The organism is Planococcus salinus, from assembly GCF_003719725.1.
GTDB lineage: Bacteria > Bacillota > Bacilli > Bacillales_A > Planococcaceae > Planococcus > Planococcus salinus.
Map to the genome: position 1 here is coordinate 1 of NZ_RIAX01000001.1, position 115,343 is coordinate 115,343.

Sequence of the window (115,343 nt, forward strand, 5' to 3'; positions counted from 1 at the left end):
GTTCGGGCTTACTGTATTGATGCGGACACCGTTTTGCAATTCGATGGCTGCCGATTGGGTAAAGGCTGCGATCCCTCCATTAGCCATGGCCGATGATGTGCCTTTTGCGATTGGATCATCCAACATGACTCCGGCAGTTAATGTAAAGCTGCCACCCGCGTTTATGTAATGTTGGCCGATCAGCACCAGGTTGATCTGGCCTTTCAGTTTGCTTTCGATTGCTTTTTCATTCAGCTCTGGAGTAAGCTCGCTCAACTTGCCGAAATGGGCAGCTCCTGTTGTGCTGATCACTGCATCAATATCAGGAACTTCTTTATACATCTGTTCGATGCTGTCCACCGAAGTGATGTCTACTCTGATATCTCCGCTTGATGGACTGGCTGTAATCACTTCGTGTTCCTCGCTTAATAGATCAACCACCGCTTTACCTACAGTTCCCGTTCCGCCAACTACGACAATCTTCATCACTATCACTGCTCCTTTGAAATAATTTTCATTCTCTATATACTACTGGTTTTCATTTCCTGAAGAAAGTATTCTGAATCGTCTGTCCAATTATTTATCTTGAAAGTGCTCTGTCATTTTCTAATGAGAAGATAGATGGCACTTATTTGATTCACATCAAGGCATCTCCGTCCGGTAACATATATGCTGAAGATGGAGGTGGTTTCATGAAACGATTACTGATCTTATTATTTACATTGCTTCTTGTGGCATGCAGTGCTGAAGCGGAAGTCCCCGTTTTGCCGGATCCTTCCCCTGATCAGAATATGCAGGCTTCGAGCGCCGGCTTGTCAATTGAACTGCTGGAAAGCACATTCGATGGGCCGCCTTCGGTCATTGAAACGGTCCTCCATAATGACAGCGGAAAAGATTACGGGCTGGGCGATTATTATCATATTGAAATCAATAAAGAAGGAAAATGGTACATGATCATCCATTCCGATGCCGTCTTTCTGAACAATCCCAACTTGAAAGACTATGGGGCTGTATTAGCGAATGGACATGAAATCAGGCAGGTGTTTTCAATCGACGACGTGGGCATCACTTTGGTGCCGGGCGACTATCGTTTGGTGAAAACGTTTATGTCGGACAGTTCACCATTCCACGAAATATCCGTGGCAGCGCCCCTTACAGTGGAATGAACAACTACCTGCATTGGAGGTGAGTTGAAAGAGCGACTGGCCAGGCAGCCCATCGTTCTTTTTCATTTTAAGCAGGTTTAAAGAAAGGAGTTTAGAGGTATGTTGAGGGGATGAAGGTGTAGAACAGAAAAAAGAAATTCTTAGCAATCCACTACCGAAAAAGCGAGGGATGCATATGTTTGAAAGTACAGGCGGCCGTTACGTCATCGATTTATTGAAAGAATGGAAAGTGCAGCATATTTATGGAATGCCCGGTGACTCCATTAACGAATTGATGGAAGAGCTGCGAACAGAAGACGACATTCGGTTTATCCAAATCCGTCATGAAGAAACCGGGGCGCTGGCAGCTTCTGCCTATTCGAAGCTGACCGGCCATATCGGTGTCTGTTTGTCGATTGCCGGACCGGGTGCTGTTCATCTGCAGAACGGATTATACGATGCCATGAAAGACAAGACGCCCGTGCTGGCGCTTGTCGGTCAAGTCACCACCTCATCTGTAGGGACTGATGACTTTCAAGAGTTGAAGCTGGAATCGATGTTCGAAGATGTATCGGTCTTTAACCGGCGCGTCCAAACAGCCGAGCAGCTGCCCGATATGCTGAATCAGGCGATTCGGGCAGCGTACGCAGAGAAAGGCCCTGCAGTGCTTGTGGTTTCCGATGATTTGTTCAGCACCAAGATCAAACGGGAAAAAGCGCTGACGTCTTCGGAATATTCCAAGCCGAACATCAGAGCGGCGGAAGAAGATTTAAGAGATGCCGCAAAACTGCTGCAGGCGGCAAAAAAGCCCGTCATCCTGGCAGGTAAAGGAGCAGACGGGGCGGTCCCTGAAGTGCTCAAATTTGCTGAAAAGCTAAAGGCGCCACTCATCGCATCACTGCCATCCAAAGGAATGATTCCGGATGACCATCCGCACAATCTTGGGCAGCTGGGTCAATTGGGTACAAAACCCGCTTCAGAAGCAATGAAAGAAGCCGATCTCATTGTCCTTGCGGGCACATCGTACCCTTATCGTGAGTATCTTCCAGACGATGCACCAGCTGTTCAGATTGACATCGATCCCCGCGTGATTGGGAAATATTATCCTTCGACGGTAGGGATTGTTGGAGAACTGGGTCCCGCGCTTACTTGGCTGACGCAGAACCTGGATGAAAAAGATGAAGGGTTTTTACACACATACATCGAAAAGAGGAAAGAGTGGCATCTGCAATTACAGGCTGATATTGACAAAGAAACAGCCATGCTCCAACCACAGCAGGTATTGGGAGAAATCCAGCACATCATGGAAAAAGACGCGGTGGTGTCTTTGGATGTCGGCAGCATCACAATTTGGACTGCCCGCTATTTAAAATTATCCAAGCAAAAAATGGTGATTTCAGCATGGCTGGGCACGATGGGATGCGCGCTGCCCGGTGCCATTGCCGCGAAGCTGGCTTACCCTGACAAACAAGTGATTGCCATTGTCGGGGATGGCGGGTTTTCCATGGGCATGCAGGATTTTGTTACAGCCGTCAAGTACGATTTGCCGATGATTGTCGTGGTCTTCAATAACCAGAAACTTCAATTGATTGAAGACGAGCAAAAGCAGGCTGGCAATAAACCGACGAATGTCGACCTCGCCAATATCGATTTTGCTTCTTTTGCCGATGCCTGTGGAGGACAAGGTTTTACGGCCAAGACGCGTGCGGAACTGAAAGAAGCGTTGGCGAAAGCGAAAGACAGCCGGAAGCCGGTTGTCATCGATGCCTATGTGGAGGATATCTCTTCTATATAAGTTGAACAAAAGAATAATTCTTTATCTAACGCTTCGGCGCTTTGGACATAAACCGGTGCTCCTGTCTCTGCATCGCTGCGCTAGCTTCGAGACATGAAAAGGCGTTGCATCGCTTCGCTGCTTCGTCGCAAAGGCATCGGCCAAACTACCTTTGGCCAATACCTTTCCCGCCATAAGCCGAGAAGACCACTCGTCTTATTGCTCCGTCCAGTCCGGAGTCGCGCCGGCGCTGAGAGAAGTCGCTAAAGATATGGAGCAAAACAGCGAAGACGCCCAGGGGACCAAGCGAAGTGGTGAGATCCACTCGGGCGTTAAGCCCGAGTTAGCTCAGCGCGAGCCCCCAGGCAAGCGAAGCTGTTTTGCGGAATATCGATTACTAAAGAGTATTAGTTCAACTTATATATAGTCTCCGTATAATTGTTCTGAGGCTGGAGATACGATAAAACAGGAAGTGTACTTTATCAATAGTTTCAGAAAAAGAAAGGAAGGCGAAGCCAGTTGACTACGAAAATGACAGCACTTGGATTTTATAAACCGGGACCTCAATCAGAACCGCCTGCATTCGAGGCGGTTGAAATGGAAAGACCTGCAGCAACAGGAAAGGATCTACTTGTCGAAGTCCGCGCAGTATCAGTGAATCCGACTGATTACAAGACGCGCGATACGAAAGATCCGGACGACGATTCTCTGACAATTGTCGGGCGTGACGTTGCCGGCGTCGTCGTGGAAACCGGAGAAGACTGTTCCCTGTTTCAAGTGGGAGACGAAGTATTCTATGCCGGCACCAACGTTAGAGCGGGTGGCCATAGTGAATTCCATCTCGTTGATGAACGGATTGTCGGCAAAAAACCGAAAAGCCTTGATTTCGCCCACGCGGCCGCCTTGCCATTGACGAGTCTTACTGCGATGGAAGCCCTTTTTGTGCGCCTCGGGATTTCCAGAAGCCCGGAAGACAATGCAGGGAAGAATATTTTGATCATCGGAGCTGCCGGCGGGGTAGGTTCCGTAGCGACACAGCTCGCCAAATTGATCGGATTGACAGTTATCGGTACCGCATCCCGTTCCGAAACGATCGAGTGGGCGAAAGACCATGGGGCCGACTACACGATTAATCACCATGAGCCATTGAAACCACAATTAGAGGAACTCGGCATCGAAGGCGCACACTACATCTTCTGCCTGACAAACGTCGATGACCATATGAAAGGCATGGCTGATGTCATTTTGCCGCAAGGAAAGATCTGTTCGATTTTGCCGACTTTCCAGCCACTGGCCCCTGCCTTGTTCGGTAAAAGTGTTACATTCGTTTATGAGCTGATGTATACACGTTCGATGTTCCAGACTGAAGACATGATTGACCAGCATCATTTGCTGAATGAACTGGCCGACTGGGTGGACACCGGAAAAATCCGTTCCACGATGAATGAACAACTGGCTCCCATCAATCCGACAACGCTGAAAGAAGCATACGAAAAATTAATGACAGGCCGGACCATTGGGAAGATAGTATTGGAAGGTCCTGTGGAAAAATAATAGGGGAGCAGGAGGGAAAGCCCTTCTGCTCTTTTTACAGCGAATAAGTACTGAAAAGGAGGCAAAGCGGCACAATGATTGAGCTGAGAAAATTTGAGCGTCAGGACTTTTCGCAATTGATCGATTGGATTACCAGTCCTGAATTTTTACTGCAATGGGGAGGAGCAAACTTTGATTTCCCGTTAACTGAAGAGCAGCTGGAGAAGTACCTGTCAGAAACAACGGGAGAAGAGCCGGCGATTCTGGCATTTACAGTTGTGCATCAGAAAACCGGCAACGCAATCGGACATATTTCCCTGGCGAAAATCGACAGAAAAAATAAGTCTGCACGTGTCGGGAGAGTGCTGGTGGGAGACGAATCCGTCAGAGGACAAGGGATCGGCCAACAAATGATGAACAAGATCGTCCAAATCGGATTTGATGGCCTCCAGCTCCACCGCGTAACGCTCGGTGTCTACGACTTCAACAAACCGGCCATTGCCTGTTATGAAAAAGTGGGCTTCAAAAAAGAAGGACTGCTGAGAGACGTCAGCAGAATCAACGGCGGCTATTGGAGCTTATGGGAAATGAGCATGCTGGAAGACGAATGGGCCAAGAAAAAGGAAGAAAACAAAAAACAAGACAATGGATAGTCAAAATCCATTGTCTTGTTCTATATAAAGGATTAAGAGTTTCCAGGCTGCCGCTTTTTCTCAATTGCCACCAGAAACGGCGGCGAATGTTTTTGGTTGATGAATCCGTATTGCATCACATCATAAGCAACTTGCGGGAGCTCCTGTACATACTTCATGACAGCGTCGCGTTCTTCGCTGCCGCCTTCATGTCCCGAGTAAATGACCACCAGCACAAGTCCGTTTTCCTGTAACAGCTCCAGGCATTGCCCTATGGCGCTCACCGTACTTTTCGCTTTTGTAATGATCCGGTGGTCGCCTTTTGGCAAATAGCCCAGATTGAAGACCGCTGCCGATATTGGTTCTTTCACATACCGGCTGATTTCCGCATGGCTGTCGTGGATTAATTTGACATGCTCGAATGCTTCCACGCGTTTCTGGGTCGCTTCAATGGCTTCCTTCTGAATATCAAAGGCGTAAACTTTGCCCGATTCGCCGGTCAGCCCCGCCAGAAAGTGGGTATCGTGGCCATTGCCGGCAGTGGCATCAATAACGGTGCCCCCGGGAGTCACTGCTTGTTCGAGCAAAGATTTGGTGAACGGCAATACACGCTGCAATGTCATGCTTTCACGCTCCCAAAAAACTGCTTGCCCTGCCAGCTGTTTCTTCGTTCCAGTTCCGCATCGATGCCGTTCAAAACGTCCCATTTGTTGACGCTCCACATTGGCCCGATCATTAAATCGATCGGACCGTCTCCTGTAATCCGCTGGACGACCATCTCCGGTGGCAGCACTTCAAGTTGATCCGCGACCAGGTGAATGTATTCCTGTTTCTCCAGAAATTCGACCATGCCTTTTTCGTATTGCTTGACCATCGGAGTTCCTTTCAGCAGATGCAGCAAATGGATCTTGATGCCCTGTACATCCAGTTTAGCCACTTCGCGCGCCGTCTCCATCATCATGTCTTTGTCTTCCATCGGCAACCCGTTGATGATATGTGTGCAGACGCGGATGCCGCGGTCACGGAGTTTGGCCACTCCCTCCACGTAGGATTCGAAATCGTGGGCACGGTTGACAAGCAGCGCCGTTTTCTCATGGACGGTCTGCAGTCCGAGTTCGACCCATAAATATGTACGCTCGTTCAAGTCCGCCAAATAATCGACAACATCTTTCGGCAGGCAATCGGGGCGGGTCGCAATGCTCAAGCCGACAACGTTTTCCTGTTCCAGTGCTGCTTCAAATTTTTCTTTGATGACCGGAAGAGGGGCGTGCGTATTGGTATAGGCCTGAAAATAAGCCATGTATTTGCCGTCTTTCCATTTGCGGTGCATATTCGATTTGATTTTTTCAAATTGAACGGGGATCGGATCGACGCGGTCGCCGGCAAAATCGCCTGACCCTGCCACGGAACAGAATGTGCAGCCGCCATGTGCCACTGTACCATCCCGGTTTGGGCAGTCAAAGCCGGCGTCCAAGGCGATTTTCATCACTTTACATCCGAAATGGTCACGCAAATGGCGGTTCCATGTATAATATCGTTTGCCGTCAGAAGAAAAAGGCAAAGTGGTTTTCATTGTCAACAACTCCTCTTACAGACATTGTAGCACGTCGAAAAATCAGGCTACAACGGCTGAAAAATCTGACTTTCCGGCAGTCGAAATAAATTTCTTGTAGAGGCTGTGAAAAAGGAATACAATGTCTCTTGGAATTGATAACGAAGGAGAGACGAAGATGCCAAAAAGCGTTTGGCTGTTAATCATTGGAATGTTTGTAAATGTTACAGGGCATTCGTTTTTGTGGCCGCTGACTACGATATATATGCATGATCATTTAGGGAAATCTTTGACACTTGCGGGATTCGTACTGATGGCCAACGCAGGAGCCGCCGTCATCGGGAATTTGACGGGCGGATTGATGTTTGACCGTATAGGGGGATACAAATCCATCATGTTTGGAGTCGTCGTGACTTTGATTGCGCTGAGCGGACTCACCGTCTGGCATGAGTTTTTGCCGTTTGTCGTTTTTTACACCATCATCGGCTTTAGCGGAGGTGTGGTTTTTCCGAGCATATATGCCATGGTCGGAACCGCCTGGCCGGAAGGCGGAAGAAAAGCGTTTAATGCCATTTATTTGGCCCAAAACGTCGGTGTAGCGGCAGGACCGGCGATGGCTGGGATTTTGGCAACTTACAGTTTTAATTATATATTCATGGCGAATCTGGGGATGTACATTTTGTTCTTTTTCATTGCGTTGGTCAGTTATCGGAACATGGCCATCTCGACAATTTCACATACCAGTGTTTTCAATGAAGGAAAAAAGATCAAAAACCGTGCTCCGTTCTTCGCGCTGCTTATTGTCCTGGTCGGCTATTTGCTGTGCTGGATCGGTTATGTGCAGTGGCAGTCGACGATTTCCGCATATACACAGGAGATCGGCATTTCGCTGACACAATACAGTTATTTATGGACGCTGAACGGCTTGCTTATCGTCTTGGGACAGCCAGTGATCCGACCGGTGATCAAGCGGATTGAACACAACATCAAGAGCCAATTGGTCATCGGTATTTTCATCATGATGGCTTCGTACGTGGTGGTCGCTTTTGCGCAGGACTTCAGTATGTTTGTCGCTGCCATGGCCATTCTGACTCTCGGAGAAATGTTCGTCTGGCCGGCGGTTCCGGCACTGGCCAATCATTTGGCGCCGAAAGGCCGGGAAGGTTTTTATCAGGGAATTGTCAACAGCGTGGCGACGGGTGGACGGATGATCGGTCCTTTGCTTGGCGGAATCATGGTCGACTTCTACGGTATGCCGGCTTTGTTCATTTTGATTTCGTTCTTGTTGATCCTCGCAGTGGCCGCTTCTTTGCTGTATGACGTGCCATTGAAACAAACTAAAAAAGAGCAGCTGGACGAAAGTTATGTCCAGTAACAGGAAGCCGGCGGCAAAGAAACTTTGTTGCCGGCTTTTTCGTCATTTGCTCCGCTGGCCAGCCCACAGCACTTTTCCCGTGTTGCCTTTTAAATGATTGTTTGTTTAAATGAAAGAAGAAAGCGCTTTACATACCAGGTTTTATTTTACACAAACATAAAGGAGGGACTGCGGGTGAAACCGATTTACGGTTCTGCAAAAGAAGCAGTTGAACAAATACAGGACGGTGCGACCATCATGGTTGGCGGATTCGGTTTGGTTGGAATTCCGGAACAATTGATATTGGCGCTGGTGGACAAAGGAGTTACGGATTTGACGATCATTTCCAATAACTGCGGCGTTGACGAATGGGGGCTGGGATTGCTGCTGAAAAACAAGCAGATTAAAAAAATGATCGGCTCCTATGTCGGCGAAAACAAAGAGTTTGAAAGACAGGTACTGTCCGGAGAAATCGAAGTGGAACTGACGCCGCAAGGAACGCTGGCGGAAAAAATGCGTGCAGGGGGAGCAGGAATTCCTGCATTTTTTACACCGGCAGGAGTCGGTACACTGATAGCGGAAGGAAAAGAGATCCGTGAGTTCGACGGTAAGGAGTATGTGCTGGAACATGCATTGAAAGCGGATTTTGCATTGGTTCGTGCCGCTAAAGCCGATAAAATGGGCAACCTGGTTTATAACAAGACAGCTCAGAACTTTAATCCACTGGCTGCCGCAGCCGGACAAGTGACGATTGCCGAAGTGGAAGAAATTGTGGAGACTGGCGATATCGATCCAAACCAGGTGCAGACACCGAGCATTTATGTGCAGGGATTGATCCAGGCAAAACAGGAAAAACGAATTGAGCGGTTGACGACTCGCACTGTATAAGAAAGGAAGTGGAGATCTGTGGATAAAAAATCAGTAAGAGAACGCATTGCAAAACGTGCGGAAAAAGAAATCAAAGACGGCGACTATGTCAACCTGGGCATCGGCATGCCGACACTCGTGGCGAATTTTATTTCCGATAATAAGCAAGTTGTACTGCAGTCGGAAAATGGATTGCTGGGCATCGGGCCTTATCCGACTGAAGACGAAGTCGATCCGGATCTGATCAATGCCGGAAAAGAAACTGTTACGACAATTCCCGGTTCTGCTTTCTTTACCAGTGCCGAATCGTTTGCGATGATCCGCGGCGGCCATATCGACGTCGCTATTCTGGGCGGCATGGAAGTGGCCGAAAACGGCGATTTGGCAAACTGGATGATTCCAGGAAAAATGATAAAAGGTATGGGCGGGGCGATGGATCTGGTGCACGGAGCCAAAAAAGTCATTGTCATCATGGATCATGTATCCAAAGATGGTTCCCCGAAAATAAAAAAACAATGCGAGTTGCCGTTGACCGGTAAAGGAGTCGTCGATAAAATCATTACAGAGCGTGCAGTGATTGAAGTGACAGACACAGGGCTCGTCTTGTCAGAAGTGTTTGAAGGGTTCACGGTGCAGGATATCATCGATTCAACGGATGCTCCGTTGAATACGGACAACGTCAAAGTTTGATAACTATTGCCAAAAATCCGGGACTCGTCTAAAATGAATATCAATAGCAAATGACAGTGAAGAGGATCAGTAAATTGTTTTTGTTCCACAGAGAGCCGGCGGATGGTGCGAGCCGGTGAACAAGGCAATTGAAACTCGCCTTGGAGTCAGTGTATGTGAAATTGAGTAAGATGCATCGTTTCCCCGCGTTATGGGTACAAGTTGAGCGAGCGTTCGCTAATTTGGGTGGTACCGCGGGAAACTCCCGTCCCTTATTCACAAGGGACGGGAGTTTTTATATTTGAGGAGGATACGAAGATGACTTTCAGACATAAAGAAGTAGAGAAGAAATGGCAGAAATACTGGCAGGAAAATAACACATTCAAGATGGAAACCGATACATCCAAACCGAAGTTCTATGCATTGGATATGTTCCCGTATCCGTCGGGTGCCGGTCTTCACGTCGGCCATCCGGAAGGCTATACGGCGACGGATATTTTGAGCCGTGTCAAACGTATGCAGGGATACAATGTGCTTCATCCGATGGGCTGGGACGCTTTTGGCCTGCCGGCAGAACAATACGCGCTCGACACCGGGAATGACCCGGCTGAATTCACTGCAAAAAATATTGCCACGTTCAAGCGCCAAATCCAGGAACTTGGCTTTTCCTATGATTGGGACCGCGAAATCAACACAACGGATCCAGGCTATTACAAATGGACACAATGGATTTTTATTCAGCTGTACAAAAAAGGTCTGGCCTATGTTGATGAAGTGGCGGTCAATTGGTGTCCGGCACTGGGAACTGTGCTTGCCAACGAAGAAGTGGTCGACGGTGTATCCGAACGCGGCGGCCATCCCGTGGAACGCAAACCGATGCGCCAATGGGTGCTGCGCATAACGGAATATGCAGACCGCCTGCTGGAAGATCTGGACGAGCTGGACTGGCCGGAAAGCTTGAAAGATATGCAGCGCAACTGGATCGGCCGTTCGGAAGGGGCGGAACTGGAGTTCAAAATTGATGAAACAGATCATTCCTTCCGGGCATTCACTACCCGTCCGGATACGATTTTCGGCGCGACATATGCGGTATTGGCGCCGGAACACGAACTGGTTTCTGACATCACGACGGCTGAACAGAAACAGGCCGTTGAAAGCTATATTGACGAAGTGAAAACGAAAAGCGACTTGGAGCGCACCGATCTGGCCAAAACGAAATCGGGTGTCTTCACAGGCGCTTATGCCATCAATCCGGTGAGCGGTGAAAAAATGCCGATCTGGATTGCCGATTATGTGCTGGCTACATACGGTACTGGGGCCATCATGGCAGTTCCGGCTCATGACGAGCGTGACTATGAATTCGCCAAGCAATTCGATTTGCCGATCGTCGAAGTTGTGTCAGGCGGAGATATTGAAAACGAAGCCTATGCAGGAGACGGGAAGTTGATCAACTCTGATTTCCTGAATGGTTTGAATAAAACCGAAGCCATTGAAAAAGCCATCGAATGGGCAGTGGAACACGGTGTCGGTGAAAAGAAAATCACTTACCGTCTGCGCGACTGGCTGTTCAGCCGCCAGCGCTATTGGGGTGAGCCGATTCCAATCATCCACTGGGAAGACGGCACAATGACGCCGGTCGAGGAAAAAGATCTGCCGTTGACGCTTCCGGTTACATCTGACATCAAACCGAGTGGCACAGGCGAATCACCGCTTGCCAATATTGAAGAGTGGGTCAATGTTGTTGATCCCGAAACCGGCATGAAAGGCCGCCGTGAAACAAATACGATGCCGCAATGGGCGGGAAGCTGCTGGTATTACCTGCGCTTTATCGATCCGAATAACGACGACATGCTGGCGGACCCGGAACTGCTGAAACACTGGCTGCCGGTCGATGTTTATATTGGAGGCGCCGAACACGCCGTTCTTCATTTGCTGTATGCACGTTTCTGGCATAAAGTGCTGTATGATATCGGTGTTGTTTCGACAAAAGAACCATTCCAGAAGCTGTTCAACCAAGGCATGATTCTGGGTGAAGGCAACGAGAAAATGTCCAAATCCAAAGGTAATGTCGTCAATCCGGATCACATCATCGAAAGCCACGGGGCAGATACGCTTCGCCTCTATGAAATGTTCATGGGACCGCTGGATGCATCCATCGCCTGGTCGACAAACGGGTTGGAAGGGGCGCGCCGCTTCCTTGACCGCGTCTGGCGTTTATTCGTAGAGGAAGACCAATTAAGCAGCAAGATTGTTGAAGCGAACGACGGCAAATTGGAAAAAGTCTATCACCAGACGGTCAAAAAAGTGACGGACGATTTTGAAGGGCTTCGCTTCAATACGGCCATTTCACAAATGATGGTCTTTATCAATGAAGGCTATAAAGCCGATGCGATTCCGAAAGAATACGTGGAAGGCTTTGTGAAACTGTTGTCGCCGATCGCTCCTCATGTTGCAGAAGAACTGTGGGAGAAATTGGGTCATAGCGGAACCGTCACATATGAAGAATGGCCTCAGTATGACGAAGCCAAATTGATCGACGACGAAATCGAAGTCGTTGTTCAAGTGAACGGCAAAGTGAGAACCAAATTGGTCATCGCCAAAGACAGCACGAAAGAACAGCTGGAGGCAGCCGCACTTGCCGATGAGCAAATTCAAAAAGCAGCGGAAGGCAAACAAGTCCGCAAAGTCATCGCCATTCCAGGGAAACTGGTCAATGTGGTAATTGGATAACAGAACGTTTGGCTCAAAAGTCGTTGAAAAACGCTTTTGAGCCATCTTTTTTTCCAGTTTTTTCATTTACCTTCCTTTGGGGGCGAAATACTGTCTCTTAGCCGAAAAATACGTTCCAAACTGGCAGAAATACTTTCCCTTAGAATGAAAATACTTTCCGCGCCGAATAAAAGCAAAAAAAGAAGCCAGTTGCGACAATGCAACTGGCTTCTTTCAATATTTAATCCACCATTTTCGCAAATGCTGCAGCGCTTCTTCCGGCGACATTGCCGGTCACTAAAGCGGATGTGATATTGTACCCGCCGGTGTAGCCGTGGATATCCAAAATCTCGCCGCAGAAATAGAGGCCGGGCTTTTTCCTGGAAGCCATTGTCTTCGGCTCAATTTCCTTGATGGAAACGCCTCCGCCTGTGACAAACGCTTTTTCGATGGATTGCGTGCCATTGACAGTCATCGTAAACGACGTCAATTGTGTGGCCAGCGCACGAACTTTATCGCTCGCAAGTTCCGCTCCGGTAATGGAGGGGTCGATTCCGGCGCGCTCCATCAGAAACAGAAGCCAGCGTTCCTGCGCCAAACTTTTCCAGACATTTTTAACGGACTTCTTTGGTTCATCTTTCATCATTTTGAAAAGCAGTTGAAAAGCCGATTCCACGTTCTCATCCGGCAGTGAATTGATGCGCATATCAACAGGTGCACCGCCGTTTTTCTTCATTTCCTTGACGACGAATTGGCTGCAGCGCAGAATGGCGGGGCCGCTCAAACCGAAGTGGGTGAACAGCATGTCCATCTGGTGGGTGACGAGTGCCTTGCCTTTTTTATTCAACACGGAGACGGCGGCGTCACGAAGTGCCAGACCCTGCAGTTCACGGCTGACAATGAACGGCTCTTTTGACAATAGCGGAACTTCGGTCGGATACAGATCCGTCACCGTATGTCCGGCTTTTTCCGCCCATGGATAGCCGTCTCCTGTGGAACCGGTTTGCGGAACCGCTTTTCCGCCGACCGCTACGACAATCGCTTTGGCGGTGTATTCTTCGCCCGAATGCAGGCGCACGCCGGCGACTTTGTCATCGGTCATCAATAATTTCTTGACCGGAGAATCCAGCAGCACGGTCACATCCAGACGGTCCATTTCACGGAACATGGCATCGGCCACATCCTGAGCGCGGTTGGAGACAGGGAACATGCGGCCGTGGTCTTCTTCTTTCAAGGCCACGCCGAGCCCTTCGAAAAATGCAATGATGTCTTCGTTATTGAACACCGAAAACGGGCTGTGCAAAAACCGTCCGTTGCCGGGAATATTTTTGACGATTTCTTCAAGTGGCAGACGGTTGGTGACGTTGCAGCGCCCTCCGCCGGAGATGACCAGTTTCTTTCCAAGTTTCTTTCCCTTTTCGATCAATAAAACCTTTTGCTTATTGGAGGCCGCAGCAATGGAGGCCATCAAACCCGACGGTCCGCCGCCGATAACAATTACATCATACATAAGTTAAAACTCGCTTTCTTTTGATGTTCAGCATTCTCGCGTACACTGAAACTGATTGAGTAATTTCTGCGATAGGTGTAAACTATCGTGTAGATTGATTTTACAACGAACTAGTCAGGAAGTGCAAAATGTCAACACTTATTAAAGGAACCGCTATTTTAACACTTGGTTTATTTTTATCGAAAATCCTTGGTGTGGTTTACATCATTCCATTTTACAGCATGGTTGGGGAAGAAAACATTGGCCTGTACCAATATGCATACATACCATACAATCTGATGCTGTCGCTGGCAATTTCAGGAGCGCCGATCGCATTTTCGAAATTTGTCGCGAAGTATAATTCGCTTGGCGATTATGAAACCGGCAGAAGGTTGTTGCGCTCGGGGCTTTTGACCATGATGCTGACCGGCTTTATCTCTTTTCTGATAATGTATCTGTTTGCGGGGCCACTCGCACAGCTTACTATTTCCGAAGATGAAAAAATCTATTCTGTCGAAGACGTGACATCAGCGATTCAGTGGGTCAGTTTTGCATTGATCGTCGTACCGTTCATGAGCCTGTGGCGCGGGTTTTTCCAGGGTTATAATTTTATGCTGCCGACAGCGGTATCGCAGCTGATTGAACAAATCGTCCGCATTTTGTTTTTGCTTGGCGGATCATATGCTGTTCTTTACATTTTTGGAGGCACACCGAAAACTGCCATCCAGTTTGCGGTATTGTCAGCGGCAATCGGTGCACTTGGCGGTGTAGCGGTGCTGTTTTATTTTTGGAAAAAGAAAAAGCCGGAGTACAATGAGCTGCGTGCCAATTCCGTCGAATCCTATGACGTGGGACTGCGTGACATGTACAAAGAAATTATCGTCTACGCTGTTCCGGTTGTGTTCCTTGGCATCGCCAATCCGCTGTTTCAATTCGTCGATTTGCTGACATTCAACCGGGCGATGAATGCGGCTGGCAACCTTTCAGAAGTCGACCTGCTGGGCATTTTGAATCTGACCGCCCACAAACTGGTGATGATTCCGGTTATGCTGGCCACCGGATTTTCGATGGCGCTGATTCCGTTGATCACCAAGTATTTTACGAAAAACGAACATCATTTGGTGACACGGACACTCGACCAAGCGTTCCAAATCCTGTTGTTCCTGACTGTACCGGCGGTCATCGGCATGACGATGCTGTCCGATGAGCTGTATCATGTGTTCTATGAAGTGAGTGATATCGGCTCTGAAATCCTTGCCCATTATTTGCCGGTGGCGATTTTGTTTGCCATGTTCCCGGTGACCGCGTCGATTCTTCAGGGCATCAATCAGCAGAAATGGATCATCCTGAATTTATTGACCGGATTGTGGCTGAAACTGCTGCTGAATATCCCGTTGATCGAGCGTTTTGAAACGGATGGAGCCATTGCAGCGACAATCATCGGCTATGTCGTGGCCATCGGTATGAATATTGCTGTTATTTCCGTAACATTGAATTATAAATCCGCATTGGTCATCCGGAGAACAGGTTTGATCATCGGATTAAACCTTGCCATGGCCGCCGCAGTTTTCGCTGCAATGCTCGGACTGGATCAATTTATCGGTCTTGAATCAAAAATGCATTCAATTGTCCGTATCGTTATAATCGGAGGAGTGGGTGCCGCAGTTTATGGGTTCCTGAGTTTGAAAACAGGCATTGCCCAAAAACTGTTCGGTGAACGCTTAACGAAGTATACACGGAAATTCGGCATGTAATAGGAGGGTATTATGCGCATTGACAAATTCCTGTCGAATATGGGGTTCGGTTCTAGAAAAGAAGTAAAGGTTTTGCTGAAGTCAAAAGCTGTGGAAGTGAACGGGACGATGGTCAAAGACCCAAAAATTCACGTCAACGAAACTGCAGATACGGTTTCTGTGGACGGAGAGCCTGTGCAGTACAAAAAGCACATTTACTTAATGATGAACAAGCCGCAGGGAGTCGTATCGGCTACAGAAGACAACTACGATCAGACGGTGGTCGATTTGCTTGGAGAGCAGGAACGGCATTTTGGGCCGTTTCCGGTGGGACGTCTCGACAAAGATACTGAAGGGCTTCTGCTGCTGACCAATGACGGACAGCTGGCCCATGAATTGCTGTCACCCAAAAAGCATGTGGACAAAACTTATTTTGCTAAAATAAATGGCATAGTAACTGATGAAGATGGCGAATCTTTCCGAAGTGGGGTCATGTTGGATGATGGTTATGTCACCAAACCGGCTCAGCTGAAAATTCTTGTGAGTGGCCCGATGTCGGAAATCGAATTGACGATTACAGAAGGGAAATTTCACCAAGTCAAGCGGATGTTTCAGAGTGTAGGAAAAGAAGTGGTGTATTTGAAGAGGTTGTCAATGGGGCCGTTGCAGCTTGATCAGAAGCTGGGGTTGGGACAGTACCGGCCTTTGACTGAACAGGAGCTTGAGCTGTTGACACGAAAAAAGTGACCGCGACGTGCGGTCACTTTTTTCGTTTAAGGAAATTCTCAGGGTGTCTTGGTTTTTCTCAGGAAGTCATTTTCACTTTCTTTTGCGTCGTTGTCCATTTGCCGCGAGTTGGACTCGTCACCAAATCGTTAAAGGCTAACACATTCAAATCTCTTTGAATGGTGCGAGGAGTGATGCCGAATTCATCGACTAAATCTTGCGTAGTTACAGTTCCGTTGGTACGGATGTACTTATACATATCTTTAATTCGATTGAGCATGCGATCAGTTGTAGGTTTCACTTAGAGAACCACTCCTTCATCTTTTTTCCCATAGGCAAAGACTAGCGGACGAAGTGCCGAGGTCTACTCAGCTGATTGAAATAAATGCCAAAGACAGCCCCTTTTCTTAAAAATTCTGTCAAGTCTGTTTATTTGACAATTTGATTATATCGAAAAAACAATGGTAAATCCACTTTTTCTTCCGAATTCACATAAACTTAACATAAAAGAGACAGAATTTTTGTCCAAATCTGATGAAGGTTCTTTAATTTATATTAAAAAAGTGTACAATGGTTTTAACGAAAAAAGGTATGATTGATATGCCGCAGGACTTTTCAATGTTTTGTTTCATGTCCGAAAATTAATAATGAACCGAGTAAATACATATTCTTACTAGGCGATAAAAGGAGTGTGGAACATGGATTGGCAATTGGAAGCAGAAAAAAGGCAGGGCGATATGCTGCGTGAATTGCAGGAACTGATTGCGATTCCAAGTGTGTTAAGTGAAGAAGCGGCACCGGATGCTCCTTTTGGAAAAGACGTGAAACGGGCGTTGGAGTGGTTTTTAAAAAAAGGAGAAGAAAACGGTTTTCAGGTGAAAAACGTGGATCATGTCGCAGGCCACCTGGAAATCGGTGAAGGTGAAGAACTGCTCGGAATTCTGGGGCATATTGATGTGGTTCCTCCAGGCGGCGGCTGGACAAAAGATCCTTTCGGCGGAACCATCGAAAACGGCAAATTGTTCGGACGGGGGGCAATTGACGACAAAGGGCCGACCATTGCAGCCTGGACAGCTTTGAATATTGTCAAAGACGCCGGAGTTGAGTTTGACAAGCGTGTGCGCCTTATCATCGGGACGGACGAAGAAAGCGGCTTTCGCTGTGTAAAGCAGTATTTCCAAAAAGAAGAAATGCCGACGATCGGTTTTGCGCCGGATGCCGATTTCCCCATTATCAATGCGGAAAAAGGCATTGCAGGACTGGTGTTTTCAAAATCTTCGTTTTCCCAGGAAGATGTACTCGCCACATTCCATTCGGGAAACCGTACGAATATGGTGCCTGATTTGGCGGAAGCTACAGTCAACGGAGAGCTTTCCGAATGGCAGAGCGTTTTTGATCAATTCTGCCAACAACATAATGTAACGGGAGCGGCTGAACAGCAGGAAGAATTCGTGCGGCTGACAGTACACGGCAAAGCGGCTCATGCGATGGAACCGGATCATGGCATTAATGCCGGAGTATTGCTGGCGCTTTTTCTAAAGGACCGGTTGACAGGAGACGGCAAAGAGTTCGCCGATTTTCTCACGGAAAATTTCCACGATGACACCAGAGGGCAAAACCTGGGATTGGCCTATTCGGATGAAACTTCCGGCGATACGACGTTCAATGCCGGCATCATCCGTTTTGACTGCGAAAAAGGGGCTACAATCGAAGTGAGCATGCGCTATTCTGTGAGCTTTCCGTTTGAGGAAAAGATGGAAACTTTCCAGACAGAAGGGTTTTCCTGGAATGTCCATTCCAACTCACCGCCTCATCATGTAGACGCTGATGATCCGTTTATCAGAACTTTGCAGAATGCCTATGAACGCCAGACGGGAAGTCCGGCCGAACTGCTGACAATCGGCGGCGGTACTTATGCGCGGGTGCTCGACAAAGGTGTTGCGTTCGGCATGCTGTTTCCTGGCGAGCCGGATGTGGCGCATCAGGCCGATGAATTTGTGGACATTGCCAATTTGACGAAAGCTACAGCCATTTACGCGGAAGCGATTTTTCAACTGGCTTGCAGGAAAAAAGAAGAAACATAAGAAATATCAAAAACAAGGAAAGAGGGATTGACGATGGAATGGATATTGCATAACGATCAATTTATTCAGGAAGAAGATTTAAAAATTTCGATGGAAGACAGAGGCTATCAATTCGGTGATGGGATTTACGAAGTGATCCGTGTCTACGAAGGGAATCTGTTTACAGCAGAAGAACATATCGACCGCTTTTACGAAAGTGCAGAGAAAATCAAAATCGTCATTCCTTATACAAAAGATGTGTTTCACAAATTGATGTATGATCTGGTGGAAAAAAACGAAATAGATAACGGCATAGTATATGTTCAAATGACAAGAGGCTGTGCACCGCGTGTGCATCAATTTCCGGCGGATTGTCCTCCGGTGATTGTCGCCAATACAAAATCGATGGAACGGCCTGTTGAAGCAATGCGCTCAGGTGTGCAGACGAAATTCGTGGAAGATGTCCGCTGGCTGCGCTGCGACATCAAGAGCCTGAATTTGCTGGGCAATGTTCTGGCTAAACAGGAAGCGTATGAAGAAGGATTATTTGAAGCGATTCTTCACCGCGGAGAAACGGTGACAGAAGGCTCGTCTTCGAATATGTACGGCATCAAAAATGGCGTACTCTACACCCATCCTGCCACAAATCTCATTTTGAACGGCATTACACGCCGGGTGATACTGGAACTTTGCAAAGAGCAGGGGATTGAAGTGCAGGAAACAGCGTTTACTAAATCTGAAGCGCTGGAAATGGATGAGTTCTTCATGTCTTCAACAACATCGGAAGTAATGCCGATCATTGCTATTGACGGTCACAAAATTGGCTCAGGGGTTCCTGGGGAATTAACGAAAAAACTTCAAAAAGCCTTTGAGGAAAAATTAAAGTTAACAGGCAATGTGAATGTCTGACAAGCAATAGAAAAGTGACTGGCTGAAGCCGGTCACTATTTTTTTGTGCCTGCTCAAATGATAAACTGATGAGAGGTGATTATTTTGTCAAAGCATTATTTTATCGGCATCAGTATCCCGTTGCCAGTCGCGAAGAAATTGGATGACAAAAGAAAAGAATGGAACTTGAAGAGCCATAAGCGCTACACACCGTTTGTGGATATGCACATCACGCTGCTGTTTATCGGAAATGATCCGAACGGAGAAATTGAGGCAGTGGCAAAAGCATTGGAAACGGTCAAGCAAGCACCTTTTGAACTGGTGATCAACGGTGTGGAAACGTTCGGCAATCCAAAGACTCCGCGGATCATCTATGCTTCTCTGCAGGAAAGCGAGGAGCTTAATCGGTTGCATGAGCAAATCCAGCAAACGGTTCTGCCGTATCACTTAAGCCCGGACACCAAAAGGTTTGTGCCACATATTACACTCGCCGGGAAATGGGCGGGAGGGCCACCCATCAGCGGAGAACTTGAAATTGAGCCTTTGTCTTTCAGCGTGAACGAATTTTCCTTGTTTGAAATCCATCCCCGGGAAGTGCCACGATACATCCCGATAGCTACGTATCCATTAACAGAAGGCGTGTAAAGCTTGTTTCTGCTACGGTGAGAAGCAGCCCAAAGCCTCAAAAGGTGAGGTCAAATGAAGATAGCATTCATCATTAATCCGGAAGCCGGAAATGGGAAATCAGTAAAGAAATGGCGGGCTTTTGAAAAGACTATTCATTTTCCATATGAAAAAACTGTGACACGCTATCCAGGCCATGCCATCGAGATTGCAGAATCATACCGCCGACGAAAAGAAGAGTGGTTGCTGATCGGCTTTGGCGGCGATGGCACATTACGGGAAATTATTGCGGGAGCAGCAGGAAGCGGGCAGTTGATCATTGGTTTTATCGCGGCAGGGTCCGGAAACGATTTCGCCAGAGGATTCCAGGTATTTCGCAATGCGGATGAAATCGTCGGATTCCTGAATGACCCAAAATTCCGGAAAGAAGATTTAGGCGAGTTTTCGAATGGCCAGTCGTTTCGTTTTGTCAGCAGTTCCGGCATCGGGTTTGATGCGGAGATTTCTGTCCTCGTCAATCGCTCTCCGATGAAGAAATGGCTGAATACGATTCGTTTGGGCAAACTGGTATATTTAATATACGTCATCAAAACGCTGATCCGATTCGATAAATTTCGACTGATTGTAGAAGAAAGCGGGACAACTTCCTGTTATAATGATGTGTGGTTTGCGACTGTCAACAATCAGCCGTATTTTGGCGGCGGCATGAAAATTTCGCCTCAGTCCAAAACGAACGACGGTTTATTGGAGCTGACAGTTGTCCATCAGATTTCCAGATTGAAACTTTTGTTTGTTTTCGGTACTGTATTTACAGGAAAACACACCCGGTTTAAAGAAGTCATTCAATTCAGCGGAAACGCCTTTCGTCTGAATACAGAGAAGGAAGTTTTTCGGCATGTCGATGGCGACTTCGCCGGAAAGACACCGAAAGATAATTTCGTCACTTATTCCATAAGCAGGCAACATTGGAATTCAGCAAATACAGAATAGAAAGAGGATGCAAAATGAGAGCACGTTATAAACCATGGGCTGCGGATTTGATCGAGTCCCATCCGGAAATCATTATTCCCGATCCGGAAAACTTCAGAGGCCGCTGGCATGAAGTATTTGGCAATGACCACCCGCTTCACATAGAAGCTGGCACTGGAAAAGGCCGTTTTATAATTGGCATGGCCAAAGCGAATCCGGAGGTCAATTACATTGGCATCGAATTGTTCGACAGTGTAATTGTCACTGCACTTGAAAGGGTGTTGGAAGAACCGGCAGGAGTTCCGAATTTGCGTTTGCTGCGTGTAAACGCAAAAGACTTGGGAGAATACTTTCAGCAGGGGGAAGTGGACCGGCTGTATTTGAATTTTTCAGATCCTTGGCCAAAGACCCGTCATGCCAAACGGCGTTTGACACATGAAAGTTTTTTGAAATTATACGAAACCGTTCTGCCAAGTGAGGGAGAAATTCATTTCAAGACCGATAACCGCGGACTTTTCGAATATTCACTCACGAGCATTTCTGAATATGGTATGTTATTAAAAGATGTATCGCTTGATTTGCATGCCAATGAGCCGGAATGGAACATCATGACCGAATACGAAGAGAAGTTTTTGAAAAAAGGCCAGCCGATTTACCGGCTCGAGGCGCAATTTCAAAGCAACTAATTCTGTAGGGGGAGTTAAGGGATGGAGAAATTTCAATTTCACGATATGACGTTGACATGGCTTGACGGAGGAACGACTTATCTGGACGGCGGCGCGATGTTTGGGGTAGTGCCAAAAGTGGTCTGGTCAAAGAAGTACCCGGCAAATGAACAAAATCAGATTGAATTGACAACGCATCCGGTTTTGGTGCAGTACGAGGGTCACAATATCCTGATCGACAGCGGATTGGGTGACGGCAAGCTGACCGAACGGCAGATGCGCAACCTGGGGGTGTCGGACCAGTCGCGTCTGGATGAAGAACTGGCTGAGCTCGGTTTGACTGTAGAGGATATCGACACAGTGTTAATGACGCATCTGCACGGGGATCACGCAGCGGGATTGACGAAATGGCAAGGCGACCAATTGATTCCCGCTTTTCCAAATGCGACAATCCACGTTTCGGCTGTCGAATGGAATGAAATGCAAAATCCGAACATCCGTTCAAAAAACACCTACTGGAAAGAGAACTGGGAACCGATTGTTGATCAGGTGGAAACATTTGAAGGGGAAAGATCATTGTTTGGCACGATTACAATGATACATACCGGCGGTCATTCCGACGGCCACAGTGTGATCAAAATGACAAGCGGGGGTGAAACAATCCTGCATATGGCCGACATCATGCCAACTCACGCCCACAAAAACCCACTGTGGGTGCTGGCTTATGACGATTATCCGATGACTTCCATTTTTGCAAAAGAAAAGCTGATGAAAGAAGCGTTGGAAAATGGCTATTACTTCAGCTTTTACCACGATGCATTCTACCGGATCGTAAAGTGGAGTGCTGATGGCAAGGAAATAGTCGAATCCGTGAAGCGGAAAGACATGTAAAAAGGGGCTGTTTCATAAGCCTCAAAACTTAAAAACACGACGGAAAATGAATGATTTTCCGTCGTGTTTTTCTATGGGATTATATTGCTGTAGTATCTTTATTTCTTTATTGGCGGATGGGAATGGAAGCGGCGACGCCTGCGGGATAGCTCGGCGCAAGCCCTGGCAGTTGGCAGCGCGACGTCCTGTCGCGCCAACTGCATGACCCACATCCTGTGGGCCCGCAAGCGTCCGCTGAAATGGACAGGAGCCTTCACTTTTGAGACAGCCTCTTTTTATGATTTCGTTACTTCAAGGATAGCTCCTGTATAAGCATCCGCGACAAACTCGAATTGCTCCAATTCATCTTGGCGGTGGCGTGTGATGCCGCCTTTGTAAACTTCAGTTGTAACCGCATGCTGTTTGTACGGTTCGGTTTTCATGTAAATCCAGGACCCGTCGATTGGCCCTTCTTCTTTAAAAGAAGATTTGACGTGTTTCAGCACGTCATCTGCTGAATGATACGTTTGTCTGCGGTCATAGACCTCTTTGATTAAATATGTAGCAGCTACTCCTGTGATGAACCCAATCAATAAATCACGATTTTTCACAATTATCCCTCCTATACTTACTGAATAAATTGTAACATAAATCCATATCCATCACGTCGTGAAAACGCCAAAGAAAGCAAATCTTTCGTCAAACGAAATAGAAAGGTGGAAATGATTTGCTAAAAGCTCTAAACTGTTAACATGAACGCTTTTAGGAGGAATCAGCAGATGAATAACGAGACGTTGGATCTATTCAAGACTTTAACGGAACTGCCAGGTGCGCCCGGCAATGAACACGCAGTCAGAAAGTTTATGAGACAGGAACTCGAAAAATACTCTGATGAAGTTATTCAAGACAACCTCGGCAGTATTTTCGGCGTCAAGCAGGGTCCGGACAACAGTCCGCGTGTCATGGTGGCAGGCCATATGGACGAAGTCGGGTTCATGGTTACACAAATCACCGATAATGGCATGATCCGTTTCCAGCCCCTGGGTGGTTGGTGGAATCAGGTGATGCTGGCGACGCGTGTGGAGATTATCGCAGGAGAACGCACAATACCGGGCGTGATCGGCTCAATTCCGCCACATCTATTAAACGAGGAAACGCGGAAAAAGCCGATGGAGATAAAAAATATGCTCATCGATATCGGAGCGGATGACCGTGAAGATGCTTTGTCTTTCGGTGTAAAGCCCGGTCAGCAAATCGTACCGTTCAGCCCGTTCACGCCTATGGCAAACGATAAAAAAATCATGGCAAAAGCATGGGATAACCGATATGGCTGCGGTTTGGCAGTCGAGTTATTAAAAGAACTGAAAGGTGAGAAATTGCCGAATCAGCTGTTTTCGGGAGCTACGGTCATGGAGGAAGTCGGTCTTCGAGGTGCTCAAACAGCTGCGAACATGATCGATCCGGACATTTTCTTCGCACTCGATGCCAGCCCGGCAAATGATGCCAATGGTGACAAGAACGAATTCGGTCAACTGGGGAAAGGGACGTTGCTGCGCATTCTGGATAAAAGCATGGTGACACATCGCGGCATGCGCGAATTTGTCTTGGATACGGCTGAGACACACAACATCCCGTATCAGTATTTTGTCTCTCAGGGCGGGACGGATGCAGGCCGGGTCCATACGTCGAACCAAGGCGTTCCAAGTTCAGTCATCGGCATCTGTTCGCGTTATATCCATACGTCCTCATCGGTTATTCATACGGATGATTATGCGGCGGCAAAAGAATTGCTGACGAAATTGGTCAAAGCTGCCGATCAGACGACCATTGACACTATAAAGCAAAATAGTTAAAAAAAGTGCCTGCGGGCTCTTTTTTTTTGAAAGGAATGGAAAGAATGAACAGGTTACAAGTTGCGGTGGCTTCAAAAAATGCGGCGAAAATCAAAGCTGTGGAAGCTGTGCTGGAAGAGCTGGAGTTCGATTTTGCATTAGCCTCTGTTGAGACGGATTCAGGAGTTGCTGCTCAGCCGCTGTCCCAAATAGAAACACGCCGGGGAGCAATCAACCGGGCGCAACAGGCACTAGGCGAAGGAATGGATTTCGCCATTGGACTCGAAGGCGGCGTCTACGAACTGGAAGAGACGATGTATTTGTGCAATTGGGGCGCATTGGCAGCTGCAAACGGTCAACTGTTAACAGCTGGAGGCGCTCAAATCAGATTGCCTGAGGAAATTGGGCGTCAATTGAAAAACGGTATGGAACTGGGACCTGTGATGGACCGTTATGCAAATGAGACTGGAATCCGCCACCATAAAGGAGCCGTCGGTATATTGACGGCTGGTTTGGTTAACCGGAACGAAATGTTCGAACATGTAGTGAAGCTTTTGATGGGCCAGTACTTAAGGCACAGCGATTAAGTTGCATGTGGAAAGAAACATCTTTAAAATAAGGACTAGTAGAGATAGGGAGGAATGAGCGTGCCTCGAAAAGGATTGATTATTTCTTTGTTTTCACTGATTGCCTTACTGGCTGGGTGTGGACAAACGCAGGAAGAGCGAGTAGAAGAAGGGCTGGCGGATGCGCGTGCTGCTTTTGAGCAGGAGCCGGTTGATACAAACGAGACGGTGAACGGAACGGATTTATATCTTCCAGGAGCCTATACCATAGAAGAGCCGTCGGATGCCAATAATATTGTCATTACCAGAGGCAGTGATTCCTATGTATTATTTTTAAATCCAAATGAATCAAATGACAGCACATTTTTCTATGAACTCCAGAAAGCCAACGATGACCAGGAATGGGTGGCAGATGAGACGTTTGAGCAAAACGGTCGTTTTGGATTCGCCACTGTCAGAGAAATAGCGGAAGACCGCTATGAAATCGTCGCCAGTGAAGGCGGAGCGAAAATGACAACAATATCCGAAGAAAGCGGCATTGCCGATAACATGGATTGGATGATGACGACAGTCCGTTCAATAGATTCGGAAGAATAGGTGATCAGCATGAGGAAATTACAATCTACAGAAGAATTTAAGCAATTGGCTGCCGACGAAGCGGCTGTATTTATGTTTACCGCAGGATGGTGTCCGGATTGCCGGGTCATTGATCCGATTATGCCGGAAATCGAGGAGAAATTCGGTGACTTGGTGTTTGTCTCAGTTGACCGTGATGAATTCATCGATTTATGCGGAGAACTGGGCATTTTTGGCATTCCAAGTTTTCTTGCCTTTAAAAATAGCGAAGAAGTGGGCCGTTTTGTCAGCAAGGACCGGAAAACCCAAGAAGAAATTGAAGCTTTTTTAACCAAACTGCCGCAATAACAATACAACGGTTCGCCTTTTACAGGTTGAACCGTTTGTTTTATGAGAAAGGATGGAAACACATGAGTAAAATGAAATCGACCGAATTGATATCTATATTAAAAGAAAAGATGCCCCATAACCATTGGGATTGGAGACATGACCGGGAAAAAGATACGTTGCGGATCCAGAATGAAGCATTGAACAACGGAATGACCATTTCCTTGCCGCAAGTGATCAATCGCTATGAGTCGAAAGGGGACGCAGCCATCGATGAAATTGTCTACACCATCACAGAAACATTCACAGCAATGGAAAAAGAGGCGCAAGGCCAGTTGAAGTCCAGTGAGCATATTTATCCAGTGATCCGTTCTACTTCTTTCCCGACTGAATCGAAAGAAGGGCACCAGTTCATCACGATGGAGCACACGGCTGAAACACGGGTGTTTTTTGCTCTGGATGCCGGTACTACCTATCGCTTAATTGATGAAAATGTGTTAAATTCATTAAGTCTCACAGAAGAGCAATTGAAAGAAATTGCGAAATTCCAAGTGAGAAAATTGAAAACAGCGGTCAAACAAGACCAGGTGGCTGGCAATGTGTTTTATTTCTTAAATGAAAACGACGGCTATGATGCTTCCCGAATTCTGAATGAATCGTTCCTGAAAGATATGAAGAAAAGAGTGGAAGGGGACATGACTGTTTCGGTTCCGCACCAGGATGTGCTGATCATCGGAGACATCCGCAATGAGACCGGTTATGATGTACTGGCTCAAATGGCGATGAGTTTCTTCACCAACGGAAAGGTCCCGATCACTTCATTGTCTTTTATCTATGAAAATGACCAATTAGAGCCGATTTTCATCATGGCGAAAAATAAACCGAACAAGGAGAACGATAAAAAATGAATGCTTTCTATAACAAACAAGGCATAGGTGATGTGCTGTTGGTCCAACTGCAACCGGAAAATCCAAATAAAACCAAGGTCGATCTGCACGGCGATGTTGCATTGTTGAAAGACGAGGCCGACACGTTAGTGGGATTCAACCTTTTCAATGCTTCCGGCTATATCGATTTGCAGGATGAGACAGTCCAAGTAACGGAAGACATGGTGACAGCAATGCAAAACGCATTGGAGAAAAACGGAGTCGACTACACATTGGAAGTTGACCTGTCTCCTAAATTCGTTGTCGGATACGTGGAATCAAAAGAAAAGCACCCAAATGCCGATAAATTGAATATCTGTCACGTCACAGTTGGCACGGAACAATTGCAGATCGTTTGCGGTGCGCCGAATGTGGATCAGGGACAAAAAGTGGTGGTTGCCAAAGTGGGTGCCGTCATGCCATCCGGAATGGTCATCAAAGACGCCGAATTGCGCGGAGTTCCATCCAGCGGAATGATCTGTTCCGCCAAAGAACTGGCATTGCCGGATGCTCCTCAGGAAAAAGGGATTCTTGTACTTCCTGAAGATGCTGAAGTAGGTTCATCATTCGAAGTAAAGGCGTGACGCGGTATGAGCTGGGTTAAAAATATATGGACACGCATATTTCCTGATGATACAGAAGAGGATGAATACAAGGCAGAGGAATGGACAGAGGAACCGGAAGAAAGCCGTGAAAAGGCTCCTTTCCGCTTTCCTTTGATTTCGGACGAAGAAAAAGAAGAATTCATCCATCATACAACTTCCAGAAAGCCGATCGATTATCCGATCAAAAAGGAACCGGAACGAGCGGAGCGTCCAAAGCGGATGGTGCCTTCGCAAAAACCGCGGGAGAGCATGCCTGCAGCAGAGCCGATTAAAAGACGGTTCACGCCTTCGCAGGTTCCTTCACCGGTTCATGGCTTTGGAAAACGGAAAACGGAGCCCAAACCGATCGAAGAGCTGTTGGCAAAAAAAGACCGCAGGACAGAACAGCCAACCGGTCCATTGACTGACAGGAAACAACCGGTTGTTGACAAGACAGTGCGGACCTCCGCTTCAAGCAGTACGGGCTCCATGCCTTCGGCTGAAACCAAAAGGCCGTCTGAGCAAAGGCCTTTGAAGCAAGCGGAACAGCAGGAAGAGAAACAACCGGAACAACCGCAAGCGGAACAAGTGGTGGCTGCCGAAAGAAAGCAGGCGGTTGAAAAGCCGGAACAGGTACATAAACCGGTCCAGGAAAATCCCAAGCCAGCAGTGCCTAAAAAAGGGCAGAAAAGGGAGAAAACGGTTCCGTTCAATGTGCTCATGCTGAAATCGGACAAAGAACGGTTAAAGAAACCGATTGCGCCAAAACAGCCAAAAACGAAACCGGCACAACCGACGGAACAACCAGAAACGGCAGCAGAACCGGAACCCCGGCCGCCTGAGGCGACAGTCGATCATATCTCAGAGAACTCTGCGCCGTATGTCTTGCCGGGAGAGAGTTATTTGTTGCCTCCTGAAAACGATCGCAAAGACGAAGAATGGATGGAAACGCAGGGAGAACGGCTGGTTGAAGCATTGTCTCATTTCCAGGTCAATGCCACTGTTTTAAGCATTGTTCAAGGGCCCGCAGTGACTCAGTTTGAACTGACAGTCGCGCAAGGCGTTAAAGTAAGCAAAATCCGCAATCTGGCGGATGATTTAAAGCTGGCCCTGGCAGCCAGGGACATTCGGATCCAAGCACCGATCCCTGGAAAAAGTTCAATCGGAATTGAAATTCCGAACAGGACCTCACGCCCTGTAAGAATATCTGAAATTATACACAGTCCGGCGTTCAATGACTCCGAGTCTCCGCTTGAAGCTGCACTGGGCCTTGATTTGACAGGGAAACCTGTAACGCTGGATTTACGGAAAATGCCGCATGGCTTGATTGCGGGAGCCACGGGATCCGGGAAAAGTGTGTGCATTAACTCGCTGTTGGTCAGTCTGTTGTACAAATCTTCCCCGCAGGATCTGAAATTATTGCTGATTGATCCAAAAATGGTGGAATTGGCTCCATATAATCACATCCCTCATTTGGTCAGCCCTGTTATTACGGACGTCAAAGCAGCTACGGCTTCTTTGAAGTGGGCGGTCGAGGAAATGGAGCGCCGATATCAGTTGTTTGCTCACACAGGTGTTCGCGATATCAGCCGATACAATAAGCTGGTGAAGGAAAAAGGCGATCATGCACAGCATTTGCCGTATATTCTTATTGTCATTGATGAGCTGGCTGATTTGATGATGATGTCTCCTTCAGATGTCGAAGATGCCATTTGTCGTATTGCTCAGAAAGCCCGTGCATGCGGCATTCATTTGGTTATCGCTACGCAACGGCCTTCTGTAGATGTCATCACCGGCCTGATTAAATCGAACATCCCGACACGCATCGCATTTTCGGTGTCTTCTCAAGTGGACAGCCGGACCATTCTGGATTCCCAGGGAGCGGAACGGCTTCTTGGAAGAGGCGATATGCTGTATTTAGGAAATGGCATGTCGGCTCCGACCCGTCTGCAGGGAACTTTTGTCACGGATGAAGAAATAGAAGAAGTGATCAACCATGTACGCAGCCAGGGAGAACCGGAATACTTCTTCAAAGAGGAAGAATTGATGAAACGAAATGATTCGGCAGCTGTCCAAGACGACTTGTTTGAAGAAGCGTGCCGTTTTCTTATCTCTCAGGGCAGTGCATCCACTTCGTTGTTGCAGCGGCATTTCCATATTGGTTACAACCGCGCGGCGAGGCTGATGGATTTGATCGAACAGCACGGTTTCATTTCTGAACAGAATGGCAGCAAAGCACGGACTGTGTTGATTACGGAAGACGATATGCAGGAAGTTTTCCAATGATGAAACCTCTTATTGCTTTAATTTGTTGAAATATCGGTTATTTCAGGACTGGATAATAGTATGGTATAATCAACTGATTATGTTCGCCAAAACAGGCTGCAGCATTCGCACAATCCTTTGTGTAGACTAATTCTCAACTTCCATGGGAGGTTTCATTTTATGAAAGTTATGCACTTTACCGGCATTAAAGGATCCGGTATGAGTCCGCTTGCGCAAATTATGCATGATATGGGGGAACAGGTTCAAGGTTCCGATATAGAACAGCATTTTTTCACAGAAGACCGCTTGCGGGAACGGGGCATCAAGATTTTGCCTTTTGATAAAGACAATATTGAAGAAAATATGACAATTATAGCAGGAAACGCATTCAACGATGATCATCCGGAGCTTGTCAAAGCAAAAGAACTCGGTGCCACAGTCATCCGGTATCACACTTTTCTCGGGGACTTGATGAAACAGTATGTTTCTGTTGCTGTTACAGGCGCACACGGGAAAACGTCGACTACGGGGCTGATGGCGCATGTGCTGGACGGCTATAAGCCTGTTTCTTATTTGATCGGCGACGGTACGGGCTACGGAAAAGAAGGATCTCATTTTTTCGTATTGGAAGCATGTGAATACCGCCGCCATTTTCTGGCCTATCATCCTGATTATGCCATCATGACCAATATCGATTTTGATCATCCGGATTATTTTTCTGATATTGATGATGTGTTTAATGCATTCGAAGAAATGGCCAAGCAAGTGAAGAAATGCATCATTGCCTGCGGTGATGATGATTATTTGCAAAAAATACAGGCGCCGGTACCGGTCATTTATTATGGTTTTGGGGAAGAGAATGATTTTCAGGCCCGCAATATTGTCAAGACGAGTTCCGGCACGACATTCGATGTGGTGATCCGCAACGAGTTTTTCCATACGTTCACCATTCCGATGTTCGGCGACCATGCAGTGTTGAATGCGCTTGCTGTTATTTCTTTATGCCAGTATGAAAATATACCGGCTGCCATCATCCAGCAGCAATTCCTGGATTTCGAAGGGGTAAAACGGCGCTTCACGCAAACCGATATAGGCGACCGGATTCTAATCGATGATTATGCACACCATCCGACAGAAATCAAGGCCACTCTGCAATCGGCGAGACAGAAGTTTCCGGAACGTGAGCTGATCGCCATTTTCCAGCCGCATACGTTTACGCGGACACAGACTTTTCTGCAACAGTTCGCGGACAGTTTAGACGAAGCTGACCGTGTCTATTTATGCGACATTTTCGGATCGGCACGGGAAAATGCCGGTACATTGACGATTCAGAACCTGCAGGAAAAAGTAGAGGGCAGCACTATTCTTTCCGAAGAAGATGTAAGTGCCCTGCTGAAACATGACAATGCAGTTTTTCTTTTCATGGGAGCAGGAGATGTGACGAAATTCCAGGCAGCTTTTGAAACCCTGATTAAATCCGACGAAACAGAGAAAACAGTTTGAAATCAAACTGTTTTCTCTGTTTTTTTATTGTCACTGAAGCGAACGGAGAAAAGGAACTCCTTTTATCCTGCTGCTCAAATCTGTCTCCTGAACTTTAAACAGCCGGACAATTTGTTTATGAAAAACTGTTTTTTCATTTGCAGGACATTTGAGACTTTTGTTGAATTAAAGTTAAAGACCCTGTGTTTAATAGGACAAAGCTAGGGGTACAACAAAGGTATATCAAATCGTTACAAAGGAGGAAGATTTATGGATTGGTCAATATTGCTCTACATTGCTGCCATTGTGGCCGCAGTCGGATTTTTAATCTTATGTATAGCATTAGCGATGACATTGAACTCGCTGAAAAACACCCTGAAAGAAGTTACAGGCATTGTATCGGGTTTAGAAAACCAACTGCAGGGCGTTACGTTGGAGACAACGAATTTGCTTCATAAGACAAATGAGCTGACAGAGGATATTCAAAGCAAATCTGAAAAACTGAATACAATGGTGGATGCAGTGAGAGGTGTCGGCAACTCGGTGAATGATCTGAATTCCTCAGTGCGCCGCATCACGACAACCGTGTCATCACAAGTTGAACAAAACGAAGATAAAATTGCCCAAGTTGTCCAATGGAGCAATGTCCTGATGGGAGTCCGTGACAAGTGGAAAGAGCGTAAAATTTACGAATCGAGAGCCGCTGCTTCCTATGAACCGGTCCCTGGACAAAAACGTTTGCCACAATCAAGCCAAAACCAATAAAAAACAAATCAGGAGGCTTTTACTATGACCAACAACAATCAATCTAATAACAGAAGTGATTTTAACCAGTCCAGTCAGTATGGACAGCAAATACCGAATTACAATGAACCACGGTACAACCGTGACTATTATTCCGGAGATGCCGGCGGGTACCAGCAGAACCAGTACAATCCGTCATCATATGGCATGTCGAACCGATACGATGATCTGTATGACTACGAAGAAGAGTCAAGTTCAAAAGACTTCATCATCGGGGCGTTGGTGGGAGGAATTATTGGAGCTGCAACCGCTTTGATGCTGGCTCCAAAATCCGGCAAAGAGTTAATGGCTGACTTGAACACACAAGCAAGTAACCTGAAAGAAAAAACCTCGAGCAGTTCAGATTCCAATGAGGAAAAATCCAGCGGAGGTTTGACACAGCAGGTGAAAGAACAGTCCAACAAAGTGATGGACAAAGTCAAGAATATGAAGGGCGGCAAGTCGCCGATGGATGATGGCACGGCCTCTTCCGAAGGCGAAGAACAAATTGAGCTTCACGCCACTGTCCAAAACACTACTGAGAATCATGACAAAAATGGCAAGGAAGCTTTCACTTCCACAGCCAATGCGTTAAAAGAAGCAGTGGAAGAAGTGAAGGACGGTAAATCTGGTTCCAACAGCAATGTGGATGCCAAAACTACATCCAACAATAAAAATTCCCAGAACAACAGCAACAAAGGGAATAAGAAATAAACTGGGAGCGGTTTAAATGGAAAACCTTAAACGTGTACAGGATTTAGACAGTTTGAAACAGGAAGTTTCAGGAACGCAGCATTATTGGTTGTTTAAGCACAGCAGTACATGCCCTGTCTCTGCAGCGGCATGGAACGAATACAACGAATATGCTTCCTTGCATCCGAACCAGCTGTTTCTGTTCCTGGTAGTCCAAGAAGACAGGGAATTGTCGAATGAGATTGCCAAAATTACAGACATTAAGCACGAATCTCCGCAGCTTTTCCATTTTTCAAACGAAAAAGTGGATTGGCAAGCTTCACATGGCGACATCACCAGCAAAGCCATGCAGGAATTTTTAGCTTAAAAAAACCCCGGAACCTTTTAGTTCCGGGGTTTTATCATGGTAAAACACTTTCGCGCGTTGAAGCGCTAAAATAAATTACGTGACTTTACCGAATAGTTTGCTTATAATGGTCGTATCATGTTAATATGAGTCATCTACAAAAGGTGATTTGCGAAAGGGGAAGTAAGAATGAGCAATTTAGATCTAGAACAGCTAAGAGAAAAAGTCGACGCAGTAAACCTCCAAATTCTATCTCTTATCAACGAGAGGGCTTCCGTTATTCAAGACATCGGAAAACTGAAGGAAAAGCAAGGGGTAGACCGCTACGATCCATTACGCGAACGCCACATGCTGAATTTGTTGAGAGAAAACAATATTGGACCGTTGGAACAAAAAACGGTTGACCATATATTCAAAGAAATCTTTAAGTCTGCCTTGGATATGCAGGAAGAAGACCACCGCAAAGCTTTGCTGGTATCCCGTAAGAAAAAAGCCGAAGACACTGTCATCAACATCAATGGGGAAACAGTGGGAGCCGGTAATCCTTCCTTCATTTTCGGACCTTGTGCTGTAGAATCTCAGGACCAGGTGTCCAAAGTTGCTGAAGCGATCAGCGGCAAAGGATTAAGAATGATCCGTGGCGGCGCTTATAAGCCGCGTACTTCTCCTTACGATTTCCAAGGCCTTGGACTTGAAGGGCTGAAGATGCTGAAAAAAGCAGCTGACCAGTACAATTTGGCTGTTGTTTCAGAAATTGTCACGCCGTCCCATTTAGAAGAAGCACTGGATTACGTGGATGTTGTCCAAGTCGGAGCACGCAATATGCAAAACTTCGAATTGCTGAAAGCAGTTGGTCAAATCGACAAACCGGTTCTTTTAAAACGGGGGATGTCTGCTACAGTCGATGAATTCATCAATGCTGCAGAATACATCATTGCTTCCGGAAATGATCAAATCATTCTATGTGAGCGGGGCATCCGGACTTATGAAAAAGCCACTCGCAACACACTCGATATTTCAGCAGTGCCAATCTTGAAGCAAGAAACCCATCTTCCAGTATTCGTGGACGTAACTCATTCAACAGGTCGCCGTGACCTATTGCTGCCAGCTGCAAAAGCGGCCATCGCAATCGGAGCTGATGGCGTTATGGCTGAAGTACATCCTGACCCTGCAGTTGCGTTGTCAGATGCTCAACAGCAAATGGATCTTAACCAGTTTGACGAGTACTACGATGCGTTGATGAAATTCATGAAGCAGTATGAAATGCAAGTGTAAGACTGGAAGAGCCGGAATTGATCCGGCTTTTCTTTTTGATTTTGTCAAAGGATACAGCAGGTATCTTGCAGGAATCCACGAATCGGCTCTCAATGTCCGGTGAATTGCAGCGGATGACTGCAGAAGATTAGAATCGGAAATATCTGTTTAATTTATACATTCTTCTTTTTAGTTGATTACCAGAAAGTTTCTGTCGTATGATTAAAGAAGCAAGGGAAAGGAGGGAACGCAGTGACCGTTACAATTTATGATGTAGCAAGAGAAGCGAATGTTTCAATGGCTACAGTTTCTCGAGTAGTCAATGGCAACCAGAATGTAAAACCGGCCACACGGAAAAAAGTATTAAAAGTGATCGAAGAGCTTGGCTACCGCCCGAACGCAGTAGCAAGAGGGCTTGCCAGCAAGAAAACAACAACGGTCGGCGTTATCATTCCCGATATTTCCAATAGTATGTATGCAGAGCTTGCCCGTGGAATTGAGGATATTGCAACAATGTACCGCTACAATATCATCTTATCCAACTCGGATCAAAACGAGAATAAAGAGCTTCAATTATTGGAAACGATGTTAGGCAAACAAGTGGATGGAATTGTTTTCATGAGTGATACCATTTCTACGGAACTTCTGTATGAAATGGAGCGTTCACCTACACCGATCGTACTGGCGGGCTCGATCGATGAATCGGCGACTATCGCTTCCGTAAACATCGATTATTATGGTGCGGCCTACGAAGCGGTAAAAAAACTGATTGGAAATGGACATGAGAAAATCGCTTTTATCTCGGGTCCGTTAACTTCCAAAGTCAATAAAGACTATAAGTTAAAAGCCTATCGTCAAGCGCTGCAGGATGCAGGTATTGAATTTGATGAAAGTCTCGTTGTCGAATGCAATAACTCCTACGATGAAGGCATCGCCGCGGTGGGATCATTGAAAGAATTGAAGCCGACAGCGTACTTTGTCAGCAATGACGAAATGTCGATTGGTGTAATTCATGCTGTGGAAGCAAGTGGGTTACATATTCCTGAAGACGTCGAGATCATCAGCTATGAAAATTCAAAATTGTCCAGAATGGCTCGGCCAATGCTGACATCCATTGCTTTTCCGCTTTATGATATCGGCGCTGTCTCTATGAGATTGCTGACAAAGTACATGAATAAAGAGGAAATCGAAGAAAAACAAGTGATTCTTCCTTACCGGATCGAAGAGCGCAATTCCACCAAAAACACATAAAGCAAAACTTCACTCGGCTGAGGAGATCTCAACTGATCATCTGAGCGAAATTAAAAAGCTGTTCCAAAGTTGTTGATTAACTTTGGAACAGCTTTTTTTAGGCATTGCGAATCATGTAAAGTGCTTTATCCAGCATTTGATGGTTTTTATCCGTAATTTCCGCTTTCCGTGGTATCGGTTTATACATTCCTTTCGGATCGTCCCAGGTTTCCATCAGTGGAACAGGAGATTCTTTCTGCCATTTGGAAATCCAGGCTTCCGGTATTTTTCCTGTCGGCAGCGGCATATTATTCATTTCCATCCAGATAAAAGACCAGGCTCTCGGTACGACACGCCAGATATCATAGCCGCCACCGCCGACTGCTATCCACCGTCCTTCACAGTATTGATGAGCCAATTCATGAGCTATTTTCGGAATTTCCCTGTAAATGTTCATGGTGCCGTACAAATGGGTCAAGGGATCCAAATAATGTGCGTCTGCACCATTTTGACTGAGAATGACGTCAGGTTTGAAAAATTCGACAATTTCCTTCATTGCTGTCCGGTAGATTTCCAGAAATGATTCATCTTCTGTAAACGCGTCGATGGGGAAGTTGAAAGATGTGCCGTATCCCTGGCCGCTTCCCCGTTCATTGATGTTGCCGGTGCCGGGAAACAGATAACGCCCTGTTTCGTGGATGGAGACGGTACAGACATCCGGATCATCGTAAAAGCACCATTGCACACCGTCACCATGATGGGCATCGGTATCAATATACAGGACGCGTGCCCCGTACTTCTTTTTCATGTAGTTGATGGCGACAGAACTATCGTTGTAGATGCAAAAACCTGAGGCTTTGCCACGGAAGCCATGGTGAAGGCCGCCGCCAAGGTTTAAGGCATGCTGGGCTTTTCCTTCCATGACATAGTCCACTGCAGTCAAAGTTCCACCCACCAGGCGGGCGCTGGCTTCATGCATATTTTCAAATATCGGCGTATCTTCCGTCCCGATTCCATATCCTTCTCCCGCTTCCGGTGTTACTTCTCCGTTACTGGCTTTTTTGACGATGTCAATATAGCGCTGGTCATGAGCGAGCAATAGTTCTTCTTCCGTTGCAATACGGGGAGGAACAATCAATTCCTCTGGAAGCGCATTCATTTCATTTAACAGATCAATGGTTAAAACGAGCCTTTTTTGGTTGAACGGGTGTGTCTCAGAAAACTTATACCCCAATTGGTCTTCTGAATATATGAATACGGCGTGTTTCATTCGTTTGCTTGTGGCATGCTCGGCCATAACACATCAAAACCTTCTTTGCGTAAATCGCTGATAATAGCTAACGGATTCATGGTTTGTACACGGAAAACCAGAATCTTATGTCCGCTGTTCTTTTTGTCGGGGTATACAAGTACACTTAACACGTTGACATGGTGTTTATGGAAGACAGCCGTAACTTCGTACAGCATACCGGAACGGTTTGGCACGCTGATTTCAATTTGAGACCCAGGCTGGTGGGCACCGGTAAGTTCGATGTATTTATAGAGCAGGTCGGTTTCCGTAAGAAATCCAACCAATTTGTCATTGCTGATTACCGGCAGACAGCCGATTTGCTGGTCATAAAAAACCAGCGCCAGTTCTTCGACAAAATCCAATGGATGTGCGGTAATCGGATTTCGTGTCATAATCGATTCGATTTTGGTTTCATAGGTTTCCGTACTTGGTGAAGCAGAAAAACGGGAAGGCATGGCATCCTTTAAATCCCGGTCAGAAATAACGCCCACAACTTTTCCATTTTCCACGACTGGAGCATGCCGGATCCTTTTTTCTTCAAAAAGGGCAACGACGTCCTGAATGCTTTGCTGTGGCTCAAGGGTATGGATATCTGTTTTCATAATTTCTTCGATAAGCATAAAACCTCTCCTTTACAACATTCTAATACATGTACCGGTTCATGAACCGAAGCTGGTCAAATCGCTGGATGGATTCAGGATCAACTCGTGAACCAATCCTTGCCATTAAGCAATTGGCAGGGTGGGAGCTGATTTCAGGATCATCTGTTGCATAATATTCAAGTCCGCCAGCCTGCATCATTTTTTCCATGATTTTTCTGTATTCCCACACATTCAATCCCGTGCCTTTCAAATCCCAATGCCAATAGTATTCAGTCGTAATCACGATGAAATCCTCAAAGCTGTCATCCATCATCGATACTTTTAATAAGGCTTTTCCGACACCGCTGCCACGGAATTTGGGAATCACTTCGATGGCACCGAGTTCGATTAAGTTATCCATTTTCCCTTCAGACCAACGTTCCAATGGATCCGGATACAGGAAAGTGACATAGCCCACAATCATATTTTGGGAACGGGCGATCAATATTCGTCCTTCCGGTAAATCAGCGATTTCCGCAATTGCTTTGTGTTGTTGTGGAGCAGGGCGGAAAGCGGTTAACTCCTCATGAAAATCAAGCTCTTGCAGCTCTTTTCCGGGAATGGGGCCTTCAATTACCACTGTTCCGTGTTTCGTTTTCAATTCCATTGCGTTATATGTTTTTTTATGTTCCATTATTTCACCGCCTATTGGTTGCAATTAGGTTCATTATACATGAAAAAAGGGGTGATTTGGGAAAAAGCAGAAGAGCAGGATATAATTATCGAAAAAGTTGAAATAATTCGCCAACAATTGTACCATTGATGTAGAATATAAGAATATTAACAAGGAAGGGTGATTTGATGAAAGTGGAAGCGCTACCAGCAGCACAAGGAAATTATCAACTACATAATTATGAAGAAACTGCCTCAAACTTTGATTGGGCTGAAGTGGAAAAAGAATTCAGCTGGTACGAAACCGGAAAAATCAATATGGCTTACGAAGCAATCGATCGCCATGCTGAATCCGATCGAAAGAACAAAGTCGCTTTGTATTACAAAGACCAGGACCGAAATGAAGCTTATACATTTTATGAGATGAAACGGCAATCCAATAGAGCCGCCAATTTGTTGAAGACCCATTCAGATTTGGAAAAAGGGGATCGCATCTTCATCTTTATGCCCCGTTCGCCTGAATTGTACTTTACCATGTTCGGCGCCTTGAAAGCCGGGTTGATTGTAGGGCCTTTGTTTGAAGCTTTCATGGAAGGTGCAATTTATGATCGGCTGGATGACAGTGATGCCAAAGCCATTCTGACGACACCGGAGCTGGTTTCACGCATACCGTTTGACCGCTTGCCGAACCTGAAGACAATTTTCATGGTTGGGGATAATATCGAAGAAAATGACCATACGGTGGATGTATTGAAACACATGCCTTCCGCTTCTGATAAATTTGATATTGAATGGCTCGATAAGGAAGATGGTCTTGTCCTGCATTACACTTCAGGTTCAACCGGGAAACCGAAAGGTGTGCTGCATGCTCAGTATGCAATGGTGCAGCAATACCAAACGGCAAAATGGGTCTTGGATTTGAACGAGCAGGATATCTACTGGTGCACGGCTGACCCAGGCTGGGTGACAGGAACTGCTTATGGCGTCTTTGCGCCATGGCTTACAGGGACTACAACCGTCATTTTAGGCGGCCGTTTTTCACCGGATGGTTGGTATAAAGCCATCGAAGATTTTGGTGTGACAGTCTGGTACAGCGCTCCGACTGCCTTCCGCATGCTGATGGGGGCTGGGGATGCACTGGTGAGGGAATATGATTTGTCGACTCTCCGCCATATCCTATCCGTGGGAGAGCCATTGAATCCCGAAGTTGTCCGGTGGGGTGCGCAGGTTTTTGAAAAACGGATCCACGATACATGGTGGATGACGGAAACAGGGGCGCAGGTTGTCTGCAATTACCCATCTCTGGCGATTAAACCAGGATCGATGGGGAAACCGGTTCCCGGCATTAAAGTGGCCATAGTGGACGATCAGGGAAATGAACTTCAGCCAAATCAAATGGGGAACTTGGCGATTGAAAAAGGATGGCCGGCCATGATGAGGCAGATATGGAACAATCCGCAAAAATACGATTCGTATTTCTTGAACGATAAATGGTATGTTTCAGGAGATTCCGCCTATATGGACGAAGATGGTTATTTCTGGTTCCAGGGGCGTGTGGACGATGTAATAATGACTTCCGGTGAACGTGTCGGTCCATTTGAAGTGGAAAGCAAATTGCTTGAACATCCAGCAATTGCTGAAGCCGGTGTTATTGGCAAACCGGATCCGGTGCGGGGCGAAGTGATCAAAGCGTTTGTCGCCTTAGTGGAAGGATACGAACCATCAGAGGAACTGATCCAGGACATTCAACAATTCGTGAAAAAAGGGTTGGCTGCTCACGCTGCTCCAAAAGAAATCGAATTTAAGGACAAGCTGCCGAAGACACGAAGCGGTAAAATTATGCGACGTGTGCTGAAAGCATGGGAATTGGATTTGCCGGCTGGCGATTTATCGACGATGGAAGATTAATACGAAAAAACCCGATCCGCATCAGCGGATCGGGTTTTTATCTTTTATGCAGCTTCATCTTCTGACGACTCTTCACCTGATTCATCAGAGGAAGGTGTGTCTTCAGTTGCTGGTTCTTCAGTTGACGTCTCTTCTTCATCAGAAGAAGGAGCCGAATCACTGCCGTCTCCGCCTGATGAAGGTGGCGTAGAGTCTTCACTTCCTTCATCCGTAGAAGGGGAAGAAGGAGTCGGAGTCGGAGCCGGTTCTGGTTCCGGTTCTGGAGCAGCGACTCTTACCGTATTGGATAAAGGTGATTGCCGCCCCGTAATATCAACCGCGACTACAAAATAACTGCCCGGTCCCGGCACGGTGTACGCATTGCTGCGGGATTCAGGAATTGACGCAAGAAGTGAATTCCCGCCGCCGCTTCTGTAAACACGGTAACCGACGACGTCATTGGAAGCAGAGTTGCTCCAAGTCAAGGTTCTGCCATTCAATGAAACACCTACGCCGGCCGGTGCGACTCCATCATGGTTCAGGTTGGAAGCTGAAACCACAGATGAGAAGCGGGAACTTCCTGATAATAACTTGCTTGCGTCTCCTCCGAATGGAGCCAGCATGCGATCAACAAATTCCTGTGATACGGCGATGCCTCCTCCTGAAACAAATTCCCGAGGAGTACTTGATAATGCATTGTATCTTCTGCCATTCACAGTCGTATAGGCATTTGACGTCAGACTGTCATCTGCTTTTGTCGGCACCATGACATTGGCATTGAACAAGTCAGATCTGACCAATCCGGCGTTGGAGCATGCCGTTCCTGGAGCGAGGCCTGAAATGCCGCAGAACGAACGGGTGACTACTCCTTCAGGTGCCTGGAATGTATTATCCGTATCAGCCATTTTCGGCTTCACGGCATAAGTGGCATTCATCAGGCTCGCCCATACCTGGTTGACTCGTGTGGACGGCTGCAATTCACTGTTCGGGAATTCATTCAGACGATATTCTTCCCGTCCGTATCCAAGCCATACAGTCATGGTGATATTCGGGTTATAGCCAACGAGCCACACGTCTTTTGCATCTTGTGTGGTTCCTGTTTTCCCTGCAAAATCAGCGCTGAAATTCAACCAGTTGTTGGCGCGGTTTGCTGTCCCTCTTGAAGTTTTAAAGACATCGCGCAGCATATCGGTCAAAATATAAGCACTTTGCGGCGAAAAGACTTCTTCTTCTTTGACTTCCTGTTCAAAAACAATATTGCCGTCCGCATCTTCAATCCGTTCAATCATATAAGCGTCGACGAATTTCCCATTATTGGCAACCATCGAATAACCGTTTGTCAATTCTTCGACTGATCCTTCGACCCCTCCACCGAGTGCCGAGGAGTAATTGGCATTGATGGTGTCACTTTCTTCAGCGATTCTGCTGAAGCCAGCTTTGGCCATGAACTGAACCGGCATCTGTTCTCTGATTTGAGCAAACAAACGGATGGCAGGGAGGTTCTGTGATTCAGCCAATGCGTTTCGGGCAGGCATGATGCCTTGCTCGCTTGTCGGAATAAAGTTTTCAGGAGTCCACACGCCGCTGGAGTCCTGGTATGCAAATTCCACATCGACGACCGGACTGCCGGCACCGATTTTTCCTAATTCAATCGCGGGTCCATATACAAGCAATGGTTTAACCGTCGAGCCGATTGACCGGAAGGCCTGCGTCGAGTGGTTTAAGTTTTCAACTTCATGGTCACGGCCGCCGACAAAACTCAAAATGCGGCCCGTATGGTTCTCGATTGTCATGCTTCCCACTTGGACAGGGTATTGCTTGACGACTTCTTCGCCTTCCGAATTCACGAACTTTCTTGTCCGTGTTGAACCATACGAATCATAGGCTTCTGCTGCTTTTTTCTGTGCTTCGTACACTTCCTTATTGATGGTGGAATGAATGCGGTATCCGTTCGAAGCAACTGCACGTTCAGCCAAGATCGCGTACTCTTCATATAAATTTTCGTTTTCTTCCAATTCTTCCGGAGTGATGCCGTCTTCTTCCGCAAGGACATCCATCAGGATCCGTGCTGCCCGTTTTTGCAGTTCAACTGTTATATACGGATAACGTTCATACGACCGTTGTTCACCTTGACGGAAATCTTTTGTGATATCATATGCCAAAGCTTCCTCGTATTCCTCTGGTGTGATGTAACCCGCTTCTTCCATGCGGTAAAGGACTGTTTTCATCCGGTCGATACCGAATTGCAGGTAATCGCCTTCCTTAATCTCACCAACCGATGTGTAAGGGGTATAGCGGAAAGGCGCTTTCGGAATCCCGGCAATAAATGCAGCTTGCGGCAATGTGAGTTCGCTTGCGGAAACATTAAAAATCCCGCTTGCTGCCGTTTCAATTCCCGCGATATTGGAGCCCGCTGAATTTCTTCCATAAGGGATGATGTTCAAATAAGCTTCCATGATTTCGTCTTTTGACATGAACTTTTCAAGCCGCATCGCCAACAGGATTTCTTTTGCTTTACGTTCATAGGACACTTCGTTGGTCAAAATCTGGTTTTTGATCAATTGCTGTGTCAAAGTGGAACCACCTGTTTGGTTGTCCGAATTGGAAATATCCTGGAACAAGCCTCGTAAAATCGCTTTCGGAACAATGCCTTCGTGTTCATTAAAATACTCATCTTCCGTAGCCAGTACAGCGTTGATGGCATGCTCGGAGACGTTTTCCAATTTGGTTTCCTCGCGTTCCAAATCTGTCTGCACTTTGCCGATGTATAATTCATCAGCAAAAAACATTTCCGATGTTTCTTCGTAACTGTAAATCTCATTTCGCATTTCTTCAGCGGTCCGCAGTTTTTCGTCATCCACCAAAGACGCAAAATATCCAGCTCCGACAGAAGCGGCAAATGTTCCTCCCGTCACCAGGACAATCGCCAAGATCAACGCCAGATTCCAAAAGACGCCACCTGTAATGCTCAGTCTTTTAAACCATTTGGCTGCTGTTAATCTATTGTATGTGTCTTCTGCTTTATTGAGCCAGTTTGTCAATTTATCGCGCACATTATCAACCTCCTAAAATCTTTTTTATTATAGCATATTCCTTTAACTCCATCTAAAGTTATTGACATTATTCTATAATAAAGTAAACTACTATTATATTTCATATACAAAACAAAGAAGAGTCCGAAGTAGGGCGTGCGATTTTGTTTCAGAGAGCCGGTGGAAGGTGCGAACCGGTCAAAACGCAATGGCTGAATTACAGGCTTGGAGTTTACGGATGTGTCCCGTTTGGCACAATGAAAGTGGGAGAATTCCATTCTCCAAGCTGGGTGGTACCGCGCAAAAGCGCCCCTGCATGAATTTCATGCTGGGGCTTTTTTATTTTTCAAAGGAGGAGAAAGACAATGGCAAACGAATTATTGGACGATTTAAAATGGAGAGGCCTCCTCTATCAGCAGACAGACGAAGAGGGCCTTGGGAAACTTTTGAATGACGAAAAAATCTCCCTGTATTGCGGAGTGGACCCGACAGCTGACAGTATGCATATCGGCCATATTGTCCCGCTGCTTACCTTGCGCCGTTTTCAGCAATACGGCCACCAGCCGATTCTACTGGTGGGCGGGGCGACCGGCATGATCGGTGATCCATCTGGCAGAAACGAAGAACGGCAACTGCAAACGACCGAACAAATTGATAAGAATGTAGAAGCAATCAAAGTGCAGATGCAGCAGATTTTTGACTTCAATACGGAGAATGGTGCAAAAATGGTCAATAACCGCGATTGGATCGGTGAAATGAGTGTCATCGAATTCCTGCGGGATTACGGAAAACTGATATCCATCAATTACATGCTGGCAAAAGATTCAGTCGCTTCACGTCTGGAAGGCGGCATCTCGTTCACTGAATTTTCATATACACTGATACAGGCCATCGACTTTAATCACTTGTACAACCACTTCCAATGCCGTGTGCAAATCGGCGGTTCTGATCAATGGGGCAATATTACATCCGGCCTTGAAATGATCCGGAAAACGCATGAAGAAGAAACAAAAGCATTTGGCATCACTATTCCATTGGTAACAAAAGCGGACGGTACCAAATTCGGAAAAACAGCAGGCGGGGCAGTATGGCTTGATGCCAAAAAGACATCTCCTTACGAGTTTTACCAGTTCTGGATCAACACCGCGGATGCCGATGTCATCAAATACTTGAAAATCTTCACGTTCCTCGGCCGAGAGGAGATTGAAGAACTGGCGGTGTCCGTGGAAACCGAAGCGCATCTCCGCAAAGCGCAGAAAGCATTGGCGGAAGAGATGACGAAATTGATCCATGGCGAGGCGGCTTTGGAAGACGCCCAGCGCATCACCAAGGCGCTGTTCAGTGGAGACTTGAAAGCTTTATCCGCAAATGAAATGAAAGCGGCTTTCAAGGATGTGCCATCAGTGGAAATGGCGAAAGAACCGAAAACGATTGTTGACTTGATCGTCGAAGCGGGTATTTCGTCTTCCAAGAGACAGGCACGGGAAGATGTTACTAACGGCGCTATTTCTGTTAACGGCGAGAAAGTGACAGAACTTGATTATGTAGTGGATGAGAAAGACCGCTTGGAAGACGCTTTTGCCATCGTGCGCCGGGGCAAAAAGAAGTACCATATGGTGCAGTTCCAGTAAGAGAAACTGCACCCAGTGGCGCGTTCTTCTCCCACGCGCATCGTTAAAATGAAGCAATCATGCCTTATCAAACCAAAAACCGATTACACCTCGTATCGAACAGAGGTGTAATCGGTTTTTTACAATCCCTTATCTTCAAAGCGTTTTAAATCTTCACGATGACCCATGACGATCAAAACGTCTCCTTCTTTTACAACATCCTCCTGAACAGGGGCGATATTAACATGCTCATCTTGTTTAATGGCTAAGACGACACAATTATAATTGGCGCGAATCGATAATTCTTCCAATGATCGATTTATCACTTTTTTGGTCGCTGCCAACTCCAGAATGCTGAAGTCCTTGGATAACTCGATATAATCGACGATTTTTTCAGAATCCACGTGATGAGCCACACGGATGCCCATTTCGTTTTCGGGTTGGATGACCCGATCGGCGCCGACTTTTTCCAGGATCTTCTGATGTTGCAGGTCTCTCGCTTTTACCCAAACTTTTTCGACACCCAAATCCTTTACCATCAGCGTGCACAGAACACTGGCTTGGAGGTCATCTCCGATTGCGATGATGGCATGCTGGAAGTTGCGGACGCCCAGTGACTTCAAGTCTTTTTCGTCTGTTGCATTAGCCACAGAAGCCTGCGAAGAAAAATCGTTTACGGCGTCCACTTTTTCCACATCCTGATCAATCGCCAGCACTTCATGGCCAAGTGCGTACAGCTCTCTGCATACACTGCTTCCAAATCTGCCCAGACCAATGACAACTACTTGTTTCTTCATTATATCCCCTCATTTCTATCATTCACGGTACCCTTGTTTTCTTTGGGTGCGTACCTGTATCGGCGTTTGTTGTTTGCTGCGGAAAAGAGTTTTTCCTGTAACCCGATAAAGTTGAACTGCTTTCACTCTACCTTACTACAAAGTAAGCAGTTTCGGCAGACCCAACGCACAAAGGCAGGATGTTTAATAAGAGTCGTGCCGGGTAATCTGTGAATGTAGCATTCAAACTACAAGGAGGCGTTACAGCATGTCAAGAGTAGTTGGATCATATGGCACAGAAAGAGAAGCAATTGAAGTGATAGAAGACTTAAAACGGCAAGGATACAGAAACGAAGATATTTCTGTTCTCAGCAAAAATAAAGAAGAGACGGAAACAGTCGCGGATGAAACCGGTACAAACGTAGGAGAAGGGGCAGCGACAGGCGCTGTTACAGGCGGTGCGCTTGGCGGACTCGGCGGGGTGCTTGCAGGAATCGGAGCACTTGCTATTCCGGGAATCGGTCCAATTGTTGCAGCTGGTCCGGTAGTAGCCGGATTAACGGGAGCTGCAGCTGGCGCTGGAGTCGGAGGACTGGCCGGTGCTTTGATCGGCATGGGTGTTCCGGAAGATGAAGCGAAAGGGTACGAAACCCGTTTCAATGAAGGAGATATTCTGGTGCTTGTCGAAGAAAATGAGACGGCAATTCCTGATAGAAATGATCAGGATCGTTTTGTGGATGAACGCGATCCAGTCATCGGCAGCCAGGGAAGCACCACAATCAGAGGAGACCAAGATCCGATGGACAGGGATAATCCTGAACGTGGCCCTGGCCGGCTATAAAAAGCCATAATGGAAGAAAAAACGACTGCCAACTTTAACTTGGCAGTCGTTTTTGAGTTTTCCATAAAACAGTTACATCTGTTTTTCACGGATAAAATCAGGCAGCTCCATATCGCTGTAAAGTTCCGGGTGAATCAGTTTTCCCAGTTTAACGGCACCTTCGATCAAGCGGGGGGAAGGGCGGCAATACAGTTCTTCTTCCATTATATGAAGCTGTTCGGCAGCTTTCATATTGTCATAGCCTGACCGTTTCCGGACAAGGGCCGGTTTGACTTTCGAGGTCATGATGCCCACCCAGGCAAGCAGTATAAAATCGGGATCACGTTTTCTTACGTCGTCCCAATCCGTCTGAATGTTGGCTGAATCCACATCGTCAAATACATTCCGTCCTCCCGTCATGTCACTCATTTCGGACAGCCAGTTGATGCGGCCAGGAGTGAACACCGGTTTTGGCCACCACTCCCAGTAAAGTGATGGACGGAACTGGACATTTGCAGAACGCGATTTGAGTTCTTCGATGATAGCCATGTAGTCCGCATGGATTGGTTCCGGGTCAACTCCGCATGCTTTGCCGACCGTCAGAAGATCCTGGCCGATGTCATCGAAAGATTGAGGGTTGAGCACGAGATGAGGGATTTTTCGGCGGATCAGTTCATCAACATTTCTCTCCATACCCGGCACACTGAGCGAGGCCAATACCAAATCAGGCTTCAAGGCTTCGAGTTCATCCATTCTTATCGATAAATCAGGTCCGAGTCTTGGGAGATCATTGACGTGTTTAGGCCAGTCGGAGTAATCATCGACGGCAATCAGCAAATGATCGGCTCTGAGAAATGCGAGCAGTTCCGTATTGCTCGGACAAATTGAAATGATTCTCATATTTTCTGCACCTCCACTTTTTCACATCATACCATAGAAAAATCCTCCAACCCAGAGGGCGGAGGATTTATGGAAAGAGACAGGAAAACGAAAAATCCCCGACCGCTTCTCAACGGCCGGGGATTTACCAGAAAAATTAACGAGAGTAGAATTCAACGATTAGTTGTTCGCTGATTTCAGCAGACAATTCGCTGCGCTCTGGAAGACGTACAAAAGTGCCTTCTTTTTTGTCAGCATCAACTGAAACATACTCAGGCACGAAGTTGCTTACTTCGATTGCTTCGTTAACAACATCAAGGTTGTTTGATTTTTCGCGGAATGCGATTGTTTGTCCTGGCTTCACGCTGTATGACGGAATGTCAACGCGTTTGCCGTCAACAAGGATGTGACCGTGGTTTACCAATTGACGGGCTTGGCGGCGAGTGCGCGCAAGGCCTAAACGGTAAACGACATTGTCAAGGCGAGTTTCAAGTAGGATCATGAAGTTCTCACCGTGTTTGCCTGGCATTTTACCGGCTTTGTTGAACAATGTTTTAAATTGGCGTTCGTTCACACCGTACATGAAACGAAGCTTTTGTTTTTCTTGAAGTTGCAAACCGTATTCAGAAACTTTTCTGCGTTGGTTAGCACCGTGTTGACCTGGAGCATAAGGGCGTTTTTCTAATTCTTTACCTGTGCCTGTAAGGGAAATTCCCAAACGGCGTGACAGTTTCCATGATGGACCTGTATAACGAGACATATAAGTCTCCTCCTCTGTTTTTGGTTTTTAGAGTAAAATAAAAACCAGATGTATTCATGCTGTAAGCCATTTTGTTTTCATGTACCTTCGCTCAGCAGCCAAGAGTTACGCGATACACCTCATCGTAATAAGAGGAACAAAATGGACAGACACGCACATACAACTGCTGCGATTATTTTACACAAATTCTAGTGTAACCGGACACAGTCAGAAAGTCAATCAATGAAAACGATAAATCAGCATGCGCCCGATTTTACGGGTCTCTTTTTGAAACCGGGAACCCGAAGAGTTTTCAATCAGTGGAGATCAATCAAAATGACCGGCTTTCTTTTTGGGTGGACACAAGGTAGAATGGAAGTAAAGTATGTAAGCGCTTTCTAAAATAGTTAAGGGGTGTAAAATAATGAAAAAGCCATCGGTCAATATTGAAACTTCCATTATACACAAAGGGTATGACAGTTCAAATCATCATGACAGTTTGTCTACGCCGCTTTATCAAACGTCCACTTTTTCCTTTGTGGATGCGGAGCAGGGGGAAAATCGCTTTGCCGGCCATGCTGAAGGGAATATTTATTCGAGGCTCGGAAATCCCACAGTCCGTGTACTGGAAGAACGCATGACGGAGATTGAGCAAGGCGCAGGGGCTTTGGCCTTCGGTTCGGGCATGGCTGCTGTCAGTGCCATATTGATTTATTTGACGAGAGCTGGAGACCATGTGCTTTGTTCGAGAGGAATATATGGCTGCACATTCGGTCTTTTGGAGATGATGGAAGAAAAATACGGTATTACGCATCAGTTGGTTTCGATGACCACGGAAAAGGAAATCGAGCGGGCGATTCGTCCCGAAACGGTGTGCATCTACGTGGAAACACCGATCAATCCGACAATGGAAATCGTGAATCTGGAAGCTGTAAATGCGGTAGCAGAAAAATACGGGTTGAAAGTAGTGGTCGACAATACATTTTGTTCACCGTACCTGCAAAATCCGTTGTCGTCAGGAGCCGATTTTGTGGTGCACAGTGCTACAAAATATTTGAATGGACACGGAGATGTCGTAGGTGGAGTCCTCGTCGGGAGAGACGGGGAAGAAGTGAAGAAAATCCGGAAGACTGTCCAAAAAGATGTTGGCGGCATTATGTCGCCGTTCGACGCCTGGCTGTTGCTGCGGGGAATGAAAACATTGCCGGTGCGAATGGACCGGCACGTCAGCAATGCCAAAAAGGTTTTAACATTTTTGAAACAACAGCCGGCTGTTACAAAAGTTTTTTATCCGTTGGATGAAGGTCATCCCCAATACGAAATTGCCCAAAGGCAAATGCGGGAAGGCGGAGGGTTGATTTCATTTGAAATCGAGGGTGGAAAAAAAGAAGCTCAGGCTTTCATGAATTCCTTGTCCCTGATCAAAATCGCCGTCAGCCTTGGTGATGCAGAAACGCTTATTCAGCACCCTGCCTCGATGACTCATGCGGTTGTTCCATCAGAAGACAGAGAAGCAATGGGCATCAGCGAATCGTTGCTGCGGCTGTCGGTTGGTTTGGAGCACCCCGACGATCTGCTGGCAGATTTGTCCCAGGCTTTTGAAAAAGTAAAGCCGAAAATTCAGCAGCTGTAAAAAGAAAGCCCGAAGCCCTTTACAAGGGACTTCGGGCTTTTCCTTTAGACAATTAGAGATGCTTCGTCAATACATCTGCAAACTGTTCCAATCCTGTTTGGTCTTCTTCATCAAAACGGCTGAGTTCGGGGCTGTCGATATCCAGCACACCGATCACTTCGTTGTCTTTGATCAACGGAACGACGATTTCGGAACGGGAAGCGGCATCACATGCGATATGGCCGGGAAATGCATGGACATCTTTTACCAGCATCGTCTTCTTTTCAGACACTGCTGTGCCACATACCCCTTTGCCAACCTGGATTCTCACGCAGGCAGGGAGGCCCTGAAACGGTCCGAGGACAAGTTCGCCTTGTTCCATCAGGTAAAACCCGACCCAGTTGACGCGCTCCAAAAATTGGTTCAGCAAAGCGGAAGCGTTGCTTAAATTGGCAACCGTATTTGTCTCACCGGTAAGAAGTGCATCCAGTTGTTTGGTCAACGCCGTGTATTTCTCGATTTTCGTGCCACTGTAATCAGTTTGAGTAAACATGAGTATCCCCATTTCGTTTGTATGATTTATTCATTATAAAATTTTTCGTAATGGTTGTGCAAGCCTTTGACACTGTGGGCATCAGAACCGAACACGAGCGGTATGCCAAGGAAACGCGCATATTCGATATACGGCATTGGCGGGTAAGGTTCCCGGCAATCAGGTTTGGATAAGCCGGCGCTGTTCATATCGATTTCATAGCCGGCTTTTCCAATCAGCTCGATCATTTGGCGAATCTGTTGACTGTCTTCTATCCGTTCACCATGAGCCAGCTGAAATTTCCGGATCAGTGTCGGGTGGCCGATGCGTTTCGGTTTGTATTCGCCAAGGTCCGCACGGATTGATGCTGCCAGCGTATCGTAGTACAATTCATATGCAGATTCTATGGATCCTGCCTTGCCGGCCAGTTCCATAAATGCTTCTTTGCTGAAGTCGGCACAAATATATTCCCGGCCCACCTGCAGAAAATGCACCGATAATATCGCATCATCCAGCAAAGGGCCGAATTCATCAAGGAAATCGCGGATTTCAGACTCAAAGCCTTGAATATAATCAACTTCAAATCCGGTCCGGATACGAATGTCTTTTTTATATGCGTCTTTAACGCGGCTTATTTCGTCCAGGTAAGCAGGCACATCTTCTCTTTTCATGGCACTGTCCCGCAACGGCGTGGGATCAGTAAAAGACAAGGGAAGGGGAGCATGTTCTGCAAAGGTGATATCCGTGAAACCGGAGCGGATCGCCTTTTCAACATAAGCATCCAGTTGGTCATCAGTGCCGTGAGGGCAGAAAGCCGTATGAATATGGCCATCTCTTTTCATAAAAACACCATCTTTCATTAATAAGAAAAATATTTCTCGCATTTCTTCCAATTTGTCAAACACAGAATGAAAATACATGTTAAAATAAAAGAATCATGACTTGAAATTAAGTAAAGTTGAATAGTGATTTGGAACAGGGGGCTACATGACTTATGGTGAAGTATATCATCATTGCGGTCATCATTCTATTAGCGGTAATTATCGTTGGCTTTTTGTTTCGCAAAAAGCATAACGCCGAAATTGAACGCTTGGAACAGTTAAAACTGCAAATTCAAAATAAACCGATACTTGAAGAACTGACAAAAGTGAAACAACTGAACATGAACGGCCAGACAGAAGAAATGTTCGAGCGCTGGCGTAACATATGGACTGAAGTAATGGATGTACATATCCCGAAAATTGACGCTTCCTTGTTTGATGCAGAAAAAGCCATTGACCGTTTCAAATTCGGAAAGGCTTCAACAATTGAACAGGACATTGAAACCAAAATCGAAAAAGCTGACGAGCAGATGAACCAGATTCTGAAGGAACTGGAAGAATTGATTGGAAGCGAAGAGAAAAACCGAAATGAAATGGACTTATTAAAAGACCAGTATCGTCAAGCGCGGAAAAACCTGCTTGCCCACCAATATTCGTATGGACCGGCAGCAGTGCCTCTTGAGAAGAAACTGGAATCGTTGACGCCTCAATTTGAGCAGTACGACAAGCTGACAGAAGAAGGGGATTACTTAAAAGCCCGTGAAAAGGTCATCAGCTTGACATCAGAAGGAAATCATACGTTTTCTTTGATAGATAATATCCCGCCATTACTGGCGGATATCAATTCCAAAATTCCGGCTTCGATCAATGAGTTGCGAAATGGCAAAAAGGAAATGGAAGAACAGTCCTATTACTTGAACCATCTGGAAATTTCTCCGCAACTGGATGCGATGGAAGAAGAATTGGCAGTTCTGAAGCAACAGATCGCCGAACTGAAAGTGGAGGAAACAAAGGAACGCACGGACGCAATGAAAGAAAGCATTGAATCTTTTTATGAATTGCTGGAAAAAGAAGTGGAAGCAAAGCATTTTGTCGATCAGTTCAAAGCTGAAACTGAAAGACAATTGACGTATGTGATGGCTGAATCCCGCACCATGTTTGATGAGTACGCAGTGGTTCAGAGAAGTTACAAAATACCTGAAAATGACGCGGCAATTCCAAAAGCCTGTATGGAAAAGCTGGAAGATTTGCAAAAACGGTTTGAATTGCTTCAATCCCGTCTGGATGAGGAGCAATCCGCTTATTCCAGTCTGCAGGAAGAGTTGATCCTGATCAGAGATGAATTGACAACGATTGATTCGGTTCAATCCGAATTCATGAAATCACTGAAAAATTTACGGGTGGATGAAACCGCAGCACGCCAAACGCTGGAATTGCTGAAACGAAAACTGCAGGAAACGGATCGTCTGCTGCATAAAGCGAATACACCGGGAATTCCGGAAGAAATGGACGTTCGCCTTGAAGAAGCGGAAGAGCAGTTGTTTGTGGCGATGCAGGCAATGCGGGAAGTGCCTTTGAATATGAACCAAGTCGCCAATTATCTATCAAAAGCTGAGAAAAGCATTAACGAAGTGGATGACAAAGCGAAGGAAATGGTGGAGAATGTGTTATTGATTGAACGCATTATCCAATATGGTAACCGCTACAGAAAAACCAATCCTCAAATGAATGCCAAATTGATGGAAGCTGAAGAATCCTTCAGACAACTTCGTTATTCAAAAGCATTGGAAGAGGCGGCGACTGCAGTGGAAAATTTTGAGCCAGGTTCGATGAAGCGCATCGAAATGCTGGTCAAAGAAGAAGCATGGCGCACGTAAGACAATCCAGAAACCACCAGCCTTGAGCTGGTGGTTTCTTTTTCGGAGGTAAGCTGAATGATTTATTTGGACAATAGCGCAACGACCAAACCCAAAAAAGAAGTTCTGGAAACATTCCTGAAAGTGAATGAGCAGTACTACGCCAATCCGGCATCACTTCATCAATTGGGCAACGAAGCGGAAGATTTGCTGGAAAAAGCCCGCCTGCAGATAAAGCGCCACTTGCAGATGGACAATATCATTTTCACTTCGGGAGGCACAGAATCGAATAATTTGGCACTTGCCGGCACAGCAGCCGCCTACCGTCACAGAGGCAGGCACATCATTACAGCTTCCACTGAACACCCATCCGTATTAAATACATTGGAGAAGCTGGAACAGCAAGGTTTTGAAGTGACAAAACTGCCGGTGGATGCCAATGGGCAGATCCATTTGGATGACTTACAGAATTCGCTCAGAAATGATACCATCCTTGTCAGCCTGATGCATGTAAACAATGAAATCGGCACAGTGCACCCCATTGCAGCCATTGCCAGGATGCTGAAAAACAGCAGAACTTTTTTTCATGTGGATGCCGTTCAAAGCGTTGGGAAGTTACCTTTTGATAAAACGGCAATGCCGGATTTATTGACCATATCCGCCCATAAAATCCACGGATTGAAAGGCAGCGGGGCATTGGCATTCAACGGGGTGAAACCGAATGCCATACAGCAAGGGGGCGGCCAGGAATTTGGACTGCGGAGCGGGACCGTTTCCGTGCCGCATGCAGCAGCGCTTGCCAGAGCATTGAGAATGACAGAAGAAAATCCTCTCCACAGCCAGTGGAACAAAGAACTGAGAACTTTTTTTACTAGCTGCAAAGATGTAAAAGTTGTCAGCCCGGCAGCGGGGGCGCCCCATATTCTGTCGATTGCCATCAAAGGGCTGAAAGGGGAGATTGTGGTTTCCGGTCTGCAAAAAGAAGGCGTCATTGTTTCGACATCCAGCGCCTGCTCCTCCAAGAGCCGGGATACCAGCCATGTGATCGAGGCCATTGGCGTACCAAACGAATACAAAGACGGTGTCATACGAATCAGCTTTGGTGCGTTTACGACAGAACAAGATATAATGGAAATGAAAAAAGCATTCGAGCAAGTATACCGCTTGATCAAAGGAGTTTAATCGTTATGAAGACTACACAGGTACTCGTGCGTTACGGTGAATTGTCAACAAAAGGAAGAAATCGTAATTCGTTCATAGGCCGTCTACGCGACAATATACGTCAAACGTTCTCCGATTTGGAGAACCTTCACATAAAATCAGAACGTGACCGCATGTTTATTACAGCGGCCGATGAAAAAGACATGGAGCAGGTAATCAACCGGCTGCCGAACGTATTCGGAATTCAATCATTCAGCCCTGTTACTGAATCGGGATTGAGCATTGAAGAAATGAAGAACACTGCCATGTCCATTGTGGGAAAAATGGATACCGCCGGAAAGACTTTCAAAGTGTCTGTAAAGCGGGCAAATAAAAACTTTCCACACGAAAAGCCGGAAATCATGCACGAAGTGGGATCCCACGTTCTGCGGAATTTTCCTGAATTGTCGGTTCAGATGAAAAAACCCGATATTGAATTGAAAGTTGAGATACGGGAAAAAGCAGCCTATATGATGGCGGAAGTCATTCAAGGTGCAGCCGGCTTGCCTGTAGGCGCCGGCGGCAAGGCGCTGCTCATGCTGTCAGGCGGCATCGATAGCCCGGTAGCCGGCTATCACATGTTGAAACGCGGAGTCCGGCTGGAATTGATTCATTTTTTCAGTCCGCCGTTCACCAATGACCGGGCAAAAGAGAAAGTATTTGATTTGGCTGAAAAACTGAGCCAATTCGGATCTTCCATCAAATTGCATGTTATCCCTTTCACCAAGCTTCAGCAGGAAGTGCATAAACAGGTTCCGGATAACATGACGATGACATCGACGCGCCGAATGATGATGCGCATTGCGGACGAAGTACTGAAAGAGACTAACAGTAAAGCGATTATTACGGGAGAAAGTTTGGGTCAAGTAGCGAGCCAGACATTGGAAAGTCTGCAGGCCATCAATGCAGTGACTACTACACCGATTCTCCGTCCCCTTATCGCTTTGGACAAACTGGATATTATCGGCACCGCTCAGAAAATCGACACTTACGATATATCAATCCGTCCTTATGAGGATTGCTGTACGATTTTCACACCTGCCAACCCAAAAACAAAGCCCAAGCTCGATAAAGTTGAATACTACGAGAACTTTGTATCTTTCGATGAAATGATTCAGGAAGCTGTAGATCAACGGGAAATTATCCAATTTCCGCGTGTAAAGGAAAACACATTCGAAGATTTGCTTTAAAAAGGCTGCCGTATAGGCAGCTTTTTTAGTGGAACAAAAAATGTTAGTTTAAACACGGTGAACTTTTATTTGAAAAGTCGCCTCATGTAATCCAGTTTTTCTTTATATTGATATTATTTTGAATACTAAATCATCTGCTGTATAATCAGAAAAGGAGAGTGAAAATTACTACACAGCTTGGGGGAATTCAGATGGAATGTGAAGAATTATTGGCACCTGAATCATACAATCTGGTTCAGGAAATTGAAAAGTTTGCGACTGGCGAAGAAAAGAAAGCGATTGTATGGGAAAACGATAAAGGGCAAAGCGAACAAGTTACATACGATGAGTTAATCAAACGGGCAAACAAAGCGGCCAACAGTTTCGAAAAAGCGGGATTGAAAAAAGGGGATGTCGTGCTGGTAATGGTCCCACGCCTGATCGAGGCATATGTATCCTATATCGGCGCATTGAAAGCGGGATTGGTTGTCATTCCAAGTTCGGAAATGCTGCGCGCCAAAGATATCGCATATCGTTTGAACCACAGCCATGCAAAAGCGGTGATTGCTTACGAACCGTTTATGGATCAATTTGCTGAAGTGGAAGAAATGAAGAATGTCATCAAATTTGTCATCGGCCAATCCGACAGTTCCTGGATTTCGTTGACCGATGAAATGGCAGCGGCGTCTGAACAATACGAAGCGGCAACCACGCGCAACGATGACATGGCGTTTTTATCGTATACTTCAGGCACCACCGGCAACCCGAAAGGAGTGGTGCACAGTCATGGCTGGGCATATGCGCATCTGCGTACTTCAGCCGAGCATTGGTTGGGAGCAAAAGAAGGGGACCTGGTTTGGGCCACGGCAAGCCCGGGATGGCAAAAATGGATCTGGAGCCCATTCCTGGCCACGTTGGGAAGCGGCGCGACCGGCTATGTTTATAATGGCAAGTTTGATCCCGAAACTTATCTTCAAATTCTGGAGCGCCAAAAAATAAACGTATTGTGCTGCACGCCTACAGAGTACCGCTTGATGGCCAAACAGAAAGATTTGGCCACCTATGATCTTTCGTCTTTGCATAGTGCGGTATCTGCGGGAGAGCCACTGAACGCCGAAGTGATCAACGTTTTTAGAAACAATTTTAACCTGGAAGTCCGCGATGGCTATGGCCAGACAGAAAACACATTGCTGGTAGGTGTCATGAAAGGCATGGAGATCAGGATCGGTTCCATGGGAAAACCGACACCGGGCAATCGTGTGGAAATCATCAACGAATTCGGAGAGCCCTGTGAAGCGGGAGAAGTTGGCGACATAGCGGTGCATAAGGACACACCAGCATTGTTCAAAGAATATTTCAGAGACGATGAACGGACAAAGATGCAATTCCGAGGTGACTATTATGTCACAGGAGACAAAGCGGCAAAAGACGACGATGGCTATTTCTGGTTCGAAGGCAGAGGAGATGATATCATTATTTCTTCAGGATATACAATCGGGCCGTTTGAAGTGGAGGACGCACTCATTAAGCATCCAAGCGTCCAGGAATGTGCGGTTGTCGGTGCGCCGGATGAAGTGCGGGGAAGCATTGTGAAAGCGTATGTGGTACTGGTGGATGGCGAAGAGCCGTCGGAGGAATTGGTGCAGAAACTGCAGAATCATGTAAAAGAATTGACTGCGCCATACAAATACCCGAGAGCAATCGAGTTTGCCACGGAGCTGCCAAAAACGGCTTCCGGAAAAATACGCCGTGTGGAATTGCGGAACCAGGCAAAAACCACTCAGCAGAAATAATCGTAAACGAGGAAGTGGTCCCGCAATTTTAGCGGGACCACTTCTTTTGTATGGTTTACTTTATTATTATACAGGCATATAATTGACCTGTTATTTCGAGTGGCAAAATTTATAGAGAGTGGTGCGAGATCAGTATGGCAGATGAGAAAAAAGGAGTTATTTTTGCGGTATTCACTTATATGATCTGGGGTGTTTTGCCGATTTATTGGAAACAGGTGGATCATGTAGGATCTGATGAGATATTGGCTGCACGCGTTTTTTGGGCTTTCTGGTTGACAATAGCCTTCATTTTTTTGGTCGGGGGACACAAACAGCTTCTGGCGGACATCAAAGATTTATGGGCATCTAAAAAGAAATTCTTCACATTGATGCTGGCTTCATTATTCATTTCGACAAATTGGTTTTTGTATATTTACGCCGTGACGAACGATCGCATTGTGGAAACGAGTCTGGGATATTACATTAATCCGCTTATGTCCATGCTGGTCGGAGCGATTGTGCTGAAAGAGAAGCTGGTGCCAGCGGTAAAAGTATCATTTGGCCTGGCGGCGATAGGTGTAGCTGTCCTGACCATTTCCTATGGATCGCTGCCTTGGCTGGCACTGGGGATGGCGTTCAGTTTTACGGTTTATGGTTATATTAAGAAAACGATCAAATTGAACGCACTCGGGGGACTGGCGGTTGAAACGTTATTTGTTTTGCCTTTTGCTGTCGCTTATTACATTTATCTCTTTTCAATCGACCGGGTCGCTTTTTTGCAAATCGGCATAACCACAGACATCTTATTGGTGATCAGTGGCCTTGTGACAGCGGTGCCGTTATTGTTGTTTGCGTTGGGCGCACCTTTGATTCCCCTTTATATGATCGGCTTTTTGCAGTACATTGCACCAAGTCTTATGCTGGTTATCGGGGTCGTACTGTATGGAGAGCCGTTTGATATGATTGACCTGATCTCGTTTTCATTCATCTGGAGCGCTTTGATCTTGTTTACATTGTCAAAAGTCGTGGAGGCAAGAGACATCAGGCGAGCGAAAAAAGCTGGCTCCGTATAAAGATTTTGATTTAACGGAACTTTTTTCAGCATAGACCGTAGAGTTTATAGAAGAAACTAAGGAGGGAATACAGATGAATGCGAAAAGATGGATTGCCATAGCGGCTGCTGCAGTCGTGCTGGTCATTTCCGTGTTGTTCAATTCAGCCTATACGCTTTTTCAAAGCAATCTAGGCTCTGGCATTGATGAGTACATGGCTTTGGAGGAATCCGATATTTCGGAAAATGTCATTGAAGAAGGAAGCGGCAATTCCCGGATTGCTGTCCTGGAAGTGGAAGGCACAATCCAGGATACCGGAGATGCTTCATCGTTATTGGGGAGTACCGGTTATAATCATGATTTCTTTATGAAGCAACTGGAACAAGTGCGGGAAGATGACACAGTAAAAGCGGTGGTGCTGAATGTCGACACACCTGGTGGCGGAACGCTCGAATCATCACAGATCCACGATGAAATTGTAGAAATCCAGGAAGAAGCAGGAAAACCGGTATATGTCTCAATGGGTTCCATGGCGGCTTCAGGCGGATATTACATATCGGCCCCGGCTGAAAAAATCTTTGTCAGTCCTGAAACATTGACCGGTTCCATCGGAGTGATCATGCAAGGAGTGAACTACTCTGAGTTGGCAGAACGCATTGGCATCGATTTTGAAACGATCAAGTCGGGACCTTATAAAGACATCATGAGCGCCAACCGGGATATGACGGAGGAAGAACGCGCATTGATGCAGGAAATCGTGGATCAATCCTATAATGCATTTGTCGATGTAGTGATGGAAGGCCGCGATCTGTCGGAAGAAGAGGTGAGAGCTGTTGCGGACGGCCGGATCCTGAACGGACGACAGGCGGTTGAAGCCGATTTGGCTGATGAATTCGGTCTGGAAGAAGATGCGATTTCGCAGCTTCGGGAAGATTACGATTTGGCGAATGCACAAGTGTTTGAGTATGGTGCACCAGGTACCGGTCTTGGATCTTTGTTGTCTATGAAAGTGAACTCGTTCCTGGGCAATGACATGGAGACCAAACTGGTGGCGGAATTGCTGTCGAATTACAATTCACCACGGCTGATGTACTTATACGGTGAGGAATAAGGAGGGGCGATTATGACGGATCATGTGGATAACAAAACACCGGAAGCTGTGACAGCCGGGGAACATCGCCCCGACTCACCAAGCTATGAAGAGACGTTGTTTTATGAACGCAAGCCGGCTGGATTCTGGGTGCGGTTTTGGGCTTATCTGATCGATTTGGCTGTAATTTGGGGAATTACTTCGATTCTCCTCAAGCCGGTGTTTGCAGCATTTGGCGTGGAAACAAGCGACAGCAATTGGTATGCGCCTTATACCATTTTGTCGGCTGTTCTGTTTTATGGATATTTCGTCTTGATGACAAAGTTTTTTGCGCAAACGGTCGGAAAAATGATTATGGGAATCCGAGTCGTATCGTTGAAACAGGACCGATTGCCATGGGGCACATTATTGTTCCGCGAATGGATTGGCCGCTTCCTGTCAGTGACGATTTGGCCGTTGTACGCGATTGTCGGATTTACGCCATTGAAGCAGGGGATCCATGATTTTATCGCGGATACAACTGTGGTCCATGAAGAATCATATCGGAAGCGAAGAATGTTGAAAAAAACAAAAAGCGATGGCTCCGGGTTGCAAGAGAATGCAGCGTTTTAGTAAGATGAAAGTATCATGAAAGGGAGGCGTTCTTATTGGTACAAGTTACATTCAAACAAAACCCTGTAACACTGCCAGGGCACGAAGTGAAAGTAGGAGACCAAGCACCAGACTTTACAGTACTGGCGAACGATTTAAGTCCCGTTACGTTGAATGACACAGCCGGTAAAATCAGACTCATCAGTGTGGTTCCGTCGCTGGACACAGGGGTATGCTCGGACCAGACCCAGCGATTCAGCAAGGAAGCGGAGTCTTTAGGTGATAACGTCGAAGTCCTGGCGATATCCTGTGATTTGCCTTTCGCCCAAAAACGTTGGACGGAGGTCAATAATGTAAATACGATCACCACATTGTCTGATCACCGTGATTTGTCTTTTGGAGAAGCATACGGAGTGACTATGCAGGAACTTCGTTTACTTGCCCGTTCAGTTTTTATCATTGATGAAAACGACAAAGTCAGATACGTTGAATATGTGCCAGAAGGAACTGATCATCCGAACTACGACAAAGCACTAGAAGCGATGAAAGAAGTAACAAACTAATACAAGAAACCCACTCATATCGAGTGGGTTTCCTTATTGAGGACTGAGAACAGATGGATTCAACGATGGAAAAGATATTTACGTTTATTGACAACCACGCCACAGCCATACAAAAAGAACAGGAGCTGCCGTATCTGGAAAGCTTGCTGGCGACAACAGAAAACTGGCTGGATGGCCATATCAAGCCGGAACAGCAAGCAAGTAAGGAAGACATCCGAAAAGCCATTCAATTGGCTGTGCTGAAAGGCATGAAAGAACATATTCAACCGCATCACCAAATGACTCCGGATGCACTTGGTCTGCTCATGGGTTATCTGGTGGAGTTGTTTGTGAAAGATAAACAGGCGGTGATTCTTGATCCGGCAGTCGGTACAGGAAATCTGCTGCTTACGGTGATGAATTATCTGGACGGCCGGATGACCGGAGCGGGAGTGGAACTGGACGATCTGCTTATTCGGCTAGCCGCCAATACGGGAAACCTGGTGGAGCAGCCGGTGACGTTCTATTTACAGGACGCTCTCCAGCCACTTATGATCGATCCGGTGGATGCGGTCGTATCGGATTTGCCGGTTGGGTATTATCCGAATGAAGAAACTGCGGCATCCTATGAGTTGAAAGCAGAAGAAGGCATGTCCTATGCCCATCATCTTTTTATCGAACAATCGTTAAAGCATACTACAGAAGGCGGCTATCTGTTTTTTGTTGTACCGAAATTATTATTCGAGTCGCCTCAAGCCAGTCAGTTGCACAGCTTTCTGAAAAAGCATGCCCATATCCAGGCGGTGATGGAGTTGCCGGAAACATTGTTTAAAAATTCGGCTCACGCAAAAGGCATATTGGTACTGCAGAAGAAAAAGGAAGGACTCAAAGCGCCGAACGAAGTACTGCTGGCACGCGTACCGAATATGTCGAACCCCAACACAATGGCGAAATTCTTTTCCCAGGTCAATGAGTGGTTTAAGGAAAACAAGCAATAAAAAGTCCCATCATGTTATAATAATGGCCAATACAGCCTTTCACAGGCCTACTTAATGGAAAAGAGGAACGAACATGGCAGAGTCCAAAGACGCAACGAAAAAGATCAGTCTGCAAGAAGCGGTTAAACGCCAATTGGAAGCGAAGAAAAACCAGTCTTCCAACAAACAAAGCGGTGGCAAGAATTCTAATGAAACAAAAAAGATGAAAAGCCAGCAGACAAAAAAAGTAAGCAATACACGCCGGAAAATGGGCGTATAAGCAGCTGCATCCATGAAAAGCTTCTCAAGAAATTGAGAAGCTTTTTTTGGTGAGCTTCATTCACAACAGCAGCACAAAAATATTTTTTTCAACTTATTGCTTTTCCGTATTTCTGGTATATATTTATTATGCAATACAAAAAATAACAGTTATACGACAGGGGATAGCAAGTTGACAACGAACAAGTTTTTCATGGCCGCATCAGTGGCTGCAATTGCGGTGGCCAGTGTAACAGCGCCAGTGAGTGCAGAATCGGTGCATTCTTTTACGGACGTAGGTTCGACATATGATGAAGCGGTCAGCTTCTTGTATGAATTGGAGATCATCAAAGGAAAATCACCTACCCAATTTGGCACACATCAACAATTGACACGCGGAGATGCAGCAGTCATTTTGGCAAACGCCATCGGAGTGGATGTAGATGGGGCACCGGATGCCGGTTTTACAGACTTGAATGACCGTGTGAGAGGCGCTGTCAACGGCTTGGCTGAGTGGGGCGTCGTTTCGGGTGTGACGGAGACACAGTTTAAGCCAAATGAACCGCTAAGCCGGGGAGCCATGGCAAAACTATTGGTACTTGGATTCGAATTGGAAGGGTATGAAATGGAGACGCCTTTTACTGATGTAGGCGGTGTGTTTGCTCCTTATATCGAAGCGCTTTATGGTACAGAAATCACGAGCGGTAAAACAGCGACATCTTATGGAACTTACGCCAATATTACAAGAGGCGAATTTGCCAACCTTTTATATAAATCGTTCCTTTTCATGTTTGAAAATGTGTACGATGTCACTGTAGAAAGTGCTGAGCTCCGTTCTTCGACTTCGGTTGACCTTCTGCTTTCCGAAGCGGTACCGGAAGACTTTTCTGCACATGATATCGGAGAATTTTTTTACTATACAGCTGAATTTGAAGATGGCACAGTCGCCGATTTTATTCCGACTGTCTACAAACTTTCAACGGATCGTTTAACATTGACGGTTGAACACAGAAATTTTGACTTGAGCGGCAAAGCAGGAATTCTCTATATAGAAGATTTTGTAAACGGTATTAGCCTGCCGTTCAACTTTATTGAGGAAACGGCGATTATTGATTCACCGGCCGTAAGCGACCAAATCGGCGATCTTCCAGAAGAACTTCCGGCTACGGAAGAGACTGTAGAATAATAAACGAGACCAACTGCCATTTCCTTGTTAAAGGGAATGGCAGTTTTTTTGGGTGGCAGACATGAAAATAGTGCAGGAAATCTTTCTTCTGTTCTTGAATATAACAAGACACAGGAAATAAAAATCAGAAGCAAAGGATTTGTAGCCATGCATACATACAGTCTGGCAGAAAAGATATTGTTTCCGTCTGTTTCTCTGGACAATAAGCGGCTGGGAGAAGAGCTGCGGGGGAAGACGGTGCTGATTACCGGAGCGAGTTCGGGGATAGGCAAGCAGTTGGCGTATATGCTGGCAAGTATCGATGTTCATTTGGTGCTGGTCGCGAGAAGAGAAGACCGCCTCCTGGCAATGAAAAAGAACATCGAAATGAAAAGTGCCAAAGTCAGCGTTTGCCGGGCAGATATGCGAAATCAAACAGAACTGAAAACCATTCTGGCATTTTTGGAGCAATTGCCCAATGGTTTGGATGTCGTGGTCAGCAACGCCGGAAAATCGATTAATCGCCCGATCCGGGAATCATTGTCCCGCTATCATGATTTTACACGGACGATGGACATCAATTACGGAGCGCCGGTCCAGTTGCTGTTATCCGCTATTCCAGCTCTGGAAAAAAACAAAGGCCAAATCATCAATGTATCCACCATCAATGCGCTGCTGATCCCGATTCCGCACTGGGCTGCCTACCAGGCATCCAAAACGGCTTTTGACACATGGTTTCGCTCAGCGGCTCCCGAACTGAACGCCATTGGGATTGCCACTACATCGATTTATTTGCCATTGGTCAAAACGCCGATGATTGTACCGACCATAGCGTATGAACATGCTCCGGCGATGGCTGTTGAGCATGCAGCCCGCATCATTTGCCGGTCGATGTACACAAAAAAGAAATACTGCAAACCATGGTGGCTGTTTTTTTTGGAACTGGCTTCTGTTTGTTTCAGGTGGTTATTCGAGCTTCTCGTGCCAATTGCTTTGCGGGAAAAGGGGAAATCGGATGAAAATCATTGAATTCCTGAAAGTATTAGACAAAATCAATTTATTGTCTTTGCTGAATCTGCGTTATTTAGCCGCTTCCCTATACAAGAATGGTATCAATATCATGATGTTACTGGATTTTGCAGGCAAAGCGTACGGCGATCGCACGGCGTTGGTTGATGACAAAGAAACGCTGGGTTATAAGGGATTAGCGGATCAATCAGAAAAATTGGCTCATGCGCTTAAAATCCATTATCGCTTAAAAGAGGGACAGAAAGCCGGATTTTTGTGTAACAACGATGCTTCATTCATCAAAGCCGTCTTTGCTGTATCGCGTCTTGGACTGGATGTGTACTTGCTCAATACCGGTATGAGCAAAACCCAATTCAATCGTTTGATGGAGTGCCATAACTTTGATTTTCTGGTATACGATGAAGAGATGGCTCCGGTAGTGGAACAATTTTCCTATGCCGGACATCGGATGGTCAGTGGCCAGGTCAATCTGCTGACAGAACAAACCAGAATCAGGAGGAAACTTCCGAGGTCTTCAAGTGGCAGTATCATGCTTTTGACCGGCGGTACCACAGGTGAATCGAAGAAAGTGGCGCATAAACCGTCTTTATCTAATTACTTGAGCCCGTTTGTTGCCTTGCTCACAAGGCTCAAGCTGCTGTCTTGCAGCTCAATTTATGTCGCCACACCTATTTATCACGGTTATGGAATAGCGATTTTATTGTCCTCTGTGGCGTTAGGAAAAAAAGTTGTCATCAGCCGGCATTTTGAAGCAACAAAAGCATGCCGATTGGTGGCTGTTCACCAAGTGGAAGCTGTTACGGTTGTGCCGTTGATGGTACGGAGAATGCTGGATGCGGGTGCAGAAGAATTGAAGTGTCTACGGTGCATCGCTTCCGGTGGAGCAGAATTGGATTCCCGTTTGGTCGATAAAGTGTTCCGGGAACTGGGGCCTGTGCTCTACAACTTATATGGAACTTCCGAAACCGGTTTAAACATCATTGCAACTCCTGAAGATTTACGGTATTCTGCAAAAACTTTGGGACAAGTGATAGATGGACTGGAGTTGAAATTACTGAATGCTTCAGGCGAAGAAATCGGGGAAGGGAAGATCGGCCAGTTTTGCATAAAAAACAAATGGTCAATGAGCAACGCTGATCATGCCTGGATAAAGACAGGGGATTTGGGGTACCGGGACCACAAAGGCTATTATTTCTACTGTGGCAGAACGGATGACCTGGTTGTTTCAGGAGGGGAGAAAGTTTATCCGATTGAACTGGAACGCTTGCTTCTTCGTCATCCGGAAGTGAAGGATGCGGCGGTAGTAGGTGTTTCTGATGAACAATTTGGCCAGCGCCTGAAAGCTTTTGTCCAACCAAAAAACAAAGGGGTGCTAAACGAAACGTCATTGATCAGCTGGCTGAAAGCCAATGCCACCCGTTCCCACGTACCGAAAGAAATCGTGATTCTTGATTTGTTGCCCTATACGCCGTTAGGCAAACCGGACAAAAAGCAATTGGTGTAAAAAGAAATTTCAAGCAGCATTGGAGCAAACCAGCCGCGCTTCCTTCGGGAAGCGCGGCTGGTTTGTGGAATATTATCGAGTAAATAGATATTCCTTTTAAACTTCAGGTTCTTTTCTGGAATCTCACATAAACGACAGCCAGTGCCAATGACAGAAAAGTGATCATAAGCGACAGCCGGAAATAAGGAGGGCGGAAAGTAAGCTCTATCCGGTTGAATCCTTCTGCGGCCGGGACAGCCAAAAATGAATAATTTGCCTGCATAACTTCAGCATTTTCGCCATTCACCTTTGCCTGCCAGCCCTTTTCATACGGGACAGGCAAGACGAAAAAGTGTCCACCAGTTTCATTCGTCACTTCTGCCCTAATGTGGCTGCCGTCCCACTCGGCCAAAGAGACGGCTGCTTCACTCGCTGCTTTTTCCCGCAGTACTTCATAAGGTTCTTCGTACACCGCGATGTCGGTCAACTCGTACCGGCCTTCATCCATGCGGATGCGGACCGTATCATCTGCCGGCACGCGGATGGTGAGATCGTCAACAAATGTTTTGTAAACGGAGTCATTCGGCTTCCGAGTGGTGCTGTAGGAATTGACGGATAAAGGGAAACCATCACTCGGTGCATGATTAGTCAGATGAAACGATACATATAAATCACTTCCGGGATCTGCTTTTTCCAACAGTTCCAAATCCACTCCGCCGGTTTCACCGGTCACTTCCAAAAACCCATTGTCGTAATGGGCATCCACTCCACGAATGGTGAACGGAAGTTCTGTTGGAGGTGGCGGCAAAGGGCTGGGGTTCTGTATGTCTTGCAGGATGACACCTGACAGCATGGCATGCTCGCGGCGAAGCACCGGTGCTTCTTCCAAAGATTTTTCACTGAACGTTTCGGAAACGACACGGACAAACGGCAAGGGGTGACGGTTTTCATAAACAGTGTAATGCTCCGATGACAAGGTTTCCACGAATCCGAATGGTTTGTTTTCATCTTCATGCAGTAAAATAATGTAATCTGCCTGAAGCAAACTGTGCAGATTTGCCCGCTTGCCGAGTGTGGCATAGCGGCTGACGCTTTCCCGTTCCATATCAATTTCCAAATGATACAGGTAAAAATGCAGAACATGTTTATTAAGGATGCTGGCGTAGGCGTTGACTCCCCTGAAATCCTGCACAAGGGCTGTATTGTTCCGGATGCCTTCCATCCAATCGACGCGGTAGATGTCTTCCGTCTCACGTTCTTCGATTTGTTCCAGCAATCCGCGGATTTCCGGATCGTCGTAATCCGGCCCCGTTATAAATTCCTCTGTCACCTCATGCGTGCTTCCGCTCATCACCAATACAACCAACTGAAAACCGTTGACAAAACCAATCAGGCCAAAAATGATGAAGAAAGCGGCTTGCCAAGTTGTCGAAGGGGTCTTTACAGCCCGTGTCACCAAAAGGAAAGTGAGCAATGCCACACCGATGACAGCAAGAAATAAAATCAATTGCGCGTCGATGTTCCGATCGGCGACATCTTGGGCAAAGCGGAACGCAGTCAGAAGAAAAACAATGACGACAAAACTGATGACAACGGCCTGTCCGGTTTTTGACCGTTTGGATAAAGCGGCTGCATAGACCGAAAACAAACTCGAAGTGACAATGAAAATGACCGCAATCAAAGGCAGTCCGACCTCTAGATTCTTATCCGTCAGTGCATAAAATGCGTAGATGAAAAGTGAGGCGCCACCTGCGAATACCACCGGTTTTAATTTTAGATCAGACAGTCGGTTGAATCCGGCAGCGACGGCGCCACCCGCTGCAAAAGACAAAAAATATTCCCAGCGGTATTGAGGGGCAGAAAAGCCATTGAAGACACTTGCAGCCAGAGGGCTGAAATGAAGGAGCAAGCCGAATGCCGTGAGAATGGCAAAAAATCGGAATTTCCGGTCTCGGTACAAAGGCCAGGTAAAAACCAGTAAAACAAAGATGGCGGGGAATACGATGAAACTGCTCGTGTATAAGACGTTGTCAATCACGTTGAACCATTCGATTTCCTGCCTGTAGGGCGGACGGTGATTATTGACGAATGCATGGACTGCCGGGATAAACGACACGGCGCTGATGCCTGCGCCGATGAATGCCGCCCAAGCTGCTTTCAGGAGTACTTTGGACTTTTTTGTTTCATTTACTGTAAGCGGCATAAAAAGCCGGAACAGAAAGTAGATGCTGATCAACAGGAAATTGACATAGGCAAAATAGAAGTTATCAAACATGGAGATGGCTACAGCGAAGACCAGCCAGCCGGCACGATGTTCCCGGAAAAGTTTCTCCACGCCAAGCACCAGCAGGGGTAACCATAAACAGGCATCGGCAAAAAATTCCCAGAAAACGACATGGCGAAAGTAAATACCTGATAAACCATATACCGCCGCTCCAAGAAAAGCGGATAACCTGGGCAGGTCCATGTAGCGGAAAACGGCATAGGCGATGGCAAGCACCGCGGCCAGCCGGGTGATACTGATCCACACAGCAGCGTGTGCCCAAAACAAAATATCCGGATTATTTACAATGCCGATGACTTCCAGCAGAAAAACAAAACCGACTGTCAGCAGAAAAACGATGGAAGTGGAAAAGTAATAAGCAAGGCCGCTGAAAGTATCCCGGCCAAGTCCAAAATTTGGCGCATAGAAAAACTCCCCTTCTGTATATTGGTCATACAAAAGGGATTTGAAGGGCATCATTTGCGACAAACCGTCGTTTATGCCAACCATGAAACCATTTCGCGTCCATTCCAGAAGATAAACGCCATGAGCCATCATACTGATAAGCAAAAACAACACAGCCAATGTGAAAGCTGGGACAAATTTTTTCATGAGTCACCATCTTTTCATTTTCAATTCTCTGAAATTGTCTGAGTTTCTCTTAAATTACCCGAAATAGGAGAGAACTATGCCTGCTGTACACCTTTTTCAGACTTTATGGCGGTTGCTAAAGGGATTTGAAGGCAAATGACGAATAAAGTACAATAGTAAGGATTATTATTTCCTTTCACAACTTAGATATGGAGGTAACTGACATGAAAATTATCGTTGCAGGCGGCGACGGATTTTGCGGTTGGCCGACCGCTTTGTATTTATCAAAGAAAGGGCACGATGTATCCATCATTGACAATTTGGCCAGACGGCAGATTGATGAAGAGCTCGGATCCAATTCAATCACACCGATTGCCAGCCTTGAAGATCGTATCGCAAAATGGAAAGAACTTACAGAGCAAGAAATCCGTACATATATAGGCGACCTCCAGGATTATGAATTCCTGAAACATGTTTTGGAAATCGAGCAACCGGAAGCGTTTGTCCATTTTGCGGAGCAGCGTTCTGCACCTTATTCGATGATTGACCGTGAGCATGCGGTCTTTACACAAGTCAATAATGTGGTTGGGACATTGAATGTGCTTTATGGCATAAAAGACATCGTGCCGGACTGCCATTTGATTAAGCTTGGAACAATGGGGGAGTACGGCACACCGAATATACCGATCGAAGAAGGGTATCTGGAAGTGGAACACAAAGGGCGTAAAGACCGTCTGCCATTCCCAAAACAGCCGGGATCCTATTATCATCTATCAAAAGTGCATGACAGCCATAACATTATGTTCGCTTGCCGAATCTGGGACATCCGTGCCACCGATCTCAACCAGGGAGTGGTTTATGGGCTTTCAACGAACGAAACGGAAATGGACCCAATTCTTTCAAACCGTCTGGATTATGACGGCGTTTTCGGTACAGCTTTGAATCGTTTTATCATCCAGGCGGCCATTGGCCATGATGTAACGGTTTATGGAAAAGGAGGCCAGACACGCGGTTTCCTGAACATCGAAGACACTGTTCGCTGCATTGAAATTGCGGCGGAAAACCCGGCAGACCGGGGCGAGTTCCGTGTATTCAACCAATTCACTGAAGAGTTTTCAGTGCTGGAATTGGCAGAGAAGGTGCAGAAAGTCGCAAAAGAAGAAGGGTTGGATGTTCAATTGAAGCATCTCGAGAACCCCCGCATCGAAAAAGAAGAACATTTCTTTGAAGCGGTGAACACCAATCTATTGGACCTCGGTTTGCAGCCGCATCTGTTGACAGATGAAGTGATCCGGCAAATTCTACAAACTGCGCTTGTCCATAAAGAGCGTGTCATCAAGGAGAATGTCCTTCCAAACGTAACGTGGAAATAAGGAGGGCCGCTTTCGATGAAAATCATGATAATCACTGAAACTTTTTTACCTTCGACAGACGGTATCGTTACGCGTTTGACTGCCTGTATCCGTTGGTTGCACCGTGATGGTCATGACGTGCAGATTGTGGCGCCGGATCTTGGGGTCTATGAATTCGACGGCGCTCCCGTCAAAGGAGTGCCGGCGTATGCTTTTCCATTTTACCGTTCCAAGAAGTTCGCTTTTCCGAACCGCATCGTTAAAAAATACATCGAGGAATTCGCTCCTGATGTGATTCATGTGGTAAACCCGGCAGTGGTCGGATACTCGGGCGTGACGTACGCTGAAAAGTTGAAGATTCCTTTTATCGCTTCCTACCACACCAATATTCCTCAATACATGGCGTATTATAAACTCGGCAAGTTAACTTGGCTGATGTGGTGGTTTATGAAAAAAATGCACAATAAAGCAGATCTTAACCTTTGCACTTCTCATACAGTTCAACAGGAACTGATGGAAAGAGGATTCGAACGCATGCATGTATGGAAGCGGGGAGTGGATACCGAACACTTCAACCCGAAGCATTACAGTGAAGACATGCGGCACCGATTAACCGGTGGAAAGCAAGGCAAAACGCTTCTGTTATATGTCGGACGGTTGGCTGCGGAAAAAGAAATCGAAAAAATCCGGGACGTACTGCAGGAGTCGGATCGGTTTTGTTTGGCGATTGTCGGAGACGGACCGCACCGACAGGCACTGGAAAATCATTTTGATGGAACCGATACGGTTTTTACCGGGTTTATCCACGGAACGGAACTGGCTTCCGCTTTTGCTTCGTCCGATGTATTTGTTTTTCCTTCCACCACTGAAACTTTGGGTTTGGTGATTATGGAAGCGATGGCCTCCGGCTTGCCGATCGTCGCAGCGGAAAGTGGTCCGACAAAAGAACAGATTACGGCAGACAGAAACGGCTTGCTGTATGATTCTTCAGATCCTGAAAGTTTTAAAAAAGTTGTCCGGAGATTGGAAGACGAAGTATTGAGGAAACGGCTGGCTCATCAGGCAGCGGAAGACGTGGCGGAACTTGGCTGGGCAGCTGCAGCGGAACAAATTCGTGATTTGTATGCCCAGATTGCCCATGCCAGAAATACCGCTTCCTCAAAAGCAGTTGAACAAGCATAAACAGGAATCGTGAGCCTGTTCAGGAACAGAGGGGTATTATGAAGAACAGTCGGAAAAAACGGGCTCCTCATCAACGGCTTCAATTCAGCATCATCGGCCTGGCAAATGCCGCGGTTGATATCGGTTCTTTGAACTTGCTGCTGTTTCTGTTTCCGACCGATGACAGAAGTACCTTGCTGCTGTTCAATACGGTCGCTTATATATTGGCCATCATCAACAGCTATGTATGGAATTCGATTTTCACTTTCCGTGAAGCGGCCAAAGGAAGCGCCAAAGAACGGATCAAGTTCATTTTGCAGGGGCTTCTCAGCTTAGGCATTAATAATGGGGTCTTTCTGCTTTTTAATGGCCTGCTTCAATTTTTCGGCATTCCTGTGTGGATTCGGCATAACCTGGCAAAAGGAGTGGCGATGTTCTGTTCTTTTGCGGCCAGTTATTTGATGATGAAATATTTGGTGTTTAAAGGCTCTGCTCGCAAAAATCCGGAGAAATAAAAGTGACAAAAAATCTAAACGAAAAAGCCCGAATTCAGAGCGAATTCGGGCTTTTCGGTGCAGATAAAGAAGTTCTCCAGCTAAACACCCCGTTTGTTTCCCCATACAAGCGTATGGAGCTGAGGCAATACTTTGGCGTTGTTCATAATGGAAGATTGAACGGTTAAATTTACCAGCCATTCATAACATTCCAGTAAGTTTGATACGAGACGGGTATTATCAGACGTTGCTGAATCGTCGTTCCCAACTTGCAAAAAGAACGGAACGTCTGGATAACGAAGATGAAGATTTTCTGCATAAGCAAAATCATTTTCATCAAAAATAACAACTTTCAAACTAGCGTTACGGCCTGTCAAATTTCTGATGAACAAATCAAGCTTTTCGAAATCGGTTTTCATTCCCGAGCTCGGTGGTTTCGGAGAAAGGGTGATATCATCAATTTCGGTTAACCAATCCTGCCAAATAGAAGCTTGTGTTTCAATCCCGACTTTCCATTCCTGTTCATGGCATAACTCGACCAGTTCGCCGATGCCTTTGTGGAGAGCCGGGTTGCCGCCGGAAATGGTCACATGGGAAAAAGCGTGACCGCCGATCCGCTCTAGTTCTTCGATAATTTCCGCGGGCTTCATTGCTTTGCTTTTTCCTGTGCCATCCCACGTGAATTTGGAATCGCACCAGGAGCAGGAATAATCACAGCCCGCCGTACGGACAAACATCGTTTTCTGCCCCATCACCATGCCTTCGCCTTGAATGGTCGGTCCGAACACTTCCATCACTGGAATTTTCATCGAAAATCCTCCTCAGTCGGGCGGAAAACGACATAGCTTGTTGGTGTCTCCCGGACGATGATTTGCAGACAGGAAGGGTGATTGGTTCGGTTATTGAGAAGTTCCTGGACGGATTGCCAAATTTGTTGTGCCAGTAACTCAGTAGTCGGAAACATGTCTTTAAACTCGGGATGATCATTCAAAACTGTGTGGTCATATTTTTTATGGACCAAGTTTTTTATCTCTTTAAAGTCGATGAGAAAGCCGGTCGGATCAAGTCCGTTTCCAGCAATCGTAACATTGACGAAATACGTATGGCCATGCATTTGCTGACATTTCCCGGCGTCTTTGCTCGGAATAAAATGCGCTGCAGAAAAGTGCATGTCTTTATTGAGTTCGAATCGGAATGTGTGTGGGACCTGCGGATAGAATTGCTGCATCATTTTGCAGCACCAGCCGATTTACCGGTAAGATACTTTGCCAGTCCTTCGTTCCGCAAAGTGCAGGCAGGGCATTCACCGCAACCTGTGCTCGGGATGCCGTTATAGCATGTCAAAGTTTTTTCCTGGACAAAGTCGAGTGCTCCAAGTTCATCGGACAGCTCCCAAACCTGCGCTTTGTCCCGCCACATCAATGGCGTATGGATGGCGAACTGCTTGTCCATTGCCAGGTTTAAACTGACATTCAAAGATTTGATGAAGGTGTCACGGCAATCAGGATAACCACTGAAATCCGTTTCGCTGACGCCGGTGATCAAATGTCTTGCACCGAATGCATCTGCATAAACCGCTGCAAATGACAGAAAAAGCAAATTTCTGCCGGGAACGAAAGTGGATGGCAATCCACCTTCCTCCGTTTTAACTTCGATATGATCTCGGGTCAATGCGTTGGCGGATAGCTGATTGATCAAGGTCATGTCAAGCACTTTGAATGGAACATTTAGTTCAACGGCGATTTTTCGTGCGCATTCAATTTCTTTTGAATGGCGTTGTCCGTAATCGAAAGTCACCGCTCGGACCTCTCCGAAATTTTCCAATGCCCAGAACAGGCAAGTCGTACTGTCTTGGCCGCCGCTGAACACGACAACCGCTTTTTCGTTTTTCAAATGGAACAGCTCCTTAGTTTTTTAGAGAGGGAGTTTGCGAACCTCTTTTTTTTCGAACACTGTTAATAATAGCATAAAGAGAAAACCCATTCTCACGACAACAAAAAATATAGAAAAAAGCCTTCTCTTTTGAATCTGAGAAAGGCTTTTGAAAATATTTGTTATTCCGCTCTTCCGGATCTTTCTTCTGAATAATACTGAGGAGGTGCATCATCCTGTGCGTCTTCAGTCCGCACTACCAATACATCACATTTGGCCGAGCGCACAATATGTTCAGAGACACTTCCGATCAGGAAGCGTTCAACCGCGTTTAACCCTGTAGCCCCGCAAATAATCAGATCGGCTTCGACGCGATTGGCCAGCTCACGCGAAATCATCGTTTTAGGTGAACCGTAATCGACGACGATGTTCACTTTTTCGACGCCTCCGGCCATCGCTTCCTTTTTGTAGTCTTCAAGCAGGTCTTCCGCGAATTTCTGGGCGCGGTCAGCAATGGAACGGTCATATGCTTCGATCGCTGCAAAAGAACGTGTATCAATGATATTCACCAGATTTAATGTTGCATTGTTTCGTTTGGCAATACCAACGGATTTTTTGAAAGCCCATTCTGCTTCTTTTGAACCGTCAACCGCCACTAAAATCTGTGTATACTTTAATGTCATGTATAACTCCTCCTTTTCTATTTATGTACTTCGATATAGCTCCCGGTTGTTCCTTCTATATGTTTTCAAAAAATACATGAAATATGGCTGAATTATGGAGGTGCATTGAATCAGCAGGAGGCAGGATAGACCATGACAGGCATCAGCAGCAGGGCAAAAAGCTTTGGATGAGGATGGGGATTGAAGTAGTGGGAGAAAGCGCTTTCATCTGTTAGAATAAAAGTGCTTGAAACAGAAAAATTCTATATATGAGGCAGATAATTTTTTAGTGGGAGGGTTTTATCATGCGTATTGGAGTGCCGACTGAAGTGAAGAACAATGAAAACCGTGTAGCGATGACCCCAGCAGGTGTGGTCAATTTGACACTGTATGGACATGAAGTTTTTATCGAATCCGGAGCTGGGGTGGGTTCCGTTTTCACTGATGAAGATTATCGGGCAGCGGGAGCACAGATCGTTGGAACCGCGGAAGAAGCCTGGGCACAGGACATGGTGATGAAGGTAAAAGAACCGGTGCGTGAAGAGTATGAGTATTTTCGTGAAGGGTTGATTTTGTTCACCTATCTTCATCTGGCTCCGGAACCGGAGCTTACAAAGGCGCTGATTGATGCCAAAGTGACAGCGATTGCTTATGAAACAGTGCAGCTCATGAACGGTTCACTGCCGCTGCTGACGCCGATGAGCGAGGTGGCGGGGAAGATGGCTACTCAGATCGGCGCTCAATTTCTCGAAAGAATCCATGGGGGCGGTGGCATTCTGCTGGGTGGCATCCCGGGTGTGTCGCGTGGTAAAGTAACTGTCATCGGAGGGGGAGTAGCGGGTACGAACGCTGCCAAAGTTGCAGTAGGCATGGGAGCGAATGTCACCATCCTCGATTTGAATCCTGAGCGGCTGCGCCAGCTCGACGATTTGTTCGGCCAGGATGTCCAAACCTTAATATCCAACCCACTCAATATCGGGGAGGCGGTGAAGGAATCGGATTTGGTGATCGGGGCCGTGTTGATTCCGGGGGCGAAAGCGCCGAAACTGGTGACTGAAGACATGATCAAGTCGATGAAACCGGGTTCCGTGGTGGTTGATATTGCGATTGATCAAGGCGGGATTTTTGAAACCAGCGACCGTATCACAACACATGATCAGCCGACATACATTAAGCACGATGTTGTCCATTACGCAGTGGCCAATATGCCGGGAGCAGTCCCGCGCACTTCAACGATCGGCTTGACCAACGTAACGGTTCCCTATGCAGTACAAATCGCCAACAAAGGATTCCGTCAAGCCTGCCTTGACAATGAAGCCCTGAAAAAAGGCCTCAACACGATGGATGGCTATGTTACTTACAAAGCGGTCGCCGAAGACCAGGGGCTGGAATACAAATCAGCTGATGAATTGCTGTAAGCGAAAAGGTGGCTCCGACATGGGAGCCACCTTTTGGTTCTTATATAATCTGCAGTTCTTTCGGGAATTTGGTCAATACTTCGACGCCGTTTTCTGTCAACGCTACATCATCTTCGATGCGCACTCCGACTTTTCCGGGTACATAGATACCGGGCTCAAGAGTGAAAACCATTCCCGGTTCCATTTTCATGTCGTTCGAGCCATGAATAGAAGGGAACTCGTGGACGGAGACACCCAACCCGTGGCCAAGGCGGTGGGTGAAATAATCACCGTATCCCGCTTTTTCGATGACTTCACGTGCTGTCTGATCCAGTTCAGCAGCTGTAACGCCGGGCTTTACTGCATTAAGCGCTGCAAGTTCTGCCTGCAGCACAACATCATACACCGCTTTTTGTTCTTCGTCCGGTTCACCCAATGCGAGCGTCCGCGTAATATCAGAGCAATAGCCTTTGTGGACAACTCCCAGGTCAAACAGCACCAAATCGCCCTGCTGCAATTTACGGTCTCCTGTTTTGCCGTGAGGAGAAGCCGCATTCGAACCCGTCAGCACAGTGGTGTCAAAAGACATATGGGTGACACCGCGTTTTTTCAAGGCCAGTTCCACTTCTGTCATCACTTCGATTTCGGTGATGCCTTCTTTGATGGTGCCGGCAGCCACTTCAATGGCATAATCCGCCAAAGCAGCCGCTTCTCTTAAGATCTCCAATTCCGCCTCGTCCTTGATCACACGCATGTCATTGAGCTGGTCATCGAGCTGCACAAATGAGGGCGATCCAAAAAGGGAAGAAAGTGCTTCATAACGGTCAACTGTCATGTGCGATTTTTCGATGGCGATTTTTTTGATTGCCACTCCGCGTGTTTGCGCGTTGCGATAAAGCACGTCCATGGCATTTTCAGTGTCTACATGACCTATGATATCGCCTTGCCAGCCAGCCGCCTTTGCATCGGGGATCTCCATTTGTGGACAAATCACAAATGGTTCCGCTTCCCTGAAAATCATGACGCCCAGAAGCCGTTCATGCGGATTGCTTTTGAAGCCGCTGACATAAAACACATTGTCCGGATTCGTGATGAACGCCGCATCGATGGACTGGTCATCCAAATACGCTTGCAGTTGTTCAATTTTCTTCATATGTATTCCCCCTTCTATGTGTATATTACCAAAAATAAGGGTATAATACTGCTTGAAATGATTGTCATCAAATACAGGAGGGATTTCATGCAAATTTCTTATCACGGGCATTCTGTAGTAAAAATTCAAACCGGCAACCACACGATTTTGATCGATCCGTTCATTACAGGAAATGAATTGACCGATCTGAAAGCGGCGGAAGAAAAACCGGATGTTATTTTACTGACACACGCTCATAATGATCATGTAGGAGATACGATTGAACTCGCGAAAAATAATGACGCGCAGGTGGTGGCTACTGTGGAACTGGCGAATTACCTGGGGAGCCAGGGCGTCAATGCAGTGGGCATGAACCTTGGCGGATCGAAGGAATTTGACTTTGGAACAGTCAAGTACACGAAGGCTTTCCACAGCTCTTCTTTTACGACAGAGGACGGACAAGTCATTTACGGCGGGATGCCTGCCGGGATTTTGTTCAAAGCTGAAGGGAAAACCATTTACCATGCGGGCGATACTGAATTGTTCGGAGACATGGAACTGATCGGCAAGCGCAACAGCATTGACCTGGCTTTTGTGCCGATTGGGGATTTCTTCACGATGGGACCTGAAGATGCCGCATATGCGGTGGAATTGCTTCAGCCGAAGACGGTGGTTCCCGTCCATTACAATACCTTCCCGCCGATCAAGCAAGATCCATCTGCTTTTAAGGACCTTGTTAAAAATGCAGAAGTGAATATTTTGGAAGCAGGCGGTTCCATCGAACTGTAAACGAAACCGGAGAGGTGACTCTCCGGTTTTTCCATGTTTTATAATGGATAATAAAACTTGATTGAGGATTCAATCGTTGCACTATAAGCGGTGTCGATAAAATTTTGTAAACCATTGAATAAGCAAGCAGCAGGAGGGAGAGACAGCCGTTTGACGGCCAAAAATATGGTACACTGAAAGTAACAGGAAAGCAGAAAGAATGGGTGAACATATGGCTACAAAGCATGAACAAATATTGGATTATATCGAGACCTTGGCAGTTGGGGAAAAAATTTCAGTGAGACGTATTGCAAAAGAGCTGCAAGTCAGTGAAGGCACCGCGTACCGTGCCATCAAAGAAGCTGAAACGAAACGCCTCGTGTCCACGATTGAACGTGTGGGGACGATACGGATCGAACGGAAAAAGAAAGAGAATATTGAAAGGCTGACATATGCGGAAATCGTGAATATCGTGGAGGGACAAGTGCTGGGCGGCCGTGCCGGCTTGCACAAATCTTTGACCAAATTCGTCATTGGGGCAATGCAGCTGGAAGATATGATGCGCTACACCGAAGCGGGCAATCTGCTGATTGTCGGGAACCGCTACAAAGCACATGAATATGCTTTGCAGGCAGGAGCTGCAGTGCTGGTTACCGGCGGTTTTGACGCTTCCGACACGGTGAAGAAACTGGCGGATGAGTACGAGTTGCCGGTAATTTCCACCAGCTATGACACTTTTTCCGTCGCTACCATGATACACCGAGCCATTTATGACCAATTAATCAAAAAAGAGATTTTGCTGATCGAGGACATTTTAATTCCTCTGGAGCAAACGCATTTATTGCATACGAAAGATTCCATCAAGCATTACCATGAACTCAATTCGGAAACCACACATGGCGGTTTTCCGGTGGTCGATGAGACGGAGAAGCTGGTAGGCATCATCACTTCCCGTGACGTTATCGGTCATCGTCCGACGGAATTGATTGAAAAAGTGATGACCAAAGATCCCATCACTGTATCCATGCAGACGTCAGTCGCGGCAGCTGGCCATCGCATGATCTGGGAAGGCATCGACTTACTTCCTGTGGCCGATAACCAGGGCAAGTTACAGGGAGTGATCAGCAGGCAGGATGTGCTGAAAGCGATCCAGACGGCACAGCGCCAACCGCAGCATGGAGAGACAATCGACGATATCATTAAGAGCCAGATACAGCTCCAGCCTGCCGAGAAACTGACATTGGAATTCCGTGTCACGCCGCAAATGACCAATTCGTACGGCTCCATCTCCTACGGGGCGTACACGACCATCTTGACAGAAGCTGCAGCCTCGGCGTTAAAAACGAAAAACCGCAAAGACAGTGTACTGGAAAATCTTGCTGTATATTTTCTGAAGCCGGTTCAGCTGGATGCAGTGGTGCATATTAAGCCGAACATCATGGATATCAGCCGGAAGTCCGCAAAAGTCGACGTCGAAGTTTTAGACGACAAAGGAATTGTCGGAAAAGCTTTATTGACTTTCCAATTGCTGGATCGATAGAAAAACCAAAAAAATCTCCCCGCAAGGAGAGATTTTTTTATTGGTTCAGACGCGTCTCTTCATCGACAAACGAATGATAATGTTTAGCCGCTTTGTAATTGTAAACAATCAATCCAAGGCCGAGAACAATGAAGATGCCGCTGATGACGTAAGTCAGTGTGCTTTGAAAAAGGAAAAGCTGATTGATGCCGAAAAACATCACAAAACTGCCGAGTGCAACAGAAGCGACGGAAGCATACCATTTTTTCCGGATTGGCAAAGTCGCGCGGAATTGCTTTGTTTTATAATAAAAATAGAAAACAAATGATACAATGATAAAAAATACGAATATAAGCATAGGGACCTCCTGTATTCCAAAACTCACTTCTATTGTACTGAGAAAAGAGCGAAAATGCGAATGGATTTCCTTATTCAATGGAGGATTATAAACATGAACAGTCAAATCATCGACACAATTAAGCAATACGACACCATCATCATTCACCGGCATGTACGGCCCGATCCGGATGCCTATGGTTCACAGCTTGGATTAAAATATCTGCTGCAGCATAACTTCCCGGAAAAACAGGTGCTGGCAGCGGGAGAACATGACTTCACACTGGATTTTCTCGATTTCCCCGATCAAGTGGAAGACAGCAAATACACAGGAGCTCTTGTCATCGTGACGGATACGGCCAACACAGAGCGCGTCGATGACCAGCGTTACAGGACGGGGGATAAATTAATCAAAATCGACCACCACCCGAACGATGATGTTTACGGAGATATCGTATGGGTGGACACTACCGCCAGCTCTGCATCTGAGTTGGTCTATGAATTATTTACATATGGACAAAAAGCGGAAGGATGGGAACTGCCCGATTCTGCAGCACGTCTTTTATATGCAGGCATTGTGGGAGATACCGGCCGTTTCCTGTATCCGAGCACGACTCAGAAAACGTTCGAAGTCGCCGGTGAACTGATCAAGTATGAATTTGACCGGAATGCGCTTCATAACGGCATGTACGAAATGGAACGGAAATTGCTGCATCTGCAGGGTTACATCTATCAGAACTTTAAGATGGATGAAAGCGGCGCGGCGTATGTGAAAATCACCAAAGAGATTTTGGCACAATTTGATGTAACCGTGTCGGAAACTTCATTGCTTGTCAGTTCGCTTGGCAATGTAAAAGGGTTGAAAGCGTGGGTCATGTTCATCGAGGAAGAAACGGAAATCCGTGTCCGTCTTCGCTCCAAAGGACCGATCATCAATGGGCTGGCAAAAGAATTCGGAGGCGGAGGCCATCCGCTGGCTTCCGGCGCTACAGCTTATTCATGGGAAGAAGCGGAGCGGGTCATTGAACGTTTAACGGAAATCTGTGCAGCATAAACGAAAGGAGGAATTGGCTTGTCAATGGTTTATCCGCATATAAGCACGTCAGCCGATCTGCTGAAAAGTACGATACGCCTTGGCGAACTTTTCCCTTTTTTGAAACAGCAGGGGACTGCTGCTGCAGCTATCGTCAACACCACACTTTACGGCGTCCTTCCTTTTTGGGAGGCATGCCATCGTGCCGGCATCCATGGGGTGATCGGTTTTTCAACGTATATCGATTATGGGCAGCAGGTTTTTCCAGTTGTTCTTTATGCTAAAACAAACAAAGGATACGGAAACTTATTGAAGGTTTCAAGTGCCTTATCGACAAGAGACAAAGAAGCAATTCCGGAGCAGTGGCTGAAAGCGTATAGCGAAGGTTTAGTTTGTGTGATTCCCAACAAAGAGGGATGGATTTCTGCTGATCAGACAGACGGCATGGAATACTTGAAGAGGATTTTTGGAGACGATTGTTATGGAAGCATCGAAAGGCCGGGTGGTGAAGTTTCCGAATTGGAAGAAGCGTTTGTCTCTGCTTGCGAACAACTGCAATTGAACATTCTGGCCACTCAGGAAAGCCGTTATCTCACAGAACAGGATGCCTTTGCTTTTGAAGTGGCGGCCGCGATTTCACAGGGGCTTAAATTGAACGATCCCCAAAGAGAGCGGCCGGCTTCGACGAAAGCTTACGTCCCTCCAGCTGAGGAGTTCCGATCCTGGTTCCGGGATCATCCAGAATGGCTGGCGGCAACAGAAATGATGCTTAAAAATTGTCAGGTACATATTCCGATGAACCGCCAATTACTCCCGGTCTTTCCCTTGCCGGAGGATGTCGACCGCCCATCTTACATTGCAGACCTCTGCAAGAAGGGATTGGCCGAACGGAAACCGGACTTTACGGATGCATACACCGAGCGCCTTCAATACGAATTGGCTGTCATTCAAAAAATGGGTTATATCGATTATTTTCTGATTGTGGCGGATTTCATGAAATTCGCACAGGAAAAAGGAATCATGACGGGGCCTGGAAGAGGCTCATCCGCCAGTTCACTGGTGGCGTATTCGCTGCGGATCACCGATGTGGATCCGATTGAAAACGGCTTGCTTTTCGAGCGGTTTCTGAACCCGGAACGAGTGACACTGCCGGATATCGATATTGATTTTGCAGATTACAGAAGACATGAAGTGGTTGAATATGTGGCCAACAAATATGGAGCCGTCCGTACGGCGCAAATCATCACGTTTGGCACTTTATCGGCCAAAGCGGTCGCTCGCGACACAGCGCGCGTTTTTGGCTTTGAAGCAGAAGAACTGGACGCCATCTCAAAAATGATTCCTTCCCGCCCGGGAATCACATTAAAAGCCGCTTTGAAAGAATCGAACGCATTGAATGACTGGATTATGAAAGCGGAAGAACGGAAAACATGGTTCAAGACCGCTTTAAAGCTGGAAGGGCTGCCCCGTCACGCCTCGACTCATGCAGCAGGGGTCATCTTAAGCCCGACCCCGCTCGTGGATTATGTTCCGATTGAAAAAGGCAGCGAGGGAATTTACATTACGCAGTGGCCGATGCAGGACCTGGAAGCGGTCGGTTTGTTGAAGATGGATTTCTTGGGATTGCGCAATTTGACGATTTTGGAGCAGATTCGCTGGCTTTTTTACAAAGACCAAAAACGCTGGATCAATTATCAAAAATTGCCGTTGGATGACAAAGAAACATTTTCACTTTTGGCTTCAGGAGATACAACAGGTGTCTTCCAATTGGAATCGGAAGGCATGAGACAGGCTTTGAAACAGATTCATCCGACAGCCTTTGGAGATATCGTAGCAGTCAACGCACTGTTTCGCCCGGGACCGATGGAATTCATCCCGCTGTATGCAAGGCGCAAGCATAAAAAAGAAGCTGTGCAATATATTCACCCTGTGCTGGAACCGATCTTGGAAGAAACCTACGGAGTCATCGTCTATCAGGAGCAGATTATGCAAATTGCCGCTCAGATGGCCGGCTTTTCACTGGGGCAGGCGGATTTGCTGAGAAGGGCTGTCAGCAAAAAGAAACGGGAAATTCTGGACGAGGAACGGTCACGTTTTCTGCGGGGGGCGCTGGCCAAAGGCTTTTCAGAAGCAGAAGCAAGTGAAGTCTATGATTTGATCGTCCGTTTCGCCGATTATGGGTTCCCAAAAAGCCATGCGGTGGCCTACAGCATGATTTCCTATCAATTGAGTTATGTGAAAACGCATTACGGAGTCTATTTTTACGCAGCCTTGCTATCGAATCATGCGGGAAATGCAGAAAAGACTGCCCAATTGTTTCAGGAAATGCGCGATAAAAAAATTGGAATCCTGCCTCCGTCCATTCAAGCGAGCCAAAACAGCTATGCGGTAGAAGACGGCAAAGTCAGAATCGGACTGAGTGCCGTCAAAGGAGTGCCGGGAAGTGTCGTCAAAGCTGTCTTAGCGGCCAGAAAAGAAGGTCCATTCGATAATCTTTTCACCATCGGCGAAAGAATATCAGCCATCCATTTTACAAGGAAAGCGTTTGAACCACTGATCAAAGCGGGAGCACTGGATGATTTTGGAATGGATCGTGCTGTCCTTCTCGCTTCATTGGACAGTGCTGTAAAGCATGCGGAACTGGTGAAACCCACCGAAGAGCCGGGGCTGTTCGATGATCTTTCTTCTTCATTCATGAAGCCGAAATATGCAAAGGCTTCACCCATTCCGGAAAACCTGAAACTGGATTTTGAAAAAGAAGTGCTCGGATTTTATTTGACGACGCATCCCGTCGAACGCGAAAAAGAAAACAGGAACAAGAACTTTGTCGATTTAAATGCATTAAAAAACAAACGGGACAGGGAAATGGTGACGATACTCGGAATGGTGGAAGAGGTGAAGCGGATCCGGACCAAAAAAGGGGACGCCATGGCTTTCGTCAATTTACAGGACGATACCGGTCCTGCCTCAATCACCCTGTTTCCTCAGGAGTATGCAAAATACAACGTGTTGCTTGAACCTCATACGATCCTGGAAATCAACGGAACAGTGGAAAAACGGAACAACAAAACCGCTGTTATATGCAAGTCCATCCAGACATGACTGCTTTTCTTCAAAGAAAAGCAGTTTTTTCTTTACGGCAGGAAAAAAGTTTTGTATTCTAAAGGCATGAGTGGTCTGACCACATTCAAAAAAATGGAAAAAGAGGACTATGATGAACCAACCGAAACGTTACTTAGATATAGTCCTGGACATCCGTAAAATGATTCAGCAGGAAAACCTTCGTCCAGGCGACCGCATTCCTTCAGAAAGGGAATTGGCCGAACGATTGGAGGTCGGGCGTTCTACAGTCCGGGAAGCTTTAAGAAGCCTGGAATTGCTGGGATTGATCGAGACTCGAAGAGGAGAAGGGACTTTTTTATCCGACCATCGAAATCATCGGCTCGTGGAAGTATTGTCCACTTTTATACTGCAGGACAATCAATCACAGAACGATGTCAGGGAAACCAGACTGATTCATGAACTGGCTGCCCTCAAAGCCATTTGCCGGAATGATGTAAGCAGCCGGCTGCTGGTATGGGACAGTTTCCGCAGCCGCTTAGCAGAAGGAAGCAGTTTTCATCGGGAAGATTTTGTCAAGGAAATGATGGTTTTGTCAGGGAACCGGTTATCTTTGAAAATCTGGTTTTTATTGCAGCAGTACAGCGGCAAACCATTTGACGGTGTTGTGACAGAAGATGAAAAGGAAATGATTAATCGGATTTTAACTGCCATCGAGCAGCAGCAGACGGATACAGCCATCAAGGAATATATGGCATGGTGTGATTTGTTACAGAAGGGAAGAATGCAGAATGACGATAATTCGTGATATTTTCAGACGGAACAGAGACAAAAAGGAAACGACGATGCCATCAAAAGCCGCCAAAGAAGTACCAGAAGGCTTGATGACGAAATGCCCTTCCTGTAAACATATCAGTTTAACAAAAGATTTGAACAAGAACTTGAAGGTGTGTCCTAAATGTGATCACCATTACAAGTTGACGGCGTATGAACGGGTCGATTTTTTATTGGATGCAGAGTCGTTTGTTTCAATGGATAATCACTTGAAAACAGAAAATCCGCTGGGCTTCCCGGGATACACAGAAAAAGTCCAGTCGGATTGTGAGAAAACCGGCTTGAACGAAGCCGTATTGACAGGGACAGGAACATTGGTTGGCCAGGAAGTTGCCGTAGCGATCATGGATTCCCATTTTCGTATGGGTTCGATGGGTTCGGTGGTAGGGGAAAAAATTACCCGTGCCATCGAAGCGGCTACAGAACGGAAAATCCCGTTCATTATTTTCACAGCCAGCGGAGGCGCCCGCATGCAGGAAGGCGTGCTGTCACTGATGCAAATGGCTAAGACCAGCGTGGCACTGAAACGCCACAGCAATGAAGGCTTATTGTTTGTGTCGGTTTTGACTCATCCGACGACCGGCGGTGTATCTGCCAGCTTTGCGTCTGTCGGCGACATCAATATCGCAGAACCAAAAGCGCTCATCGGTTTTGCCGGGCGCCGTGTAATCGAGCAGACAGTAAGGGAAAAACTGCCGGAAGATTTTCAGACGGCTGAATTCCTATTGGCGCATGGTCAACTGGACGCTGTTGTCCACCGGGCGAGCATGAGAGAGACATTATCGACAATTGTACGCCTGCATACAAAGGAGGCATTGCCAAATGGCTAAATCCACACCCAAGACGCTTTCTTTTGAAGAGCCGTTGATGCAACTGAAGACGAAAATCAATGAGTTAAAAGAATATACCACTACTGCAGAAGTGGATTTATCTGCAGAAATCAAAGGTTTGGAAGAGCGCTTGTCCAAGCTTGAAAAAGATACGTATGAAAACATGAAGCCGTGGGACAGAGTCCAGGTGGCACGCCATCCCGAACGACCGACTACATTGGATTATATTCCGTTCCTGTTCGAAGACTTCATCGAATTGCACGGAGACCGTTCTTTTGGAGACGATGAAGCCATTGTTGGCGGGATTGCTTCGTTTCAGGGGCAGCCGGTTACGGTGATTGGCCATCAGCGCGGAAAAGATACAAAAGAGAATATCCGCCGCAATTTCGGCATGCCTCACCCCGAAGGCTACCGCAAAGCTTTGCGGCTGATGAAGCAGGCCGAAAAATTCAACCGCCCGGTTATCTGCCTGATTGACACGAAAGGCGCTTATCCGGGAAAAGCTGCAGAAGAGCGGGGGCAAAGCGAAGCCATCGCCCGCAACCTGGTGGAGATGGCCGGCCTGGAGATTCCGGTGCTGTCAATCGTCATAGGAGAAGGAGGCAGCGGCGGCGCTTTGGCTCTTGGTGTGGGCAACCATGTCCTGATGCTTGAGAACTCGACGTTTTCGGTCATTTCGCCGGAAGGGGCGGCCTCCATTCTGTGGAAAGATGCGGCGCTGGCACAGACTGCTGCAGAAGCGATGAAAATTACAGCTCCCGACTTGCTGGAGATGGGGATTATCGAACATATTATTCCTGAAGTCCGCGGAGGGGCTCATCATGATTACAAGAAACAGGCAGCGTACATCTCGGCTTCGATCAAACATTCCTTTAACGAGTTGAACGGCCTTTCAGCACAGCAGCTGATTGATCAGCGTTACAACAAGTTCAAAGCAATCGGCATATTCGGAGAATGAAACAACCGCTTAGGCGGTTTTTTTCATCTGAAAAAACAACAAATTCTTTACATAACAGAGCATTTTCAAAACTGACAGTAAGCCATCCTCATGGTAAGGTGAAAAGAGTAATAGGATTGACGGGAGGCGGTTATGATGAAGCGGATTGGCGTATTGACAAGCGGAGGAGATTCCCCGGGCATGAATGCTGCGGTACGTGCAGTAGTCAGGAAGGGCCTTTATCATCAAGTGGAAGTTGCCGGTATCTATCATGGGTATCAGGGATTGATCGAAGGGAAGATCAAAACAATGGAAGCAGGTGATGTAGGCGACATCATTCAGCGGGGTGGAACTAAATTATACTCTGCGCGATGTCCGGAGTTTAAAACAGAGGATGGTCAGCGCAAAGCGATCGAGCAGATGAAAAAGCAGGGACTCGAAGGCCTGGTCATCATCGGTGGAGACGGTTCATACAGAGGGGCGATGGCGTTGACGGAAAAAGGGTTTCCCTGCGTCGGAGTACCCGGCACCATCGACAATGACATTCCGGGGACGGATTATACAATCGGGTTCGATACAGCCCTTAACACAGTCATCGAAGCGATCGATAAAATCAGGGATACTGCGACGAGCCATGAACGGACTTTTATTATCGAAGTGATGGGCCGTGATTCCGGAGATTTGGCATTATGGGCCGGTCTGGCTGGCGGAGCGGAATCCATTTTGATCCCTGAAGAAAATTATAACCTGGATGATCTGGTTGAAAGGCTTGAAAAAGGGAAAAAACGCGGTAAGAAACACAGTATCATCATCGTGGCGGAAGGTGTTATGAATGGCAATAAACTGGCTGAGCTAATCGAACAAAAAGCCGAAATTGAAACACGCGTGTCGGTTCTTGGCCATATCCAGCGCGGTGGTTCGCCTACTGCGAGAGATCGCGTCCTTGGCAGCCTGTTTGGCGCCCGCGCAGTGGAAGTCCTTTTGGCGGGTCACGGAGGACGGGCAATTGGCATGAGAAATCATCAAGTGGTAGACTATGATATGACAGAGGCGTTCACTGAGGCGCACGATGCGGATATGAGTTTATATGCTTTATCGAAAGAGTTGTCAATATAACTAGACAAATGGAGTGAGATTATTGAAGAAAACGAAAATTGTTTGCACAATCGGACCGGCAAGTGAAACACCTGAAATGTTGGAGTCCTTAATCGAAGCCGGGATGAACGTTGCCCGTCTGAATTTTTCGCACGGTGACCATGAAGAACACGCACTTCGTATTCAGCGAATACGGGAAGCTTCGAAAAAAACAGGGAAAATCGTCGGCATCATGCTTGATACGAAAGGTCCTGAAATCCGTACCCATAAAATGGAAAACGACGCGATCGAACTTGTGACGGGTCAGAAAGTGGCTGTTTCGATGAAGGAAGTACTCGGCACGCCGGAAATGTTTTCCATAACATACGATCGCCTGATCGAAGACGTACGGGAAGGTTCAATTATTCTATTGGATGATGGACTGATTGAACTGCGTGTGGACAGCATCGATTTGGCGAATAGCCTGATTCACACAAATGTTGAGAATGCCGGCGTCCTGAAAAGCAAGAAAGGCGTCAATGTACCGGGAGTTTCTGTGCAGTTGCCGGGCATTACAGAAAAAGATGCGAAAGATATTCTGTTCGGCATTGAACAAAACGTGGATTTTGTCGCTGCTTCCTTTATCCGGAGAGCGTCTGATGTCATGGAAATCCGTGAATTGCTCGAGAAAAACGGCGGATCACATGTTCAGATCATCCCGAAAATCGAAAACCAGGAAGGTGTCGATAACATTGATGAAATCCTGTTGGTTTCAGATGGGCTGATGGTGGCGCGAGGTGATCTGGGTGTGGAAATTCCGGCGGAAGAAGTGCCGCTCGTCCAAAAGAAACTGATTGAAAACTGCAACAGTGCAGGAAAACCTGTTATCACTGCCACACAGATGCTGGATTCAATGCAGCGCAACCCCCGTCCGACCCGCGCAGAAGCGAGTGACGTAGCCAATGCGATATTTGACGGCACGGATGCCATCATGCTGTCAGGAGAAACGGCAGCCGGTCTGTACCCTCTGGAGTCTGTGCAAACGATGTACAGTATCGCGATAAAGACGGAAGAAGCGCTGAATTACAAACAAATAGTTTCAGCAAGACGCAAAGAGAAAGAATCCAATATGACAGAAGCGATTGGTCAGGCAGTGGCCTATACAGCGCTGAATTTGAGAGTCAAAGCCATCATTGCACCGACGGAAAGCGGCCATACCGCGAAAATGATTTCCAAATACCGTCCGGGAGCTCCAATTATTGCTGTTACGTCAACTGAAATTCCGTCCCGGAAATTGACGCTGGTTTGGGGCGTTCAGCCAATTGTCGGATCAAAAGTTGAATCCACTGATGAATTACTGGAAAAAGCGGTGGAAGAAAGCTTGAAGCACAATTACGTGAAGCACGGCGATTTGGTCGTGATCACTGCCGGCGTTCCTGTTGGTCAGGCAGGCACCACCAATTTGATGAAAGTCCATGTGATCGGCGACATCCTGGCAAGCGGACAGGGAATCGGAAAGACGGTGGCATACGGCAAAACATTGGTCGTCAACACTGCAGAAGAAGCACTGGCTTTTGACACGGAAGGAAAAATCATCGTAACTATTGGCACGGACCGTGAAATGATGCCAGCCATCAACAAATGCGCAGGCATCATTACGGAAGAAGGCGGATTAACCAGTCATGCAGCAGTGGTCGGTTTGAGTCTTGGCATCCCGGTGATTGTTGGAGTGAAAGATGCCACTTCACTGATTCCGAATGACTACGATATTACGATTGACGCCGAGTCCGGAATCATCTATCACGGTCACGCAAGTGTCTTGTAATAGAATTTATAGGAGGTCACCAACATGAAATGGCTTTTCCTGGCATTGATTATCGTACCGACACTGGAACTGGCATTACTGATCTGGGCCGGTGGAGAATTGGGATTCTTTGTTACATTGGCGCTAATCATTGCCACAGGTTTGTTGGGAGCTTATTTGGCTAAAAAACAAGGACTGAAAGCGGTGCGCGATATCCAGCAGGCAATGTCCGATTTTCAGCCGCCGGGAGACCGGTTGATTCAAGCCGCTTTGATTTTGGTCGGTGGAGTGTTATTGTTGACACCGGGGTTCATCTCGGACGCGGTCGGTTTCAGCTTGTTGTTTACGCCGACTCAAAAGTTTTATAAACCTATGATCAATAAGTTCATACAGAAGAAAGTGAAAACCTCTCGGATTATCGTAGGATAATCCGAGGCATTCACTTGTTTTTCAGAGAAATTTGAGAAAAATACGTGTTTTAATTCACAAAACCTTCAATATTGATTATAATGGCTAAGTAAGGAACTTAGCATAGGTTCATAAAAGCAGAAGAGACATCATTCTGCCTTTTTTTGTGGAATGATGAAACAAATGGGAGAAGGAGCGATTTATATGACATCGTCAAAAGGTTTAGAAGGTGTAGTAGCTACACAATCCGCCATCAGTTCCATTATTGATGACACTCTTACATATGTTGGCTACAATATCGATGATTTGGCGGACAACGCCAGTTTCGAAGAAGTAATTTACCTGCTTTGGCATCAGCGTTTGCCAAAAGCGGATGAGTTAGCTGAGCTGAAACAGCAGTTAGCCGACAATATGGCAGTACCACAAGAGGTGCTTGACCATTTCAAAACATATCCGATTAAAAACGTTCATCCAATGGCAGCTCTTCGTACAGCTGTTTCAATGCTTGGATTGTTTGACGAAGAAGCGGAAGAAATGAACCCGGAAGCGAACTACCGCAAAGCGATTCGCATCCAGGCGAAAATTTCGACTATCGTTACTGCTTTCGGTCGTATCCGCAACGGTCAAGAGCCAGTGGCACCAAGAACGGACTATAGCTATGCTGCGAACTTCCTTTACATGCTGTCAGGCGAAGAACCGGCTGACATCGAAGTGGAAGCGTTTAACAAAGCGCTTGTACTTCACGCTGACCACGAATTGAACGCATCCACTTTCACTGCACGCGTTGCAGTAGCTACATTATCTGATGTATATTCAGGTATCACTGCAGCAATCGGCGCATTGAAGGGACCACTTCACGGTGGAGCAAATGAGCAGGTTATGAAAACATTGACAGAGATCGGTTCTGTTGAAAACGTTGATGCTGCCGTCAAAGAAAAATTGGCGAACAAAGAAAAAATCATGGGCTTTGGCCACCGCGTTTACCGCAAAGGCGACCCACGTGCGAAACACCTGCGTGAAATGTCGAAGAAATTGACAGAAATCCGCGGTGAAGAAAAATGGTATGAAATGTCCGTTCGCATGGAAGAATTGGTAACAGGCCAAAAAGACCTTCCACCAAACGTGGATTTCTACTCTGCTTCTGTTTACCACTCATTGAATATCGAGCATGACTTGTTCACGCCGATTTTCGCAGTTTCACGTGCATCCGGCTGGTTGGCTCATATTCTTGAGCAATATGCAGATAACCGCCTGATCCGTCCGCGTGCCGAGTACATCGGGCCGGGAATGCAGACTTACGTACCTGTAGACGAACGCTGAATCGCACATGCAGGACAGCTGCTGCACAGGTTATCTTGATGAAAAGATGAAACAACCGAGTTAAATAATCATTATCCATAGGGCTTGCACTCTGTGCAGCCCTATGACTTTGACCACAGGAGGCAATATACATGACTAACGGAGAAAAAATTTCAGTTGACAACGGCGTATTGAACGTGCCAAATAACGCAATCATTCCTTATATTATCGGGGACGGAACAGGACCTGACATCTGGAATGCAGCTTCACGCGTTTTGGAAGAAGCAGTAAACAAAGCTTACAACGGTGAAAAATCCATCGTGTGGAAAGAAGTACTTGCTGGCCAAAAAGCATTTGACGAAACAGGCGAATGGCTGCCGGCAGAAACTCTTGAAGTGATCCGTGAATACCTGATCGCTATCAAAGGACCTCTTACTACGCCAATCGGTGGAGGGATCCGTTCATTGAACGTGGCACTTCGCCAGGAGCTTGACCTTTACACTTGCTTGCGCCCGGTTCGTTATTTCGAAGGCGTACCTTCACCGGTAAAACGCCCTGAAGATACAGACATGGTCATCTTCCGTGAAAACACTGAAGACATCTATGCAGGTATTGAATATTCAAACGGTTCGGATGAAGTGAAAAAATTGATCTCGTTCCTTACTGATGAAATGGGCGTTCAAAACATCCGTTTCCCTGAATCGTCAGGTATCGGTATCAAACCTATCTCTGAAGAAGGAACAAAACGCCTTGTGCGCGCTGCCATCAACTATGCGTTGACTGAAGGCCGCGAATCCGTAACACTTGTCCACAAAGGGAATATCATGAAGTTCACTGAAGGAGCTTTCAAAAACTGGGGCTACGAAGTGGCTGAACAAGAGTTTGGCGATAAAGTGTTCACATGGAACGAGTATGACAAAGTGAAAGATGAGCAAGGCACAGACGCAGCCAACAAAGCTCAGGAAGACGCTCTTGCATCAGGCAAAATCCTTATCAAAGATTCAATCGCTGATATCTTCCTTCAGCAGATTTTGACACGCCCTAGCGAATTCGATGTGGTTGCAACTATGAACTTGAACGGTGACTACATTTCGGATGCTTTGGCTGCACAAGTCGGAGGAATCGGTATTGCACCTGGTGCAAACATCAACTACGATACTGGCCATGCGATTTTTGAAGCGACTCACGGTACAGCTCCAAAATATGCAGGACTTGATAAAGTGAACCCTTCTTCTGTCATCCTTTCAGGCGTTCTTATGCTTGAGCACCTTGGATGGAGCGAAGCGGCTCAATTGATCTCAAAATCAATGGAGAAAACAATCGCTTCTAAAGTTGTAACATACGACTTTGCCCGTCTGATGGATGGTGCATCAGAAGTGAAAACTTCCGAGTTTGCTGACGAATTGATTAAAAATATGTAAGATTAAAAGAGAGGGATTTCCCTCTCTTTTTTTCAATCCATTAAAAAGGAGAGTTTTTTATGACATTCAAAAGGAAAAAGATTTCTGTCATTGGTTCAGGTTTCACCGGTTCAACTACTGCATTTCTTTTGGCACAAAAAGAATTGGGCGACGTCATCCTGGTCGACATTCCTCAAATGGAAAATCCGGCAAAAGGAAAAGCTCTTGATATGGCAGAAGCGGGGCCTGTCCAAGGGTTTGACGCCCGTGTGACCGGTACCGCAAATTACGAAGACACCAAAGAATCGGATTTGGTCATCATTACTGCCGGAATCGCGCGCAAACCTGGAATGAGCCGTGATGACCTGGTGCAGACCAATCAAAAAGTCATGAAATCCGTCACTTCTGAAATCGTGAAATACTCACCCGACACCACAATCATTGTATTGACAAATCCGGTGGACGCCATGACCTACACCGTGTTCAAAGAATCAGGTCTTCCAAAAGAACGCGTCATCGGACAGTCAGGTGTTCTGGATTCTGCCCGTTTCCGCACATTCGTGGCGCAAGAATTAAACCTGTCTGTAAAAGACATTACCGGCTTCGTGCTGGGAGGGCATGGTGATGACATGGTGCCTCTTGTCCGTTACTCATACGCAGGCGGCATTCCATTGGAAACGCTGATCTCCAAAGAGCGTCTGGATGAAATCGTCGACCGCACACGGAAAGGCGGGGCTGAAATTGTCAACTTGCTCGGCAACGGCTCTGCCTATTATGCACCGGCTGCTTCCATCGTGGAAATGGCTGAAGCAATCATCAAAGACCAGCGCCGTGTATTGCCGGCCATCGCTTTTCTCGAAGGGGAATACGGCATGGATGGCATTTACCTCGGTGTGCCGACCATCATGGGCGCAGGCGGCATTGAAAAAGTGATCGAAATCGATTTGAACGAACAGGAAAAAGCAGAATTGAACAAATCCGCTGAATCCGTGAAAGCAGTCATGAAAGTGTTGGCATAACTTCCACTAGATCGGGCAAGGAGAAATCCCTGCTCGATTTTTTTAGTGTTAATTGATACTATTAAAGTATTAAGAATTAGGGAGGGAATTCTTTGTTGCTGGGGAAAAAACGTAAACTAGGCCGGAAAGTCGAAAATATCAATATTGGCGAAAAATTGCAGCTGACGGAAAAAATTGAAGACAAAGACCTTTTGCTTTATCTCGGTTTGACGAATGATGGCAATCCGCTCTATATTCAGCATGATTTTGCATCTCAAACGGCTTTTGAAAAGCCCGTGGTGCCGAATATTATGCTGACTGGTATTATTACATCGGCTGTTTCCAAATATTTACCAGGTCCCGGATCTTATGTGAACGAGCAACGATTAAAGTTCATCAAACCAGTTTTTCACTACGCAACCATTGATTTTTTGCTGGAAGTCGTTGAAGTGGATGCAAAAAACAACGAAGTGACAGTCCGTGTCGAAGCAAGGGATGAAGAGGAAGAACTGGTTATCGAAGGAGTGGTTGTCGCCAATCCACCTCAACTGATGGACCAGCTGACGACACAGGCAATGGATAATTTCTGAGGCAGTTTGGAATGGGGGTTTCAAACTGAATGTGGAGGCTGTTAAATGAGCAGGAAGATATTGATTATTGAAGATGAACATTCGATTGCCACGCTGTTGTCCTACAATTTGGAGCAGGCAGGTTATGAAACGATGGTTGCAAACGATGGCAAACAAGGGCATGACCTGGCTTTGTCCGAGAATCCGTCACTGATTGTGCTGGATTTGATGCTTCCTGGAATGGACGGAGTGGAAGTCTGTAAATCCTTGCGCCAGCAAAAGTGTTTTATACCGATCATCATGCTGACAGCGAAAGATGAAGAATTCGACAAAGTGCTGGGATTGGAACTTGGTGCGGATGATTATATGACAAAACCATTCAGTCCACGGGAAGTGGTGGCACGCATCAAAGCCGTTCTCAGAAGAGCGGATAATGCGGTGGCTCTCAAGGACGACCCATCGGCTCCGATCGTATTCGGAAATTTGAATGTATATCCTGACCGTTTTGAAGCGTTCCTCAACGGCGAAGCGATTGAATTTACTCCAAAAGAATTTGAACTTCTCGTTTATTTGATGGAAAATAAAAACCGGGTTTTGACCCGCGATCAGCTGTTGCGGGCCGTGTGGAAGTACGATTTTGCTGGAGATACACGAATTGTGGATGTCCACATCAGCCATCTAAGGGAAAAAATCGAAGAAAACAGCCGGAAACCGATGTATATTAAGACAATCCGGGGTCTTGGCTATAAATTCGAGGAGCCAAAAGCCGGATGAAATCATTTCGAAACCGGCTGCTTGTGACCATTCTCGGCTGGTTGGGAATGCTGTTGGCTGGACTTTTTACAGTGATTGGCCAGCTTTTTCCCATGTACGCGGAATCAGGCGGTCAAACAAGAGTCTGGCTGATACTGGGTTTGCTTTTTGCAGCAGCCATGTTATTTTCCGCTATTATTGGCCATCGAATCATCAAAATCCATTCGTTGCCCATTGAAAATGTCACAGAGACCGCTTTGGAACTGGTGAAAGGAAATTACCGTGCCAGAGCATATGAGTACAGCACGGGTGGTACTGTACAGCTCAGTTCGACCATCAATGTGCTGGCACGGAACTTACAGGAAATTACAGCAACCCGTGAAACCGAGCAGGAACGTCTGAAGACACTCATCGAAAACATGGGCAGCGCGCTTATCATGATTGATCGGCAAGGTACCGTTTCTTTGGTCAATAAAACATTTCTGGATGAATTCTCCTTGTCGGACCAGGTAACAGAAAACAAGTTCTACAAAGAAATTGACATTCCGCCAGTAGTGGAGAAGTTTATCGACCATGTTTTCATGACGGAGACATCGGCACGGGATCAAGTATCATTTGATGAACGTTTGAGCACCAAGCATTTGGACCTTTACGGAGCACCCGTCATCGGCAAACATGAACGGTGGCTGGGGATTGTCATCGTAGCCCATGATATCTCGGCATTAAAGAGGCTGGAACAAGTAAGAAAAGATTTTGTGGCGAACGTTTCACACGAATTAAAGACACCGGTCACTTCGATCAAAGGGTTCACGGAAACTTTGTTGGACGGAGCTTATAAAGACACACCGTCTTTGCTGGCGTTTCTGGAAATCATTCAGAAAGAAAGCAATCGCCTGGAAATGCTCATCAAGGATTTGCTCGATCTTTCCCGTGTGGAAAAAGCGGATTTTCAAGTGGAGGCAAAGCCGACTGATATGAAAAAAGTAATTGAACGGGCGGAAGAATTGGTTCGTCCGCGGTTGGAAGAAAAATCGATTCGGCTGGAAACTGAACTTGCATCTGTCATTGTTCAGGGCGACGCCAACCGATTGATTCAAGTGATGACCAATTTGCTGGTTAATGCCATTACATATTCTGCATCTGAGACGACAATTCGGGTCGATCTGTCTCAGCAGCAGAGCGAAGCAGTTGTACATGTGAAAGACCAGGGAATCGGGATAGAAGCTTCGGAAATCGACCGATTGTTTGAACGGTTTTATCGGGTTGATCGGGCACGCAGCCGGAATTCCGGGGGGACAGGCCTTGGGCTGTCGATTGTGAAGCATTTATTGGAGGCGCACCAAGGCCGTGTGGAAGTGGAAAGCGCAGTTGGCGTCGGGACCACATTCACTATTTATCTGCCTTTGGCGAAGTAATTTAGGAGGAAAGTATGGGAAATACACCGTTTTTGCCGATCATCATTGGAACGGATATTAACGCCTACAATATGGCGATTTCGTTCCACGAAGAGTATGGCATCCATCCGATTTTAATCGGAAAAGAACCATTATCATTTACATCCATGAGTACGATTCCGGAAACGATCGATTATCATTCCGGGCTGGCAGACTCTGAGCAGTTTGCAGAGATTATGCTGGGAGTTGCAGACAAATACAAAAATAGAGGGAAAACCTTGTTGTTGGTAGGAACCAACGATTTATATGTCCGTCTGATCATTGAAAACCAGGAAGTTTTGAAAAAACATTTCGTTTTCAATTACATCGATGAAGACTTGATGAACCAGTTGCAGGTGAAAGCGAATTTCTATGAATTATGCAGGCAGCATGGCATTGACACGCCAACCACTCATTTTTACGATTGTGCTTCAAACCTTCCATTCCAGGAACAGATGATGTACCCGGTCATTGTTAAGCCGAGCAATGGAATCGAATACAATAATCTTAAATTCGAAGGCCAGCAAAAGGTTTATAAAGTGGAAACGGAAGAGGAATTGCAGCAAGTGATTCGAACCATCGTCAGCAATGGTTACCGTGATGAACTGATCATCCAGGATTTTATCCCGGGGGACGATACTTACATGTGGGATTCTGTTGTTTATGCCAGTTCCAAAGGCAAAACGCAACTGGTGACATGGGCGCAAGTAGTGCTCCAGGAACACACGGTGACGGCGATCGGCAACTATACGTCGGTGATTACACGTTATGACGAAGATATGATGAAAAAACTGCAGCGTTTTCTTGAAGACGTCGGGTACCGGGGCTATGCCAATTTCGACTTGAAATACGATGAGCGGGACAAGAAATTCAAGGTTTTTGAAGTCAATATCCGGCAAGGGCGTTCGAGCTATTACATTACACCGCTCGGGCATAATCTGGCGAAAAACCTGGTGGATGATTTGATTTATAACATCGAAAAACCGGTGACTTATCTGAACGAAGAATTTTTGTTTACCGTAGTCCCCAAAATCGTGCTGCGTAAATTCGTGGACAACCTGGCAGTGCGCAAAGACATTAAACGGCTTTTGAAAAAAGGCCGCTATGCAAATCCGCTGTTTTATAAGAAAGACAAGCACAAAAAGCGAAAATTGTATTTATTCGCCCGGCAGGTAAATTACTACAAGAAATATAAAAACAATCAATGGTAATTTTACATGGCCTTCATATTGCCTTTACATTGGCTTGGTATAGTTATTAATGGAACCCCCACCAAGCGCAATAGATGAAAAAGAGCCCGAAAATTGGGCTCTTTTTCCTTTTTATGAAACTATTCTAAAATTATTCCGTATAGTAAGATATAGAATTTAAGGGGGAACAAGCATGACGACAAAAAAACTCATATCAGTAATCGGCCTATCGGTGGCCGGCATCCTTTTACTGGTCGCGGTCTTTACTTCATGGTATACCGTCGATGAATCCGAACAAGCGGTCATCATCACCTTTGGGGTCGCCAACGAAACAATCGCCGAACCAGGCCTGCATTTCAAATTGCCTTGGCCGATTCAAAAAGCGGAAACTCTTTCAAAAGAAACGTACAGCCTTCAATTTGGCTATGATCAAAACGAAGACGGTGAAATCATTACATATGATGAAGAAACAAAAATGATTACAGGGGATGAAAATATTGTCCTGACGGATCTGGTGGTGCAATGGAAAATCACTGATCCCGTAAAGTATTTATTCAACTCAGAAGCGCCCCGGGAAGTTCTCCATGATGCAACTTCCGCCTCGATCCGTTCCATTATCGGAAGTTCGCTGATCGATGACGCATTGACTTCCGGCAAAGCGGAAATCGAAGCTGAAACGAGAGACCTTCTGGCATCGTTGGTGGAAAAGTACGATATCGGAATTACGGTGCTGGCAGTGAAATTACAGGACGTCGAGTTGCCGAACGAAGAAGTGCGTGCCGCCTTCACCAATGTAACGGATGCGCGTGAAACGATGAATACAAAAATCAACGAAGCTCAGAAATACGAGAACCAGAAACGCAATGAAGCACTCGGTGAGAAATCTGCCATCAATTCACGGGCAGAAGGCCAAAAAGTGGCGCGCATCGAACAGGCACGGGGGGATGTGGCTTTGTTCGACAAGCTTTATGCAGAATACGAAGCAAATCCGGAAGTCACCAGACAACGGCTTGTAATGGAAACGCTGGAATCAGTATTGCCGAACGCCAAAATTTATATAATGAATGATGAAGGCGGAACGATGAAGTACCTGCCACTGGAAAGCATGCAATCAGTGGTGCCGCCGGCCGCAGAAACTGAAGAAGGAGGCGGAAACTGATGGAACCGAACAAACCGTTTCAGCAAGAGATAAAAACCAATCCCTGGGAAAATCCGAAAAAGAAAAAAGAACCGAAAGATCCGGTCAACTTTAAGAAATACTGGAAACTGATCACCGCTCTGGTGGTGATTCTCGCTGCCCTGCTGATTGTCTTAACGAATACATACGTGGTAAAAGAAAACGAATACCGCGTTGTGCGCCAATTTGGTGAAGTTGTAAAAATTCAGGAAGAACCGGGCATCAAGATGAAAATTCCGTTTATTCAAAGTGTAATGACTTTGCCGAAAAACCAAATGACTTATGACGTATCGGAAGCGGAAATCAATACGAAAGACAAAAAACGCATCATCATTGATAATTATGCTGTCTGGAGAGTGGTGGACCCTCAGGCGATGATCAGCAATGCCGCCACAATTGTCAATGCGGAATCACGGATGGAGGAATTCATCTATTCCGTAGTGCGCACGGAACTCGGGCAAATGAATTATGATGAAATCATCAACGATGAAAATTCATCACGGGGCAGCTTGAATGATAATGTCACTATGCAAGTGAACGAACTGCTCAGCAACGATCAATACGGCATTGAAGTGGTGGATGTCCGGATGAAACGTACTGATTTGCCGGCAGAAAACGAACAGTCGGTTTATACGCGGATGATTTCTGAGCGGGATTCAACCGCCCAGGATTATTTATCACAGGGAGATGCGAGGAAGAGGGAAATCGAAGCCCAGGCTGACAGGGAAGCACAGGAAGTGATTGCGACGGCCCGCAAAGAAGCCGCTTTAATCCAGGCGGAAGGCGAATCGGAAGCCGCGAAAATCTATAACCAGTCTTTTTCCAAAGACCCTGGCTTCTATGAATTATACCGCTCGCTGCAATCCTATACAAAAACAATTGGTGAAGATACGGTAATCATTCTGCCGTCCGATTCACCATATGCACGAATTCTGTCCGGTTATATGGAATAAGTCAGCGCCTTCATTTCTTTTCTTTTTGCCCGCGTGGTAAAATGAAAGGAATGAGGGCTTTTTAGTTTGAAAGGGGTAATTTTGTGGCGAAGAAGATACTTTTATTGGATGGAAACAGTTTGGCGTATCGGGCGTTTTTTGCGCTTCCGTTACTGACGAATGAACACGGCATCCATACAAATGCTGTATATGGTTTTACGATGATGCTCCAAAGAATTCTGGAGGAAGAAAATCCGACTCATATGATGGTGGCATTTGATGCCGGGAAGACGACTTTCCGGCATGAAACCTTCAGCGAATACAAAGGTGGACGGCAAAAGACGCCACCCGAGCTATCGGAGCAGTTTCCGTATTTGCGTAAACTCATTGATGCTTACCGGATCAAGCGCTATGAGTTGGATAATTACGAAGCGGATGACATCATTGGCACTTTGAGTCTTGAAGCGGAACGGGCGGGAGATGAAGTGGTCGTCATTTCCGGAGACAAAGACATGACACAACTGGTGTCACCTTCGACCACTGTTTATATTACACGCAAAGGAATCACCGACATCGAAAAGTACACCGTGGATCATGTGCGTGAAAAATATGGTCTGTCACCGCTGCAGATCATTGACATGAAAGGCTTGATGGGCGACTCCTCAGATAATATCCCGGGGGTTCCGGGAGTCGGTGAGAAAACGGCACTGAAGCTGCTGGCAGCTCATGGTTCTGTAGAAGGAGTTTACGAAGCCATCGACCAGCAAAAAGGAAAACTAAAAGAAAAACTGGTGGCCAATGAAGAGCTGGCTCATATCAGCAAGAAGTTGGCAACAATTGAACGCAATGCCCCCATCGACATTTCGCTGGAAGAATTGGCATATGATGGCCCTGACCAGGACGAACTTGTGAAGGTTTGGCATGAACTGGCATTCAAAACGCTTCTTGAGAAAATGGACTACACGGCAGAACAGACAGAAAAAGAGGAAATGAAGTTCCAAGTACTCGAACACGTTGATTCGTCCATTTTGGAAGATGAAATGGCGGTTCATCTGGAATTGTACGATGAACATTACCACACATGTGAATTGCTGGGGGTTTCATTGGCGACAGCTGCAAAGACGTATGTCATCCCGATGAGCGTCGTGGAACAATCAGAAGAATTCCGGGCCTGGTTCCGGGATCCATCCAAAAAGAAATACATGTCGGATTCCAAAGCGTCCACCGCTGCCTTTTACCGCTGTGGGATTGAACTCAATGGAGTTGAATTCGATCTGATGCTGGGTGCTTATATCGTCAATCCGTCCCTTACCTACACGGATCTGTCGAACATTGTCCGGGAGTATGGCTATACAGATGTGGCAACGGATGAACAGATTTATGGCAAGGGAGCTAAAAAATCGGTCCCGGCTGAAGAAGTGTTGCATGAACACATCGCAAGAAAAGCGCGGACGATTTGGACGGTGCGGCCGGTAGTGCTGAAAAAGCTGGAAGACAACGAACAATTCGATTTGTATTACCATTTGGAATTGCCGCTGGCCACCATCCTTGGAGCAATGGAATCGCTTGGTGTAAAAGTGGACAAGGACCAATTGGCGAATATGGGAAAAGAACTGGCTGAAAAACTGGCTGAAATTGAGAAAAACATCTATTGGATAGCCGGACAGGAATTTAACATCAATTCACCAAAGCAACTGGGCGTCGTACTGTTCGAAAATCTGGGTCTGCCGGTTCTGAAAAAGACCAAGACCGGCTATTCGACAGCTGCCGATGTTTTGGAGAAACTGGAAGGCCAGCATGAGATTATTTCCCACATCCTGCTGTACCGCCAGCTCGGTAAATTGCTGTCGACTTATATAGAAGGTTTATTGAAGGAAATCCATGAGGATGGCAAAGTGCATACGCGTTTCCAGCAGGCATTGACGACAACAGGACGCCTGAGTTCGACCAATCCGAACCTGCAGAACATTCCGGTGCGGCTGGAGGAAGGGCGCAAAATCCGCAAAGCCTTTGTGCCATCTGAAGAAAACTGGTTGATGGTGGCAGCGGATTATTCACAGATCGAGTTGCGCGTGCTGGCCCATATGTCAGAAGATGAGCGATTGGTTGAGGCTTTCAAGAATGATTTGGACATTCATACGGCGACTGCGATGGATGTGTTCCATGTTGAGGCGGAAGAAGTGACAGGGGACATGCGCCGTGCAGCCAAAGCAGTCAATTTCGGTATCGTCTATGGCATCAGTGATTATGGGTTGTCGCAAAACCTGAACATCACGAGAAAAGAAGCTGCGGCTTTTATCGACCGTTATTTTGTCAGCTTTCCGGGTGTCCGGAAGTACATGGATGATACTGTACAGTCAGCTAAGAAAGATGGCTTCGTCACCACCATCATGAAGCGCAGAAGATATCTGCCCGATATTACAAGCTCGAACTTCAATTTGCGCAGTTTTGCGGAACGCACGGCCATGAACACACCCATTCAGGGAAGCGCAGCCGACATCATCAAAAAAGCGATGATCGATATGGCTGATGCTCTGGAGCGGGAAGGCATGCAGACGCGGATGCTTTTGCAGGTGCATGATGAACTGATTTTTGAAGCACCGCAGGACGAATTGGAAAAACTGAAAACGCTGGTTCCCCAAGTGATGGAGTCGGCGGTCACATTGAATGTTCCTTTGAAAGTTGATTTTGCTTTCGGAGATACGTGGTTTGATACGAAATGATAAGGGGGAGTACCGGTGCCTGAACTTCCGGAAGTGGAAGGCGTCGTCCGGATGATCCGTCCATTGGCGATCGGGAAGAAAATCCGTGATGTCCATGTTTCGGAAACGGTTCGTTTGTCCAAAACAAATGGCAAAGAAGCGATCATCAAGAAAATGGAGGCGGACCGGTTTATCGAAAGTTTGACCGGTGCGCAAATCATCCGTGTGGAACGGCGCAGCAAGTATATTTATTTTACAATGAAGAAAGACGATGAATTTCTCCTGGTCAATCACCTGGGAATGTCAGGGGCGTGGTTTTATGTGGACCGGCTGATGTCGATACAGGAAGAAAAATTCCGTCGCCACGTCCATGTCCTGTTGACTTTGAATGATGGAAACCTGCTGGCCTTTTCGGATATCCGCCGGTTTGGGGAGATGCGTGTGCTACAGGAGGAAGCGGATTATCCGCCGCTTCTTCTGATGGCACCTGAACCCTTTGACAATAAGGCGCTGGAGCATTTTCTTGCAATGGCGGAAAGCCCTAAGTACAAAGCGAAGCCGATCAAAGAAGTGATTATGGATGGGCAAGTGATTTCCGGCTGCGGGAATATCTATGCAACGGAAGCGCTGTATCAAATGAAGATCCATCCAAATCGGTCAGCCGGCCGCATCAGCAGGAAGCGGAAAATTGAATTATTTGAAACGATTGTGTCGATTTTGCTGGAAAGCATTGATGCGGGCGGCAGCACGATTTCGGACTACCGGAATATTAATGGAGAGTCAGGAAGCATGCAGAACCGTTTTGGGATGTATGGGAAAAAACAATGCATCGGCTGCGGCAGCGCAACCAAAACCTTAAAAATCGGCGGCAGGACTTCGGTTTACTGTCCGAAATGCCAGAAGTGAGGGAAAACGATGATTATCGGTCTAACAGGGAGCATAGCGAGTGGAAAAAGTACAGTATCCAAAATGCTGGCGGATTTGGGTTATCCGATTGTTGATGCGGATCTCGTGGCCAGACAAGTAGTAGAGCCGGGAAGTGACACGTTACAGCAGATCGTTTCAGTATTCGGTGAAGAAGTGCTGCATGAGAATGGGACCCTTAACCGCCCGAAACTTGGTGAGTTGATCTTTAACGATCCAGCGAGCCGGAAGCGCCTGAATGATGTCATTCATCCGGCGATTCGAAAAGAGATGATCAGGCAGCGCGATCACTATGTTCAGCAAGGTTTCGATATCGTCATTATGGATATCCCTTTGCTGTTTGAAAGCAAACTGAAGCATTTCGTCGATAAAATTCTGGTTGTCAGCGTGACAGAGGAAAATCAACTGCAGCGCCTGATGGAGCGCAACGGCTTATCGGAAAAAGAAGCGCGCGCCAGAATTTCATCGCAATTGCCGATGTCGTTAAAGGAAGAAGGCGCCGATGCGGTCATCTACAATAATGGCACGATAGAAGAAACTTCCCACCAATTGCGTCATATACTGGAACAATGGCACACGGATATGGGGAAACTTTAGAGTTTCCGTTGCTTTTTAAGGTTCTTTATTATCCAGATTGTGTTATACTATATATCGAATTGAAAATAAAAGTATAACTTATTTAATGGAGGATTCTTATATGACAGTTTCTATTGCGATTAATGGTTTTGGCCGCATTGGCCGTATGGTATTCAGACAGGCGATTTTAATGGATGATGTAACAATTACTGCTGTGAATGCAAGTTATCCGCCTGAAACCTTAGCACATTTGATTAAGTATGACACAAACCACGGCGCTTTCGCCGGTGAAGTTTCTACTGAAGAAGATGCTCTGATTGTAAATGGCAAACGTGTTCAATTGGTAAGTGAACGGGATCCTTTAAAACTTCCATGGAAAGAAATGAACATAGATATCGTAATCGAAGCGACAGGCAAATTTAATTCGCGTGACAAAGCGGCTCTTCATTTGGAAGCCGGTGCCAAAAAAGTCATTTTGACTGCACCCGGGAAAAACGAAGATGTCACAATCGTCATGGGTGTCAACGACGGGAAATTGGATCTTGAAAAACATGAGATCATTTCAAACGCCAGCTGCACCACGAACTGCCTGGCACCAGTTGCGAAAGTGCTGAATGATTCGTTCGGCATCGAAAATGGATTGATGACAACGGTACATTCCTACACGAATGACCAGAAAAACCTGGACAACCCTCATAAAGATCTGCGCAGAGCCCGCGCCTGTGCACAATCGATCATTCCGACTTCTACAGGAGCTGCGAAAGCATTGTCGCTCGTATTGCCGGAATTGCAGGGGAAACTTCATGGCATGGCATTGCGCGTCCCAACGCCGAACGTATCCCTGGTGGACCTTGTCGTTGACTTGAAACAGGACGTAACAGCTGAAGAAGTGAACGAAGCGTTCGTCAAAGCCTCGGAAGAAGGATTGAATGGAATTTTAAGCCTGACCATGGAACCGCTTGTTTCAGTCGATTTCAATACGAACTCTTTGTCGGCGATTGTAGACGGTTTATCAACAATGGTCATCGGAGACCGCAAAGTGAAAGTCCTTGCCTGGTATGACAATGAGTGGGGTTATTCTGCACGCGTTGTCGATTTGACGAAAAAAGTTGCTGCAGGCATGACATCGAACATACTTTAACAACACCGCCTTTCCCGCTAATGGGGAAGGCGTTTTTTCATGCTTAAAGCGCAGGGTTTTTCAGAGAGCGGTTTTGTGCAACAGCGGAAAGGAAAGAGGTTGAACAAGTAGAGAAGACGATCATAAAAAATTACCGAATTAAATTGATTGCATTTCGTATTAATCCATCATATACTATTATTCGTAACTTGTTTCGAAGTTGCCGTCTTCATCATTTCCAAGCCAAAACTGAGAACTGAGCGGAAGATATATTATTCACATGACTGCTTAAAGGGTTAGGACCTCTCTGGACTAACTTTCCCCCGTGGTAGTCAACTTTGAATATTTTGCGCAGTAACACAAAATGATATCAAAGGGGGAAAACGAACCATGGAAACAATGGGACGTCACGTAATTGCAGAACTATGGGAGTGTAATTTTGACAAATTAAACGATATGGATTTTATCGAGAAAACTTTTGTTGATGCAGCACTCAAAGCTGGCGCAGAGATTCGCGAAGTTGCTTTTCACAAATTCGCACCGCAAGGCGTAAGCGGCGTAGTGATTATTTCTGAATCGCATTTGACAATCCACAGCTTTCCGGAGCATGGCTATGCAAGCATCGATGTATATACTTGCGGCGATCTGGATCCAACAGTCGCAGCTGATTATATTGCTGAATCGCTTGACTCGCAAACACGCGAAGTTGTCGAAGTGCCACGTGGCATGGGACCGGTCAGTGTTGGGAAATCCAAAGTATCGGTAACTGCATAAATAAATGAACTTAAAATCAAGGAAGCAGGGGAGAAATCCTCTGCTTTTTCTATTTACCATTAAAAATTTTGTTATACTGGAAACAACAGATAGAAAGTTTGGAGAGATGATAAAATGAAATGTCCGGCTTGCCAGCATAACGGAACGCGTGTAGTGGATTCGCGTCCAGTAGATGAATTGAAATCAATCAGAAGACGGAGAGAATGCGAGGCCTGCGGATATCGGTTTACTACTTTTGAAAAAGTGGAAGAAATGCCGCTGATTGTTGTGAAAAAAGACGGCTCCCGCGAGGAATTCAGCCGGGAAAAAGTGCTGCGCGGTTTGATCCGGGCATGTGAAAAGCGTCCGGTACCGTTGGAAGTACTCGAAGAAGTCGTTTTTGACATTGAAAAAGATCTTCGCCGCACAGGCAATGCTGAAGTCAAGTCGGAAGAGGTCGGCGAATTGGTCATGGACCGATTGGCGGGCATTGACGAAGTGGCTTATGTGCGTTTCGCTTCTGTTTACCGCCAATTCAAAGACATCACCGTATTCATCGATGAATTGAAAGATTTATTAAAGAAGAATCCGGATGACAAGAGACCCGAGTAAGGCGGTGACATCAACCAATGCTATATAAAGAATTACAGCCGGCGGATTCTTTTAAAATCCGTCTGCCTTATCCATTTTCGGATTACGATCGCCGGCTGCTGACTTTTCTGTACCAGCCAATGATCGGTGCGGAAGCGACCGCTTTTTATTTGACGTTATGGGCTGAAGGCGAAGAGATGATTGAGGAAACAAGCCACTATACGTTAATGAATATTCTGGGTGTGCCGATTGCCAAAATTTTTGAATCCCGGATCCAGCTTGAAGCGATCGGCTTGATGAAGACGTACCGGAAAGATGCTGAAAACCGCTCTTTCATCTATGAATTATGTCCGCCCCTTGATCCGAAAACCTTCTTTATGGACCCTTTGCTATCCATGTTTTTATTCAGCAAAATCGGGGAACCGGCTTATCGGCGTGTTCGTGACCGTTTTCTCATCCAACCCGATTCTCAGGAAGGCTATGAGGAAGTATCGCGGACTTTTACAGATATTTATCAGCCGGTGCACGCAAAAGCGGGGTATCCGAATGAGCAGAAGACCCTGCAGGAGCGGCACCGGAAAACATATCCGGCAGAATTCGATTTTGATTTTGATCTGCTGCGTCAAAGTTTGTCGGAACAACTGGTGCCCCGGCGTGTCTTGACCGCCACCATCAAAGACAATATCGAAAAACTGGCATTCTTGTACAGTTGGGGCCCATTGGAAATGCAGAAGGTTATTTTACTGGCGATCGACGATGATTATAAACTGACTGTGGAAAGCCTCAAAAAAGCGGCGTCGGAATACTACAAACTGACTGTGGCGACGACGGCCCCTCAGCTTGTCCAGTCGCAGCAGAAAGAGCCGGTGAAAAAGAAGGAAACGCCGAAAAACAAGGAAGACGAATTGATCCAGTATCTGGAGTCAACGCCGCCTGTTGAAGTACTTCGGGATATCGCGGGTGGCAAAGAACCGCTGACGGCTGATGTCCAATTGGCCAATCAACTCGTCATGCAGCATGGCATGGAGCCTGCCGTGGTGAATGTATTGCTGCAATACGTCATGCTTCGGACTGATATGAAGCTGACGAAGGCATATGCTGAAAAAATCGCTTCCCATTGGATCCGGAAAAAAGTGACCACTGCAAAGGAAGCGATGGATCTGGCCCGTACAGAGCATGCTCAATATGTAAAGTGGAAATCAGAAGGCTCGCCTTCTTCATCAAGGGCTTCCGGTCAATCTTCCCGAAAGCCGGTCAGAGAAGAAAAACTGCCGGAATGGTTCTATACAAAAGATGAGGTTCCGGATGCCAAAGCGGAGCCGAAAAACGAAAGCCTGGAAGTGGAAAAACAAAAGCTTCTCGCAAAACTGGCGATGAAGAAAGGGAAAGGTGATTATTGATGGAGCCGATCCGTGAAACAATGAAGCGCGTTGTGAACGCACCGGATTTTGCGGCGCGTTACAACGACGCTCGAAAAGAAGTATTGGAACATCCCGGTGTCCAATCATTCCTGGAAGAGCATGCCGATGAAATCAACAAAGAAATCGTGGACAAAGGCATGGTCAAATTATATGAGTTCATCGAGCAGTCACATGACTGCAACAAATGCCCGAACCTCGGAGGGTGCATCAACTATTTGAAAGGGTTCGAACCCAATCTGGTGCTTCAACGGGGAAGTATAGGCATTGAATACACAAAATGCAGATTGAAGACCGACCATGACAATAAGCGCCATGCTTCTTCGATGATCCACAGCATGTATATGCCGAAAGAAGTGATGCAGGCTACACTTTCCGGATTTGAGCCCGATGACAGCCGCATGGAAGCTTTCAGTGCTGTTGTATCCTATCTGGACCAAGCTACAGGTCCTGACAATCTGCCTGAAAAAGGCCTGTTCCTTTACGGCAAATTCGGTGTCGGCAAATCTTTTCTTTTAAGTGCGATGGCCAATGAATTGGCTGAAATGAATGTTAAAACAGTGCTGGTCTTTGTTCCGGAATTCATGAGAGAAATGAAACAGGCAATAGGAGATCATACATTACAGGAAAAAATTGATTACGTGAAAAAAGCGGATGTGCTGATGCTGGATGACATCGGGGCGGAAGCGATGTCGAGCTGGACCCGTGACGAAGTGCTGGGAACGATCCTCCATTACCGGATGGCTGAAAGGTTGCCGACTTTCATGACGTCGAATTTCAGCTACTCTGAACTGCAGCATCATTTGACGTATTCGCAGCGTGGCGAGAAAGAGGATTTGAAAGCGGCACGAGTGATGGAACGCATCCGTGCGTTGACAAACCCGGTCAGGCTGGATGGCCGCAACCGCAGAAATTGAATCAGAAAAGCGCAAGCGCCCGTTTAGCCCCGACAAGCGCTGGAGGACTTGAAAGTAATGGCGTTTTGGCCATTGCTGGCAAGACCGAAGTGACTCGAGGGGCTGGGTACTGGCGTCTGGGCATGGAATATCCAAACTGCAAAATCCTTGCAAATGTAAAGAACTATAATTTCGTATTCTAAAAGAAGACTGTTGCGTTTTTCCAGCAATCAGCGTAAAATTGAGTCGAAATAGGAAATGAAATGCGTTGACGAGGACAACAGTGGATTTGTACGACTTTCAGAGAAGGAAGCCTTGGCTGAAAGCTTCCCAAGTAACGGCAAAACACTTACCCCCTTCGAGCAGCGGTTGCGAATAAGCCCAGTAGCAATCGACGGAACCGGCCCGTTAGCCGATGCAGAGCTTCGTTTTGAATAGGACCCGTCCGTTCAAAACAGAAGAAGGGTGGAACCACGAACAGAGCTTCGTCCCTTTTGGGATGGAGCTTTTTTGCGTTGAAGAAAAGAAAAGCGGAAATGGTCGTTTTGCCCCGGCAGGCGTAAGACGATCTGGCGAAGCGGCATATTTACAGCCGCACAGCCAGAGTGGCTTACGACCCGAGGGGCAGACCATTGGAGCTGGAAAAGAAAAGCGGAAATGGTCGTTTTGCTCCGACAGGCGTAAGACGATCTGGCGAAGCGGTATGTTTTCAGCCGCACAGCCAGAGTGGCTTACGACCCGAGGGGCAGACCATTGGAGCTGGACAAGAAAAGCGGAAATGGTCGTTTTGCCCCGGCAGGCGTAAGACGATCTGGCGAAGCGGCATATTTTCAGCCGCCCAGCCAGAGTGGCTTACGACCCGAGGGGCAGACCATTGGAGCTGGACAAGAAAAGCGGAAATGGTCGTTCAGTCCCTGTGAACCCAAGCGTTTCTATCAAACAGAAAGAGGAGAGATTGGCATGGCAGAAATGATTCAACTAACATTCCCTGATGGGGCGGTAAAAGAGTTTGAGCAAGGAACAACAACAGAAGAAATTGCACAATCGATCAGCCCGGGATTGCGCAAAAAAGCACTTGCAGGAAAGCTGGGAGACAAGCTGGTCGACTTGCGTGCACCGCTGACAGAGGACGGGGAGGTTGCCATCATTACACCCGAATCCGATGAAGCCCTCGAGATTTTGCGCCACAGTTCAGCACATTTACTGGCGCAAGCGGTCAAGCGGCTGTACCCTGATGCGAAGTTTGGCGTAGGGCCTGTTATCGAGAACGGTTTTTATTACGATATCGATACGGAGCAGCCGATCACTTCCGAAGATCTTCCGGTAATAGAAAAAGAAATGAAAAAAATCATCAATGAAAACCTGGAAATCGTCCGGCAAGACGTCTCCCGTGCCGAAGCACAGGAACGCTTTGCGGCGATTGGCGATCCATATAAACTGGAACTTCTGGAAGCCATTCCGGAAGATGAGCAAGTGTCGATTTATGAACAAGGGGAATTTTTTGATTTATGCCGCGGCATCCATGTACCTTCCACAAGCAAGCTGAAGGAATTTAAATTACTGAGTGTGGCGGGGGCTTATTGGAGAGGCGACAGTGACAATAAAATGCTGCAGCGCATCTACGGCACAGCGTTCTTTAAAAAAGAAGACTTAAAAGCCCATCTTGCTATGCTTGAAGAAGCAAAAGAGCGCGATCACCGCAAAATCGGAAAAGAATTGAATTTATTCATGAACTCCCAAAAAGTCGGTCAGGGACTGCCGATGTGGCTGCCAAAAGGCGCTACAATTCGCCGTATCATCGAGCGATACATTGTGGACAAAGAAGAACGCCTTGGCTATGACCATGTCTACACACCGGTTATGGGAAGTGTCGATCTGTATAAGACAAGCGGCCACTGGGATCATTACCAGGAAGATATGTTCCCGGTGATGAGCATGGACAATGAAGACCTTGTACTTCGTCCGATGAACTGTCCGCATCACATGATGATTTTTAAACAGGGCATTCATTCGTATCGTCAAATGCCGGTGCGAATTGCGGAATTGGGGCTGATGCACCGTTACGAAATGTCGGGTGCGTTGTCCGGTCTCCAGCGTGTCCGTGGCATGACATTGAACGATGCCCACCTGTTCGTGCGCCCTGATCAGATCAAAGAAGAATTTATCCGTGTGGTTAATCTGGTCATCGATGTCTATAAGGATTTTGATATCAATGATTATTCGTTCCGCCTGTCTTACCGTGATCCGGAAGACAAAGAAAAGTATTTCGATGACGACGCAATGTGGGACCGTGCTCAAAAGATGCTGAAAGAAGCGATGGACGATCTCGACGTCGATTACGTGGAAGTGGAAGGCGAAGCGGCGTTTTATGGTCCGAAACTGGACGTCCAGGTGAAAACGGCTTTGGGCAAAGAAGAGACATTGTCAACTGTGCAGCTGGATTTCCTGCTGCCTGAACGCTTTGATCTTTCGTATATTGGAGAAGATGGCAAGCAGCATCGTCCTGTCGTCATCCACCGGGGCGTCGTGTCGACAATGGAACGTTTTGTCGCTTTCCTGATCGAAGAATACAAAGGTGCATTCCCGACCTGGCTGGCTCCTGTGCAAGTGGAAGTAATTCCGGTATCATTGGACGTCCACAGTGATTATGCAAAAGAAATACAGGAAAAACTGCAGGGCCAGAAAATCCGCGTGGATATTGACGAACGCGATGAGAAACTTGGCTATAAAATCCGTGAAGCACAAATGCAGAAAGTGCCTTATATGCTGGTGCTGGGGGATAAAGAAATGGAAGACGGCTCGGTCAATGTCCGCAAATACGGGGAACAGAAGTCGGAAAGTATGCCGTTTGACGACTTCCTGAAACAGATCCAAAGCGAACTTCGCTAAACTGGTTGACATCGCCATGAGAGCATGCTACTATGGATAAGGTTATAGAATACTTATATGTGGTTAAGCAGGAGCGCCCGCTTCTCACCTGATCGACCGATTGTTGGCAGGTATTACACGATTGACTTTTTCGCGCACCGGCGCGTTGTCATACTTTGCGGGCGGACCTGTGTGGTCCGCCCGCTTTTGTTTTGGATCGGAACCTGCACACCGGATCATCCGGTTCGTACATTTAAGATATTCGCGACACTATTCGGAGGTGGATTAATATTAGCAAAGACATCAATGTAAACGAAGGTATTCGTGCACGTGAGCTAAGAGTTATTGATCAAAACGGTGAACAGCTCGGCATTAAATCGCGTAACGAAGCACTTGATATTGCAGCTCGTGTCAATCTGGATCTTGTTCTTGTGGCTCCTCAGGCTAAGCCACCGGTCGCACGTATCATGGACCATGGTAAATTCAAGTTTGAGCAGCAGAAGAAAGATCGTGAGATTCGCAAAAATCAAAAAGTCATCAACATCAAAGAGGTTCGCTTGAGCCCGGGAATTGATGACCATGATTTCAATACGAAGCTTCGCAATGCGATCAAGTTCCTTGAAAAAGGCGACAAAGTAAAAGCATCAATCCGTTTCAAAGGCCGTGCGATCACGCACAAAGAAATCGGACAACGCGTCCTTGAACGCTTTGCACAAGAGTGTAAGGATGTCGCGACGGTTGAACAGCGCCCGAAAATGGATGGCCGCAGTATGTTCTTAATGCTCGCGCCAATCAAAGAAAAAGAATAAAAGATCAGATCAATGTTTAGGAGGAACTCGAAATGCCGAAAATGAAAAGCCATAGCGGTGCATCAAAACGTTTCAAGAAAACTGGAACTGGTAAAGTAAAACGCAACCGTTCACACACAAGCCACTTATTCGCAAACAAATCAACCAAGCAAAAGCGTCACCTTCGCAAAGGGAAGCTCGTTTCTGCAGGCGATTTGAAGCGCATCAAATCTTTGATTTACAACATGAAGTAAGAAACGAAAAGCGGAAACGGCCGTTCAGCTCCGACAGACTTAAGCTGAACTTCCAAAGCGGCGCTTTTTGCCGCACAGGAGCGAAAAGCGGAGGTGCCTGTTCAGCTCTGAAAGGCATAAGGCAGACCAGCGAAGTGGCGTTTTTTGCCACGCAGCTGGGCAGACTTATGATCCGAAGAGCTAGGCACCGGAGACTGGACAAGGGCAGCTTACGTCCGAGGAGTTGGCCGTTGGAGCTAGACAGTATCGAACAGCGGAGGCGCCCGTCGAGATTCTGAGCGCTGAAGTTTGACCAAAAACAAAAAATCGAATGTACTTATATTCACCAGGAGGTAATGAATTATGCCACGCGTAAAAGGCGGAACAGTGACGCGCCAGCGTCGTAAAAAGGTCATAAAATTAGCTAAAGGATATTATGGTGCCAAGCACATCCTTTTCAAAGTAGCAAACCAGCAAGTGATGAAGTCAGGTAACTATGCTTACCGTGACCGTCGCAACAAAAAACGTGATTTCCGTAAATTATGGATTACTCGTATCAACGCAGCTGCTCGTATGAACGACATTTCATACAGCCGTCTAATGCACGGTTTGAAAGTTGCCGGCATCGACATCAACCGCAAAATGTTGGCTGAAATCGCTGTATCGGATGCAGCAGCATTCACAGCTTTGGTTGACCAAGCGAAAAAAGCAGTAGCTAAATAATAGAAAATAAAAGACTGACGAGAAATCGTCAGTCTTTTTTAATGGAGGAATTTTATGTTTATGGTCATCAGCGGTTATTTTATGATATTGTCCATCATGGCTTTTGCTATGATGAAGATCGACAAACGGCAGGCGCAACGGCGCGGGCAACGCATTCCGGAAAAGAATTTATGGGCAGCTGCGCTGCTCGGGGGTGGCATTGGTGCCTATGCCGGTATGATGACATTCCGGCATAAAACCAGGCGCGCCAAGTTCCGTATCGGTTTTCTGCTGCTCGCCGCCATCGATACTGCCTTATGGGTTTGGAGTTATCAGACATTCGGCCAAGAGTGAGATTCACTCTTGGTCTTTCATCAATTGCTCAATCGGATTTTTCCAGCTGATCTTGGCGTTCGGGTAATTCATCGCAATTTCTTTTTGGAGAAAATAAAAATCTTCTTTCGTAAAACCTTGCAGTTTATGGGGGTCATGGGCCCATACAAAAATGGAAACCACTTCAAAAGCTTCCTCGGTCGTCCCTAAGTATTTTTCACCTTCAAACACCACACCCCGCATCGTGATGAAGAAATTTTTGCGAACGTTGGTTACATCGTCAAAAAAGTAGTATGTTCCTTCTTCTACCGCTGCATCAAACTTTCGCTTAGGATCGAGAACATATCGGATCAATCGGTAAAATAAATAAAATATCAGTGCAATCACCAACAGGCGAATGAAAAAAGCCACATAAATCCCTCCCTATTCCAGTCCTTCTCCTTTATAATACGGATAGCCAATACTTTGGTTTCAAGATTTTATTGGAAAGGAGATTTTTTTTATGAATTTAACAAAATTGTTTGACATGCAAAAAGAACTGGATCGTTTCATCCAATCCAAGCAGGGCCTTGAAGGGGATTTATTTCGCCAGAAAGGGCTCGCATTATTGGTGGAGCTCGCGGAACTCGCCAATGAAACACGCTGTTTCAAATTTTGGAGCACCAAAGGACCTTCTGAGCGTTCGGTGATTTTGGAAGAATACGTCGACTCGATTCATTTCCTGTTGTCATTGGGGATTGAGAGCAATTTGAATATGCTTGAAGAGTGGCCGGACCCGGCACCGGAAGAGGACTTGACGGAACTGTTCTTGAAAACCCAGCAAGTCATCCATCAATTTCTGGACAGTCATTCGATGTCCGATTACCAGGCAGTCTGGAGCTGGTATGGAGCAATTGCAGCGCAGCTGGATTTCTCCTATGACGATGTGCTGGATGCCTATCTGGAGAAAAACCAAAAAAATTACGATCGCCAAAGAGAAGGTTATTGATCAACAGTTGGAATTTTTTGATAAGAAAAGCTGTTTCCTTTATAATGAAGCAGTAGATATAGTTAGGAGGACGAAATAATGACGAAGATGGACGACACGATGAAGATGCTGAAAGAACTGACGGATGCAAACGGGATTCCGGGCAATGAACGCCAGTCCCGCGAAGTGATGAAAAAATACATAGCTCCTTTTGCCGACTCGGTGGAAACCGACGGACTGGGAAGTTTGATAGCCAAAAAAGAAGGGCAGGCAGACGGACCGAAAATCATGGTCGCCGGCCACTTGGATGAAATCGGCTTTATGATTACAAAAATCGACGACAAAGGCTTTTTGAAGTTCCAGACGGTCGGTGGCTGGTGGAATCAGGTCATGCTGGCACAGCGCGTCACCATTACCACACGGAGCGGCGACGAAATCACCGGCGTTATCGGTTCAAAGCCGCCGCATATCCTGTCAGCGGAAGCGCGCAAGAAGCCGGTGGAAATCAAAGACATGTTCATCGACATCGGTGCTTCCTCGCGCGAAGAAGCCGAATCATGGGGCGTTACGCCAGGTGATATGGTGACACCGTATTTCGAATTCACGGTCATGAACAACGACAAATTGATGATGGCTAAAGCTTGGGATAACCGCATCGGATGTGCCATTGCCATCGATGTGATGAAAGCATTAAAAGGGGAAGACCATCCGAACGTTGTATTTGGTGTCGGTGTCGTGCAGGAAGAAGTGGGTCTTCGCGGTGCCAAGACGGCCGCTTCCAAAATCCAGCCGGATATCGGATTTGCAGTGGACGTTGGCGTGGCCGGTGACACACCGGGCATCACCTCCAACGAATCGAACAGCAAAATGGGCGATGGCCCACAAATCCTGGTTTACGACGCTTCCATGGTGTCTCACAGAGGCTTGCGTGAACTTGTTGTGGACACGGCCGAAGAAGCAGGCATCCCTTACCAGTTTGAAGCGATCGCAGGCGGCGGAACCGATGCCGGCTCTATTCACTTGACGGCGAACGGCGTACCGTCTCTCGCAATCGGCGTCGCTACACGCTACATCCATTCACACGCGGGCATCCTGCACCGCGACGACTACGAAAACGCCGTGAAATTGATTGTCCAGGTGATCAAGAAGCTGGACCGTGACACAGTGGCTCGTATCACGTTTGAATAATATTTGAAAACCCTCGCTGCGGCGGGGGTTTTTTGTGCGTTGGATTGTTTTCTGCAAATAAACCAACGAATTCTGCAAGTAAACTCCGGTTTTCTGCAAATAAACCACCGGATTCTGCAAGAAACCGCCGCTATTCCGCAAACAAAGCGAAACGACTTTTTCCGTTGCGTAAAATTAGACAGAAATTCTTAGGAAGAAGTAAAAAGAAGGGTGCAGCGTGCTATACTTCAATTATTCCAATAGGAGGTGTTGAATGAATAAAAAAGAAATAGCGCTGCTGACGGAAACAGAATCGCTGGAGAGGTTATTATACCGATTGCCAAAAAATCATTCGCAACGGAGATTTCTTGAGGCTGAATTATACAGAAGTGCTGCAGGGGAGCGGGGAGAAGACCGGTTAAGACGGAAATTTATCGAATTTGATTTTGAGGAAAGTTATCGGATCTTACGCAATGTTAGTTTGTCCATGGGCGATTGGAAAGTGCAGATAGATGGATTGCTGCTGACAAACCGGGGCGTTATTATTGTCGAATCCAAAAATATCAGCGGCCAACTTCATTTTGACGAGAAAACCGGTGAGTTTTCAAGAATTGATAGGGAAGGCGGCAAAGCCGTAATGGAAGATCCCACAAGTCAATTGAACAAGCATATCCGCTTTCTTACAAAGTTCTTCAGGATGAAGAATATCGACTTTAATGTTGACGGTCTAGTGGTTTTTACCTCAAAACAATGCGAGTTTTTAACAAAGCCGCCCCATAATTATGTTTGCAAAACCTATCAAATGGTCGATTATCTGCACTATATACTTCAAACTTTCCCCCAAAGTGCCAGCCATTCCAATTTGCCGGACACCGTAGAACTCCTTCAAAAACACCAAACTCCTTTTAAGCGGCAACCGCTATGTCAGCGATATTTTATTGCTTCTGATGAATTACAGATGGGCATTTTATGTACGTACTGCAAAGCCCATCGCATCATCCGCAAACATAAAACCGGCTGGCTTTGTGAAGCGTGCCACACGATTGACGATCAGGCTTTTCAATGTGCTGTCCAGGAATATTTTTCATTGATCGATAGGAATTTAACCAATAAAAGGCTTCGGGAATTTTGCAATATCGAATCGCCTTATACCGCTTCGCGGCTGTTGGCCACATTTGACTTTGCCGTTTCGGGAGCTATGCGGAATCGCACTTACCAATTACAGAATAAAGAATGAGCTTTTCGCCCACTGCGAAAGGCTTTTTTGATGATTCTGCAAGTAAACTATCGGATTCTGCAAATAAACACCGGTTTTCTGCAAATAACCGCCGCGATTCTGCAAACAACGATGAAAAATCCGCAAACAATCGCCATCCTTTACTAGGAAGTAGAATTTTTAATACATAAAAAGTTAAGAAAACTTGACCTAATGTTAAGAATACTGTACATTATGTTATATAAACCGAACATCACATAAGGAGAGGCG

At 46.5% G+C, this 115,343-nt stretch carries 108 protein-coding genes, 1 riboswitch and 2 other annotated features; of the genes, 85 read left to right on the forward strand and 23 right to left on the reverse strand.

The genetic code is table 11. The features are described from left to right. A partial coding sequence (locus EEX84_RS00005) for a short chain dehydrogenase (RefSeq protein WP_123163530.1) occupies positions 1-465 on the reverse strand: 465 nt, incomplete at its 3' end. Positions 466-671: 206 nt separating this feature from the next. Between EEX84_RS00005 and EEX84_RS00010 the strand changes: the two genes are divergently transcribed. The 4 genes from EEX84_RS00010 to EEX84_RS00025 all read left to right on the forward strand — a co-directional run bounded on the left by EEX84_RS00010 (position 672) and on the right by EEX84_RS00025 (position 5,084). Continuing rightward, complete coding sequence (locus EEX84_RS00010) at positions 672-1,145, forward strand: immunoglobulin-like domain-containing protein (protein WP_123163531.1); 474 nt, start codon at positions 672-674, stop codon at positions 1,143-1,145. A gap of 175 nt (positions 1,146-1,320) precedes the next feature. Further along, complete coding sequence (locus tag EEX84_RS00015; protein WP_123163532.1) at positions 1,321-2,919, forward strand: pyruvate oxidase; 1,599 nt, start codon at positions 1,321-1,323, stop codon at positions 2,917-2,919. 510 nt (positions 2,920-3,429) lie between these two features. After that, positions 3,430-4,452: a zinc-binding alcohol dehydrogenase family protein gene (locus EEX84_RS00020; RefSeq protein WP_123164011.1), complete on the forward strand. Its 1,023-nt coding sequence runs from the start codon at positions 3,430-3,432 to the stop codon at positions 4,450-4,452. A 74-nt stretch (positions 4,453-4,526) separates the two neighbouring features. Continuing rightward, a complete protein-coding gene (locus tag EEX84_RS00025) occupies positions 4,527-5,084 on the forward strand; it encodes a GNAT family N-acetyltransferase (RefSeq protein ID WP_123163533.1) in 558 nt (185 codons plus the stop codon). A 32-nt stretch (positions 5,085-5,116) separates the two neighbouring features. Here the strand turns inward: EEX84_RS00025 and mnmM are convergent, their stop codons facing one another. Then, the gene (gene mnmM / locus EEX84_RS00030) at positions 5,117-5,686 is read right to left on the reverse strand and encodes a tRNA 5-(aminomethyl)-2-thiouridylate-methyltransferase MnmM (protein WP_123163534.1); all 570 of its coding nucleotides are present in this window, start codon (positions 5,684-5,686) and stop codon (positions 5,117-5,119) included. Beyond that, the gene (gene mnmL, locus EEX84_RS00035) at positions 5,683-6,636 is read right to left on the reverse strand and encodes a tRNA modification radical SAM protein MnmL/YtqA (RefSeq protein ID WP_123163535.1); all 954 of its coding nucleotides are present in this window, start codon (positions 6,634-6,636) and stop codon (positions 5,683-5,685) included. Before mnmL ends, mnmM begins: the two co-directional genes overlap by 4 nt. Positions 6,637-6,793: 157 nt before the next feature. Between mnmL and EEX84_RS00040 the strand changes: the two genes are divergently transcribed. From EEX84_RS00040 to leuS, 4 genes are all read left to right on the forward strand, one after another. After that, positions 6,794-7,990, forward strand: a complete 1,197-nt coding sequence (locus tag EEX84_RS00040; protein ID WP_123163536.1) for an MDR family MFS transporter — start codon at positions 6,794-6,796, stop codon at positions 7,988-7,990. A gap of 174 nt (positions 7,991-8,164) precedes the next feature. After that, positions 8,165-8,857: a CoA transferase subunit A gene (locus tag EEX84_RS00045; protein WP_123163537.1), complete on the forward strand. Its 693-nt coding sequence runs from the start codon at positions 8,165-8,167 to the stop codon at positions 8,855-8,857. An 18-nt stretch (positions 8,858-8,875) separates the two neighbouring features. Next, positions 8,876-9,526, forward strand: a complete 651-nt coding sequence (locus tag EEX84_RS00050; protein WP_123163538.1) for a 3-oxoacid CoA-transferase subunit B — start codon at positions 8,876-8,878, stop codon at positions 9,524-9,526. Positions 9,527-9,573: 47 nt separating this feature from the next. Beyond that, positions 9,574-9,781 (forward strand) — a binding site (T-box leader). A 42-nt stretch (positions 9,782-9,823) separates the two neighbouring features. Continuing rightward, complete coding sequence (gene leuS / locus EEX84_RS00055) at positions 9,824-12,235, forward strand: leucine--tRNA ligase (RefSeq protein ID WP_123163539.1); 2,412 nt, start codon at positions 9,824-9,826, stop codon at positions 12,233-12,235. Between the two features lie 220 nt (positions 12,236-12,455). Here leuS and EEX84_RS00060 read toward each other — a convergent pair whose 3' ends face one another. Further along, positions 12,456-13,724 carry a BaiN/RdsA family NAD(P)/FAD-dependent oxidoreductase gene (locus EEX84_RS00060; RefSeq protein ID WP_123163540.1) on the reverse strand — a complete coding sequence of 423 codons (1,269 nt, stop codon included), beginning with the start codon at positions 13,722-13,724 and terminating at the stop codon, positions 12,456-12,458. Positions 13,725-13,852: 128 nt separating this feature from the next. On the opposite strand from EEX84_RS00060, the gene EEX84_RS00065 reads away from it, so the two are divergent. Both EEX84_RS00065 and EEX84_RS00070 read left to right on the forward strand, forming a co-directional pair. Then, positions 13,853-15,457 carry a putative polysaccharide biosynthesis protein gene (locus EEX84_RS00065; RefSeq protein ID WP_123163541.1) on the forward strand — a complete coding sequence of 535 codons (1,605 nt, stop codon included), beginning with the start codon at positions 13,853-13,855 and terminating at the stop codon, positions 15,455-15,457. Between the two features lie 12 nt (positions 15,458-15,469). Continuing rightward, on the forward strand, positions 15,470-16,183 hold the full coding sequence (locus EEX84_RS00070; RefSeq protein ID WP_123163542.1) for a pseudouridine synthase: 714 nt from the start codon (positions 15,470-15,472) through the stop codon (positions 16,181-16,183). Between the two features lie 58 nt (positions 16,184-16,241). Here the strand turns inward: EEX84_RS00070 and EEX84_RS00075 are convergent, their stop codons facing one another. After that, entirely contained in the window at positions 16,242-16,463 is a 222-nt protein-coding gene (locus EEX84_RS00075; protein ID WP_123163543.1) for a DeoR family transcriptional regulator, read from the reverse strand. Positions 16,464-16,860: 397 nt separating this feature from the next. Here EEX84_RS00075 and pepV point away from each other — a divergent pair, with 397 nt between their 5' ends. The 6 genes from pepV (at position 16,861) to EEX84_RS00105 (ending at position 22,262) form a co-directional block, all read left to right on the forward strand. Continuing rightward, positions 16,861-18,246 carry a dipeptidase PepV gene (gene pepV, locus EEX84_RS00080; protein WP_123163544.1) on the forward strand — a complete coding sequence of 462 codons (1,386 nt, stop codon included), beginning with the start codon at positions 16,861-16,863 and terminating at the stop codon, positions 18,244-18,246. A gap of 33 nt (positions 18,247-18,279) precedes the next feature. After that, complete coding sequence (dat, locus tag EEX84_RS00085; RefSeq protein WP_123163545.1) at positions 18,280-19,134, forward strand: D-amino-acid transaminase; 855 nt, start codon at positions 18,280-18,282, stop codon at positions 19,132-19,134. Between the two features lie 84 nt (positions 19,135-19,218). Next, complete coding sequence (gene thpR / locus EEX84_RS00090; RefSeq protein WP_123163546.1) at positions 19,219-19,758, forward strand: RNA 2',3'-cyclic phosphodiesterase; 540 nt, start codon at positions 19,219-19,221, stop codon at positions 19,756-19,758. 54 nt (positions 19,759-19,812) lie between these two features. Beyond that, complete coding sequence (locus EEX84_RS00095; RefSeq protein ID WP_123163547.1) at positions 19,813-20,727, forward strand: diacylglycerol/lipid kinase family protein; 915 nt, start codon at positions 19,813-19,815, stop codon at positions 20,725-20,727. A gap of 14 nt (positions 20,728-20,741) precedes the next feature. Next, complete coding sequence (gene trmB, locus EEX84_RS00100; protein WP_123163548.1) at positions 20,742-21,392, forward strand: tRNA (guanosine(46)-N7)-methyltransferase TrmB; 651 nt, start codon at positions 20,742-20,744, stop codon at positions 21,390-21,392. A gap of 21 nt (positions 21,393-21,413) precedes the next feature. Next, entirely contained in the window at positions 21,414-22,262 is an 849-nt protein-coding gene (locus tag EEX84_RS00105; protein WP_123163549.1) for a YtnP family quorum-quenching lactonase, read from the forward strand. Between the two features lie 275 nt (positions 22,263-22,537). Here the strand turns inward: EEX84_RS00105 and EEX84_RS00110 are convergent, their stop codons facing one another. Then, positions 22,538-22,852, reverse strand: coding sequence for a PepSY domain-containing protein (locus EEX84_RS00110; protein WP_123163550.1), 315 nt, complete (start codon positions 22,850-22,852; stop codon positions 22,538-22,540). Positions 22,853-23,020: 168 nt separating this feature from the next. On the opposite strand from EEX84_RS00110, the gene EEX84_RS00115 reads away from it, so the two are divergent. The 13 genes from EEX84_RS00115 (at position 23,021) to ccpA (ending at position 35,126) form a co-directional block, all read left to right on the forward strand. Further along, the gene (locus EEX84_RS00115) at positions 23,021-24,094 is read left to right on the forward strand and encodes a M42 family metallopeptidase (RefSeq protein ID WP_123163551.1); all 1,074 of its coding nucleotides are present in this window, start codon (positions 23,021-23,023) and stop codon (positions 24,092-24,094) included. 44 nt (positions 24,095-24,138) lie between these two features. Then, complete coding sequence (locus EEX84_RS00120) at positions 24,139-24,660, forward strand: DUF84 family protein (protein ID WP_123163552.1); 522 nt, start codon at positions 24,139-24,141, stop codon at positions 24,658-24,660. A gap of 54 nt (positions 24,661-24,714) precedes the next feature. Then, positions 24,715-25,236 (forward strand): hypothetical protein, encoded by a 522-nt coding sequence (locus EEX84_RS00125; protein ID WP_123163553.1) that lies wholly within the window; start codon positions 24,715-24,717, stop codon positions 25,234-25,236. Positions 25,237-25,245: 9 nt separating this feature from the next. Next, complete coding sequence (locus tag EEX84_RS00130) at positions 25,246-25,563, forward strand: thioredoxin family protein (RefSeq protein ID WP_123164012.1); 318 nt, start codon at positions 25,246-25,248, stop codon at positions 25,561-25,563. A 71-nt stretch (positions 25,564-25,634) separates the two neighbouring features. Next, positions 25,635-26,450 (forward strand): DUF1444 domain-containing protein, encoded by an 816-nt coding sequence (locus tag EEX84_RS00135; RefSeq protein ID WP_123164013.1) that lies wholly within the window; start codon positions 25,635-25,637, stop codon positions 26,448-26,450. Further along, positions 26,447-27,052 (forward strand): YtpR family tRNA-binding protein, encoded by a 606-nt coding sequence (ytpR, locus tag EEX84_RS00140; protein ID WP_123163554.1) that lies wholly within the window; start codon positions 26,447-26,449, stop codon positions 27,050-27,052. Before EEX84_RS00135 ends, ytpR begins: the two co-directional genes overlap by 4 nt. Positions 27,053-27,058: 6 nt before the next feature. Next, positions 27,059-29,338 carry a DNA translocase FtsK gene (locus tag EEX84_RS00145; protein ID WP_123163555.1) on the forward strand — a complete coding sequence of 760 codons (2,280 nt, stop codon included), beginning with the start codon at positions 27,059-27,061 and terminating at the stop codon, positions 29,336-29,338. A 159-nt stretch (positions 29,339-29,497) separates the two neighbouring features. Further along, entirely contained in the window at positions 29,498-30,820 is a 1,323-nt protein-coding gene (gene murC, locus EEX84_RS00150; RefSeq protein ID WP_123163556.1) for a UDP-N-acetylmuramate--L-alanine ligase, read from the forward strand. A 249-nt stretch (positions 30,821-31,069) separates the two neighbouring features. Next, on the forward strand, positions 31,070-31,564 hold the full coding sequence (locus EEX84_RS00155) for a DUF948 domain-containing protein (protein WP_123163557.1): 495 nt from the start codon (positions 31,070-31,072) through the stop codon (positions 31,562-31,564). 24 nt (positions 31,565-31,588) lie between these two features. Next, the gene (locus tag EEX84_RS00160) at positions 31,589-32,296 is read left to right on the forward strand and encodes a YtxH domain-containing protein (RefSeq protein ID WP_123163558.1); all 708 of its coding nucleotides are present in this window, start codon (positions 31,589-31,591) and stop codon (positions 32,294-32,296) included. 16 nt (positions 32,297-32,312) lie between these two features. After that, positions 32,313-32,642, forward strand: coding sequence for a bacillithiol system redox-active protein YtxJ (gene ytxJ, locus EEX84_RS00165; RefSeq protein ID WP_123163559.1), 330 nt, complete (start codon positions 32,313-32,315; stop codon positions 32,640-32,642). A 168-nt stretch (positions 32,643-32,810) separates the two neighbouring features. After that, positions 32,811-33,896 carry a bifunctional 3-deoxy-7-phosphoheptulonate synthase/chorismate mutase gene (locus EEX84_RS00170; RefSeq protein WP_123163560.1) on the forward strand — a complete coding sequence of 362 codons (1,086 nt, stop codon included), beginning with the start codon at positions 32,811-32,813 and terminating at the stop codon, positions 33,894-33,896. Between the two features lie 231 nt (positions 33,897-34,127). Beyond that, positions 34,128-35,126 (forward strand): catabolite control protein A, encoded by a 999-nt coding sequence (ccpA, locus tag EEX84_RS00175; RefSeq protein ID WP_123163561.1) that lies wholly within the window; start codon positions 34,128-34,130, stop codon positions 35,124-35,126. Positions 35,127-35,223: 97 nt separating this feature from the next. Here the strand turns inward: ccpA and EEX84_RS00180 are convergent, their stop codons facing one another. The 3 genes from EEX84_RS00180 to EEX84_RS00190 are packed head-to-tail and all read right to left on the reverse strand — an operon-like array spanning position 35,224 to position 37,671. Next, entirely contained in the window at positions 35,224-36,375 is a 1,152-nt protein-coding gene (locus tag EEX84_RS00180) for an acetoin utilization protein AcuC (protein ID WP_123164014.1), read from the reverse strand. After that, the gene (locus EEX84_RS00185) at positions 36,372-37,016 is read right to left on the reverse strand and encodes an acetoin utilization AcuB family protein (protein ID WP_123163562.1); all 645 of its coding nucleotides are present in this window, start codon (positions 37,014-37,016) and stop codon (positions 36,372-36,374) included. The genes EEX84_RS00180 and EEX84_RS00185 overlap by 4 nt, the downstream gene beginning before the upstream one ends. Before the next feature lie 22 nt (positions 37,017-37,038). Further along, positions 37,039-37,671 (reverse strand): GNAT family N-acetyltransferase, encoded by a 633-nt coding sequence (locus EEX84_RS00190; RefSeq protein WP_123163563.1) that lies wholly within the window; start codon positions 37,669-37,671, stop codon positions 37,039-37,041. A 167-nt stretch (positions 37,672-37,838) separates the two neighbouring features. Between EEX84_RS00190 and acsA the strand changes: the two genes are divergently transcribed. After that, on the forward strand, positions 37,839-39,557 hold the full coding sequence (gene acsA / locus EEX84_RS00195) for an acetate--CoA ligase (RefSeq protein ID WP_123163564.1): 1,719 nt from the start codon (positions 37,839-37,841) through the stop codon (positions 39,555-39,557). A gap of 44 nt (positions 39,558-39,601) precedes the next feature. Here acsA and EEX84_RS00200 read toward each other — a convergent pair whose 3' ends face one another. Beyond that, a complete protein-coding gene (locus EEX84_RS00200) occupies positions 39,602-42,589 on the reverse strand; it encodes a transglycosylase domain-containing protein (protein WP_123163565.1) in 2,988 nt (995 codons plus the stop codon). Positions 42,590-42,694: 105 nt separating this feature from the next. Then, positions 42,695-42,885: a binding site (T-box leader), on the forward strand. 48 nt (positions 42,886-42,933) lie between these two features. On the opposite strand from EEX84_RS00200, the gene tyrS reads away from it, so the two are divergent. Further along, positions 42,934-44,199, forward strand: a complete 1,266-nt coding sequence (gene tyrS, locus EEX84_RS00205; protein ID WP_123163566.1) for a tyrosine--tRNA ligase — start codon at positions 42,934-42,936, stop codon at positions 44,197-44,199. A 119-nt stretch (positions 44,200-44,318) separates the two neighbouring features. Here the strand turns inward: tyrS and EEX84_RS00210 are convergent, their stop codons facing one another. After that, positions 44,319-44,975, reverse strand: coding sequence for a potassium channel family protein (locus EEX84_RS00210; RefSeq protein ID WP_123163567.1), 657 nt, complete (start codon positions 44,973-44,975; stop codon positions 44,319-44,321). Between the two features lie 247 nt (positions 44,976-45,222). Between EEX84_RS00210 and EEX84_RS00215 the strand changes: the two genes are divergently transcribed. Beyond that, a complete protein-coding gene (locus tag EEX84_RS00215) occupies positions 45,223-45,795 on the forward strand; it encodes a general stress protein (protein WP_123163568.1) in 573 nt (190 codons plus the stop codon). Between the two features lie 72 nt (positions 45,796-45,867). Here the strand turns inward: EEX84_RS00215 and EEX84_RS00220 are convergent, their stop codons facing one another. Together EEX84_RS00220 and rpsD are read right to left on the reverse strand one after the other, a co-directional pair. After that, complete coding sequence (locus EEX84_RS00220) at positions 45,868-46,674, reverse strand: cobalamin-binding protein (protein ID WP_123163569.1); 807 nt, start codon at positions 46,672-46,674, stop codon at positions 45,868-45,870. 136 nt (positions 46,675-46,810) lie between these two features. Continuing rightward, positions 46,811-47,413 carry a 30S ribosomal protein S4 gene (rpsD, locus tag EEX84_RS00225; protein ID WP_123163570.1) on the reverse strand — a complete coding sequence of 201 codons (603 nt, stop codon included), beginning with the start codon at positions 47,411-47,413 and terminating at the stop codon, positions 46,811-46,813. Between the two features lie 403 nt (positions 47,414-47,816). Here rpsD and megL point away from each other — a divergent pair, with 403 nt between their 5' ends. Then, the gene (gene megL / locus EEX84_RS00230) at positions 47,817-49,025 is read left to right on the forward strand and encodes a methionine gamma-lyase (protein WP_123163571.1); all 1,209 of its coding nucleotides are present in this window, start codon (positions 47,817-47,819) and stop codon (positions 49,023-49,025) included. A gap of 52 nt (positions 49,026-49,077) precedes the next feature. Here the strand turns inward: megL and EEX84_RS00235 are convergent, their stop codons facing one another. Both EEX84_RS00235 and hisJ read right to left on the reverse strand, forming a co-directional pair. After that, positions 49,078-49,557, reverse strand: a complete 480-nt coding sequence (locus EEX84_RS00235; RefSeq protein WP_123163572.1) for a GAF domain-containing protein — start codon at positions 49,555-49,557, stop codon at positions 49,078-49,080. Positions 49,558-49,583: 26 nt separating this feature from the next. After that, the gene (gene hisJ / locus EEX84_RS00240) at positions 49,584-50,378 is read right to left on the reverse strand and encodes a histidinol-phosphatase HisJ (RefSeq protein WP_123164015.1); all 795 of its coding nucleotides are present in this window, start codon (positions 50,376-50,378) and stop codon (positions 49,584-49,586) included. A gap of 152 nt (positions 50,379-50,530) precedes the next feature. Here hisJ and ezrA point away from each other — a divergent pair, with 152 nt between their 5' ends. From ezrA to EEX84_RS00305, 13 genes are all read left to right on the forward strand, one after another. Next, complete coding sequence (gene ezrA / locus EEX84_RS00245; protein ID WP_123163573.1) at positions 50,531-52,234, forward strand: septation ring formation regulator EzrA; 1,704 nt, start codon at positions 50,531-50,533, stop codon at positions 52,232-52,234. 57 nt (positions 52,235-52,291) lie between these two features. Further along, complete coding sequence (locus tag EEX84_RS00250; protein WP_123163574.1) at positions 52,292-53,395, forward strand: cysteine desulfurase family protein; 1,104 nt, start codon at positions 52,292-52,294, stop codon at positions 53,393-53,395. A 5-nt stretch (positions 53,396-53,400) separates the two neighbouring features. After that, positions 53,401-54,603 carry a tRNA uracil 4-sulfurtransferase ThiI gene (thiI, locus tag EEX84_RS00255; protein WP_123163575.1) on the forward strand — a complete coding sequence of 401 codons (1,203 nt, stop codon included), beginning with the start codon at positions 53,401-53,403 and terminating at the stop codon, positions 54,601-54,603. A gap of 191 nt (positions 54,604-54,794) precedes the next feature. After that, positions 54,795-56,375, forward strand: a complete 1,581-nt coding sequence (gene mbcS / locus EEX84_RS00260; RefSeq protein ID WP_123163576.1) for an acyl-CoA synthetase MbcS — start codon at positions 54,795-54,797, stop codon at positions 56,373-56,375. Positions 56,376-56,509: 134 nt separating this feature from the next. Then, the gene (rarD, locus tag EEX84_RS00265) at positions 56,510-57,427 is read left to right on the forward strand and encodes an EamA family transporter RarD (protein WP_123163577.1); all 918 of its coding nucleotides are present in this window, start codon (positions 56,510-56,512) and stop codon (positions 57,425-57,427) included. Between the two features lie 73 nt (positions 57,428-57,500). Next, positions 57,501-58,517 carry a signal peptide peptidase SppA gene (gene sppA / locus EEX84_RS00270; RefSeq protein WP_123163578.1) on the forward strand — a complete coding sequence of 339 codons (1,017 nt, stop codon included), beginning with the start codon at positions 57,501-57,503 and terminating at the stop codon, positions 58,515-58,517. 12 nt (positions 58,518-58,529) lie between these two features. Next, entirely contained in the window at positions 58,530-59,108 is a 579-nt protein-coding gene (locus EEX84_RS00275; protein WP_123163579.1) for an RDD family protein, read from the forward strand. Positions 59,109-59,143: 35 nt separating this feature from the next. After that, complete coding sequence (gene tpx / locus EEX84_RS00280) at positions 59,144-59,650, forward strand: thiol peroxidase (RefSeq protein ID WP_123163580.1); 507 nt, start codon at positions 59,144-59,146, stop codon at positions 59,648-59,650. A 53-nt stretch (positions 59,651-59,703) separates the two neighbouring features. Continuing rightward, positions 59,704-60,627, forward strand: a complete 924-nt coding sequence (locus EEX84_RS00285) for a class I SAM-dependent methyltransferase (RefSeq protein WP_123163581.1) — start codon at positions 59,704-59,706, stop codon at positions 60,625-60,627. A 73-nt stretch (positions 60,628-60,700) separates the two neighbouring features. Beyond that, positions 60,701-60,886 (forward strand): hypothetical protein, encoded by a 186-nt coding sequence (locus EEX84_RS00290; protein WP_123163582.1) that lies wholly within the window; start codon positions 60,701-60,703, stop codon positions 60,884-60,886. Positions 60,887-61,057: 171 nt separating this feature from the next. Then, a complete protein-coding gene (locus tag EEX84_RS00295) occupies positions 61,058-62,050 on the forward strand; it encodes an S-layer homology domain-containing protein (RefSeq protein ID WP_123163583.1) in 993 nt (330 codons plus the stop codon). Positions 62,051-62,197: 147 nt separating this feature from the next. Continuing rightward, positions 62,198-63,058, forward strand: a complete 861-nt coding sequence (locus EEX84_RS00300; RefSeq protein WP_123164016.1) for an SDR family NAD(P)-dependent oxidoreductase — start codon at positions 62,198-62,200, stop codon at positions 63,056-63,058. Then, complete coding sequence (locus tag EEX84_RS00305) at positions 63,045-64,562, forward strand: AMP-binding protein (protein WP_240033886.1); 1,518 nt, start codon at positions 63,045-63,047, stop codon at positions 64,560-64,562. Before EEX84_RS00300 ends, EEX84_RS00305 begins: the two co-directional genes overlap by 14 nt. Before the next feature lie 103 nt (positions 64,563-64,665). Here the strand turns inward: EEX84_RS00305 and EEX84_RS00310 are convergent, their stop codons facing one another. Beyond that, positions 64,666-67,416 carry a YfhO family protein gene (locus EEX84_RS00310; protein WP_123163584.1) on the reverse strand — a complete coding sequence of 917 codons (2,751 nt, stop codon included), beginning with the start codon at positions 67,414-67,416 and terminating at the stop codon, positions 64,666-64,668. Between the two features lie 203 nt (positions 67,417-67,619). On the opposite strand from EEX84_RS00310, the gene EEX84_RS00315 reads away from it, so the two are divergent. The 3 genes from EEX84_RS00315 to EEX84_RS00325 are packed head-to-tail and all read left to right on the forward strand — an operon-like array spanning position 67,620 to position 70,423. Further along, the gene (locus EEX84_RS00315; protein ID WP_123163585.1) at positions 67,620-68,768 is read left to right on the forward strand and encodes an NAD-dependent epimerase/dehydratase family protein; all 1,149 of its coding nucleotides are present in this window, start codon (positions 67,620-67,622) and stop codon (positions 68,766-68,768) included. Between the two features lie 15 nt (positions 68,769-68,783). Further along, the gene (locus EEX84_RS00320) at positions 68,784-69,929 is read left to right on the forward strand and encodes a glycosyltransferase family 4 protein (RefSeq protein WP_123163586.1); all 1,146 of its coding nucleotides are present in this window, start codon (positions 68,784-68,786) and stop codon (positions 69,927-69,929) included. A gap of 38 nt (positions 69,930-69,967) precedes the next feature. Beyond that, positions 69,968-70,423: a GtrA family protein gene (locus tag EEX84_RS00325; RefSeq protein WP_123163587.1), complete on the forward strand. Its 456-nt coding sequence runs from the start codon at positions 69,968-69,970 to the stop codon at positions 70,421-70,423. Between the two features lie 80 nt (positions 70,424-70,503). Here the strand turns inward: EEX84_RS00325 and queE are convergent, their stop codons facing one another. The 4 genes from queE to EEX84_RS00345 all read right to left on the reverse strand — a co-directional run bounded on the left by queE (position 70,504) and on the right by EEX84_RS00345 (position 72,957). Then, positions 70,504-71,211, reverse strand: coding sequence for a 7-carboxy-7-deazaguanine synthase QueE (gene queE / locus EEX84_RS00330; protein ID WP_123163588.1), 708 nt, complete (start codon positions 71,209-71,211; stop codon positions 70,504-70,506). Beyond that, complete coding sequence (gene queD, locus EEX84_RS00335; protein ID WP_123163589.1) at positions 71,208-71,633, reverse strand: 6-carboxytetrahydropterin synthase QueD; 426 nt, start codon at positions 71,631-71,633, stop codon at positions 71,208-71,210. Before queD ends, queE begins: the two co-directional genes overlap by 4 nt. Continuing rightward, a complete protein-coding gene (queC, locus tag EEX84_RS00340) occupies positions 71,630-72,295 on the reverse strand; it encodes a 7-cyano-7-deazaguanine synthase QueC (RefSeq protein WP_123163590.1) in 666 nt (221 codons plus the stop codon). Before queC ends, queD begins: the two co-directional genes overlap by 4 nt. Before the next feature lie 7 nt (positions 72,296-72,302). Further along, positions 72,303-72,346: riboswitch (PreQ1 riboswitch) on the reverse strand. A gap of 110 nt (positions 72,347-72,456) precedes the next feature. Continuing rightward, positions 72,457-72,957: a universal stress protein gene (locus tag EEX84_RS00345; protein ID WP_123163591.1), complete on the reverse strand. Its 501-nt coding sequence runs from the start codon at positions 72,955-72,957 to the stop codon at positions 72,457-72,459. A gap of 284 nt (positions 72,958-73,241) precedes the next feature. On the opposite strand from EEX84_RS00345, the gene ald reads away from it, so the two are divergent. Next, positions 73,242-74,354, forward strand: coding sequence for an alanine dehydrogenase (ald, locus tag EEX84_RS00350; protein WP_123163592.1), 1,113 nt, complete (start codon positions 73,242-73,244; stop codon positions 74,352-74,354). Between the two features lie 40 nt (positions 74,355-74,394). On the opposite strand, the gene EEX84_RS00355 is transcribed toward ald, so the two are convergent. Beyond that, positions 74,395-75,486, reverse strand: a complete 1,092-nt coding sequence (locus tag EEX84_RS00355) for a M24 family metallopeptidase (protein WP_123163593.1) — start codon at positions 75,484-75,486, stop codon at positions 74,395-74,397. An 87-nt stretch (positions 75,487-75,573) separates the two neighbouring features. Here EEX84_RS00355 and EEX84_RS00360 point away from each other — a divergent pair, with 87 nt between their 5' ends. Then, positions 75,574-76,254 carry a metal-dependent hydrolase gene (locus EEX84_RS00360; protein WP_123163594.1) on the forward strand — a complete coding sequence of 227 codons (681 nt, stop codon included), beginning with the start codon at positions 75,574-75,576 and terminating at the stop codon, positions 76,252-76,254. A 211-nt stretch (positions 76,255-76,465) separates the two neighbouring features. Then, the gene (locus tag EEX84_RS00365) at positions 76,466-77,773 is read left to right on the forward strand and encodes a DRTGG domain-containing protein (protein ID WP_123164018.1); all 1,308 of its coding nucleotides are present in this window, start codon (positions 76,466-76,468) and stop codon (positions 77,771-77,773) included. Between the two features lie 37 nt (positions 77,774-77,810). Here EEX84_RS00365 and EEX84_RS00370 read toward each other — a convergent pair whose 3' ends face one another. Beyond that, positions 77,811-78,110, reverse strand: a complete 300-nt coding sequence (locus EEX84_RS00370; RefSeq protein ID WP_123163595.1) for a YtpI family protein — start codon at positions 78,108-78,110, stop codon at positions 77,811-77,813. Positions 78,111-78,203: 93 nt separating this feature from the next. On the opposite strand from EEX84_RS00370, the gene EEX84_RS00375 reads away from it, so the two are divergent. From EEX84_RS00375 to EEX84_RS00525, 30 genes are all read left to right on the forward strand, one after another. After that, positions 78,204-79,142 (forward strand): DHH family phosphoesterase, encoded by a 939-nt coding sequence (locus tag EEX84_RS00375; protein ID WP_123163596.1) that lies wholly within the window; start codon positions 78,204-78,206, stop codon positions 79,140-79,142. Positions 79,143-79,166: 24 nt separating this feature from the next. Further along, positions 79,167-82,223 carry a DNA polymerase III subunit alpha gene (gene dnaE, locus EEX84_RS00380; protein WP_240033899.1) on the forward strand — a complete coding sequence of 1,019 codons (3,057 nt, stop codon included), beginning with the start codon at positions 79,167-79,169 and terminating at the stop codon, positions 82,221-82,223. Positions 82,224-82,335: 112 nt separating this feature from the next. Then, the gene (locus EEX84_RS00385) at positions 82,336-82,989 is read left to right on the forward strand and encodes a FadR/GntR family transcriptional regulator (protein WP_123163598.1); all 654 of its coding nucleotides are present in this window, start codon (positions 82,336-82,338) and stop codon (positions 82,987-82,989) included. Further along, positions 82,973-83,845 carry an acetyl-CoA carboxylase, carboxyltransferase subunit beta gene (accD, locus tag EEX84_RS00390; protein WP_123163599.1) on the forward strand — a complete coding sequence of 291 codons (873 nt, stop codon included), beginning with the start codon at positions 82,973-82,975 and terminating at the stop codon, positions 83,843-83,845. Before EEX84_RS00385 ends, accD begins: the two co-directional genes overlap by 17 nt. Continuing rightward, a complete protein-coding gene (accA, locus tag EEX84_RS00395) occupies positions 83,838-84,803 on the forward strand; it encodes an acetyl-CoA carboxylase carboxyl transferase subunit alpha (protein ID WP_123163600.1) in 966 nt (321 codons plus the stop codon). The genes accD and accA overlap by 8 nt, the downstream gene beginning before the upstream one ends. A gap of 135 nt (positions 84,804-84,938) precedes the next feature. After that, positions 84,939-85,898, forward strand: coding sequence for a 6-phosphofructokinase (gene pfkA, locus EEX84_RS00400; protein WP_123163601.1), 960 nt, complete (start codon positions 84,939-84,941; stop codon positions 85,896-85,898). Positions 85,899-85,920: 22 nt separating this feature from the next. Continuing rightward, a complete protein-coding gene (gene pyk / locus EEX84_RS00405; protein WP_123163602.1) occupies positions 85,921-87,681 on the forward strand; it encodes a pyruvate kinase in 1,761 nt (586 codons plus the stop codon). 24 nt (positions 87,682-87,705) lie between these two features. Beyond that, positions 87,706-88,089 (forward strand): FxsA family protein, encoded by a 384-nt coding sequence (locus EEX84_RS00410; protein ID WP_123163603.1) that lies wholly within the window; start codon positions 87,706-87,708, stop codon positions 88,087-88,089. Positions 88,090-88,272: 183 nt separating this feature from the next. Continuing rightward, positions 88,273-89,388: a citrate synthase gene (gene citZ / locus EEX84_RS00415; RefSeq protein WP_123164019.1), complete on the forward strand. Its 1,116-nt coding sequence runs from the start codon at positions 88,273-88,275 to the stop codon at positions 89,386-89,388. Positions 89,389-89,519: 131 nt separating this feature from the next. Then, positions 89,520-90,788 carry an NADP-dependent isocitrate dehydrogenase gene (gene icd, locus EEX84_RS00420; protein ID WP_123163604.1) on the forward strand — a complete coding sequence of 423 codons (1,269 nt, stop codon included), beginning with the start codon at positions 89,520-89,522 and terminating at the stop codon, positions 90,786-90,788. Between the two features lie 59 nt (positions 90,789-90,847). Beyond that, positions 90,848-91,786 carry a malate dehydrogenase gene (gene mdh, locus EEX84_RS00425; RefSeq protein ID WP_123163605.1) on the forward strand — a complete coding sequence of 313 codons (939 nt, stop codon included), beginning with the start codon at positions 90,848-90,850 and terminating at the stop codon, positions 91,784-91,786. Between the two features lie 92 nt (positions 91,787-91,878). Next, a complete protein-coding gene (locus tag EEX84_RS00430; RefSeq protein ID WP_123163606.1) occupies positions 91,879-92,355 on the forward strand; it encodes a MaoC/PaaZ C-terminal domain-containing protein in 477 nt (158 codons plus the stop codon). Between the two features lie 45 nt (positions 92,356-92,400). Further along, positions 92,401-93,108, forward strand: a complete 708-nt coding sequence (locus EEX84_RS00435; RefSeq protein WP_123163607.1) for a response regulator transcription factor — start codon at positions 92,401-92,403, stop codon at positions 93,106-93,108. Beyond that, complete coding sequence (pnpS, locus tag EEX84_RS00440) at positions 93,105-94,502, forward strand: two-component system histidine kinase PnpS (protein WP_123163608.1); 1,398 nt, start codon at positions 93,105-93,107, stop codon at positions 94,500-94,502. The genes EEX84_RS00435 and pnpS overlap by 4 nt, the downstream gene beginning before the upstream one ends. Before the next feature lie 14 nt (positions 94,503-94,516). Beyond that, positions 94,517-95,731: a carboxylate--amine ligase gene (locus tag EEX84_RS00445; RefSeq protein WP_123163609.1), complete on the forward strand. Its 1,215-nt coding sequence runs from the start codon at positions 94,517-94,519 to the stop codon at positions 95,729-95,731. 172 nt (positions 95,732-95,903) lie between these two features. Continuing rightward, positions 95,904-96,869: an FtsH protease activity modulator HflK gene (hflK, locus tag EEX84_RS00450; RefSeq protein ID WP_123163610.1), complete on the forward strand. Its 966-nt coding sequence runs from the start codon at positions 95,904-95,906 to the stop codon at positions 96,867-96,869. After that, on the forward strand, positions 96,869-97,840 hold the full coding sequence (hflC, locus tag EEX84_RS00455; protein ID WP_123163611.1) for a protease modulator HflC: 972 nt from the start codon (positions 96,869-96,871) through the stop codon (positions 97,838-97,840). Before hflK ends, hflC begins: the two co-directional genes overlap by 1 nt. A gap of 83 nt (positions 97,841-97,923) precedes the next feature. Further along, positions 97,924-100,542 (forward strand): DNA polymerase I, encoded by a 2,619-nt coding sequence (gene polA, locus EEX84_RS00460; protein WP_123163612.1) that lies wholly within the window; start codon positions 97,924-97,926, stop codon positions 100,540-100,542. A 15-nt stretch (positions 100,543-100,557) separates the two neighbouring features. After that, on the forward strand, positions 100,558-101,427 hold the full coding sequence (gene mutM / locus EEX84_RS00465) for a bifunctional DNA-formamidopyrimidine glycosylase/DNA-(apurinic or apyrimidinic site) lyase (RefSeq protein WP_123163613.1): 870 nt from the start codon (positions 100,558-100,560) through the stop codon (positions 101,425-101,427). Positions 101,428-101,436: 9 nt separating this feature from the next. Next, positions 101,437-102,042 (forward strand): dephospho-CoA kinase, encoded by a 606-nt coding sequence (coaE, locus tag EEX84_RS00470; RefSeq protein ID WP_123163614.1) that lies wholly within the window; start codon positions 101,437-101,439, stop codon positions 102,040-102,042. A 100-nt stretch (positions 102,043-102,142) separates the two neighbouring features. After that, on the forward strand, positions 102,143-103,162 hold the full coding sequence (locus tag EEX84_RS00475; protein ID WP_123163615.1) for a glyceraldehyde-3-phosphate dehydrogenase: 1,020 nt from the start codon (positions 102,143-102,145) through the stop codon (positions 103,160-103,162). 369 nt (positions 103,163-103,531) lie between these two features. Then, positions 103,532-103,915, forward strand: coding sequence for an adenosylmethionine decarboxylase (gene speD, locus EEX84_RS00480; RefSeq protein ID WP_123163616.1), 384 nt, complete (start codon positions 103,532-103,534; stop codon positions 103,913-103,915). 114 nt (positions 103,916-104,029) lie between these two features. Then, positions 104,030-104,506 (forward strand): transcriptional regulator NrdR, encoded by a 477-nt coding sequence (gene nrdR / locus EEX84_RS00485; RefSeq protein WP_123163617.1) that lies wholly within the window; start codon positions 104,030-104,032, stop codon positions 104,504-104,506. A gap of 17 nt (positions 104,507-104,523) precedes the next feature. Then, entirely contained in the window at positions 104,524-105,885 is a 1,362-nt protein-coding gene (locus EEX84_RS00490) for a replication initiation and membrane attachment family protein (protein ID WP_123163618.1), read from the forward strand. Then, positions 105,885-106,820: a primosomal protein DnaI gene (gene dnaI / locus EEX84_RS00495; protein WP_123163619.1), complete on the forward strand. Its 936-nt coding sequence runs from the start codon at positions 105,885-105,887 to the stop codon at positions 106,818-106,820. The genes EEX84_RS00490 and dnaI overlap by 1 nt, the downstream gene beginning before the upstream one ends. Before the next feature lie 939 nt (positions 106,821-107,759). Then, a complete protein-coding gene (gene thrS, locus EEX84_RS00505) occupies positions 107,760-109,688 on the forward strand; it encodes a threonine--tRNA ligase (protein WP_123163621.1) in 1,929 nt (642 codons plus the stop codon). A gap of 281 nt (positions 109,689-109,969) precedes the next feature. Further along, the gene (gene infC, locus EEX84_RS00510) at positions 109,970-110,476 is read left to right on the forward strand and encodes a translation initiation factor IF-3 (RefSeq protein WP_123163622.1); all 507 of its coding nucleotides are present in this window, start codon (positions 109,970-109,972) and stop codon (positions 110,474-110,476) included. A 32-nt stretch (positions 110,477-110,508) separates the two neighbouring features. Then, positions 110,509-110,709 carry a 50S ribosomal protein L35 gene (gene rpmI, locus EEX84_RS00515; RefSeq protein ID WP_123163623.1) on the forward strand — a complete coding sequence of 67 codons (201 nt, stop codon included), beginning with the start codon at positions 110,509-110,511 and terminating at the stop codon, positions 110,707-110,709. Between the two features lie 342 nt (positions 110,710-111,051). Then, positions 111,052-111,411, forward strand: a complete 360-nt coding sequence (gene rplT / locus EEX84_RS00520; RefSeq protein WP_123163624.1) for a 50S ribosomal protein L20 — start codon at positions 111,052-111,054, stop codon at positions 111,409-111,411. 54 nt (positions 111,412-111,465) lie between these two features. Then, a complete protein-coding gene (locus EEX84_RS00525; protein WP_123163625.1) occupies positions 111,466-111,744 on the forward strand; it encodes a DUF1294 domain-containing protein in 279 nt (92 codons plus the stop codon). Between the two features lie 3 nt (positions 111,745-111,747). Here EEX84_RS00525 and EEX84_RS00530 read toward each other — a convergent pair whose 3' ends face one another. After that, positions 111,748-112,134 (reverse strand): sigma-w pathway protein ysdB, encoded by a 387-nt coding sequence (locus EEX84_RS00530; RefSeq protein ID WP_123163626.1) that lies wholly within the window; start codon positions 112,132-112,134, stop codon positions 111,748-111,750. A 91-nt stretch (positions 112,135-112,225) separates the two neighbouring features. Here EEX84_RS00530 and EEX84_RS00535 point away from each other — a divergent pair, with 91 nt between their 5' ends. The 3 genes from EEX84_RS00535 to EEX84_RS00545 all read left to right on the forward strand — a co-directional run bounded on the left by EEX84_RS00535 (position 112,226) and on the right by EEX84_RS00545 (position 115,094). Then, positions 112,226-112,711, forward strand: a complete 486-nt coding sequence (locus EEX84_RS00535) for a dUTP diphosphatase (RefSeq protein WP_123163627.1) — start codon at positions 112,226-112,228, stop codon at positions 112,709-112,711. 78 nt (positions 112,712-112,789) lie between these two features. Further along, the gene (locus tag EEX84_RS00540) at positions 112,790-113,878 is read left to right on the forward strand and encodes a M42 family metallopeptidase (protein ID WP_123163628.1); all 1,089 of its coding nucleotides are present in this window, start codon (positions 112,790-112,792) and stop codon (positions 113,876-113,878) included. A 253-nt stretch (positions 113,879-114,131) separates the two neighbouring features. Next, positions 114,132-115,094 (forward strand): nuclease-related domain-containing protein, encoded by a 963-nt coding sequence (locus EEX84_RS00545; RefSeq protein WP_123163629.1) that lies wholly within the window; start codon positions 114,132-114,134, stop codon positions 115,092-115,094. Positions 115,095-115,343 lie beyond the last annotated feature (249 nt).

What these genes read in the sequence shown, in the direction of transcription:
- EEX84_RS00315 (WP_123163585.1), top strand. Translation starts at nt 67,620, where the DNA reads ATGAAAATTATCGTTGCAGGCGGCGACGGATTTTGCGGTTGGCCGACC.
- rpmI (WP_123163623.1), top strand. Translation starts at nt 110,509, where the DNA reads ATGCCGAAAATGAAAAGCCATAGCGGTGCATCAAAACGTTTCAAGAAA.
- EEX84_RS00475 (WP_123163615.1), top strand. Translation starts at nt 102,143, where the DNA reads ATGACAGTTTCTATTGCGATTAATGGTTTTGGCCGCATTGGCCGTATG.
- EEX84_RS00120 (WP_123163552.1), top strand. Translation starts at nt 24,139, where the DNA reads ATGAACAGGTTACAAGTTGCGGTGGCTTCAAAAAATGCGGCGAAAATC.
- EEX84_RS00155 (WP_123163557.1), top strand. Translation starts at nt 31,070, where the DNA reads ATGGATTGGTCAATATTGCTCTACATTGCTGCCATTGTGGCCGCAGTC.
- pfkA (WP_123163601.1), top strand. Translation starts at nt 84,939, where the DNA reads ATGAAGCGGATTGGCGTATTGACAAGCGGAGGAGATTCCCCGGGCATG.
- EEX84_RS00290 (WP_123163582.1), top strand. Translation starts at nt 60,701, where the DNA reads ATGGCAGAGTCCAAAGACGCAACGAAAAAGATCAGTCTGCAAGAAGCG.
- mnmL (WP_123163535.1), bottom strand. Translation starts at nt 6,636, where the DNA reads ATGAAAACCACTTTGCCTTTTTCTTCTGACGGCAAACGATATTATACA.
- thiI (WP_123163575.1), top strand. Translation starts at nt 53,401, where the DNA reads ATGAAGACTACACAGGTACTCGTGCGTTACGGTGAATTGTCAACAAAA.
- EEX84_RS00435 (WP_123163607.1), top strand. Translation starts at nt 92,401, where the DNA reads ATGAGCAGGAAGATATTGATTATTGAAGATGAACATTCGATTGCCACG.
- EEX84_RS00360 (WP_123163594.1), top strand. Translation starts at nt 75,574, where the DNA reads ATGCAAATTTCTTATCACGGGCATTCTGTAGTAAAAATTCAAACCGGC.
- EEX84_RS00070 (WP_123163542.1), top strand. Translation starts at nt 15,470, where the DNA reads ATGCGCATTGACAAATTCCTGTCGAATATGGGGTTCGGTTCTAGAAAA.
- citZ (WP_123164019.1), top strand. Translation starts at nt 88,273, where the DNA reads ATGACATCGTCAAAAGGTTTAGAAGGTGTAGTAGCTACACAATCCGCC.
- EEX84_RS00215 (WP_123163568.1), top strand. Translation starts at nt 45,223, where the DNA reads ATGTCAAGAGTAGTTGGATCATATGGCACAGAAAGAGAAGCAATTGAA.
- mbcS (WP_123163576.1), top strand. Translation starts at nt 54,795, where the DNA reads ATGGAATGTGAAGAATTATTGGCACCTGAATCATACAATCTGGTTCAG.
- icd (WP_123163604.1), top strand. Translation starts at nt 89,520, where the DNA reads ATGACTAACGGAGAAAAAATTTCAGTTGACAACGGCGTATTGAACGTG.
- EEX84_RS00345 (WP_123163591.1), bottom strand. Translation starts at nt 72,957, where the DNA reads ATGACATTAAAGTATACACAGATTTTAGTGGCGGTTGACGGTTCAAAA.
- EEX84_RS00535 (WP_123163627.1), top strand. Translation starts at nt 112,226, where the DNA reads ATGAATTTAACAAAATTGTTTGACATGCAAAAAGAACTGGATCGTTTC.
- dat (WP_123163545.1), top strand. Translation starts at nt 18,280, where the DNA reads ATGGAATGGATATTGCATAACGATCAATTTATTCAGGAAGAAGATTTA.
- EEX84_RS00145 (WP_123163555.1), top strand. Translation starts at nt 27,059, where the DNA reads ATGAGCTGGGTTAAAAATATATGGACACGCATATTTCCTGATGATACA.
- EEX84_RS00385 (WP_123163598.1), top strand. Translation starts at nt 82,336, where the DNA reads ATGAACCAACCGAAACGTTACTTAGATATAGTCCTGGACATCCGTAAA.
- dnaI (WP_123163619.1), top strand. Translation starts at nt 105,885, where the DNA reads ATGGAGCCGATCCGTGAAACAATGAAGCGCGTTGTGAACGCACCGGAT.
- nrdR (WP_123163617.1), top strand. Translation starts at nt 104,030, where the DNA reads ATGAAATGTCCGGCTTGCCAGCATAACGGAACGCGTGTAGTGGATTCG.
- mnmM (WP_123163534.1), bottom strand. Translation starts at nt 5,686, where the DNA reads ATGACATTGCAGCGTGTATTGCCGTTCACCAAATCTTTGCTCGAACAA.
- speD (WP_123163616.1), top strand. Translation starts at nt 103,532, where the DNA reads ATGGAAACAATGGGACGTCACGTAATTGCAGAACTATGGGAGTGTAAT.
- EEX84_RS00060 (WP_123163540.1), bottom strand. Translation starts at nt 13,724, where the DNA reads ATGTATGATGTAATTGTTATCGGCGGCGGACCGTCGGGTTTGATGGCC.
- EEX84_RS00490 (WP_123163618.1), top strand. Translation starts at nt 104,524, where the DNA reads ATGCTATATAAAGAATTACAGCCGGCGGATTCTTTTAAAATCCGTCTG.
- EEX84_RS00250 (WP_123163574.1), top strand. Translation starts at nt 52,292, where the DNA reads ATGATTTATTTGGACAATAGCGCAACGACCAAACCCAAAAAAGAAGTT.
- EEX84_RS00025 (WP_123163533.1), top strand. Translation starts at nt 4,527, where the DNA reads ATGATTGAGCTGAGAAAATTTGAGCGTCAGGACTTTTCGCAATTGATC.
- sppA (WP_123163578.1), top strand. Translation starts at nt 57,501, where the DNA reads ATGAATGCGAAAAGATGGATTGCCATAGCGGCTGCTGCAGTCGTGCTG.
- pnpS (WP_123163608.1), top strand. Translation starts at nt 93,105, where the DNA reads ATGAAATCATTTCGAAACCGGCTGCTTGTGACCATTCTCGGCTGGTTG.
- EEX84_RS00135 (WP_123164013.1), top strand. Translation starts at nt 25,635, where the DNA reads ATGAAATCGACCGAATTGATATCTATATTAAAAGAAAAGATGCCCCAT.
- thrS (WP_123163621.1), top strand. Translation starts at nt 107,760, where the DNA reads ATGGCAGAAATGATTCAACTAACATTCCCTGATGGGGCGGTAAAAGAG.
- ezrA (WP_123163573.1), top strand. Translation starts at nt 50,531, where the DNA reads ATGGTGAAGTATATCATCATTGCGGTCATCATTCTATTAGCGGTAATT.
- EEX84_RS00235 (WP_123163572.1), bottom strand. Translation starts at nt 49,557, where the DNA reads ATGTTTACTCAAACTGATTACAGTGGCACGAAAATCGAGAAATACACG.
- ytpR (WP_123163554.1), top strand. Translation starts at nt 26,447, where the DNA reads ATGAATGCTTTCTATAACAAACAAGGCATAGGTGATGTGCTGTTGGTC.
- EEX84_RS00525 (WP_123163625.1), top strand. Translation starts at nt 111,466, where the DNA reads ATGTTTATGGTCATCAGCGGTTATTTTATGATATTGTCCATCATGGCT.
- EEX84_RS00375 (WP_123163596.1), top strand. Translation starts at nt 78,204, where the DNA reads ATGAACAGTCAAATCATCGACACAATTAAGCAATACGACACCATCATC.
- leuS (WP_123163539.1), top strand. Translation starts at nt 9,824, where the DNA reads ATGACTTTCAGACATAAAGAAGTAGAGAAGAAATGGCAGAAATACTGG.
- EEX84_RS00325 (WP_123163587.1), top strand. Translation starts at nt 69,968, where the DNA reads ATGAAGAACAGTCGGAAAAAACGGGCTCCTCATCAACGGCTTCAATTC.
- EEX84_RS00320 (WP_123163586.1), top strand. Translation starts at nt 68,784, where the DNA reads ATGAAAATCATGATAATCACTGAAACTTTTTTACCTTCGACAGACGGT.
- queD (WP_123163589.1), bottom strand. Translation starts at nt 71,633, where the DNA reads ATGATGCAGCAATTCTATCCGCAGGTCCCACACACATTCCGATTCGAA.
- EEX84_RS00445 (WP_123163609.1), top strand. Translation starts at nt 94,517, where the DNA reads ATGGGAAATACACCGTTTTTGCCGATCATCATTGGAACGGATATTAAC.
- EEX84_RS00125 (WP_123163553.1), top strand. Translation starts at nt 24,715, where the DNA reads ATGAGCGTGCCTCGAAAAGGATTGATTATTTCTTTGTTTTCACTGATT.
- EEX84_RS00220 (WP_123163569.1), bottom strand. Translation starts at nt 46,674, where the DNA reads ATGAGAATCATTTCAATTTGTCCGAGCAATACGGAACTGCTCGCATTT.
- rpsD (WP_123163570.1), bottom strand. Translation starts at nt 47,413, where the DNA reads ATGTCTCGTTATACAGGTCCATCATGGAAACTGTCACGCCGTTTGGGA.
- murC (WP_123163556.1), top strand. Translation starts at nt 29,498, where the DNA reads ATGAAAGTTATGCACTTTACCGGCATTAAAGGATCCGGTATGAGTCCG.
- mdh (WP_123163605.1), top strand. Translation starts at nt 90,848, where the DNA reads ATGACATTCAAAAGGAAAAAGATTTCTGTCATTGGTTCAGGTTTCACC.
- tyrS (WP_123163566.1), top strand. Translation starts at nt 42,934, where the DNA reads ATGGCAAACGAATTATTGGACGATTTAAAATGGAGAGGCCTCCTCTAT.
- EEX84_RS00170 (WP_123163560.1), top strand. Translation starts at nt 32,811, where the DNA reads ATGAGCAATTTAGATCTAGAACAGCTAAGAGAAAAAGTCGACGCAGTA.
- EEX84_RS00065 (WP_123163541.1), top strand. Translation starts at nt 13,853, where the DNA reads ATGTCAACACTTATTAAAGGAACCGCTATTTTAACACTTGGTTTATTT.
- rplT (WP_123163624.1), top strand. Translation starts at nt 111,052, where the DNA reads ATGCCACGCGTAAAAGGCGGAACAGTGACGCGCCAGCGTCGTAAAAAG.
- EEX84_RS00160 (WP_123163558.1), top strand. Translation starts at nt 31,589, where the DNA reads ATGACCAACAACAATCAATCTAATAACAGAAGTGATTTTAACCAGTCC.
- EEX84_RS00040 (WP_123163536.1), top strand. Translation starts at nt 6,794, where the DNA reads ATGCCAAAAAGCGTTTGGCTGTTAATCATTGGAATGTTTGTAAATGTT.
- rarD (WP_123163577.1), top strand. Translation starts at nt 56,510, where the DNA reads ATGGCAGATGAGAAAAAAGGAGTTATTTTTGCGGTATTCACTTATATG.
- EEX84_RS00545 (WP_123163629.1), top strand. Translation starts at nt 114,132, where the DNA reads ATGAATAAAAAAGAAATAGCGCTGCTGACGGAAACAGAATCGCTGGAG.
- coaE (WP_123163614.1), top strand. Translation starts at nt 101,437, where the DNA reads ATGATTATCGGTCTAACAGGGAGCATAGCGAGTGGAAAAAGTACAGTA.
- EEX84_RS00105 (WP_123163549.1), top strand. Translation starts at nt 21,414, where the DNA reads ATGGAGAAATTTCAATTTCACGATATGACGTTGACATGGCTTGACGGA.
- EEX84_RS00355 (WP_123163593.1), bottom strand. Translation starts at nt 75,486, where the DNA reads ATGAAGAAAATTGAACAACTGCAAGCGTATTTGGATGACCAGTCCATC.
- EEX84_RS00020 (WP_123164011.1), top strand. Translation starts at nt 3,430, where the DNA reads ATGACAGCACTTGGATTTTATAAACCGGGACCTCAATCAGAACCGCCT.
- EEX84_RS00410 (WP_123163603.1), top strand. Translation starts at nt 87,706, where the DNA reads ATGAAATGGCTTTTCCTGGCATTGATTATCGTACCGACACTGGAACTG.
- EEX84_RS00540 (WP_123163628.1), top strand. Translation starts at nt 112,790, where the DNA reads ATGACGAAGATGGACGACACGATGAAGATGCTGAAAGAACTGACGGAT.
- EEX84_RS00095 (WP_123163547.1), top strand. Translation starts at nt 19,813, where the DNA reads ATGAAGATAGCATTCATCATTAATCCGGAAGCCGGAAATGGGAAATCA.
- EEX84_RS00210 (WP_123163567.1), bottom strand. Translation starts at nt 44,975, where the DNA reads ATGAAGAAACAAGTAGTTGTCATTGGTCTGGGCAGATTTGGAAGCAGT.
- hflC (WP_123163611.1), top strand. Translation starts at nt 96,869, where the DNA reads ATGGAACCGAACAAACCGTTTCAGCAAGAGATAAAAACCAATCCCTGG.
- EEX84_RS00365 (WP_123164018.1), top strand. Translation starts at nt 76,466, where the DNA reads ATGGCTACAAAGCATGAACAAATATTGGATTATATCGAGACCTTGGCA.
- megL (WP_123163571.1), top strand. Translation starts at nt 47,817, where the DNA reads ATGAAAAAGCCATCGGTCAATATTGAAACTTCCATTATACACAAAGGG.
- queE (WP_123163588.1), bottom strand. Translation starts at nt 71,211, where the DNA reads ATGAAAATTCCAGTGATGGAAGTGTTCGGACCGACCATTCAAGGCGAA.
- EEX84_RS00300 (WP_123164016.1), top strand. Translation starts at nt 62,198, where the DNA reads ATGCATACATACAGTCTGGCAGAAAAGATATTGTTTCCGTCTGTTTCT.
- acsA (WP_123163564.1), top strand. Translation starts at nt 37,839, where the DNA reads ATGAAAGTGGAAGCGCTACCAGCAGCACAAGGAAATTATCAACTACAT.
- EEX84_RS00185 (WP_123163562.1), bottom strand. Translation starts at nt 37,016, where the DNA reads ATGCTTATCGAAGAAATTATGAAAACAGATATCCATACCCTTGAGCCA.
- accA (WP_123163600.1), top strand. Translation starts at nt 83,838, where the DNA reads ATGGCTAAATCCACACCCAAGACGCTTTCTTTTGAAGAGCCGTTGATG.
- accD (WP_123163599.1), top strand. Translation starts at nt 82,973, where the DNA reads ATGACGATAATTCGTGATATTTTCAGACGGAACAGAGACAAAAAGGAA.
- ald (WP_123163592.1), top strand. Translation starts at nt 73,242, where the DNA reads ATGCGTATTGGAGTGCCGACTGAAGTGAAGAACAATGAAAACCGTGTA.
- EEX84_RS00275 (WP_123163579.1), top strand. Translation starts at nt 58,530, where the DNA reads ATGACGGATCATGTGGATAACAAAACACCGGAAGCTGTGACAGCCGGG.
- dnaE (WP_240033899.1), top strand. Translation starts at nt 79,167, where the DNA reads ATGGTTTATCCGCATATAAGCACGTCAGCCGATCTGCTGAAAAGTACG.
- EEX84_RS00010 (WP_123163531.1), top strand. Translation starts at nt 672, where the DNA reads ATGAAACGATTACTGATCTTATTATTTACATTGCTTCTTGTGGCATGC.
- ytxJ (WP_123163559.1), top strand. Translation starts at nt 32,313, where the DNA reads ATGGAAAACCTTAAACGTGTACAGGATTTAGACAGTTTGAAACAGGAA.
- trmB (WP_123163548.1), top strand. Translation starts at nt 20,742, where the DNA reads ATGAGAGCACGTTATAAACCATGGGCTGCGGATTTGATCGAGTCCCAT.
- EEX84_RS00305 (WP_240033886.1), top strand. Translation starts at nt 63,045, where the DNA reads ATGAAAATCATTGAATTCCTGAAAGTATTAGACAAAATCAATTTATTG.
- pepV (WP_123163544.1), top strand. Translation starts at nt 16,861, where the DNA reads ATGGATTGGCAATTGGAAGCAGAAAAAAGGCAGGGCGATATGCTGCGT.
- EEX84_RS00370 (WP_123163595.1), bottom strand. Translation starts at nt 78,110, where the DNA reads ATGCTTATATTCGTATTTTTTATCATTGTATCATTTGTTTTCTATTTT.
- EEX84_RS00190 (WP_123163563.1), bottom strand. Translation starts at nt 37,671, where the DNA reads ATGGAACATAAAAAAACATATAACGCAATGGAATTGAAAACGAAACAC.
- EEX84_RS00130 (WP_123164012.1), top strand. Translation starts at nt 25,246, where the DNA reads ATGAGGAAATTACAATCTACAGAAGAATTTAAGCAATTGGCTGCCGAC.
- EEX84_RS00285 (WP_123163581.1), top strand. Translation starts at nt 59,704, where the DNA reads ATGGATTCAACGATGGAAAAGATATTTACGTTTATTGACAACCACGCC.
- hisJ (WP_123164015.1), bottom strand. Translation starts at nt 50,378, where the DNA reads ATGAAAAGAGATGGCCATATTCATACGGCTTTCTGCCCTCACGGCACT.
- hflK (WP_123163610.1), top strand. Translation starts at nt 95,904, where the DNA reads ATGACGACAAAAAAACTCATATCAGTAATCGGCCTATCGGTGGCCGGC.
- EEX84_RS00115 (WP_123163551.1), top strand. Translation starts at nt 23,021, where the DNA reads ATGAATAACGAGACGTTGGATCTATTCAAGACTTTAACGGAACTGCCA.
- EEX84_RS00180 (WP_123164014.1), bottom strand. Translation starts at nt 36,375, where the DNA reads ATGAAACACGCCGTATTCATATATTCAGAAGACCAATTGGGGTATAAG.
- EEX84_RS00310 (WP_123163584.1), bottom strand. Translation starts at nt 67,416, where the DNA reads ATGAAAAAATTTGTCCCAGCTTTCACATTGGCTGTGTTGTTTTTGCTT.
- EEX84_RS00015 (WP_123163532.1), top strand. Translation starts at nt 1,321, where the DNA reads ATGTTTGAAAGTACAGGCGGCCGTTACGTCATCGATTTATTGAAAGAA.